Source organism: Pseudomonas sp. 43(2021) (assembly GCF_017490805.1).
Classification (GTDB): Bacteria; Pseudomonadota; Gammaproteobacteria; order Pseudomonadales; family Pseudomonadaceae; genus Aquipseudomonas.
Window position 1 is genome coordinate 56,902 of the sequence record NZ_JAFGYJ010000006.1, and the last position, 115,343, is coordinate 172,244.

Below are 115,343 nucleotides of genomic sequence, written 5' to 3' on the forward strand. Positions count from 1 at the left end.
TTGGTGAGCAGTTCGTCATCGGCCTCGGCTGCGGCCTCGACCATGTGCGCGCGCCATTCGTCGGCCAGTGCCTGCAGTTCGGCGGGGATGTCTTCCTCGCGATAGCTGGTGCCCTGATCCGCATCGTTCCAGTAGATGGCCTTCATCTTCACCAGGTCGATCTGGCCGACAAAGTTTTCTTCGCTGCCGATGGCCAGCTGGATGGGTACCGGGTGGTGGCCCAGGCGTTGGTCGATCTGCCTGACCACGCGCAGGAAGTCAGCGCCCTGGCGGTCCATCTTGTTGATGTAGGCCAGGCGTGGCACGTGGTACTTGTTGGCCTGGCGCCAAACGGTCTCGGACTGTGGTTCGACCCCGTCCGCGCCGCTGAATACCACCACCGCGCCATCGAGCACGCGCAGCGAGCGCTCCACCTCGATGGTGAAGTCGACGTGGCCGGGGGTGTCGATGATGTTGAAGCGATACTTGTGGGCGAACTGCTTGGTCGAGCCCTGCCAGAAGGCGGTGGTCGCCGCCGAGGTAATGGTGATGCCGCGCTCCTGCTCCTGGGCCATCCAGTCCATGGTCGCGGCACCATCGTGCACTTCGCCCATCTTGTGGTTGACCCCGGTGTAGAACAGGATCCGCTCGGTGGTCGTGGTCTTGCCGGCATCCACGTGGGCGACGATGCCGATATTGCGGTACAGCTCGATGGGCGTTGTGCGGGCCATGGCGGACTACCTGTGGATGAGCGGATTCTCCCACGGTAGCAGACCGGGAGAATCCTGCCCTGCCGCCTGACCGTCAGTCGGCCTGGGCTTGCAGCATCCACTGGCCGTCCACTTCGCGGGCCAGGCCGCTGGCGGGCAGCAGGGCCAGCAGGCGCGTGTGCAGGGCGGCTTCGGTGAAGGTCTTGAGGGTGGCCAGGTCCAGTGCACCCACCAGGTTGAGATCGGCCTTGGTGTACGACAGCCAGGCTTTTTTCAGGGCCTGGGCGACGTCGCTGCCGGAGGTGCTGGCGAAGCGGCGGTGCCATTGGCGGCCGTCGAAGGTGAAGGTGTGGGCGTGGCTGTAGGTGCTTTGGTCGCCACCTTCGGTGCAGCGGTGGCAACGGCACGGGCCTTCGCCGAAGGCGTTGCGCAGGTAGCTGTTGAAGTCCACCACGGGCTTGAGGGACAGGCGTTTGTCGACTTCGAACAGGTCGGCGATCAGGGGTTCTTCGGCGCTCACTCGGGATCCTCGTGTGGTGTGGCTTGCATCGGCGGGCACCCTAACAGATCGGGCCTTTCAGATCACCTTTTGCAGGCCCGGCCTCTTTGCGGGTAAACCCGCTCCCACAGGTACTGCGCATGCGGTCCCTGTGGGAGCGGGTTTACCCGCGAAGAGGCCAGTAGAGACAATAGAGACCACCTGCCGTACTCTACGCGCCCATACGCCTACACACCCACTGAGGTAACCCCGCTTGAGCACCAAGTACCCGTACATCGCCACCATCACCATCAGCGCCGAAGACCGTGGCGGCGACACCGAGGCCTCGGAAAACCCCAACATGCGCGTTGGCCTGGAAGCGGTGACCGAAACCCTGAAAAAGGTGCATTTCGTCGGTACGCTCGCGGCCCCTGAAAAGAACGCCACGCACATCTGCGTGACCCTGGAAAACGGCCTGACCTACTACGGCCCGATCGTCAACGGCCACGCCGAACTCGAAGGCGGCTGGATTGCCTTCGAGTCCGACATGCTCACTCCCGCAGAACTGGGCTTGTAAGTATCAGTTCAGCTCGGCCAGGCACTGCTCGAGGATATCCAGACCTTCTTCGAGCACCGCGGCCTCGATGGTCAGCGGTGCCAGCAGGCGGATGATGTGCCGTGCCTTGCCGCTAGGCATCAGCAACAGGCCCTTGGCTCGCGCCGCTTCCATCACCTTGGCCAGCTGCGCCGGTGCCGGGCTGCCGTCGGCATTGACGAACTCGATCCCGCGCATGGCGCCGACGCCGGTCAGGCGGCCGATGAACGGGCTCAATCCAGAAGCCTTCCAGCGCTCGTAGCGGCGCACGATTGCCTGCTCCTGGCGCTCACCCCAGGTAGCGACGTTCTCGTCGGTCATCTGCGCCAGGCTGGCCAGGGCCGCCGCGCAGGCGATCGGGTTGCCCGAATAGGTGCCACCCAGGCCGCCTTTGGGCAGCGCTGCCATCAGTTCCTTGCGCCCGACCACCGCACCCAGTGGCATGCCGCCGGCAATACTCTTGGCCAACAGCAGCAGGTCGGGCTCAAGCCCTAAGCGCGGGAAGGCGAAGCGCTGGCCGGTACGACCGAAACCCGACTGGATCTCGTCGATGATGATCAGGATCCCGCGCTCGTCGCAGAAGCGGCGCAGGGCCTGGGCGAAGCCTGGGTCAAGGGCGAGGAAGCCGCCTTCGCCCTGCACCGGCTCGAAGATGAACGCCGCCACGTCCTCCACGGCCAGCTCGACGCTGAACAGGCGGTCCATGGCCTTTAGGGCCTGTTCGCAGGTTACCCCGGTGTCGGCGCTGGGGTAGGGCAGGTGGTACACCGGCCCTGGCAGTTCACCGACCCGCTGCTTGTACGGGGCGACCTTGCCGTTGAGGTTCAGCGTGGCCAGAGTGCGACCGTGGAAGCCGCCGTCGAAGGCGATGATGGCGCGTTTGCCGGTGGCACCGCGGGCTACTTTCAGGGCGTTTTCCGCAGCTTCCGCGCCGCTGTTGGTGAGCATGCCGGCCAAGGGGTAGCTGACCGGCACGAATTGGCTCAGTTGCTCCATCAGTGCCAGGTATGGCCCGTGGGGGGCTGCGTTGAAGGCGTAGTGGGTCAGGCGAGTGGCCTGGGCCTGGATCGCCTCGACCACGGCCGGGTTGCAGTGGCCCAGGTTGAGCACACCGATACCGCCGACGAAGTCGATGTAACGTTTGCCGTCAGTGTCCCAGACTTCGGCATTACGGCCATGGGAAAGTGTGATCGGGTGAACGATGGCAATGGATTGGCTGATACTTTCCTGGTTCATGGGCACGCGGACCTTTGTTCGAGTTTCTTATTATCCAAGCGTGTTGGCGGGTTATTCCGCAAACGAATTATTCGATTGCGGTCATTCCATGGATTCGCGATCTTGTAGTTGATTTATATCGCCTGTGCCGGCCTCTTCGCGGGTGAACCCGCTCCCACAGTACGGCGCCACACTTGAAAGCTGTGCGATCCCTGTGGGAGCGGGTTTACCCGCGAAGAGGCCGGTACAGGTCAAATCAATCCCCCTCGGCCACCCGCTCCCGAATCCACTGCACGAAGGCCCTGACCTTGGGCACTTCGGCCGCATGCTCGGCATGGGCGATGAAGTGCCGGCCATTGCTCGCCACCGGGTGGTCCCAGGCCACCACCAGCTTGCCCTCGCTCAGTTCTTCGGCCACCAGGTAGCGCGGAATCAGGGCGATGCCGCAGCCGGCAATGGCCGCGCGGATGCACAGGTAGAACGTGTCGAAGCGTGGCCCGTGGTAGCTGTTCTGGCTATGCAACCCCAGCCCCAGGAACCATTCGTGCCAGGCCTCCGGGCGCGACACGCACTGCAGCAGGCGGTGTTCGGTCAGCGCCTGGGCGCTGACGAAACGGTGGTTGGCCAGCAGCTGCGGGCTGCACACCGGCACCACTTCTTCGCTGAACAGCTCGATGCAGGTTGCCCCGGGCCAGGTGCCCTGGCCGAAGAAAAACGCAATGTCGGCCTTGGCCTGCACCAGGTCGAACGGCTCCAGTTCGTTGCGGATATCCAGGTGAATGCGCGGGTAGCGGTCGCCAAAACCCTTCAGCCGGGGCACCAGCCAGCGCGCGCCGAAGGTGGGCTGGGTGGCGATGCGCAGCACTTCGGTCTCGTCGCCGTAGCTGAGGATGTAGCGGCTGGAAATGTCGATCTGGGTGAGGATCTTGTTCACTTCGGTGAGGTACAGCGCGCCGGCGGGGGTCAGGTGCAGGCGCCGGCGAATGCGCTGGAACAGCGAGTGCGACAGCATGTCCTCGAGCTGCGCCACCTGCTTGCTGACGGCGCTCTGGGTCAGGTGCAGTTCCTGGGCCGCGCGGGTGAAGCTGAGGTGGCGGGCGGCCGCTTCGAAGCACTGAAGGGCGGTGGTCGAAGGCATCAGGCGTTTGGACATGACGGGCAAATACCGAGCAAAAAAGGAAGGAGTTCATTCCGTAACGGAATCATGTGTTTCGAAAAGGTCGTTTGTTGACCCCGCCCTATAGATTAATACTGACCTGGATCAACGATTACAACCGGTCGTGCGAAGAGGAGGTCAGTACCCGCTTCCGGCATCTGCAAAACAACAACAACGAACATCAGAAATTTATAAGAATTCTGCTCCAGTCTTCAGCCGCTCCGCCGCGGCCGACCCATTCGAGGGTTCTTCATGGCTTCGCTACACAACAACAAACAGCGCTCCCTGCAGCACGGCCTGACGTCCCGTCAGGTCTCCATGATCTCCATTGCCGGCATCATCGGGGCCGGCCTGTTCATCGGTTCCTCCAACGCCATCGCCACCGCCGGCCCGGCCATCCTCATCTCCTACGCCATGACCGGCCTGCTGGTCTTGCTGGTGATGCGCATGCTGGGCGAAATGGCCATCGCCAACCCCAACAGCGGCTCGTTTTCCACCTATGCCTCCGAAGCCATCGGCCCTTGGGCGGGCTTTACCATCGGCTGGCTGTACTGGTGGTTCTGGGTACTGATCATTCCGGTCGAGGCCATTGCCGGCGCCGATATCCTGCATGCCTACTTCCCCGGTGTGCCGTCGTGGCTGTTCGCCTTCCTGATCATGCTGGTGCTGTCGGGCACCAACCTGATCAGCGTGAAGAACTTCGGGGCCTTCGAGTACTGGTTCGCGCTGGTCAAGGTGGTGGCGATCATTGCCTTCATCGTGGTCTGCAGCCTGGCGGTGTTCGGCGTCTGGCCGCTGGCCGAGGTGTCCGGGGTGAGCCGGCTGTGGGACAACGGTGGCTTCATGCCCAACGGTTTCGGCACCGTGCTCGGTGGCGTGCTGATCACCATCTTCTCGTTCTTCGGCGCCGAAATCGTCACCATTGCCGCTGACGAAACCGCCAACCCGAAAGACAAGATCCGCCGCGCCACCAACCTGGTGGTGTACCGCATCGCCATCTTCTACCTGGCGTCGATCTTCCTGGTGGTGTCGCTGGTGGCCTGGAACGACCCGGGGCTTAAAGCCGTGGGCTCGTTCCAGCGCGTGCTGGAAGTGCTGAACGTGCCGGGTGCCAAGCTGCTGGTGGATATCGTGGTGCTGGTGGCCGTGACCAGCTGCATGAACTCGGGCCTGTACACCGCGTCGCGCATGCTCTATTCGCTGGGCGCCCGTGGCCAGGCGCTGAGCGTTACCAAGCGTATCTCCGGTTCTGGCGTACCGACCGTGGCGGTCATTTTCTCGACCCTGGCCGGCTTTGCCGGGTGCTTCGTCAACTATGTGTTCCCGGGCAAGGTGTTCGGCTTCCTGCTGTCCACCACGGGTGCCATCGCCTTGCTGGTGTACCTGGTGATTGCCGTGTCGCAGCTGCGCATGCGTGCCCGTGCCGAGCGTGAAGGGCGGCCGCTGGAGCTGAAGATGTGGCTGTTCCCGTGGCTGACCTGGCTGGTGATCGGCACCATCGTCATGGTGCTGGGCTACATGCTGTTCAGCGATGCCTACCGCTACGAGACGCTGATGACTGCCGGAGTGACTGCATTCATCTTGCTGGTTTCGCTGACCCAGCGGGGCACCAAGGTGGTTGCCCAGACGGCCTGATGATTCTGCTTTAATGGGGGCGTTGCGCGCCCCCATTCGAACAAGCACAGGAAGCGTATGAACGACCACTCACTTTCTCTACAGGCACTCGCTGCACCCGACGGCACTTGCTACGGCTGCGGTTGCTCCCACCCCAGCGGCCTGCACCTGCAAAGCCACTGGGACGCCGACGGCATCCACCTGTTGTGCCGGCACGTGCCCGACAGCACCTTCACCGGCTGGCCCGGCCTGGTTTACGGCGGCCTGCTGGCGATGCTGGTCGACTGCCACTCCAACTGGACGGCGATGGCCTACCACTACCGTAACGAAGGCCGCGAGCCGGGTAGCCTGCCGCGTATCGACTGCGTTACCGGCACGCTCAACCTGACCTACCTGAAACCCACGCCGATGGGCGTCGAGCTGTTGCTCAAGGCGCGTGTGGAAGGCGAAGTAGGGCGTAAGAGCCGGGTGATCTGCGAAGTCTGGGCCGACGATGTGCTGACCGTGACCGCCGACTCGGTGTTCGTCCGTGTCGATACCGAAAAGCTCAAGCTCAAGGCTCACGGCCAAGCCTGACTGCCCGTGCTGACAAGTGGTCGGTGATGGTCAGCGGCCGGGGATGTCTCTAGAGTGAGAGGTTCACTCCCCCAGGCAAGGTTGATCATGACCGATCTCAGTGCTTTCCCTATTACCCGCAAGTGGCCCGCCAGGCACCCCGAGCGCCTGCAGCTGTATTCACTGCCGACGCCCAATGGCGTCAAGGTGTCGATCATGCTCGAAGAGATCGGCCTGGCCTATGAGCCGCACAAGGTCAGCTTCGACAACGATGATCAGCTGAGCCCCGAATTCATCTCGCTCAGCGCCAACAACAAGATCCCCGCCATCCTCGACCCCAATGGTCCGGGCGGCCAGCCGCTGCCGCTGTTCGAGTCCGGGGCCATCCTGCAGTACCTGGCGGAGAAGAGCGGCCAGTTGCTGAGCCAGGATCCGGCCCAGCGTTACCAGACCCTGCAGTGGCTGATGTTCCAGATGGGCGGCATCGGGCCGATGTTCGGCCAGGTGGGCTTCTTCCATTTCTTTGCTGGCAAGGAATACGAGGACAAACGCCCGCGGGACCGTTATGTCAACGAGTCCAAGCGCCTGCTCGGTGTGCTGGACCGGCATCTGAAAGGCCGGGAATGGATGGTCGACGAGTACAGCATTGCCGATATCGCGATCTTCCCGTGGGTGCGTAACCTGGTGGAGCGTTACAACGCCCGTGACCTGGTCGTCTTCGATCAGTTCAAGGAAGTGCAGCGGGTGCTGGCGGCGTTCCTTGAGCGGCCGGCGGTGCAGCGTGGTCTGAAAATCCCGGCTTGAACAGTTGGCACTGATCCTGTGGGAGCGGGCGTGTCGAACCGCCGCGAAGCAGGCACCGCGGTGCATGGCACCGGCTTTGCCGGTGTTCGCGGGCATGCCCGCTCCCACAGGGATGGAGTACAGATTCAGAAAATGTGGTGCAGTAGCCAGTACAGGCTGCCGGCCAACAGCATCGCTGCCGGCAAGGTCAGCACCCAGGCCATCAGCAGGTTGACCAGCGTGCGCTTCTGAATCCCCGACCCGTTGGCCACCATGGTCCCGGCCACCCCGGAACTCAGCACGTGGGTGGTCGACACCGGCAACCCGAACATGTCCGCCGCACCAATGGTGCACATTGCCACCACCTCGGCCGACGCACCCTGGGCATAGCTGAGATGGGTCTTGCCGATCTTCTCGCCTACCGTCACCACGATGCGCCGCCAGCCGACCATGGTCCCCAGCCCCAGTGCGATGGCCACGGCCACTTTCACCCACAGCGGGATGTAGCGGGTGGCGTCGTCCAGCTGGGTCTTGAGCAGCAGCACATGGCTGCGTGTGTCGGCATCGAACACCACCAGCTGGTTCTTCTCGATCAGGCGGATGGCTTCGCTGGTCAGGTACATGTCGTTGCGCACGTTGGCCATGGCCTCGGCCGGTACGCGCTTGAGCGAGCCATAACCTTTGACCTCTTCGCCGATCATGCCGGTCAGCGCCGCCAGCGCCGGTACCAGTTGCGGGCTGGCCTTGGGTTCGGCAATGAACGTGGTCAGCACCTGGCGCGGGTCGGCCGGCGCCGCTTGCGGGTCGTTGCGCACCAGTGCCTGGCGGGTTACCTCGGCGACGGCGGAAAACTGCAGGGCCTGCTCATTGGGCATGGTCTTGTTCAGTGCGTAAGCCATCGGCAGGGTGCCGACCAGAATCAGCATGATCAGGCCCATGCCTTTCTGGCCGTCGTTGGAACCGTGGGCAAAGGACACACCGGTGCAGGTCAGGATCAGCACGCCGCGGATCCACCACGGTGGTGGTGTCTGGCCTTCCGGCGCCTGGTACAGCGCCTTGCGCTTGACCAGCGCGCGCAGGGCCAGCAGCAACAGGGCAGCGCAGGCAAAGCCGATCAGTGGCGAGAACAGCAGGGCATAACCGACCTTGCTGGCCTGGGCCCAGTCCACGCCACTGGTACCGTCGCGTCCGTGCATCAGCGCGTTGGCCACGCCCACACCGATGATCGAACCGATCAGGGTGTGCGAGGAGGATGCCGGCAGGCCCAGCCACCAGGTGCCGAGGTTCCAGATGATCGCCGCCAGCAGCAGGGCGAAGACCATGGCGAAGCCGGCCGAGGAGCCGACCTGCAGAATCAGCTCCACCGGCAGCAAAGCGATGATGCCGAACGCTACCGCGCCGCTGGAAAGCAGCACGCCGAGGAAGTTGCACAGCCCGGACCACACCACGGCGACCGGTGCCGGCAAGGAGTGGGTGTAGATCACGGTGGCCACTGCATTGGCAGTGTCATGGAAGCCATTGACGAACTCGAAGCCCAGGGCAATCAGCAACGCCAGGCCCAGCAGCAGGAATGGCGTGACCGTGGTGATTGCCGTGCCGCTGGCCGTCACATCCTGCTTCAGGCTCCAGGCGGAGTAGGCAATGCCGGCCAGCAGCAGGCCGAAGAACAACACCAGGGTGGCACGCCCCGGCTTGTGGGCAAGCTGCGGGCGGGAGTCGCGTTGGGCCAGTTGCGGCTGGCTGGCCAGTGACGGGGTTGCCATGGGGGCTCCGGTTGGCGTGGGGCGAAGGTGCCGAAGGCCTTGAGCATAGAAACAATTCGTAACCCGGCCGTGACCTCGATCAATGATTTATCTAGGCTCAAGACGGACGGTAATGGCAGGAGAAACCGATGATTCGCTGCAAGCGTGTCTACGATGCGGTTGAGCAGGACGACGGCCAGCGCGTGCTGGTCGATCGGCTGTGGCCGCGTAACAAGCGCAAGGAAGACCTGCGCGGACAGTGGTTGCGCGAAGTTGCACCCTCGGATGAATTGCGCAAGGCGTTTCACCAGGGTGAAGTGGATTTCGCCGGTTTCACCCAGCGCTACCAGCAAGAGCTGGCGGCCCACCCAGAGCACTGGTACCCGCTGTTGGACTTGGCGGGGAAGGGCACTTTGACATTGCTTTATGCGGGCAAGGACACTGAACACAACAATGCCCGGGTGCTGGCGCAATGGCTGGAGGACGAACTGGACCGGCGTGGGCCTGGCAGTTCGCCCGTGTGCTACGCCCAATGATTGATATTCGTTTTACCGGCCCTGTCGCCGGCAAACCCAAGAGTTCGATATGTGATGCCCCTGAACCTAACCCCCGCCGACGACACCCACTGCACCTTCGCCCGCGACCTCACGCGCCGCGCCATGCTGCCGTACTACCGTGAATATGACCTGTTGTGGATCGAGCAAGCCTTCGACGAAGCCTGGGGCTGGCGCGAGCAGTGGCTGGTGACTGAAGGTGACACCGTGCTCGGCTTCTGCAGCCTCAGCCAGGACCGTCAGGCGCTGTTCATCCGCGAGTTGCACCTGCTACCCGAGCACCGTGGGCGTGGTGTCGGCAGCTGGGTGCTGGAGCAGTTGGCGCTGTGGGCCCGCCAGCGGCATCTGCCGCTGCTACGGCTGATGGTGTTTCGCAGCAACCCGGCGCGTGTGCTGTACCAGCGCCATGGCTTCGTCGAAATGGGTGAGGACGAATGCTTTGTGCGCATGCAGCGTACGATCGACTAATAGCGCAATGATGGCTTGTCGCGACTGGTGAGCATGGGCATAGTGAACTCAGGCGTTTACGGCTGCCTGCAGGCGGGTAGGCCGTACATGAGTGTGAACAGGGACAAGGAGCCTCCCATGAATGGAATCGGTCCGCGGCTGCGGGAAGAGCGTGAGCGTCTGGGGATGACCCAGCGCGTGTTTGGAGATATCGGCGGGGTCGAACCCAATGCCCAGGGCAAATACGAGAGTGGTGAACGCTCGCCGCGGGTCGATTACCTGGCGGCATTGGCGGCCAGGGGGGTGGATGCGCAATATGTGCTCAGCGGTATCCACACCCCGCTACCGCTTGAGGGGCTTAACGCCGATGAGTCCGGTTTGCTGAGGGCTTTCCGGCAGTTGTCGTGCGACGATCAGGCGGCACTCTGGCACCTGCTGCGGCGTTTGACCAACAACGACAAATCCCGGCAGACAGTGAGGCCGCTCTCGGTTGAACGTCAGGCGTTTCTTACGGAAGGAATGCGTTAGGCCCGCCGTGAAAAATTTTGTTAAGGTGGCGGGATCCAATCGCCCTGCTGACGAGGTGTGTGCTTGATTAGGGTCTTAGTGGTCGATGATCACGATCTGGTACGAACCGGTATTACCCGCATGCTGGCCGACATCGATGGCCTGCAGGTGGTGGGTGAGGGGGATTCGGGCGAATCGGCACTCAAGCTGGCCCGTGAGCTGAAGCCGGATGTGGTGCTGATGGATGTGAAAATGCCCGGCATCGGTGGCCTGGAGGCCACCCGCAAGCTGCTGCGCAGCCACCCGGACATCAAGGTGGTTGCCGTGACTGTGTGCGAGGAAGACCCATTCCCCACGCGCCTGCTGCAAGCCGGTGCCGCTGGCTACCTGACCAAGGGCGCCGGCCTTGACGAAATGGTCCAGGCCATACGCCTGGCCTTTGCCGGCCAGCGCTACATCAGCCCGCAGATCGCCCAGCAGCTGGCGCTGAAACCGTTCCAGCCACAGGGCTCGCCGTTCGATGCCTTGTCGGAGCGGGAAATCCAGATTGCCCTGATGATCGTCGGCTGCCAGAAAGTGCAGATCATCTCCGACAAGTTGTGCCTCTCGCCCAAGACCGTCAATACTTACCGTTATCGGATCTTTGAAAAACTCTCGGTCACCAGCGATGTCGAACTGACCTTGCTGGCCGTTCGCCACGGTATGGTCGACGCAAGCCTGTAAAACCTCATGTCCCAAGTTTTCGATGCCAGCGCATTCCTGGCGACCTGCAGTGGTCGCCCGGGCGTCTACCGGATGTTCGACGCCGAAGCCCGGTTGCTTTACGTGGGCAAGGCCAAGAACCTCAAGAAGCGCCTGGCCAGCTATTTCCGCAAGACCGGCCTGGCGCCCAAGACCGCCGCGCTGGTGGCGCGCATCGCCCAGGTCGAAACCACCATCACCGCCAACGAAACCGAGGCGCTGCTGCTGGAGCAGAACCTGATCAAGGAATGGCGGCCGCCGTACAACATCCTGCTGCGCGACGACAAATCCTACCCCTACGTGTTTCTTTCCGACGGCGAGTTCCCGCGGCTGGGTATTCACCGTGGGGCGAAGAAGGCCAAGGGCCGCTACTTTGGCCCGTACCCCAGTGCCGGGGCCATTCGTGAAAGCCTCAGCCTGCTGCAAAAGGCCTTTTCGGTGCGCCAGTGCGAAGACAGCTACTACGCCAACCGCACCCGGCCGTGCCTGCAGTACCAGATCAAGCGCTGCAAAGGGCCCTGCACGGGCCTGGTGACCGCCGAGGAATATGCCGAGGACGTGCGCCACTCGGTGATGTTCCTCGAAGGGCGTAGCCAGCAACTGGGCAACGAGCTCAATGCCGAAATGGAGAAGGCCGCCATGGCCCTCAATTTCGAAAGAGCCGCCGAGTTGCGCGACCAGATCGCCTTGCTGCGGCGGGTCCAGGACCAGCAGTACATCGAAGGCGGCAGCGGCGATGTCGATGTCATCGCCGCCTTCGTCAACCCCGGTGGCGCCTGCGTGCACCTGATCAGCGTGCGCGGCGGGCGGGTGCTGGGCAGCAAGAACTTCTTCCCCCAGGTGGGCATCGAGGAGGAGGTGGCCGAAGTGATGGCCGCGTTCCTCTCCCAGTACTACCTGGGCAATGCCGAGCGCGAACTGCCGGGCGAGCTGATCGTCAACGTGGTGCACGAAGACTTCGAAGCCATCACTGAAGCGCTGCACACGCTGCGCGGCCGCGAGCTGACCATCAGCCACCGGGTACGCGGTACCCGCGCCCGCTGGCAGCAACTGGCGGTAACCAACGCCGAGCAGGCGCTCAATGCCCGCCTGGCCAACCGCCAGCACATGGCCGCACGTTTCGAGGCCCTGGCCGAGGTGCTGAAGCTGGACGAGGTGCCGCAGCGCCTGGAGTGTTACGACATCAGCCATTCCAGCGGCGAGGCCACGGTGGCCAGCTGCGTGGTGTTCGGCCCCGAAGGCCCGCTCAAGTCTGACTACCGCCGCTTCAACATCGAAGGCGTCACCGCTGGTGACGACTATGCCGCCATGCACCAGGCCCTGACCCGCCGTTACGGGCGCATCAAGGACGGCGAGGGCAAGTTGCCAGACGTGCTGCTGGTGGACGGCGGCAAAGGCCAGTTGAACATGGCTCGTGACGTGATGCAGGAGCTGGGCTTCAGCGACCTGACCCTGCTTGGCGTGGCCAAGGGCGTGACGCGCAAGGCCGGTTTCGAAACCCTGTACCTGAACGACGTGCACCACGAGTTCACCCTCAAGGGTGACTCACCGGCCCTGCACCTGATCCAGCAGATCCGCGACGAAGCCCACCGTTTCGCCATCACCGGCCACCGCGCCCGCCGTGGCAAGGCCCGCCGGGTGTCCAGCCTGGAGGATGTGGCCGGGGTAGGGCCCAAGCGCCGGCGCGACCTGCTGAAACATTTCGGCGGCCTGCAGGAGCTCAATCGCGCCAGTATCGATGAAATCGCCAAAGCACCCGGCATCAGTAAAAAGCTTGCCGAGTCGATTTATGCCAGCCTGCATAGCGAGTAGAATGCGGGCTCAACTTGCGGCCAGTCGTACCGATGAATATTCCAAACCTGCTCACCGTTCTACGCGTCCTGCTCATCCCGATCTTCATCCTGCTGTTCTATATGCCCTACCACTGGAGCTACATGGCCGCCAGCAGTGTGTTCGCCGTTGCCGCCGCCACCGACTGGCTGGACGGCTACCTGGCGCGTCGCCTGCAGCAGAGCACGCCGTTCGGTGCCTTCCTCGACCCTGTGGCTGACAAGCTGATGGTGGCGGTGGCCCTGGTGCTGCTGGTGCAGACCCACGCCAACTTCTGGCTGACCTTGCCGGCCGCGGTAATCATCGGCCGCGAGATCGTGGTGTCGGCGCTGCGCGAGTGGATGGCCGAACTGGGCGCCCGGGCGCATGTGGCGGTGTCCAACCTTGGCAAGTGGAAAACCGCGGCGCAGATGCTGGCGCTGGTGATTCTGCTGGGCAACCCGCCGGCGGTGACCTTCTGGGTAATCCTCGGCTACGCGCTGCTGCTGGTGGCGGCGGGGCTGACCCTGTGGTCGATGGTGCACTACCTGCTGGCCGCCTGGCCGCACCTGCGCGAAGGCTCGGAGCAGAAATAAAAGTTTTTTGAATCAAGGGGTTGACGCTGTTTTAGAAATCGCTAGAATGGCACCCATCACGACGCGGGAATAGCTCAGTTGGTAGAGCACGACCTTGCCAAGGTCGGGGTCGCGAGTTCGAGTCTCGTTTCCCGCTCCAGATTAAAGATTTGCAGACTTTCTTTTTTGTCTGCAAGTTGTGAAAAAAGGGCATGCGCACGCTGCGTAAAGTCTGGCAATCTGCCAGAGCCCGTCAAGAGAATGCCCCGTATCGAAAGATACGGGGCATTTTTCGTTATGGGCTGCATCCAGGGAGAGTCCCGCAGCCAGGCCACAGTCGCCCCTGAGTGGCTAAGCTTGATCTATCGCCAGAGCCTTCTACCCACAGCGTGAAAGGAGGTGTTTGATGCAACTCATCGCTCAGAAAATCGACAAGCCAGAATCGACGAACTTCATTTTTGGCCAGACGCACTTCATCAAGTCCGTCGAGGACATCCATGAAGCGCTGGTAAATGCGGTGCCAGGTATTCAGTTTGGCCTGGCCTTCTGTGAAGCGTCCGGCGAACACCTGGTGCGCTGGTCTGGCACCGATACCGCGATGATCGAGCTTGCCCAGAAAAATGCACAAAACATTGCGGCTGGCCATAGTTTCATCATTTTTCTTGGTGATGGATTCTATCCACTGAATGTGCTGAACACCGTCAAGCTGGTTCCAGAGGTGTGCTGCATTTTTTGTGCGACAGCCAATCCGGTAGAAGTGATTCTCGCCGAGACGGAACAGGGGCGAGCAGTCCTGGGGGTAGTGGACGGGGTTCGCGCCACTGACATTGAAGATGATGAAGGCATTGTGTGGCGCAAGGGCTTGTTACGACAGATCGGCTACAAATTGTGAGTTGCCGCGCGGGTACGCGTGAGCGGTGCCCGCAGGGGTAACAGCATCAGGACGATGCTGTCGGCAGGTTTGCACCGAGAGCATCGTCTTTCAGATGTTGCCCCTTTGATTGGACGTGTCGTCAAACACCAGGCCGCATCAACGGCTCAGTACCTGACCTCCACCCCCACGTACGCGCCAATCCCATCCCCCGGCCAGAACGACGCAGTATCCTGCCCGCGCGCGTTGTACACCGGCGTCACCGCCGTCACGTACGCCTTGTTCGCCAGGTTCTTCAGGTCCAGCGACACCTTCCAGTTGCCCTTCGGCGCCTCATACCCCAGGTTCGCTCCCCAGATGGTGTACGACGGCGCATACAGGGTATTGGCATAGTCCACTGCCGTACGCGAGGCTGACTGTACGTTGACGCCGGTGTACCAGCCGCTGTGGTCCTGGTACTGCAGTTCACCCTGGTAGATGTGCTTGGGCACGCCCGGCAACTGGTTGTCGCCGAAGGTGTCGTCATGCCGGTAGTAGAAGTCGTTGTAGGTGTACACCTGGCGCCAGCGGACCAGGTCGCCCTGAGGGTTTACCCAAAGGCGGGTGTTGAGGCCGGCTTCGACACCCTGATGGATGGTTGGCGAGGCGTTGAAGGCGCCGGTGACCGCTGCCGACGATGACGTGGCGGGGATGATCTGCACGTTCAGCAGCTCGTCGTGGATCCACGAGCGGTACAGGGCCAGGCTGCCATCGAAGATGCCGTGCGAGCCCTTGATACCGACCTCGAAGGTGTTGGCCTTCTGCTCCACCAACGGGCGGATGTAAGGCAGGGTCGGGCCGGAGCCCGAGTACTCCCAGGAAGCAGGCGGGTCGATGCTGCGGCTGAAGTTGGTGAATACCTGCAGGTTCGGGCTGAACTCGTAGCGCAGGCCGATGCGCGGAGCGATGCTCCAGTTGTCGTAGTCCACGTGCTGCGGGAAGTTGGTGGTGTTGGGGTTCACCGCGTGGTCGATGTTGATCTTGCGCCGCACGTTGATGAACGACACGCCGCTGGTGAGCCAGAGGTTGTCGACCAGGTTGAGGTCGTTGCCCAGGGCGATCACCCGGTCGAACGAGTCCTTGTAGTTGACCTGCTTGAGCGACACTTTGTCGTCGTTGGCCGAGTTCACCCCGCCACGCAGGTGCTGGGTGGCGGTGACGGCGATGTTGCTGCGGCTTTCGTGGCCGAACAGGTAGTCGACCCGGTCATAGCCCAGCAACAGGCCGAGGTCGTGCCAGTCCCAGTAACTGGGATTGCTCGGGCTGCGTGGGCTGTTGGTATGGCGATAGTCGTGATACGACAGGCCGAAGGTCAGCCGTGCATCGTCGTCAAAGGTATAAGTGGTCTTGCTGCCCACCCAGATGCTGCCCGGGCGGCGCGCACCGGCACCGCTGCTCTCGGCGGTGGCGCTGGCGCGGCGCGGGTGGTGCAGTGCGGCGTTGAGGGTGGTGGCGCTGGGGTCGTTGTGGGTTTCATCGCGGTAGCGCAGCAGCAGGCGGGTTTCCAGCTTGGGGCTGAAGCGGTAGCCGGCATTGGCAACGATGCCCGAGCTCTTCGACAGGCTGTAGTCGCGATAACCCTCGTTGCGGTAGTTGTCGGCTTGCAGGTAGTAGTCCAGGTCGCCCTCGACCCCACCGTAGCTGATGCTCTGTTTCTGGTAGTGGTAGCTGCCGGCTTCGGCGCGCACGCGCAGGCCAGGGGCGCTGTAGCCGCTGTGGTTGACGAAGTTGACCGCGCCACCGAGGGTCAGCGCGCCATACTGGAAGGCATTGGCGCCGCGCAGGATCTCGGTGTAGTTCACGCCGCTGGCGTTAAGGAATTCGTAGGGTGTGCCGCCAGGGCCGGTCAGCGGCAGGCCGTCGAACAGGAACTTGATGCCTTCACGGAAGTAGCCGGGCGAGGTGTTGGCACCGGAGCCGCGGATCGAGATCTTCGCCGCGTCGTTGCCGCCGGTGGACTGCACGAATACGCCGGGCTGGTAGCCAAGGGTGTCCTGCAGGGTGGCAGTGCGGCCCTTGGCGACCTCTTCACTGTCGACCACGCTGGTGCCGCCGGGCACCTCGGCCAGGGCGCTGGCGGCCTGTTGCACTTCGGATTGCTTGGCGGCCTGCACGGTTACCGTGCCGAGGGTCTGGTCAGCGGCCAGTACCGTGACCGGGGCCAGCAGGGCCGTGGCCGCGGTGGCCAGGGCGGCGTGGCGGATGGCCAGGCGCAGTGGGTGGGGTTGAATCGCACGCATCGTTGAATTCCTTGAAAGTCATCGTAGATCCTCGGCGTTCTATGGGAATAGTCAGGCCTGTCGGAATGGGTGAGAGCAGTTTCTGTGCCAGCTGGCGAAAGGCCGGAAGTTTGGGGGTATGGCCAAAGTTTTAGTGTGAAGTGCTGAATAAAAAAGCAAATTTTGTTGCGCCCCTGTTGTTTGCGGAACAGTGCAGGTTATATACAAATATCCGAATGCTATGGCGCAACCTGGGGGAGCGGCTTTAGCCGCGAACACCGGCGCAGCCGGTGCCATGCAACGCGTTGGATTCTTCGCGGCTAAAGCCGCTCCCACAGGGGACGCGGATTGATTGCAATTTCAGTTATTTACGCGACAGCGCAGCCCACAGGGTTGGATGTTGTCAGCGCAACAGGGATGAAACAGTTTGTATGGTTAATGCGTCAGGCCGTTTGAACTAACCTCAATGAATGCGCAGTGTTAGCGCTGGCACGACAACTGCAATAGCCCTTTATGTAGCCGTCTATATAAAGGGCCCCTTGTGCAGCTGAATTGCCGATTATTCAATACATGCCTGGTGGCCAGTGCGCTGTTAGTTGCCGCCTGCCCACCCGCCACGTCCGCGCAGAGCCAGGCGCTGCTCAAGGGCGAAGCGCTCAGCGAAGTGAACGGCGTGATGCGCTACCCGGTCAGCGATTTCGTCGAGCAGCAGCCCGGCAAGCGCGGTGGCACCCTGCGCGTGTCGGCAGCGACCGACGCCGGCAGCTTCGATATCCACGCGCTGTCCAATGGCAACATGCAGTGGATGGGCCGCATCCTGTTCGATTGCCTGGTGTACCAGGCCGAGGACGGCACCCTCACGCCGTGGCTGGCGAAAAGCTGGGACATCAGCGCCGACGGCCTGACCTACACCTTCCACCTGCGTGACGACGTCACGTTCAGCGATGGCGAGCACTTCAACGCCGAGGCCGTGCGGGTCAACCTCGAACACATGCGTGACCCGACGACCAAGTCGCCACTGGCCGCCGCCTATATCGCGCCGTACCTGCAGGGACGGGTGGTGGACGAATACACCTTCGAGGCGACCCTGCGTGCGCCCTATGCGCCGTTTCTGGATGTGCTGTCGCAAGCCTGGCTGGGGATGATCTCGCCGCGGCAGATCCTCGAAGCGCCGAAGACCATCGCCAGTCAGCCCATCGGCACCGGGCCTTTCGTGCTGACCGGCTGGGTGCGCGACCAGCGTGCCAGCTTTGTCCGTCGCCCGGGATACGACTGGGCGCCGCCAGCGATCAACCACCAGGGCGAGGCGTATCTGGACGGCATCGAGTTGAGCTACGTGCCTGAAGCGATGATCCGCTACACCTCGCTGGAAGCCGCCGACAACGACATGGCCCTGGACGCACCGGCGCAGAATGCCGCAGCGATCCGCGCCAACCCGCAGCTGACCCTGCGCAACCGCATTCGCAAGGGCAACCCGTCGCGTAGCATCACCTTCAATGTCGAGCGTGTGCCGTTCGATGACGTGCGGGTGCGTCAGGCCATGGCCAAGGCCATCGACCGTGATGGCCTGGCGTGGATCTCCGGCTTCGGCGAGTACCTGGCCAAGGGGGATTTCCTGGCCGTGAATACGCCCGGCTATGACCCGGTGGCCCGCGATGCCTTGGCCTTCGACCCGGCCGAAGCCGGGCGCCTGCTCGACGCTGCCGGCTGGACCGGCCGTGACACCGAAGGCTATCGCACCCGTGGTGACCAGCGCCTCGGGGCGACCTTGCTGACCTATGACAACCCGGCGTTCCCGGCCAATGTCTCGGTGGCAGCCCAGGCGGACCTGCGCAAGGTCGGCTTCGACCTGCGCATCGAGTTGCTGCCGCTCAGCAAGGTCATGGAGCTGCGTTACCGCGGTGACTTCGACGCCATCGGCGGCGGCTATTGGCACACCAACACGGCCGATGGCCTGTTCATCCTCTACCACAGTCAATCCATCCCCAGCGCACGAATGATCGGCCAGAACGTCGGCCACTTCCGTGACGCCACCCTCGACCGGTTGCTTGGCGACGCCCGGCGCAGCACCGACCCGAAACAACGCCGCGAACTGTATCGCCAGGCCCAGCAACGCCTGGGCGAGACCGTGCCGGCCGTGCCTTCGGTGGAAAGCCAGATGCTGCTGGCCTACCGCAACGCAATCGGCGGCGTGCTGTTCGATGGTTCGCACAATGTTCCCCTGTTCACCAGCGTATGGCTGGCAAAGGAGCAACCATGAAGCTGCTGTCGATCTTGCTGCGCCGCCTGCGTGACGGTGTGATAGTGCTCTGGGCGGCGGCCAGCCTGACTTTCCTCGGAATGCAGCACAGTGGTGGCGACACCGCCCTGGCGATCCTCGGCGGCCCGGATGCCATGCCGAGCGAAGCGCTGCTGGCCCAGGTGCGTGCCGAGTACGGCCTCGATCAACCGCTGTGGGTGCAGTACGGCCACTACCTGGCGCGCCTGGCCAAGGGCGACCTGGGCGAGTCGTACCGGTTGCGCATACCGGTCAGCCAGGCGATTGGCGAGCAGGCTGCCGCGACCCTGGCTTTGGCCAGCAGCGCGGCGGTGCTGGCAGTGCTGCTGGCGGTAGCCTCGGCGCTGCTCACCGCCAACCGTGGGCGGCGTTTGCGGGCGGTGGTGTCGGGCATCGAGCTGTTGCTGTCATCGGCGCCCAACTTCGTGATCGGCACGCTGCTGCTGTTGGCCTTCGCGTTCTACTTCCATTGGTTGCCGCCGTCCGGGTCCAGCGGTTGGCGCTCGCTGGTACTCCCGAGCCTGGCCCTGGCGCTGCCGATCGCAGCGGTGCTTGCCCAGGTGTTGCGCCAGGCGCTGGAGCAGGTGCTGGAACAACCCTTCATCACCCAGGCCCGTGCCCGTGGCATGGGCGATATCGCTGTGCGTCTGCGCCATGCCCTGCGTCATGCCCTGGTGCCGCTGGTGACCCTGGCCGGCTACGTGTTTGCCAGCCTGCTCGGCGGTGCCGTGGTGCTGGAACTGCTGTTCGGCCGTCAAGGCATTGGCCGTTTGATGCTCGACGCTACCGCCACCAAGGACGTGCCACTGGTGCTCGGCGTCACCCTGCTGGCGGCAGCGATCTACGTGCTGGTCAACCTGCTGGTGGACCTGGCGACCCAGGCCATCGACCCGCGCACCGCACGCTCCTGAATTCACCTGAAAGGAACCATCATGAGTCAAACCACGATTACCGATGCCGAGCTGGACGCGCGTTTTGCGCCGATCTACGCGCGTATCGCCGAAGGCGCGGTGGCCCGCGAGCAGCAGCGCACCCTGGCCCATGAGCCGGTGGCCTGGCTACGCGAAGCCCGTTTCGGCGCCCTGCGCGTGCCGCGCAGCCACGGTGGCTCAGGCGCAACCTTGCCGCAGTTGCTGCGCCAACTGGTGCGTCTGGGGCAGGCCGACTCCAACCTGCCGCAGATTTTCCGCGCCCACTTCGGCTTCGTCGAAGGGCGGCTGTCGTCCGGCGACGCCGCCTCTCAGGACTACTGGTTCGCCCGCGTGGTCGCCGGTGAACTGTGGGGCGCGGCCATGGCCGAACGCACCGACAGTACCGGCAATTCCGTGCAGTTGAGCGAAGACGAGGGCGGATACCGCCTGGACGGCGAAAAGTACTACTGCACGGGCACGTTGTACGCCGATTGGGTGGCAGCAGTGGCCAACCATGGCGACGACTTTGTCAGCCTCGTGGTGCCGACCGGTGCGCCGGGCGTGGAGCGGGTCGATGACTGGGACGGCTTCGGCCAGCGCCTGACCGGCAGTGGCACCACCCGTTTCACCCGGGTCAGCGTGCAGCCGCAGCACCTGCTGCGCCGTTTTGCCAAGGGCGAGTTGCGCGCCGAATCCTACCTCACCGCGTTCTACCAGGCGGTGCACCTGGCCACCCTGGCGGGCATCGGCCGTGCAGTGCTGGCCGATGCCGTAGCGTTCGTCCAGGGCCGCACCCGTGCCTTTGGTGTGCCGGGGCAGTCGCAGCCGGCCGCAGACCCGCGGGTGCAAGCGGTTATCGGTCGCCTGTCGAGCCTGGCCTTCGCCGCTGATGCGCAAGTCACCGCCGTGGGCCAGAGCCTGCAGGCGGTGTACGAAGCCGGGCAGCAGGGTGAGGTGGCCGAGCAGCTTTACACCGACGCCGAGATCCACGCCTTTCAGGCGCAGCAGATCGTCCTGCCGCAAGTGCTGGAAGCGAGCACCTTGCTGTTCGAAGTCGGCGGCGCATCGGCCACCAGCAATGCCCGGCGCCTCGACCGCCATTGGCGCAATGCCCGGACCCTGGCTTCGCACAACCCGGCGATCTACCGCGAGCAGGCGTTGGGCAACTACTACCTCAATGGCATCAGCCCGGCCCAGGCCTGGCGCGCCCTTCACGCCAGCGCCAGCGAAGGGCAGGGCAGCGGCGACGAAGCCAGTGCAGTCTGATCAGGAGAACCGCCATGACCACGAAACAGATGAGCCTGGGCATGAACATCCTCGGCTTCGGCTCGCATTCCGGCGCCTGGCGCCAGGGTGAGGCGGCAATCGACGCCTATATCGACGTCAACTATTACCGCGATATCGCGCGTATTTCCGAGCGCGGCTGCCTGGATGCGATCTTCCTTGCCGATGGCCCGGCGTTGCCGCCGGATGTGTCCGCCCAGCCGGGCGGGCGCCTGGAGCCGACCGTGCTGCTCACCGCAGTGGCGGCCGCCACCGAGCGCATCGGCGTGATCGCGACCTGCTCCAGCACCTACAACGAACCCTTCAACCTGGCCCGGCGAATCGCCTCGCTGGACCATATCAGCGGCGGCCGAGCGGCCTGGAATGTGGTGACCAATGCCGGTGATGCGGCAGCACAGAACTTCGGCCTGGCGGGTGCGCCGCTGCATGTGGACCGTTACGGACGGGCCGAGGAATTCGTCGACGTGACCCTGAAACTTTGGGACAGCTGGGAGGAGGACGCGATCATCGGTGACCGCAGCACCGGCCGTTTTGCCGACCCGGCCAAGGTCCACACCCTGGATTTCAAGGGCAAGCACTTTCAGGTCAAGGGGCCGCTGAACCTGCCGCGTTCGCCGCAGGGCAGGCCGGTACTGGTGCAGGCCGGCTCTTCCGAAGGTGGCAAGGCACTCGGTTCACGCTATGCCGATGCGATCTTCACCACTCAGACCACCCTGGCCGACGGGCAGGCGTTCTATCGGGAAATGAAGGCGCGGGCCAAAGCCTGGGGCCGTGACCCGCAGCACCTGAAGATCATGCCCGGCCTGTCGACCGTGATCGGCAGCACCGAGGCCGAGGCCCATGCACGCTTCGACGAACTCAATGCCTGGCATGGCGAGCACGGCCTGTTGCAGCAGGTGGCGGGGCGTATCGGCATCGATGTCAGCGAGCTGGACCCGGATGCGCCATTGCCATGGGAACGGATTGGCGCGGTGGCGGATTTCGAGCGCGGGTCGCATGGTTTTCTGGAGGCTCAGTTGAACCTGGCGCGCAGTGAGAACCTGACCATTCGCCAGCTGTCGCGGCGGATTCTGGTCGGGCACCGGTTGGCCGTCGGTACCCCGGAACAGGTTGCCGATACCTTGGCCGAGTGGTTTCTGGCAGGGGCGGGGGATGGTTTCAACATCATGCCCGACATGTTCCCGTCAGGTGCTCGGGTGTTCGTCGAAGAGGTGGTACCGCTGCTGCAGAAGCGCGGGTTGTTCCGCACCGAATACACCGGCACCACCTTGCGCGATCACCTGGGATTGCCGAAAGCAGCGAACCAGTTTGCACAAGCCCGGCGCGAGACCGCACGGGCTGTCTGAGGGCTGCCGCCCAGACATCAACGCATCATCCAAGGACTCGATACCATGCGCTACCGCCCACTCGGCCACACCAACCTGCAAGTCAGCCTGCTCAGCCTCGGCACCATGACCTGGGGGCACCAGAACAGCGAACAGGATGCTCACCAGCAACTGGACGCTGCCCTTGCTGCAGGCATCAACTTCATCGACACCGCCGAGATGTACCCCACGCCCACCCGTGCTGAAACCTGGACCACCACCGAGCGCTACATCGGCACCTGGCTCGCCGCCCGCGGCAACCGCGACAAAGTCCTGCTGGCCAGCAAGATCGCCGGCCCGGCCCGCGACCCCGGTGGCCAGGCGCACATCCGCGATGGCCTGTCGCACCACGACCGCAAGAACATCGTCGCGGCCCTGGAGGGCAGCCTGCGTCGCTTGCAGACCGACTACCTGGACCTCTACCAACTGCATTGGCCCGATCGCACCAGCAACTTCTTCGGCATCCGTGAATACCCCTACGTCGACGACCATCCGCAAACGGCAGCCATCGAAGAAACCCTTGCAGTGCTGGACGAGCAGGTCAAGGCCGGCAAGGTGCGCCATATCGGTGTCTCCAACGAAACACCGTGGGGTGTGGCGCAATTCCTGCGGCACAGCGAGGACAAGGGCCTGGCGCGGATTGCCAGCATCCAGAACCCGTACAGCCTGCTCAATCGCTTGTACGAGAACGGTCTGTCGGAGTTCAGCCATCGTGAGGGGATCAGCCTGCTGGCCTATTCGCCGCTGGCGTTCGGGGCGTTGACCGGCAAGTACCTGAACGGGGCGCGGCCGGAAGGTTCGCGATTGTCGTCGGTATATCGCACGTTCAATCGCTACGGCAGCGAAGAGGCCAACAGCGCGATTGCCGGTTATGTGCAGATTGCACGGGAGCATGGACTGACACCGGCACAACTGGCTCTGGCGTTCGTCATACGCCAGCCGTTCGTGGCCAGTGCGATCACCGGGCAGACCACCTTGTTGCAGTTGCAGGAGAACCTGAGCGCACTGGATGTGCAATTGAGCGATGAAGTGCTGGCCGAGATCCAGGCCGTGCACCGCCGTATTCCCAACCCGGCCCCGTAGCCCACATGGCAAGGGCTTCGCCCTTGTTCGCGGCTGAAGCCGCTCCCACAGGGACCGCACGGATTCAGCCTTTGCGGTGATCCTGTGGGAGCGGCTTCAGCCGCGAAGAGGCCGGTACAGGCGACACAAGAAGGACAGACATGAACGCAATCGTATCCATACCAGACACAGTGACCAGCAGGTGGCAGATTCGCCCAGGCCTGACGCTGGCCTGGATCATATTGGGCCTGATACTGCTGGCAGTAACCTTCCCCGACTGGCTCTCGCCAACCGACCCGTTGGCCGCCGACGCCCGCCTGGCTTACCACCCGCCAGGCCCCGCCTTCTGGCTGGGCAGCGACGAGAACGGCCGCGACGTCCTCAGCCGGCTGGTCCATGGCGCCCGCCCATCGCTCTACATCGGCCTGGCCGCCACCCTGGTCGGGCTCGGCCTGGGCACGCTGCTCGGCTTGCTCGCCGGCCTCGCTCCGGCCTGGCTGGACAACCTGCTGATGCGCGCCGTCGATGTGCTGCTGGCCTTCCCGGACCTGTTACTGGCGCTGGTGATCATCACCCTGTTCGGCCAAGGCACCAGCAACCTGATCCTCGCCGTTGGCATCGCCTCGGTGCCGCGCTATGCCCGCCTGGTGCGTGCCCAGGCCCTGACCATCCGGCGTGCCAGCTTCGTCGAGGCAGCCGTCACGCTGGGCCGCAGGCCTTTGGCAGTGGTGTTCTGGCATGTGCTGCCCAACGCCGTGCAACCCGTGCTGATCCTGGCCTGCATCGGCCTGGGTGGCGCCATCACCGCCGCCGCCGCACTGAGCTTCCTCGGCTTCGGCGCACCACCTCCCGCGCCGGAGTGGGGCGCGATGATGGCAGTGGCGCGCAATTTCATGGCCAACGCGCCCTGGCTGATGGCCTGGCCTGCGCTGGCGATCACCCTGACTGTCATTTCCATCACCGTCATCGGCCGCGACTGGCTGCGCCGTAGCGAGGGCAGAAACCCATGAGCATCTTCGAAAAGCACCCGGCACCCTTGGTGGATATCCGCGACTTGCGCGTGAGCTTCAACGGTGTGCCGGTGGTGCACGGCGTCGACTTGCAACTGCATGCCGGGCAGTGCCTGGCGCTGGTAGGCGAATCGGGCTCGGGCAAGAGCGTGACGGCGCGTACCCTGGTTGGCCTCACCGGGGTGGGTGCCCGCGTGCAGGCCCAGCGCCTGGCCTTTGCCGGGCAGGACTTGCGCCAGGTCGACGAAACGGGTTGGCAGCGCTTGCGCGGTGGGCGTATCGGCTTTGTCATGCAGGATGCACTGGGTTCGCTCGATCCGCTGCGGCGCGTCGGCGCCGAGATCGAAGAGCCGCTGCTGTTGCACACTGACCTGTCTGCTGAACCGCGGCGCTTGCGGGTGCTCGAACTGCTGCGCCAGGTAGGCGTACCTGAACCCGAAGTCCGCGCCCGACAATACCCGTGGCAACTGTCCGGTGGCCTGCGGCAGCGCGCCCTGATCGCCTCGGCCATCGCCTGTCAGCCGCGCCTGTTGATCGCGGACGAGCCCACCACGGCGTTGGACGCCACAGTGCAGGCGCAGATTCTCGACCTGCTGGAGCAACTGCGCGAGCGCGACAACAGCCTGTTGATGGTCAGCCATGACCTGGCCGTGGTCGCGCGCCTGGCCGACCGGGTGGCGGTGATGCGCCATGGGGTGGTGGTGGAGCAGGGCAGTGTCGAACAGATCCTGCAGGACCCGCAGGACCCCTACACCCAGCGCCTGCTGAGCGCGGCTCGGGCGGTGCATTTCAAACGTCCGGCGGCGCCGGCCCTGGCACTGGTGGAGGATGGCGTGGACGAACAACCCGTGGTGCTGGAGGCACGCGGCCTGAGCAAGGCCTTTGTCGGGCCGGACGGGCGGATGCGCCAGGTGCTGAACGACGTGTCCCTGCAGTTGCGCGCCGGGCAAACCCTGGGCGTGGTGGGCGAGTCCGGCTCCGGCAAGAGCACGCTGGGGCGCATCCTGCTGGGGCTGGAGCGGCCGGAGCAAGGCAGCCTGCAACTGGCCGGGCAGGACTGGCTTGCGTTGTCTGCCGCGCAGCGGCGCCAGGCACGGCAGGGGATCCAGGTGGTGTTTCAGGACCCGCTGGCTTCGTTCGACCCACGCTACACCGTGTTGCGGGTATTGGCCGAGGCGCTGGCGCATGCAGGTATACCGCGTGCGCTGCAGCGCACCGAGGCGGCGGGGTTGCTGGAGCGGGTGCAGTTGCCGGTGGGGTTGCTCGATCGTCGCCCGCTGGAGTTGTCGGGCGGGCAGCGGCAGCGTATCGCGATTGCCCGGGCGCTGGCCATGAAGCCCAGGGTGCTGGTGCTGGATGAACCGGTATCGGCGCTGGATGTGTCGGTGCAGGCGCGCATCCTCGCATTGCTGGCCGAGCTCAAGGCGGAGTTGAACCTGGCTTGCCTGTTCATCTCCCACGACCTTGGGGTGGTGGAGCAGGTCAGTGACCACCTGCTGGTGATGCAAGGGGAAAGGGTGGTGGAGCAGGGCCCGGCAGCCCAGGTGCTCGGCCAGCCGCATCAGGCCTATACCCGTGCCTTGCTCGATGCCGTACCTCATCTTCCGGCGGCGCGGCCAAGCTGGTTTACGCGGATTGCGGTGTAAACCCGTGCCAGCCCTGACGCGGGCAAGGCCGCTCTTGTAGAACTGCACATGACTCATTAAATGTGCAGGGACACTGTGGGAGCGGCTTTAGCCGCGAACACCGGCGCAGCCGGTGCCATGCACCGTGTTGGATTCTTCGCGGCTAAAGCCGCTCCCACAGGATCACTACAGGCTTCAAGGCTGTGGGAGCGGGCTTGCCCGCGAAGTGGCAGGAACAGCCAATCGGGAAATCTCAGGAGAGGCATCGACGATCACAAACAAAACACAGTTCACTGTCGCCCCACCAACACCCCCCGGACACTTTGCCCCCGCAACAGCACCTCACCCTCGGCAAACCCCAGCAAAATCAATCCCTTGAACCCGGCACAACTCCTGCAACAGGCCTATCGAAGCCCAGTCCCCGCAGGAGCGCCCTTGAACACACCCATCCTCCCCCTGATCCCGCTCTGCACCGCACTGGCCTTGCTCGGCTGCGAAAAAACCGAACAGCACGCCGCCGCGCAAAGCACCACGCCACAGCAGGGCGGCACCCTGGTCTACGCCACCGACCGCGAGCCCACCTGCCTCGACCCGCATGTGGCTGGCGACATGCCGCAGGTGTTCGTTGCCCAGCAGTACCTCGATTCGCTGGTGTCGATGGACAGCAACGGCCAGATCGGTCCCTGGCTGGCGACAAGCTGGGAGGTTTCGCCAGATGGCCTGCGCTACACCTTCCACCTGCGCCGCGACGTGCAATTCACCGACGGCACACCGTTCAATGCCGAAGCGGTCAAGGCCAACCTCGACCACATGGCCAACCCCAAGACCCAGTCCAGTACCGCTGGTGGCTATATCCGCCAATACCGCGGCACCAAGGTGCTCGACACCTACACTGCCGAAGTCACCCTGGCGACGCCCTATGCGGCCTTCCTCGAAGTGTTGGCCCAGGGCTTTCTCGGCATCCAGTCGCCCACCGCACTGCAACGCAGCCGTGACCAGAACTGCGAAAGCCCGGTCGGCAGCGGGCCGTTCAAGGTGGTGCGCTGGGACCGGCAGAACCAGGTGGAACTGGTGCGCAACCCAGCCTACAACTGGGCGCCACCGACCGCTCGGCACCAGGGCCCTGCGTACCTTGATCGCATCGTCTGGAAGTTCATCCAGGAGCCGTCGGTGCGCTTCGCCTCGCTGCAGGCCGGTGAGGTCGATGTGATCGAAGCGTTGCCACCAGAATCGCACGAAGCAGCACGGCGCAACCCGGACGTGGAACTGATCATTGCCCAGCGCCCGGGGAACCCCACCAACGGCACCTTCAACCTGCGCCGCGCACCGTTCGACGACATCCGTGTGCGCGAGGCCTTCGTTCGCAGCGCCGATGTCGAGGGGGCGCTGAAAAGTGTGTACTTCGGCGAGTTCCCCCGCGCCGGTGGCCCGTTGAGCTTGGCCACGCCGTTCTACAGCGGTGACTTCGAGCGCGGCCAGGACTATGACCCGGCCCGCGCTGCCAGGCTGCTCGACGAGGCTGGCTGGACCGGCCGCGACAGCGAAGGCTACCGCACCAGGAACGGCCAGCGGCTGCGCGCCATCGTGCTGATCGGTGCGCGCACACCGCCGTCGGAGCTGACCCTGTGGGAACAGGTGCAGGCAACTACCCGCCAGGCAGGCCTTGAGCTGGTGCTGGACCAGATGAGCGATGCCCAGGTCACCGCGCGCCAGGCCGCCTGGGACTATGACATCCGCATCGGCTACTGGAACACCAACACCCCCGATGTGCTACGCATCATCTTCACCACCGCCTTCGTGCAGCCGGCCGGGGTTGGCGGTTACCACCAGAACTCCTCCGGCTATGCCGACCCCGGTTTTGACGCGCTGCTCGACAGTGCGCTGGCCACCCAGGATGCGGACCTGCGCCGCCAGCGCTACTTCCAGGCGCAGCAACAGGCTGCCGCGCAGTACCTGCAACTCACCACCTACCCGCAAAGCACGCGCCTGGGCATCTACAAGACCGCCCATGGCGTGCGCCTGGAGCCTTCGCTGGCGGTGACCTACCTCTATGACGCATGGGTGAACAAATGACTACGACGACACTCGCGGTGATCGACCCACGCCGCGAACGCCTGGCCGCCCTGGGCCGGCGCGCCACCCTCCGCCTGGCCGGCGGCGTGCTGGTGCTGTGGGCGGTGGCGACCCTGACGTTCTTCGCACTCCGGCTGATGCCGGGTGACCCGGTGCTGGCGATCCTCGGTGGCCCCAGCGGCAACCCCACGCCCGAAGCGATTGAAGCCGCGCGCGTGGAGTATGGCCTCGACAAGCCGTTGGCCGTGCAGTACGTGTTCTACCTGGGACGCCTGCTGCAAGGTGATCTGGGGGTGTCCTACTCGCAGCACCTGCCGGTTACCCGGGTGCTGGCCGAGCAGGGCGGGGCGACCTTGGAACTGACCATCGCCGCCCTGCTGCTGGCCTGGGTGCTGGTGCTGCTGCTGACAGTGGTCACCGCCGGGCGCGGCAGGCTGGTCGGCGGCATCGCCTCGCTGGCAGAAACCCTCAGCGCGGCACTGCCGCACTTCTGGCTCGGCGTGGTGCTGCTGGCGGTATTCGCCTTCGGCCTGCGCTGGTTCCCGCCGGCCGGTAGTGACAGTTTCGCCAGCCTGATACTCCCGGCGTTATCCCTGGCAATTCCGCTGGCCGGCTTCATCGCCCAGGTCACCCGCGAGTCGCTGGAACTCACCCTCGATCAACCCTTCATCCTGACCGCCCGTACACGCGGCCTCAGTGACCTGGCCGTGCGCTTTCGGCACGCCTTGCGCCATGCCTTGCTGCCAGGTGTGTCGCTGTCGGGCTGGGCCATCGGCGCACTGATCAGTGGTGCGGTGGTGTGCGAGGTGATCTTTTCCCGCAAGGGGGTGGGGCGCCAGCTGTACCAGGCAGTGCAGGCCCAGGACCTGCCCTTGGTGATCGGTATAAGCCTGGTCGTTGCGGCTGGCTATGTGCTGGCGAACATTCTGGTCGACCTGCTGTACCAGTGGATCGACCCTCGGCAGCAGGAGGCTGCAGCATGACAGACCTGACCCATGATCAAGCCCTTGCGCCGTTGCGCCGGCAGCGTCATCTGAAACTGCCGCCGCTGGGCGCAAGCCTGGCGATCCTGTTCCTGTTCGCATTGCTTCTGGCCGCGTTGGCGCCGGGGCTGTTCACTCGCATCGACCCATTGGCCATCGTACCGCGGCAAGCGTTTCAGCCGCCCGGTTGGGCGCACTGGCTGGGCACCGACCAGTCAGGGCGCGACATCTTTGCGCGGATCATCCACGGCGCACGGCAGAGCCTGCTGATCGGCCTCGCGGCGACGGCCATTTCCATGGTCATCGCCATCGCCCTCGGCCTGCTTGGTGGCCTTGGCGGCGCACGCGTGGACCGTGCGGTCGGCTGGTTGCTGGAAGTGCTGTTCGCCTTCCCCAGCCTGGTGCTGGCGCTGCTGTTCGTGGCGGTGTTCGGCAGCGGCGTCGGCCCGCTGATAGTCGCCACCGGGCTGGGCGGTGCGCCGGGGTACGCGCGCATGGTCCGTGGCCAGGTGCTGGCGGTACGCAACGCCGGCTACATCGAAGCGGCGCGGGCGCTGGGGCACCCGACTGCGCGCATCGTGCTGCGCCAATTGTTGCCCAATGCCATGCGGCCATTGGTGGTGACGCTGACCATGGGCGTTGGCCAGGCCATCGTCTGGGCCTCGGCGCTGAGCTTCCTCGGCCTGGGCGCGCGGCCACCGGCGCCGGAGTGGGGGACGATGTTGTCCATGGGGCGTGACTTCATCGCCAATGCCTGGTGGCTCACCTTCTTCCCTGGCCTGTTCATCGTCCTCACCACCCTGGCGACCACCGTGACCGGCCGTTACATCCAACAACGTCTGGAGGGGCGCCTGCCATGAGCGACAAGACCTTGACCGTCGAAGGACTGAACGTGGCCTTTGATGACGGCAGCGTGGTCCGTGATTTGTCTTTCACCTTGCCGCCGGGCCGATGCGTGGCCTTGGTTGGTGAGTCCGGCTCGGGCAAGAGCGTCAGTGCCCGCTGCCTGGTCGGCCTGGCCGGCGCGCGAGCGAAAGTGAGCGCCCGTCGCCTGAGTTTCGCCGGCCATGACCTGCTCGACCTCAGCGAGCGGCAGTGGCGGGCGGTGCGTGGCAAGGACATCGGCTTCGTGCTGCAGGATGCGCTGGTGTCGCTGGACCCGTTGCGGCCTGTGGGCAAGGAAATTCTCGAAGTGCTGCAGACCCACGGATACGGTGACCGCCACACCCGTACTGCACGTGTGCATGAGTTGCTCGAGCGAGTAGGCGTGCCGGATGTCGAGCTGCGTGCTCGCCAGCGTCCGGGGCAGTTGTCTGGCGGCCTGCGCCAGCGTGCACTGATCGCCAGTGCCCTGGCCCTGGACCCCGCGCTGGTGATCGCCGATGAGCCGACCACGGCACTGGATGCCACCGTGCAGGCGCAGATTCTCGAGGTGTTCCAGCAGATCAAGGCCCGTGGCGCCTCGCTGCTGATCATCAGCCACGACCTGGCAGTGGTCGCACAATTGGCCGACGAGGTGGTGGTGCTGCGCCATGGCGAAGTGGTGGAGCAGGGGCCGATGCAGCAGGTGCTGCGCCAGCCGCGCCACCCCTACACCCGGGCCTTGCTGGCGGCAGTGCCGGCCGAGCACCCGCGCGGTAGCCGGCTGTCACCCGAGCGGGTTGGCGTGCGCATCGAACCGCGGGCACGCTCGCACGGTGACGTGCTGTTCGAAGGCCGTGGTCTGGGCAAGCGCTACCTCGGCCCCGACGGGCTGGTGCGGCAGGTGGTACAGGGTGTCGATTTCACCCTGCGTGCCGGGCGCACCCTGGGCATTGTCGGTGAGTCCGGCTCGGGCAAGACCACCGTGGCACGCATCGCCCTCGGCCTGCTGCAGCCCGACGAGGGTGAGGTGCTTTATCGCGGGCAACCCTGGAACCGCCCGGCCAACGCTGTGAGCGAGGCCGTGCGCCGGCCGTTGCGTGGCGAGATCAGCGTGATCTACCAGGACCCGCTGGGCTCGTTCGACCCGCGCTGGAGCGTGGCGCAGATTCTTGATGACGCGTTGCAGGTAGCCGGTATCGAGGCACCCGCCAGACCCGCACGCATCGCTGTGCTGCTCGACCAGGTGCGCCTGCCGGCAGCGCTTGCCCAGCGCCGACCGTTGCAACTGTCGGGTGGCCAGCGCCAGCGGGTGGCAATCGCCCGGGCCATCGCCAGCGAGCCCAAGGTGATCATCTGCGACGAGCCGGTCTCGGCCCTGGACGTGTCGGTGCAAGCCCAGGTGCTCGACCTGCTGGCCGACCTGCAGGACGAACTGGGCCTGGCCTACCTGTTCATCTCCCATGACCTGGGGGTGATCCGCCATGTCAGCGACGACGTGCTGGTGATGCGCCATGGTCAGGTGGTGGAACAGGCACCGGTCGAACAGTTGTTCGATAACCCGGCCCACGCATACACCCGGCGATTGCTCGGCGCGGTGCCGCGCCTGCCCGGTAGCGGCGCCGAACTGGTGGTGCCGCCGCTGGACCTGGTGCACGAGGCGTTCGACCTGTTCGACGAAACCCGCCTGTGGAAGATCGCGATTTGAAGGTGAACTGAGACGTCAAGCCCTGCGCGGCTCCCCAGGGATCGCGCCAGCCTCAAGACATTGGCAAGACAGCTGCTCCCACCAGGCTCGGGTCGCTTAAACGAAAGATGCACTTAAAGGACTGAACCATGACCACATTTCAACGTTTCCCAACCCTGGCTCCGGCCACCAGCGTCGCGGAGCTGAAGGCCCGCATCGTGGCCTTGTTGCCCGCAATCGGCGAAGGTGCCGCGCAGCGCGAGCGCGAACGCCAGCTGCCCCATGAGGCCATTGCCCAGCTTGCGGCAGCCGGGCTTTACACCGTGCGTATCCCTGAGCAGTACGGCGGCCCCGGCGGCACTGTCAGCGATGTGATCGAACTGCTGCTGCAAGTCGCCTCGGTCGATTCCAACGTGGCCCAGGCCCTGCGCCCAGGTTTTGCCTTCGTCGAAGGCCTGCTGGCCGCGCAGGCCGAAGGCGCCGAGCAGGAGCGCGAGCGCTGGTTCGCACGCTATCTCCAGGGTGCGGTGATTGGCAATGCCGGCTGGGAACTGGGCGGTGCCAACGGCGCCATCGCCGCGCGCCTGGTGCGCGAGGGCGAGCACTTTCGCGCCAATGGCAGCAAGTTCTACAGCACGGGGGCGCTGTTCGCCGATTACGTCAGCGCCGTTGCCCTGGACGAGGACGAGCAGCCGGTGTCGTTCATCCTGCCGCGCGACCGCGAGGGCCTGGAGCTGGTCGACGACTTTGATGCCATGGGCCAGCGCCTGACCGCCAGCGGCACCACCCATTTGCGCAATGTGCGCGTCGAGTCCAGCGATATCCGCACGCGCACCGTGGAGGAGGGCAAGCGCACCATCGTCACGCCGTTCCTGCAGCTGTTCCTTGCCACCGTGCTGGGCGGTATTGCCCGCAATGCGCTGGACGACGCCACCCGCTTCACCCGCGAGCATGCCCGCCCGATCAAGCACAGCACGGCCAGCCGCTCGGTGGATGACCCCTATGTTGAGCTGTCGGTAGGCGATATCGCTGCCCGTGCCTATGGCGCCGAGGCCATGGTCCTGAAGGCCGCTGCAACCATCGACAAGGCCTGGGCCGCGCAACTGGATGAAGCCGCCGTGGAGCAGGCCGCGATCGAGGTGGCGCAGACCCAGTACCTGGTCGCCGAGCTGGCGCTCAAGGCTGCGCAAACGCTGTTCGACGTTGGCGGTGCCTCCACCACCGGCCGCCAGCACAACCTCGACCGCCACTGGCGCAACGCCCGCACCGTGGCCAATCATAACCCCCGCCAGTGGAAGGCGGCGGTGGTCGGTGCCTGGCAGCTCAAGGGCACTCGCCCACCTGTCTCGGGGCTGTTTTGACTGCCCAGCCGGCCTTGCTGGCCGGCCATGTGCAAAGCCCCAAGGTGCCGGTGATCATCGGTGCCGCATTGTTCATGGAGCTGCTCGACAGCACTGCGGTGATGACCGCCCTGCCGCGGATGGCCGCCGATTTCGGCGAGCCAGGGCTGCGCATGAATCTGGTGGTGTCGCTGTACATGCTTGCCCTGGCCCTGTGCGTGCCGGTCAGCGGTTGGGCCGCCGAGCGCTTTCGCCCACGCCAGGTCATGTTGTCGGCGATGGGCTTGTTCACTTGCGCCTCGCTGGCCTGCGCCCTGGCCGATACGCTCTGGCAGCTGTGCCTGGGGCGCATGCTGCAGGGGGCAGCCGGGGCTCTGATGACACCGGTGGGGCAGGTGATCATCCTGCGCTGGTCGAGCCGTGAGCAGCTGCTGCAGGCCATGTCGTGGTTGGCCCTGCCGGCACTGGTGGGGCCGCTGGTCGGTCCGTTGCTCGGCGGTTTGCTGGTGACGGTGCTGTCCTGGCACTGGATCTTCCTGATCAACCTGCCTATCTGCCTGCTCGGTTGCTGGCTGATCTTGCGCCATGTACCGGACTATCCGGCACGGCCGGTGCCACCGTTGGACGTGCGTGGCTTGCTGCTCAGCGGCGGGGCCCTGGCCATGTTGGTGTTCGGCCTGGAATCGCTGGGGCTGGGGCAGTTGCCGCAGGCCTGGGCGATGGTGCTGGTGGCCGGTGGGGGAGCCTGTGCGTTGGGGTATCTGCTGCACGCGCGGCGACATCCCAATCCATTGGTGGACCTGTCGCTGTTGCGCCTGCGCAGCTTTGGCGTGGCCCAGGCGGGTGGCGGGCTGTTCCGCCTGGGGTCGGCAGCCCAGCCGTTCCTGATCGTGCTACTGCTGCAGAACTGCCTGGGCTTGAGCCCGTTGGCGGCGGGATGGCTGGTGGTCAGCGGCGGCGTCGGCGCGCTGCTGATGAAGGTACTGGCAGTGCCATTGGTGCGGCGCTACGGCTATCGACGGGTGCTCAGTTGCAATGCCGTGCTCAGTGGTGTGGGGATTGCCCTGTGCGCCAGTTTCGATCGTGATACTGCTGTGTGGCTGATGGCTATGGTGCTGTTCGCCGCAGGCCTGGTGCGTTCACTGCAGTTCTCGACGTTGGGGGCTGCCAGTTATCAGGACGTGCCCGGTGAGCGTTCGGCGGCGGCCAGTTCGTTGTCGGCGATGTCCGTGCAGCTGACCATGGCCATGTCGGTGAGCCTGGCAGGGGGGCTGTTAGGGATGCTGGCCGGGTTGGGCGGGCGTAGCGAAACTTCGGTGGCAGATATCTCCACGGTGATGGTGCTGTGCGCTGCCATGTGTGGAATTTCCGGTTTGGTGTTCCGGCGTTTGTCGGACTAGTCAGCACGCGAACACCACGTTCGTGCGCGATGCCGCGTTGCGGATATGCTCTTGCATCGCACGCTGCGCCCCGGCCTGGTTGCCACGGGCAAGCTGGCGCAGGATCTTGCGGTGTTCCTGCCAGGTCTCCATGGCGCGTTCCGGGCGAATGAACGGCAGCTTCTGGCTCTCCAGGAAAATGTCCTGGTTGGTGGTGATCACCTGCAGCATGGCGTGGTTGCCACTGGCTTCCAGCAGGCGACGGTGAAAGGCGAAGTCCAGGCGCGCGGCGGCCTCGAAATGGCCAGCACGCAGCTCCTGGCGCATCGACTCGACATTGGCTTCGAGCGCATCGATGTCCGCTGCCGTCAGGTACAGCGCCGCCAAGCCGGCGGCAAACCCTTCGAGTGCATAGCGCAACTGGAACGTATCGACGGCGGATACCTGTTCGGCATAGGGCCAGGAGAAACCGGTAGTGGGTGGCGGCGCCAGGACGAATACTCCCTTGCCCGGCTGTACGCTCACCAGCCCCAAGGCGCTCAAGGAGGACAGCGCCTCGCGCAGGGAGGCGCGGCTTACACCCAACTGCTCTGCCAGGTCACGTTGGGAGGGCAGGGCATCACCAGGCTGGTAGTCGCCGTCCTGGATCAGCCTGCGGATAGCCTGCAAAGCGATTTCCGGAACTGCACGGGGGAGTGTGTCGAGCATCTGTTCAGACCAGCTGGCAAGGGGTCTGCGCTTTTTAAAGGCTTTAGCGGTTGCCTGGCAAGTCTCGCCCCACGCTGACGCAACGGGGCAGGTGGCTGCACGAAAGGGGGGCGATGGCAGAGCGATTGGTGCTATCTGTTCAGACCAGTAAGACCGCGTGATGCCAAGGGGCGAAAGCGTATTCCGGGGCTGCCGGGCAACACTGGCACGGCCTGTGCTTTTCGGGCTAGGCAACTTCTTCGCATGCACCCGAGGCATTTTCCATGAAAAACATCCGTACCCTGTTTCTGGCCACCCTGCTTTGCGGCGGCGTCATGAGCGTTTCCCAGGCCCAGGCCGATGCGCTGGCCGACATCACTGCCCGGGGCGTGCTCAAGGTCGCCGTACCCCAGGACTTCCCTCCCTTCGGCTCGGTAGGGCCGGACCTCAAACCCCGCGGCCTGGACATCGACACCGCGCAACTGCTGGCTGACAGGCTCGGCGTCAAGCTGGCGCTGACCCCGGTCAACAGCACCAATCGCATTCCGTTCCTCACGACCGGCAAGGTCGACCTGGTGATTTCCAGCCTGGGCAAGAACGCCGAGCGAGAAGCGGTGATCGATTTTTCCCGCCCCTACGCACCGTTCTACCTGGCAGTGTTCGGGCCGGCCGATACGTCGGTCGACGATATCGGTGCCGTTGCCGGCAAGACCATCAGTGTCACGCGTGGCTCGATCGAGGACATGGCGTTATCCGCGGTCGCCCCACAGGGTACGATCATCAAGCGCTTCGAGGACAACAACTCGACCATCGCCGCCTACCTGTCGGGCCAGGTCGAGCTGATCGCCAGCGGCAGCGTGGTGATGGCTGTCATTGCCGAGAAGAACCCGGGCAAGGTGCCGGTGATGAAGGTCAAGCTCAAGGACTCGCCCGTGTACGTGGGCCTGGCCAAGCAGGAGCCGGCCTTGCTCGAGAAGGTCAACGCCACCCTGGATGCGGCCAAGGCCGACGGCAGCCTCAACCGCAATGCCGAAAAATGGCTGAAGCAGCCATTGCCGGCCGACCTTTGAACGGCCCTGGAGTCGCTGACCCATGGCCTATCAATTTGATTTTTCCCCGGTGCTGGCCCAGGGCGGCCTGCTGCTCGAAGGGGCTGTGTTCACGCTTGAGCTGACGTTGATCGGCACCCTGTTCGGGGTGGCCATCGGTGTGCTTGGTGCGCTGGTGCGCGCCTGGCGACTACGGCCGTTCGATGCCCTGTTCGGCCTTTACGTGGAGCTGATCCGCAACACGCCCTTCATCGTCCAGTTGTTCTTCATCTTCTTCGGCCTGCCCGCGCTTGGCGTTCGGTTGACGGAATGGCAGGCGGCGGTACTGGCCATGGTGATCAACCTTGGCGCCTATTCCACCGAGATCATTCGGGCGGGTATCCAGGCCATCCCCAGAGGGCAACTGGAGGCTGCGGCGGCATTGGCCATGAGCCGTTTCGAGGCTTTTCGCCATGTGGTGCTGCAACCTGCACTGGCCAAGGTCTGGCCGGCCCTGTCGAGCCAGATCGTGATCGTCATGCTCGGCTCGGCGGTGTGCTCGCAGATCGCCACAGAGGAACTGTCGTTCGCTGCCAACTTCATCCAGTCGCGCAACTTCCGGGCTTTCGAGACATACCTGCTGACCACGGCCTTGTATCTGGTCATGGCCATCCTGGTGCGCCAACTGCTGGCATGGTTCGGTCGACGCGCGTTGATGGGGAGACGCTGAATGGATTTCACCTTGTGGGACATCGTGCGCAACCTGCTCGCAGGCTTGCAATGGACCTTGCTGCTGTCGCTGGTGGCATTCGTCTGTGGTGGTATTGCCGGGCTGTTGCTGCTGTTGGCGCGCATCTCCGATAGCCGGTTGCTGCGTGGCGCGGCGAGGAGCTACATCGAGCTGTTCCAGGGGACGCCGCTGCTGATGCAGCTGTTCATGGTGTTTTTCGGCATCGCCCTGTTCGGCATCGATGTGTCGGCCTGGATGGCGGCGGCCATCGCCTTGACGCTGTTCACCAGTGCCTTTCTCGCCGAGATCTGGCGGGGCTGCGTCGAGTCCATACCACATGGCCAGTGGGAGGCCTCCGGCAGCCTGGCCATGAGCCGTCTGGAGCAGTTGCGCCATGTGATCCTGCCCCAGGCCCTGCGCATTGCCGTCGCACCGACAGTCGGGTTCTCGGTGCAGGTGGTCAAGGGCACGGCGGTGACCTCGATCATCGGTTTCACCGAGCTGACCAAGACTGGCGGCATGTTGGCCAACGCCACTTTTGAACCGTTCCTGATCTACGGTCTGGTGGCCGTGGGTTACTTCGTCCTTTGCTACCCGCTCTCGCTGAGCGCCCGTTACCTGGAGAGGAGGCTGCATGCCCCTGCTTAGAGTGTCCGCATTGCACAAGTACTATGGCGACAACCATGTGCTCAAGGGGGTCGACCTGGCGATCGAGGAGGGCGAGGTGGTCGCCATCATCGGCCGTAGCGGTTCCGGCAAGAGTACCTTCCTGCGAACCCTCAACGGCCTGGAGTCGATCAGCGACGGGGTGATCGAGGTGGATGGCGAATACCTGGATGCCAGCCGCGCCGACTTGCGTTCGCTGCGGCAGAAGGTTGGCATGGTGTTCCAGCAGTTCAACCTCTTCCCTCACCTGACCGTGGGCCAGAACGTCATGCTTGCGCCCCAGGTGGTGAAGAAGGCCGGCAAGGCCGAGGCCCGCCAGTTGGCCGAACAGATGCTCGCCAGGGTTGGACTGGGCGACAAGTTCGACGCCTACCCGGACCGCCTTTCCGGCGGCCAGCAGCAGCGGGTGGCGATTGCCCGGGCGCTTGCCATGTCGCCCAAGGTGTTGCTGTGCGACGAGATCACCTCGGCGCTCGACCCCGAGCTGGTCAATGAGGTGCTCGGTGTGGTGCGCCAGCTGGCCAGTGAAGGCATGACCCTGATCATGGTCACCCACGAAATGCGTTTTGCCCGGGAAGTCGGTGACAAGCTGGTCTTCATGCATCAGGGCAAGGTCCACGAGACGGGCCATCCGCGCGAGGTTTTCGCGGCCCCCCGGACAGCAGAGCTGGCGAACTTCATCGGTAGCGTGGCAGGGGGTTAGGGTCCATCGTGTTGCCCTGCGAAGGCGCCAATGCCGATTCGGCGCGGCCCCTTACCCCGCATGCCTCAGGATGTAGCGAATGAAGGCATCCAGTTTGGGTAGCGCGCTGCGCTGGCGCAGATAGACCAGGTTGACCGGGCGGGTAGCGGGCAGGAAGTCGTCAAGCAGTGTGACCAGGCGCCCTGCGCGAAGGTCCTCGGCCACCAGGAACTCGGGTTGCAGCAGGATCCCGTTGCCTGCCAGGGCGGCCAGCCGCAGTGCCTGGCCATCGTTGCTTTTCAGCACCCAGTGTTCCGGCCAGGGGTATTCCTTGCCAGCGTCCAGCAAGGGCCAGGTGAAACGGTTGGTCCATGTGGAGTGCGCCAGTAACCTGTGCCCGGCCAGGTCTGCCGGAACGGCTGGGCGCCCGTGCCTGTCCAGGTAGCCGGGGGCGGCGCAGATCACCATCCGATAGGGGCGCAGTGCTTTGGCCACCAGATCTGCATCACCCAGGTTGCCAATGCGCAAAGCAGCATCGAACCCCTCGGCCATCAGGTCGACGACACTGTTGCTGAGCACCAGATCAACGCGCACGTCCGGGTGTTCGGTGAGAAAGCCGGCAACCAGCGGCGCGAGCAGCGACGAGCCCAGGGTCATGGGGGCGCTGATACGCAATAGTCCGCTGGGTGCCTGTTGCAAGCTTTCAACGCGCTCATAGGCCTTGCGAACCTGGTCCAGTGCCTGCCTGGACTCTTCGTAGAACACGCGGCCTGCTTCGGTGACGTGCATGCGCCGGGTACTGCGCTGGATCAGTTCGACCTGCATTGCATCTTCAAGTTGGCGGATATACCTGCTCACCATTACCACTGACAGGTCCAGGTGCTCGGCGGCCTGGCTGAAGCTGCCCTGTTCGGCGACGCTGACAAATACCTCCATGGCGCGCAGGCGGTCCATATTTTAACTCCTGGTTAAATATGATTGAACAATACCTGTATTTATTAACAAATTGTTTTTGCTTACCGTGAAGACTGTCAAGTCATCAATGAGGTATGCCCCGTGGCGCCCTTGCATTCGCTGCTCGAACATTTTCCACAAGTCAGCCTCGTCGACCGGCCAACACCCATTCAGCGCCTTGAAGGCCTTGAGCATTCGCTCGGGCTGCTTAAGCGCGGCATCAAGCTGTTCGCCAAGCGTGACGATTACATGGCCCTGGGCGGCGGTGGCAACAAGCTGCGAAAGCTTGAGTTTCACCTTGGCGAGGCCCTTCGAGACAAGGTGGATGTGGTCGTGACAATGGGTGGGCTGCAATCCAATCATGCACGTTTGACTGCGGCAGCCTGTGCGAAGCTGGGCATGCGTTGCGAACTTGTGCTGGGCCGTGCCGTACCCCGGGACGATGAAGAGTACGAGCACAACGGCAATATGCTTCTGGATGAGCTGTTCGGGGCCGTCGTGCATATCGTGCCTGAAGGTTTTACCACGGCGAGTTGGGCCGACACCCGTGCACAGGAACTGCAAATGCAGGGCTGCAAGGTCAAGGTTATTCCCACCGGCGGCTCGACAGCCGTGGGGGGCCTGGGCTATGCCAAGGCCGCGCTGGAAATCGCCCGGCAGGAAGCCAGCATGGGCCTGAAGTTCACGCACATGGTCATGGCCAATGGCAGTTCCGGCACCCATGCGGGCATGGCCGCCGGGTTTGCTGCGATGGGGCGGGCGCCGGGCTTCATCAAGTCCTTTGCAGTACTTGCCGAGGCGCCTGAATCGCACCGTCGCACGCTTGAACTTACCCGGCAGACCTTGGAACTGCTTGGCAGCGAGCAGGTTATCGAGCCGCCAATGATTGCCGTCGATGGTGCACATCGCGGCGCGGGCTATGGTGTTCCGACGAAAGCCATGTTGTCGGCGTTGCAACTCATGGCCCGTTCCGAGGGGCTGTTGCTTGATCCGGTCTACTCCGGAAAAGCGTTCGCCGGCCTGGTCGCCGACCTGGAAAGCGGCTTGTACGCACAGGGTGACAACATCTTGCTGCTGATGACCGGTGGGGCGCCGGGGATCTTCGCTTATCGGTCGGCCCTGCAGGGCGCATAGGTACGAGTGCGCCGGGTGCTTATGCCTGCGCATGATGAATGTGGGGTCTACCTTGAGTAGGCGCACCCGCGGCCGTCGTTTCAATTACCTGAGGTCGTGTGAAATGAGTAACCCGATTCAAGTGCCCAGGATCGCCGATCAAGGTACTGAAGATGTTGATACCGTCGAGACGAACGAGTGGCTGGATGCCCTGGAGGGCGTAGCACGCACCGAGGGCAGTGGGAGGGTGGAATTCCTGCTGCAACGCCTGGCCGAGCATGCCGGCCACCTGGGGGCTCGAATCGCTGCCAACCCATACTCGCTTTACCAGAACACCATCGCCGTGGAACAGCAACCGGAGTACCCCGGTGATCTGGCGATGGAAGAGCGCATTACCTCGATCATTCGCTGGAACGCGCTGGCCATGGTGGCCAAGGCGAACAAGGCCTATGGCGAGCTGGGCGGCCATATCGCCAGTTACGCCTCTGCCGCGGAAATCTTCGAAGTGGGCTTCAACCATTTCTTCCGTGCCGATACTGCACAAGGCAAAGGCGACCTGGTGTATTTCCAGCCGCATTCCGCGCCAGGTGTCTATGCCCGCGCTTTCCTGGAGGGCCGGCTGGAGCAACAGCAACTCGAGCGTTATCGGCAGGAGGTGGATGGCGGCGGGCTGTGCTCCTATCCCCACCCTTGGCTCATGCCGGACTTCTGGCAGTTTCCGACCGGCTCCATGGGCATCGGCCCGATCAGCGCAATCTATCAGGCCCGCTTCCTGCGCTACCTGCAACACCGTGGCATTGCCTCGACCGAAGGGCGTCATGTCTGGGGGGTATTCGGCGATGGCGAGATGGACGAGCCGGAATCGGTCGCAGCACTGTCGCTTGCCGCACGGGAGAAGCTGGACAATGTCACCTTCGTGATCAACTGCAACCTGCAGCGGCTTGACGGGCCTGTGCGCGGTAACGGGCAAATCATCCAGGAGCTGGAATCGCTGTTCAAGGGTGCTGGCTGGAACGTTATCAAAGTGGTCTGGGGCTCGGGCTGGGATGCCCTGTTCGCCCGGGATCACCACCACGTTCTGCTGCGCCGCCTGGCCAGCACCGTCGATGGCCAGTACCAGGCCCTGGGTGCCAACGATGCAGCCTACAACCTTGCGCATTTCTTCGACCTCGACCCGGAGCTGCACGCGCTGGTCGCTCACATGAGCCCGGCCGAAATCGATGGCCTGCGTCGCGGCGGCCACGATTTTCGCAAGTTGCACGCTGCATTCGACGCAGCGAAGCGCCACAAGGGGCACCCGACGGTCATCCTGGCGAAGACCAAGAAAGGCTTTGGCATGGGCCAGGCCGGCGAATCGCGCAACACCGCGCACCAACAGAAGAAACTGGACGTCGAGGCGCTCAAGGCGTTTCGGGACCGTTTTGCGCTGCCGCTGGATGACCAGGCAGTGGAGGAGATGCGCTTTTATCGACCGCACGATGACAGCCCAGAACTGCGCTACTTGCATGCCCGTCGGCAGTCGCTGGGTGGTTACCTGCCTCGACGCACCAGCCTGGCCCCCAGCATCGCGGTACCGCCGCTTGCCGACTATGCGCGGTTCGCCCTGGCCCCTGACGATCGTGAGATTTCCACCACGATGGCTGTGGTCCGGCTCTTCACCAACCTGCTCAAGGACAAGCAGCTCGGCCCACGCATCGTGCCCATCGTGGCCGACGAGGCGCGTACCTTTGGCATGGCCAATCTGTTCCGCCAGGTTGGCATCTATTCACCGGTTGGCCAGCTCTACGAACCGGAAGACGCCGGTGCATTGCTGTACTACAAGGAATCCACCGACGGCCAGTTGCTGGAGGAGGGCATTACCGAAGCCGGTGCTGTCTCTTCGTGGGTCGCCGCAGCGACCTCCTACAGCGTCAACAGCGAGCCGATGCTGCCGTTCTATATCTACTATTCGATGTTCGGTTTCCAGCGCATCGGCGACCTGATCTGGGCGGCTGCCGACCAGCGCGCCCGTGGTTTCCTGATCGGTGCCACCGCTGGCCGCACCACCCTGGCGGGCGAGGGCCTGCAACACCAGGACGGTACCAGCCAGCTCATCGCCTCGACGGTGCCTAACTGCCGCGCCTACGACCCGGCGTTCGCCAGCGAGGCGGCCGTGATCATCGACCATGGCAGCCGACGCATGCTCGAGCAGCAGTGCGATGAGTTCTACTACCTGACGGTGACCAACGAGAACTACACCCAGGCCCCGCTGCAGGACAGCGAACACGACGATGTGATCCGTGGCATGCGCCTGTACGGCACGCGCGGAACGGCGGAGCCTGCGGTACGCCTGCTGGGTTCCGGCGCCATCATGCGGGAGGTGATCGCCGCCGCCGAGCTGCTGCTGCAGGACTGGGGTATCAGCAGCCAGATCTGGAGTGTCACCAGTTTCTCGGAGCTGGCACGCGATGCTCGCGAGGTAGAGCGCCAGCGCCTTTTCGGCAGCCAGTGCGAAGGGCAGAGCCACTTGCAGCGCTGCCTGCCCGGGCCTGTGCCGGTGGTGGCGGCCAGCGACTACGTGCGTGCTTATGCCCAGTTGATCGCTGCCCATGTCAGCGCGCCGTTCACCGCCCTGGGTACCGATGGCTTTGGCCGGAGTGACACGCGCTCGGCACTGCGTCGCTTCTTCGAGGTTGATCGTCAGCACATTGCCCTGGCGGCATTGGCAGGCATCGATCCTGGCAAGCACGCCGCAGCGCGGCTGCGTTATGGCATCGACGCACGTGCCGAGGCACCCTGGAACCGCTGAGTATCTGCAAGCCGGCCAGCGTGCTTGGCCGGCAACCCGCGGGGCCAGCGGGTTGCCTCAGCATTTGGCGCGCTAAAGATTCCATGGAGTCTCCCACAGGATTTGCACAGCCCTTGAACCTTGCGCGTAACTTGTGGGAGCCCGATTCACCCGCGAACACCGGCAAAGCCGGTGCCATCCGCCGCCTCAGGTTCTATCCGTCGTTACGGTTAAAGCCACGCCTTGATCTGCCTCGACACAGCGTCAGTGGAGATCCCGTATCGGTCATGCAAAGTCGGCAGTGCACCCGCATCGAGAAACGCATCCGGTAGCGCGATCTGGCGGAAGGTGGGTGTGACCCCATTGCGCAGCAGTACGCCCGCCACTGCTTCCCCCAGGCCCCCTATGATCGAATGGTTTTCCGCCGTGACCACCAGGCGGCCAGGCTTGCGTGCCTCGGCGAGGATGGTCTGTTCATCGAGCGGTTTGATGGTAGGCACGTGCAGCACCGACACATCCACGCCGTCCTTTTGCAACTGCTCCGCAGCCTCCAGGGCGCGCATGGTCATGAGGCCACTGGCAATCAACAGCACGTCTCGGCCACCGCGCAGCACCTGTGCCTTGCCCAGCTGGAACTGGTAGTCGTAGCGATCGAGCACCAAGGGTACGTTGCCGCGCAGCAGCCGCATGTAGACCGGACCCTGATGGGCAGCGATCGCTGGCACAGCCTGTTCGATCTCCAGCGCATCGCAGGGGTCGACGATCATCAGGTTGGGCATCGCCCGGAAGATGGCCAGGTCATCCGTGGCCTGGTGGCTAGGGCCATAACCGGTGGTCAGGCCAGGCAGCCCACAGACGATCTTGACGTTGAGGTTCTCTTCTGCGATTGCCATGCAGATGAAGTCATAAGCCCGACGGGAAGCGAACACCGCATAAGTGGTGGCAAAGGGGGTCATGCCTTCCCGTGCCATGCCGGCGGCGGCGCTCATCAGCAATTGTTCGGCCATGCCCATTTGATAGAAGCGCTCGGGGTGGGCTTTGGCGAAGATGTGCAAGTCGGTGTACTTGGACAGGTCGGCACTCAGTCCAACTATATCCTGACGTTGCTCGGCCAGGCTTGCCAAGGCATGGCCGAACGGGGCAGGGCGGGTCGGCTGACCGTCGGCGGCAATCGAGGCGATCATGGCCGAGGTGGTCAGGCGCTTCTTGGGTGAGTTCACAGTGCTCATGCTTGGCTCCCGGCGTCCAGCGCTTTGAGGGCGAGGTCCCATTCGTTTTCATCGACGCGAATGAAGTGCGTCTTGTCGCGGTTTTCCAGGAAAGGCACGCCTTTGCCCATGCGGGTATCGCAGATGATGACGCGCGGTTGTGCCCCGGTGTGGGCGCGGGCCTGGTCGAAGGCGCCGACCAGCGCATCCAAGTCATTGCCGTCCACTCGCTGGACGAACCAGCCAAAGCTTTGCCAGCGGTCGACGATTGGCTCGAAGGCCAGTACCTCACTGGAATGACCATCCGCCTGCTGGTTGTTCACATCGATGATGGCGATCAGGTTGTCCAGCCGCCAATGGCTGGCCGACATGGCAGCCTCCCAGGTCGAGCCCTCGTTGAGCTCGCCATCGGACAGCAGGTTGTACACCCAGCTGTCCGACCCCTTGCGTTTGAGCCCGAGACAAGCGCCGACGGCGATGCCCAAGCCGTGGCCGAGCGAGCCACCGGTGATCTCCATGCCTGGGGTGTAGGCAGCCATACCGGACATGGGCAAGCGGCTGTCGTCGCTACCGTAGGTTTCAAGCTCCTCCTCGGGGATTACGCCGGCCTCGATCAGTGCGGCATAGAGGGCGATCGCGTAGTGCCCGATGGACAGGTAGAAGCGGTCGCGTTGCTCCCATTCGGGGTTGCCGGGGTCGATGCGCAGCGCATGGAAATACGCTACTGCCAGCAAGTCGGCGGCGCCCAGAGCCTGGCCGACATAGCCCTGGCCCTGGACTTGCCCCATGCGCAATGCGTGGTGGCGGATATTTCGGGCGCGCACAGCCAGCGGCAGCGCCTCAGTGTAGGTAGGCACAGCAGTCATTGAGGTGACTCCTTTATCGAATCAGCGATTGACCAGATGGGCCGGTACTCGCGACACCAGGAAGGCGCCAAACATGAGTACGGCCGTGATGAGATACATGCCGATGGCATTGCTGCCCAAGGTGGTAGTGACCCAGCCGATCAGGTACGGCGAGCAGAAACCGGCGAGGTTGGCAAAACTGTTCACCGCCGCGATGCCTGCTGCCGCCGAGACACCTCCCAGCAACGTGGTGGGCAGCATCCAGAACAGCGAGGAGGCGGACAGCACCCCTGCCGCAGCCAGGCACAGACTGAGGATCGACAGCGTCAGGCTGCTGCCCAGTGCTGCGGCGAGGCTCAGGCCAAGTGCGCCGATCAGCATGGGGATCGCCAGGTGCCAGCGGCGTTCACGGTGACGGTCGCCACTGCGCCCGGCCAACAGCATCGCGACAATGGCACACAGGTACGGCAGGCTGGTCAGCAGGCCGATGTGCAAAGGTTCGTTGACGCCGGCATTGCGTACCAGCGTAGGTAGCCAGAACGTGATTGCGTACTGGCCCATCACCACGCAGAAGTAGATACCCGCCAGCAACCAGAGCCGACGGTCGCGGATGAATTCGGCCACCGAGCCGTGGTTCACCTTGTGTTGCTCGTCTTCAGCCAGTTCCTTGCGCACCAGGGCTTTTTCTTCGTCGCTCAACCAATGGGCCTGATCGACGCCATCCTTCAGGTAGCTCAGCACCAGGATGCCCACCAGCACGGTGGGGATGGCTTCGAGCAGGAACATCCACTGCCAGCCCGCCCAGCCGTGCACGCCGGCAAAGCGCTCCATGATCCAGCCCGACAAGGGGCCACCGATCATGCCCGAGAGCGGAATCGCGATGAACCACAGCGCGGTCATCTTCGCCCGGCGGTAAGACGGGAACCAATAGGTCAGGTACAGCAGAAGCCCCGGTGCCAGGCCTGCTTCGGCGATCCCCAGCAAAAAGCGCAGGGTATAGAATTGCCAGGCTGTCTCTACCAGGGCGAACATCGCCGAGATGATGCCCCAGGTGATCATGATGCGAGCGATCCAGCGTCGAGCGCCCACTTTGTGCAGAATGATGTTGCTGGGCACCTCGCAGAGAAAGTAGCCAATGAAGAACATGCCAGCGCCCAGTCCGTAGACCGCTTCGGAAAGGGCAAGGTCGTCCATCATCTGCAGCTTCGCAAAGCCGACATTGACCCTGTCCAGATAGGCGCACAGGTAGCAGAGCATGAGAAAAGGCATCAGTCGCCAGGCCGTTTTACGGTAGGCGCTGCTGCGTGCGGCGGATGCCGCATCGAGCGCTATTGTGGTCATTCGTTCTGATCTCTTGTTGTTATCGAACGCGTGACCTGCGCCGGGTCAGGTGCAGGTCACGATGCACCGGATGCTCAGTGGATCAACATCCCGCCGTTGACATCCAGGGTAATGCCCGTCAGGTAGCTGGACAGGTCACTGGCCAGGAACAATGCCGCATTGGCGACATCGCGCGCCTCACCCAGGCGGCCCAGCGGGATGCCTTCGATGATGGCGTGACGGCGCTCATCCTGCATGAGGCCACCGGTGATGTCAGTGTGAATCAGGCCTGGGGTGATCGAGTTGACGCGAATATTGTCCGGTCCCAGTTCACGGGCCATCGCCTTGCCCAGACCGAGCACGCCAGCCTTCGCTGCGCTGTAGTGGGGGCCACCGAAGATGCCGCCACCACGTTGGGCAGACACCGACGACATGCAGATGATGCTGCCGGCGCGTTGCGCACGCATGGCTGGGATCACCGCCTGGGACATCAACAATGTGCCACGCAGGTTCACGTTGAGAATCCGGTCATAGTCAGCCCCGGTGATTTCCAGGGTTTTCACCGGTTGAGTGATACCGGCGTTGTTTACCAGCACGTCGATCCGACCGAATTGCGCGAGTACCTGGGCGATGGCATCACGTACCTGTGCTTCATCGGCAACGTTGGCAGCCAGGCCAAGGTGGCCTTCGCCAAGTGAAGCGGCAGCTTCGGCTGCGGCAGTAGCGTCCAGGTCGAGGATGGCGACTCTGGCGCCTTGGTCGGCAAACGCCTGGGCTGTTGCCCGGCCGATACCTCGGGCAGAGGCCGCGCCGGTGATCACGGCAAATTTTCCTGTTAACAGCATCGAGGTTGCTCCAGATGATTATTGTTGTGAGCGACGGTTCCGGCAGAACCGATAGGCACAGCTTCGTCCCGGACAGCACCCCGAGCAACGCTGCCTCTTTCACCCGGTGCTGAAAAAAATTCAGCCCTCGACTTGTGCCTGGGGCTTACAGGAAGGTAAAAGCCTTGGTACCGCTGTGAATCCTTCAGGAATGGTCATGAGCCTGGACAACCTTCGAAAACTTCCTCAGATCCCTTCCCTGAAAGCAATTCAGGCCTTCGAGCAAGTTGCTCGTTTCGCCAACGTCGCACGTGCCGCAGAGCAGTTGAACCTCACGCCCTCTGCGGTGAGCCACCAGATTGCCAATCTGGAAGCCTTGATCGGTCGCCCATTGTTCATTCGCGAGGCACGCGGTGTTGCGCTGACCCCGGCAGGCGAGCAGTACCTGCGCGAGGTGTCAGGCATATTGCAGAGCCTGGCTACTGCCACCGAGCGCGCTGGCAACTCGGTGGGCTTCGATTGCCTGCGGCTTCATTCCGCACCTAGCTTCGGCCTGCTCTGGTTGCTACCGCGCCTGGACCATTTTCGTAACAGTCACCCGCAAATCCAGATCAACCTGTCGTGCTCCTACGAGTCGCTGCACTTCGGCCGTCATCAGATCGACCTGGATATTCGTCATGGCTACCCCAACTGGCCCAGCCTGGAAGTGCGCACCATCCGACATGAACGTGCAACTGTGCTGGCCTCGCCACGGCTTCTCGAGCGTACGTCTATCGAGCAGCCCAGCGATCTGCTGGGGCAGAACCTGATCCTGTCGGAAGCCGCGTTGGTGCAATGGCCCCAATGGTTCGCCCAGCAAGGTGTGGCGTTGCCTCAGTCCCCCTACGCACTGAGCTTCGATCGCTCCTACATGAGCCTGGAGGCCGCCAGCCATGGGTATGGGCTGGCCTTGGAGAGTTCCCTGCTGGCGCAGGACTATATCGCCCGCGGCGAGTTGGTACCGGTATTTGCAGAAGACCTGGCGACGCCCGTCAGTGCCCACCACCTGGTCTTTCCTCGAGGCCATGCTGAAACCCGCAGGGTTCGACAATTCCTTGAATGGGTGCAGGGCCAGCTAGGTCATGATTTCAATTACTGAGAGCAGTCCGCACGACAGACTGTTGGGGGCAACAAGGGGCTGATCGCTATCGCATCGATGCCATGGTGGGATACAGGCATAGTGAAGCACGATTGAGTGGTGTTGCATAAAAGGTCTAAAGTCGTTCGAAATATGACTTGGACGGTCTTGGTGGGTGGCGCATAGGATTGCAGCCACTGGAGTTCACAACCGACTCCCTCATCAGGAAAATGCACATGAACCTCAAATCACTTATCGCCAACCCGCTGGGCTTCGGTACCGCCCCACTGGGCAACATGTTCCGCAACGTGCCTGAAGACGAAGTACAGGCTACCGTCGATGCCGCCTGGAACAACGGCGTGCGCTACTTCGACAGCGCGCCGTTTTACGGTGCCGGCCTCTCCGAAAGCCGCCTGGGCAATGCCCTGGCCGGTCGCCCACGTGACGAGTACGTGCTCAGCACCAAGGTCGGCCGCATCATCCTCGACGAACTGGAAGACCCGGCTGCCCGTGAACTGGGCGAAAAAAGCGGCCTGTTCGAGCACGGCAACCGCAACCGCATCGTCAACGACTACAGCGCCGACGCCACCCTGCGCTCGATCGAAGACAGCCTGCGCCGCCTGAAGACCGACCGCCTGGACATCGTCTGGATCCACGACATCGCCCAGGACTTCTACGGTGACGAATGGCTGAGCCAGTTCGAAGTCGCCCGTACCGGTGCCTTCCGCGTACTGACCCGTCTGCGTGAAGAAGGTGTGATCAAGGCCTGGGGCCTGGGTGTGAACCGCGTCGAGCCGATCGAGCTGACCCTCGACCTGGAAGAAGCCCGTCCGGACGGCTTCCTGCTGGCCGGCCGCTACTCGCTGCTGGACCACGACCGCGCACTGCAACGCGTCATGCCGCAAGCGGTGGAGCAGGGTGTCGGCATTGTCGTGGGTGGCCCGTACAGCTCGGGTGTCACCGCCGGCGGCGAGCACTTCGAGTACCAGAAAGCCACCCAGCCGGTGCTGGCCAAGCTCGAGCGCATCCGTGCCGTGGCCCGTGCCCATGGCGTGGATGTGAAGGCGGCGGCCCTGCAGTTCGCCCTGGCCCACCCGGCCGTGGTCTCGGTGATCCCGGGCTCCACCCGCCCTGCACACGCCAACGAAGACCTCGCCGCCCTGAGCAAGGTGATTCCGATGGCCTTCTGGAACGACCTGCGCCAGCAAGGGCTGATCAACGCCAAGGCTCCGGTACCTGCTGTTTAAACCGATCTTGCAGGGCCGCTTGGCGGCCCTGTCTACCCCGAATCAATGGGGCCACGCCCCGAGGAGAATCACCATGGCAACTGCACAAGCTTCCATCACCCTGGCAACCGATGCCAATCGCGTCTGGCAACTGATTGGCGGTTTCGACGCGCTGCCCGACTGGCTGCCGTTCATTCCCGAAAGCACCCTGAGCGAAGGCGGCCGCGTCCGCACCCTGAAAAGCGTGGCTGGCGACACCATCGTCGAGCGCCTGCTGGACTTCAACGAAGCCGGCCGCAGCTACAGCTACACCATCCTCACGGGCCCGGCGCCAGTACGTGACTACCAGTCGACCCTGCGTGTTGTGGCTGAAGGTAGCGGCTCTCGCGTGGAATGGTCCGGCTCGTTCGTGCCGGTGGGTATCAGCGATGCTGAAGCAACCGCGCTGTTTGCCGGCATCTACGAAGATGGCCTGGCGGCGCTGAAGAAAGGGCTGGAAGGCTAGGCGGTTTTCTGGAAGGGCTTGCCCGGCGACAGTGTCAGGATTCGAACCCTGGAACGTCGCTGGGGGCCGGCTAACACGTCGGCAGAGTTTCCAGGTAGCACCCGAACTCATCGGCAATCAGTGACAAGGGAGAGGTCCTACGGCTCTATCGGAAGTTTCACTGCCCAGTCCGGTTTGTACACCTTTAGGGTGTCGCTACCATCAGGGTTCGGCGCTTCCAGGGAGATTTCAGTGACCTTTTCCGGCAATACAAGAAAACCGGGGTTAGTAGCGTGAACCGGCCCTTGTGTTCACCCAGGAGCTTTCTGTGCTCGGCCTTGTTGATTCTGTTGTGTCTATTGGGTGTATTCCCGCTGGATGTAATCCTGCCATCATTCCCTGCGCTCGCAGACGAGTTTCACGTCGAGTCACAGCAGATAGCCTACTCGGTGAGCTTCTTTGCGTTTGGTGTCGCCTTGGCGCAAATCGTGATCGGGCCATTGTCGGATGGCATGGGGCGCAAGCGGTTGTTGCTCGCTGGGTTGGGAGTGTCCATTGCAGGGGCAGTGGGTTGTGTACTTTCAACCCGCTATGAGACGTTCATGGCGTTCCGTTTGCTGCAGGCCCTGGGTTGCGGGAGTTTCGTGCTGGGCCAGGCGCTCGTGCAGGATCTGTACAGTGGTAGACAGCGCAATGCCATGCGTATCCTGCTGACCAGCGCAAGTGGGTTGTTCATCTCGTTGTCACCGGTCGCAGGCGCTTTTCTCCAACAATCCTTTGGCTGGAAAGGCAGCTTTACGGTATTCGCTTTCATAGCCGTGATCGTTTCATGCCTGTCATATGCATTGCTGCAGGACACGCCTGCATCGCGAGGCCGTAGTTCGGGCATGCGCAGCTATTGGGTCATGCTGCGTGATTCGACCTATCTTGCGCACTCCCTGCTGTCCAGCCTCGCGTTTGCCTGCCATTTTTCCTTCATCGTGGTCGCGCCATTGGCGTTGATGGACCGCCTGGGGCTGACGCCATATCAATTCTCGGTGGTATCTATCGCCTATGGGCTTGCGTATATCGCTGGCGGAGCAGCTGCGACCTACTTGAACAATCGTGTAAGCCCGCAGGTTCAGATCAAGACAGGATTCCTGCTTATAGCTGCCGGGGGCATCACACTGTTGATCTGGGAGCAGCTAGCGGGATTGACGGTGGCGGGGCTGCTGCTGTCGATGATCATCTGCACGACCGGGACAACGCTGGTGCGTCCTGCTGCAACGACCCAAGCCTTGGCGCGCTACCCGCATCAGGCCGGTGCGGCAGCGTCGCTCAATACGACGTTGTTGTTCGCAGGTGGTGGTTTGGCTGGCAGTCTTGTTGCTGGCGTCGAAAGCGAACTGCCGATGAGCCTGGGGCTTTTGTTCCTGGGTGTCAGTTTGTGCGGATGGCTACTGCTTGCATGCCTGACGGAAACGCTATCGAGCACTCGAACTTGATAGCAAGCGAGCCATCCTCGGTGAAAGCGATTACGGCGTAGCTGAGGTGTTGATCAGGCCCAGATACCAAACAGCACCAACGCCGCCACGCCAAGTCCGACCGCAACCGAACAGCCGCCCAACGACAGTGCCGCCCGACCTTGCCGGTACCAGCCGTCCTGGCCCAGTTGCCGTGCCGGTGCCAACAGGCTGCGCCAGTGCAGTTCCGTGTCATGGAACGCCTGCAGATTCGCCATGTCCGCATCCAGCCAACGGCGAAAATCAATCCGCTCGCAGGCCGTTACCTGTGGGCTCTGCAAGCGCACGTACCATTGCCCGGCAACACTCGCCAGCACATCCCGGCGCGAGCGGCCGGCCTGCAGTGCCTGGTCCATGTGCCGCTCGATGCTCGCCAATGGCAGGTCGAGGCGGGCGGCGATGCTGGCGAAATCCAGTTGGTCGAGGCGGTTGAGCAGGAACACCTGTTGCACACGCCGTGGCAGGCGCTTCAGGGCGTACAGCAGGGCGTCGTCGACATGATGTTCGGCAGCAGGGCCTGGGTGCTCAAGGGGCAGCAGCAGACGGGTCATGGACAGCTCCTTGCTCTGGTAAGGGGGAGAGGGGTGGGGGCATCTTCCGTGATGCATGATCAGCGTAGGTGAAACGAGATTGATTCTCAAGTGCTGATTCCGCAAAGTTTTGTAATGAGCGTTCACGCCCTGAAACACCTTTGCTATCATGCGCGCCATCACGATCTTCATTAGCCTGAAGAGCCAAAAAAAAGACCCAGCAAAAAGCCGGGTCAAAAACCGTGATTAGCCTGATGAGGAGATAATCTGAGAGCGACCTAAGCTCCAGGTTATCCAGCAGATCTTGCGATCAGCTGAGTGCAATAATAATCGTTATCATTTGCCAGTCAAATGAATTTTCGCTAATCCGGTAAAAAAGTTTTACCGGTGCGCTTCCTTGTCCCGGCAATCGGGGCTTTGCCGTTACCCGGCCATCACGTTCTCTCCCTTCTTTTCGTCTCTACAAACCCGGTTCCCCGGTGCGTTTGTGCTCCAGCAGTGCGCGGGCCATGTCCATCATGTGCATCAGGGCGAAGGTCAGCTCGCGCTGGCTGCCCTGCTGGTGGGTTGCGGTCTCCTGTGCGGTGGCGGCGGCGCAGCGCAGCAGGGCGATGGCGTGCTCCTGCGCCTGGTCGGTGGTTACGCCCTGGTGCAGGGTCCAGATCTTGTTGTCCAGAGTGGGACGCGGTGGGTTGGGGTTGAGGTAGTAGTCGAGAGCGCGGCGGGCGGCTTCGCTGTCGAGATCTGTTTCGTCGTTTTTCGGATGTTTCATCGCGATACCTTCTGATTTCCCTTCAAACACGCGGGAATCACAGGATAGGTCAGTCTGTACTATCTATCGAAAAATAAATAATTCAGATTGTGTATTGCTGCGAGTAATACAGTCCGTATTGTTGCCGCTCATGGAAAACTGGAACGCATTTCTCAAGCGCTACAAGCGCGAACACAATCTCAGCCAACTGAAGCTGGCCGAACGCCTGGGCATGACTCAGGGGGGCGTGGGGCATTGGCTGCGTGGCACGCGGCGGCCGACGCTGGAAACCATCAACGAAAAGCTCGAAAAACTTGGGCTGGTGTTTCTGGAAGCCCAAGTCATGGTGGTGGAGCGCGATATCGTGCGCGAATCGCCTGGTCACTATGCGGCTGAACAGCCGGTTTCGGCCGAAGCGCTGCTGTATGCGAGCTTTCGCTTCCCGGTGCTGAGTTGGGCTGACTTGCAGGGGCCTTTGCCAGAGACAAGCAAGGCCCACGAACAGACGGACTATATGCCCGCAGGCAATGCATTCTGGTTGGTGGTAGAAAACGACTCGATGAATGCCGCCAGCGGCAAGAGCGTGCCTGAGGGCATGCGTGTGCTGGTGGATACCGGCCTGCCGGCAGAACCAGGGAGGTTGGTAATCGCGCGGCAGCCCGGGCGGCCGGCAGTATTGCGGCAGTTGGTCGAGGAGGGCGGAGACAAGATGCTCAAGCCGCTGAATACGCGCTATCCGACAGTCCTGTGTGAAGAAGGCTGCGAGTTTCTGGGCGTGGTCGTGCGGGGGCACGAAGTTTTCTAGCTTGCCGGGGGCTGCTGTGCAGCCCTGTCGCTGACACAAGGCCGCTCCTACAGCGGTCGCGTCGGGTTTGATCGTGACGCACGCCTTTGCAGGAGGCTCATGGCAGCGATGAATATGGATAAATGGATCGCCCTGGTCCGTAACCGGATGGAAGAGCTAGGGCTCACTCAGGAACAGCTGGCCGAGCGCGTTGGCGTGTCTCAAGGCAGCGTGGGGCATTGGGTGAACAAGCGGCGTCAGCCGAAGATCGAGTCGATGAATCGCACGCTCGTCGAGATTGGCATGCCCCATTACAGCGTCAGCTTGCAGCTGCGCATTCAGGGGCAGGACGGGGAGCGGAGCGTTTACGAGATGGATGGGGCCGATGACGACGTGGACCTCATGCAATACATCGTGTGCTTCCGCTACCCGGTGCTGGGCTGGGATGAGCTAGGTATCGCAGAGGGGGTGGAGCCAGGTGTGTTCGAGCAGACTGACTACCTGGCCCAAGGCAAGGCGTTCTGGCTGACCGTCGAGAATGATGCGATGAGTGCCGCCAGTGGCCGCAGTGTGCCGCAGGGTATGCGGATGTTGGTGGACCCTGGGGTAGATGCCGAGCCAGGGCGTCTGGTTATCGCTCGTCAGCCGGGCAAACCGGCGATCTTCCGTGAGTTGGCGGAGGAAGGTGGGCAACGGTACCTGAAGGCACTTAACAGCAACTACCCGGCGCTGCTGTGTGAGGATGGCTGCGAGTTTCTGGGGGTGGTCGTGCGGGTGCATGGCTCCTTCTAGATTGCCGGGGCTGCTGCGCAGCCCTTTCGCGACACAAGGCCGCTCCCACAGGTACGGTGCATGCCTTGAGGTTGGCGCGGTACTTGTGGGAGCGGCCTTGTGTCGCGAAAGGGCCGCAAAGCGGCCCCCAGGACGCTTACTCTGCCAAATCGACCAGCACCGTCCCTTCGCTGACCATATCCCCTTCCTGGCAGAACAACGCCTTCACCGTGCCGCCATGCGGCGCGCGAATGCTGTGCTCCATCTTCATGGCTTCCAGCACCACCAGCGCCGTACCCGCTTCCACCACCTGGCCCGGCTCCACCAGTACCCGCACGATGCTGCCGTTCATGGGCGCGCCCAGGCCGCCTTGATGGCTATGGCTGGCCTCGGCCTCGGCAATCGGGTCGAAGGCTTCGATGGCATGCATCTCACCCTCCCAGTGAAGGTACAGCGTGCCACCGCGGCGGATCGCCAGATGCTGGCGACGCACGCCCGCCTGGTCATGTACCAACTGCTCGCCTACCAGCTGCCAGGTAGACGCAGCGCTGCGCTCCAGGGCTACTGCCTGGTCCTGCCCGCCACTCACCAGATGCAGGCTGCTGCGCGCCGGCAAGCCAAGGCGCAGGCCATTGCGCTCGGCCCATGGCGAACTGCGGTCGTCCTCCCGCTGATGTGCGGCCTGACCCTGCAGCCAGGCCTCGGCCGCCGCTTCCCAGAAGCCTGCCGGCAGCGCTTGCGGTGCGGGCAGCAAAACCGCCTGATGACGCGGAATGAAGCCGGTATCCAGCTCCGCTGCCGCAAACGCCGGGTGGGCGAGAATGCGCCGCAGGAAGGCGATGTTGGTCTTCAACCCGCCAATGGCAAACTCGTCGAGCATGGCCAGCAAGCGCAGGCGTGCCTGTTCGCGGTCTTCGCCCCAGGCGATCAGCTTGCCCAGCATCGGGTCGTAGAACGGCGACACCACATCGCCTTCGCTGACCCCGCTGTCCACCCGCCGCCCTTCGCCGGCTGCCGACTCGCGGTACAGCGCCAGCTTGCCGGTGGCGGGCAGGAATTCGTTGGCCGGGTCTTCGGCGTACAGGCGCACTTCGATGGCATGGCCGATCAGCGGCACCTGGTCCTGGGTAATCGGCAGGGCCTCGCCGCAGGCCACGCGAATCTGCCAGGCCACCAGGTCCAAGCCGGTAATGGCTTCGGTGACCGGGTGCTCCACCTGCAGGCGGGTGTTCATCTCCATGAAGAAGAACTCGCCGCGGGCATCGAGCAGAAACTCCACGGTACCGGCGCCCACGTAGCCGATGGCCTGGGCTGCGCGTACCGCCGCCTCACCCATGGCCCGGCGCAATTCGGGTGACAGGCCTGGTGCTGGGGCTTCTTCCACCACTTTCTGGTGACGACGCTGGATCGAACAATCACGCTCGTTGAGGTACAGGCAGTTGCCGTGCTGGTCGGCGAATACCTGGATTTCCACGTGACGAGGCTTGAGCACGTATTTTTCCACCAGCATGCGCGCATCGCCGAACGATGACTGCGCCTCACGCTGTGCCGAGGCCAGGGCGTCGGCCAGCTGGCTTTCCTCCTCGACCACTTTCATGCCCTTGCCACCGCCGCCGGCGCTGGCCTTGAGCAGCACCGGGTAGCCGATGCGTTCGGCGGCGGCGCGGAAGGTGTCCAGGTCCTGGGCTTCGCCGTGGTAGCCCGGCACCAGCGGCACGCCAGCGGCTTCCATGAGCGCCTTGGCCGCCGACTTGCTGCCCATGGCGTCGATGGCGCTGGCCGGTGGGCCGAGGAAGATCAGCCCGGCCTCTTCGATGGCGCGGGCAAAGCCCGCGTTCTCGGACAGGAAGCCATAGCCCGGGTGGATGGCCTGGGCGCCGCTGGCCTTGGCGGCGGCCAGCAGCTTGTCGACCAGCAGGTAGCTTTCGGCAGCCTTGGTGCCGCCGAGGTCGACGCGGATATCGGCTTCGCGGCTGTGCCGGGCATCACGGTCGGTGGCGCTGTGCACGGCGACAGTGGTCAGGCCCATGGCCTTGGCGGTGCGCATCACCCGGCAGGCGATTTCGCCGCGGTTGGCGACCAGCAGGGTGGTCAAAGCGGGGCGGCTCATGGGCGCGGCTCCTTCTTGTCATCGGTTTGCCAGGCGGGGCGGCGTTTTTCCAGGAAGGCGCGCAGGCCCTCCTGGCCTTCGGCGCTGACGCGGATGCGGGCGATGGTGTTTTCGCAATAGCGGCGCAGCGCCGGGCTGAGTTCGCCGGCGTCCACTTCGCGCAGCAGGTCCTTGGTGGCGCGCAGCGCTTGCGGGCTGTTCTGCAGCAGGTTGGCGACCCAGGCTTCGACCTGGGCGTCCAGTTCGCTGGCCGGGTACACCTCGGCCAGCAGGCCCAGCTCGCGGGCCCGCACGCCACTGAACCGTTCGGCGGTGAGGGCGTAGCGGCGTGCGGCGCGCTCGCCGATGGCCTTGACCACGAACGGGCTGATCACTGCCGGGGCCAGGCCGATGCGCACTTCCGACAGGCACAGCTGGGCGTCTTCGGCGCCGATGGCCATGTCGCAGCAGCTGATCAGGCCCAGCGCGCCGCCAAAGGCCGCGCCTTGGACCACGGCCAGGGTCGGCGCCTTGAGGCGGTGCAGGGCGTACATCAGCTCGCCCAGCTCGCGGGCATCATCCAGGTTGGTGTTGAAGTCCAGCTGCGCCGACTGCTGCATCCAGGCCAGGTCGGCGCCGGCGCTGAAGTGTCGGCCACGGCCGCGCAACAGCACGAAACGCAGGCTGGCGTCCTCGGCCAGCTGGTCGAGGGCGACGATCAGTTCGCGGATCATCTGCGCGTTGAAGGCGTTGTTCTTGTCCTCGCGGCTCAGCCACAGGGTGGCGAAGCCGCGCGGGTCGCGGATCACTTCGAGGGTGCTGAAATCGCTCATGGTCACATCCGGAAAATGCCGAAGCGGCTCTGTTCGATCGGTGCGTTCAGCGCGGCGGACAACGCCAGGCCGAGCACGTCGCGGGTCTGTGCCGGGTCGATGACACCGTCGTCCCACAGGCGGGCGCTGGAATAGTAGGGGTGGCCCTGATGCTCGTACTGGTCAAGGATCGGCTGCTTGAGCCGGGCTTCGTCCTCGGCGCTGAACGGGTGGCCACTGCGCTCGCTCTGTTCGCGTTTGACCTGGGCCAGCACGCCGGCGGCCTGTTCGGCCCCCATCACGCCAATCCGCGCGTTGGGCCACATCCACAGGAAGCGCGGGTCGTACGCCCGGCCGCACATGCCGTAGTTGCCGGCACCGAAGCTGCCACCGATGATCACAGTGAACTTCGGCACCTGGGCGCAGGCCACGGCGGTGACCAGCTTGGCGCCGTGCTTGGCGATGCCACCTTCCTCGTACTTTTTACCGACCATGAAACCGGTGATGTTCTGCAGGAACAGCAGCGGGATGCCGCGTTGGCAGGCCAGCTCGATGAAGTGCGCGCCTTTTTGCGCGGCCTCGGCGAACAGGATGCCGTTGTTGGCCAGGATCGCCACCGGGTAGCCGTGCAGGTGGGCGAAGCCGCACACCAGGGTGGTACCGAACAGCGCCTTGAATTCATCGAACACCGAGCCGTCGACCAGGCGCGCGATCACCTCGCGCACGTCGAACGGTTGCTTGGCATCGGCCGGCACCACGCCGTACAGCTCGTCGGCGGCGTACAGGGGGGCCACCGGGGCCTGGCGCTGCAGCTTGCCCAGCTTGTGCCAGTTGAGGTTGGCCACGCTGCGTCGGGCCAGTGCCAGGGCGTGTTCGTCGTTGTCGGCGTAGTGGTCGGCCACGCCGCTGGTGCGGCAGTGCACATCGGCGCCGCCAAGGTCTTCGGCACTCACCACTTCACCGGTGGCGGCCTTTACCAAGGGTGGGCCGGCGAGGAAGATGGTCGCTTGCTGGCGCACCATGATCGCTTCGTCGGCCATCGCTGGCACGTAGGCACCGCCGGCGGTGCACGAGCCCATCACCACGGCAATCTGCGGAATGCCCAATGCGCTCATGTTGGCCTGGTTGAAGAAGATCCGCCCGAAGTGCTCGCGGTCGGGGAACACTTCATCCTGGCGTGGCAGGTTGGCGCCGCCGGAGTCCACCAGGTAGATGCACGGCAGGCGGTTCTGCAGGGCGATGGTCTGCGCACGCAGGTGCTTCTTCACCGTCAGCGGGTAGTAGGAGCCGCCTTTGACCGTGGCGTCGTTGGCCACGATCATGCATTCCACGCCTTCGACGCGGCCGATGCCGGCGATTACGCCCGCAGCAGGCACGTCTTCGCCATATACCTCATGGGCGGCCAGTTGGCCGATTTCGAGGAACGGCGAGCCCGGGTCCAGCAGGCGGTCGATGCGCTCGCGCGGCAGCAGCTTGCCGCGCGAAGTGTGCCGCTCCTGGGCCTTGGGCCCACCGCCCTGGGCCACCTGGGCGAGCAGGCCGCGCAGGGCCTGGACCTGTTCGAGCATGGCCGCGCTGTTGCCGGCGAACTCCGCCGAACGCGGGTTGATCTGGGTGTGCAAGGTAGCCATGTGCGCGCGTCCCCTGTGCTCAGCGGGTTTCGTTGAACAGTTCGCGGCCGATCAGCATCCGGCGGATTTCGCTGGTGCCGGCACCGATCTCGTACAGCTTGGCGTCGCGCAGCAGGCGGCCTGCCGGGAATTCGTTGATATAGCCGTTGCCACCCAGAATCTGGATCGCCTCCAGGGCCATTTGCGTGGCGCGTTCGGCGGTGTACAGGATCACCCCGGCGGCATCCTTGCGGGTGGTCTCGCCACGGTCGCAGGCCTGGGCCACGGCATACAGGTAGGCGCGGCTGGCGTTGAGCTGGGTGTACATGTCGGCGATCTTGCCCTGGATCAGCTGGAACTCGCCGATGCTCTGGCCGAACTGCTTGCGGTCGTGGATGTAGGGCACCACCAGGTCCATGCAGCTTTGCATGATGCCGGTCGGGCCGCCGGACAGCACCACGCGCTCGTAGTCCAGGCCGCTCATCAGCACGCGCACGCCGCCGTTGAGCTGGCCGAGGATGTTTTCTTCCGGCACTTCGACGCCGTCGAAGAACAGCTCGCAGGTGTTGGAGCCGCGCATGCCCAGCTTGTCGAACTTGTTGCTGCGGCTGAAGCCTTTCCAGTCACGCTCGACGATGAACGCGGTGATGCCATGCGCGCCCTTGTCCAGGTCGGTCTTGGCGTAGATCACGTAGGTGTTGGCGTCGGGGCCGTTGGTGATCCAGGTCTTGCTGCCGTTGAGCACGTAGTGGTCGCCGCGCTTTTCCGCGCGCAGCTTCATCGACACCACGTCGGAGCCGGCGTTGGGCTCGCTCATGGCCAGGGCGCCGATGTGCTCGCCGCTGATCAGCTTGGGCAGGTACTTGAGCTTCTGCTCGTGGCTGCCGTTGCGGTTGATCTGGTTGACGCAGAGGTTGGAGTGGGCGCCGTAGGACAGGGCCACCGAGGCCGAGCCACGGCTGATTTCTTCCATCGACACCACGTGGGCCAGGTAGCCCAGGCCGGCACCGCCATATTCTTCCGGCACGGTGATGCCCAGCAGGCCCATGTCGCCGAACTTGCGCCACATGTCGGCCGGGAACAGGTTGTCGTGGTCGATTTGCGCGGCGCGCGGGGCCAGTTCGGCGGCGACGAAGGTGCGCACCTGGTCGCGGAGCATGTCGATGGTTTCGCCCAGGGCGAAGTTCAGGGTGGGGTAATGCATGCTGGGGCACCTTCTTGTTCTTGAAATTGGGTAACACCGTAGCTCAAGGGCTATCCACCGGCCCTGTGGGAGCGGGTTTACCCGCGAATGCGTCAGCAGGGCCACCGTCATTGCCTGGATGATCGCATTCGCGGGTAAACCCGCTCCCACAGGGTCGGTGATACGCCGACAAACCCGATGTCGTTTTCACCTTTACGTTAACGTAAACCTGCATGCGCTCACTGTCAATCGACTCATCACCTTTACGTAAACGTAAATCTGCGCCAGAGTATTCCCGCTTGCTTCAGTCGTGCCCAGAACAACCACAAGAAGGGACACCCATGAGTCAACCAAGCTATACCCGCGGTCGCCAGGACCAAGCCTTGCTGACCCAGACCATCGGCCAGGCCTTCGATGCCACCGTGGCCCGTTTTGCCGATGGCGAGGCACTGGTGTCGCGTCACCAGGGCCTGCGCTACAGCTGGCGGCAGCTGGCCGAGCAGGTCGAGGTACATGCCCGTGCCTTGATGGCCTTGGGCGTGAACACCGGCGATCGGGTCGGCATCTGGTCGCCCAACTGCGCCCAGTGGTGCATCCTGCAGCTGGCCAGCGCCAAGGTCGGTGCCATCCTGGTCAACATCAACCCGGCCTACCGCGTGGGCGAGCTGGAATACGTGCTGCGCCAGTCCGGCTGCCGCTGGCTGGTGTGTGCCGATGCCTTCAAGACGTCCGACTACCACGCCATGGTCCAGGAACTGGCACCCGAACTGGCCAGCGCCACCCCGGGTGAAATGGTCAGTGAACGCCTGCCCGACCTGCGCGGTGTGGTCAGCCTGGCCGCCAACCCGCCGGCAGGCTTCCTGCCTTGGCAAGCGCTGGCCGAGCGGGCAGGGCAGACCTCCGTCGAGGCCTGCGCGGCGCGCCAGCAAAGCCTGCAGTTCGACCAGCCGGTGAACATCCAGTACACCTCCGGCACCACTGGCGCGCCGAAGGGCGCCACGCTCAGCCACTACAACATCCTCAACAACGGCTTCATGGTCGGCGAAAGCCTGGGCCTGACCGCACGTGACCGCATGGTGATCCCGGTGCCGCTGTACCACTGCTTCGGCATGGTCATGGCCAACCTCGGCTGCATCACCCATGGCAGCACCATGATCTACCCCAACGACGCCTTCGACGCCGAGCTCACCCTGCGCGCCGTGGCCGAAGAGCGCGCCAGCATCCTTTATGGTGTGCCGACCATGTTCATCGCCATGCTCGACCACCCCGCGCGTGCGCAAATGGACCTGTCGACCCTGCGCAGCGGCATCATGGCCGGCGCCACCTGCCCGATCGAGGTGATGCGCCGGGTCATCGACCAGATGCACATGGCCGAAGTGCAGATCGCCTACGGCATGACCGAAACCAGCCCGGTGTCGCTGCAGACCGGCCCGGACGACGGCCTGGAACTGCGCGTGACCACCGTGGGTCGCACCCAGCCGCAGCTGGAGAACAAGCTGGTGGACGCCGACGGCTGCATCGTCCCGCGCGGCGAGATCGGCGAGCTGTGCACCCGCGGCTACAGCGTGATGCTCGGCTACTGGGACAACCCCCAGGCCACGGCGGATGCCATCGACCCGGCCGGCTGGATGCACTCGGGCGACCTGGCGGTGATGGACGAGCACGGCTACGTACGTATTGTCGGGCGCAACAAGGACATGATCATTCGCGGCGGCGAGAACATCTACCCGCGTGAGCTGGAAGAGTTCTTCTACACCCACCCGGCGGTGGCCGATGCGCAGGTGATCGGCATTCCGTGCAGCCGTTATGGCGAGGAGATCGTCGCCTGGATCAAGCTGCACCCGGGGCACAGTGCCACGGTCGAGGAACTGCAGGGCTGGTGCAAGGCGCGCATTGCGCATTTCAAGGTGCCGCGGCATATCCGCTTCGTCGACGAGTACCCGATGACGGTGACCGGCAAGGTGCAGAAGTTCCGCATGCGGGAGATCAGTGTGGCGGAGATCTCGGCTGTATCTGCCGGTTGATCGGCCAGGTCCGCCGGCCCTTTCGCGGGTAAACCCGCTCCCACAGGTATTGCACAGCCTTCGAGGTTGGTGCTGTACCTGTGGGAGCGGGTTTACCCGCGAAGAGGCCGGCCCTGCCAGCACAGAATCCTGGTCTACCCTTAAGCCTCTACCGGTGGCTCCTGGTTGGGCGGGTCGCCCACCGTCGGCGGCACGGTCGGCTTGATCGGCAGCTCGTCCGGGGCTTCCTCCGGCACGGTCGGCGGCAGGCTGGGGTCGTCGATGTTGGGGTCGGGTGTCTCCGGTGGAATGGGAATGTTCATGGCCTGACCTCGCATGGGTAATTGAAGAGGTGCTGCAGGCTTCGACTCCTGGCAGCTGCCGTTCGCTCAATTTTATTGAACCCCACGCCTGTGCCCGGCTCTGAACCCTTACCGCTACCAGCCTGAGGGAGCAAGGTCCGATGTCACGAAACGAGCCCTTCGAAAGCGTGCCCATGGCCAACGATCACCCGGACCAGGCCATCAGCCTGTCCCAGGCGCTGCTGGCGCCACGCATCGTGATCGAAGACACCCAACCCGTGCTCGAAGCCGGTACCTTCGCCACCAAGGCCATCAGTGGCCAACCAGTGGCGGTCAGCAGCAAGGTCTACAGCGACGGCCACGACCGCCTGGCGGTGATGCTCAACTGGCGCCAGGCCCACAGCCGGCGCTGGCATTGCGTGCCCATGCATTCGCCGGGCAACGACCTGTGGCTGGCCGAGTTCACCCCCACCGAACTGGGCCCGCACCTGTTCAGCATCGAGGCCTGGATCGACCCGTTCGCCACCTATTGTCACGACCTGGAGAAGAAGTACCACGCCGGTGTCGAGGTCAGGTTGGAGCTGGAGGAAGGCCGGTTGATGCTGGGCAAGGGCATCGAGTTGTGCGACGGTGCCCTGCGCGAGGAACTTCAGGCCATCCAGCAGCGCCTTTCCACCCTGGATGCCGACGACCAGGTGGCGCTGTTTCTCGACCCGGCCACCGCGCGCCTGATGAGCGATGCCGAGCACCGCAGCTACCTGGCCCGCAGCCGTGAATTCCCCGTCGATGTCGACCGCCCGGCAGCGCAGTTCGCCAGCTGGTACGAGCTGTTCCCGCGCTCGATCACCGACAGCCCCGAGCGCCACGGCACCTTCAATGATGTGCACGAGCGCCTGCCGATGATCCGCGACATGGGCTTCGACGTGCTGTACTTCCCGCCCATTCATCCCATTGGCATGCAACACCGCAAGGGCCGTAACAATGCCCTGAAAGCCGAGCCCGGCGACCCGGGCAGTCCGTATGCCATCGGCAGCCCGGAAGGCGGCCACGAGGCAATCCACCCGCAACTGGGCAGCCGCGACGACTTCCGCCGCCTGGTGGCCGCGGCGGCCGAACATGGCCTGGAAATCGCCCTCGACTTCGCCATCCAGTGCTCCCAGGATCACCCCTGGCTGAAGGAACACCCTGGCTGGTTCAGCTGGCGCCCGGACGGCACCATCCGCTATGCCGAGAACCCGCCGAAGAAGTACCAGGACATCGTCAACGTCGATTTCTACGCACCCGACGCCGTGCCCTCGCTGTGGCTGGCCCTGCGTGACGTGGTGGTCGGCTGGGTCGAAGAAGGGGTGAAAACCTTCCGCGTCGACAACCCGCACACCAAGCCACTGCCGTTCTGGCAATGGCTGATCGCCAATGTGCGCAGCCAGCACCCCGAGGTGATTTTCCTTGCCGAGGCGTTCACCCGGCCGGCGATGATGGCGCGCCTGGGCAAGGTTGGTTATGCGCAAAGCTACACCTACTTCACCTGGCGCAATCACAAACAGGAGCTGCGCGAGTACTTCGAGCAGCTTAACCAGCCGCCGTGGAGCCAGTGCTACCGGCCCAACTTCTTCGTCAATACGCCGGATATAAACCCGTACTTTCTGCACACCTCCGGCCGTGCCGGCTTCCTCATCCGCGCGGCGCTGGCCACCATGGGGTCGGGGCTGTGGGGCATGTACTCGGGCTTCGAGCTGTGCGAAGGCACGCCACTGCCGGGCAAGGAGGAGTACCTGGATTCGGAGAAGTATGAAATTCGCCCGCGCGATTTCAGCCAGCCCGGCAACATCATTGCCGAAATCGCCCAGCTCAACCGCATCCGCCGACAGAACCGCGCCTTGCAGACTCACCTGGGCGTGGCGTTCTTCAACTGCTGGAACGACAACATCCTGTACTTCGCCAAGCGCACGCCGGAGCGCGACAACTACATCCTGATCGCGGTGAGCCTCGATCCGCACAACGCCCAGGAGGCGCATTTCGAATTGCCGCTTTGGGAGCTGGGGCTGGACGACAACGCCGAAACCCAGGGTGAAGACCTGATGAACGGCCACCGTTGGTCGTGGTACGGCAAGACCCAATGGATGCGCATCGAGCCTTGGCATTTGCCGTTCGGCATCTGGCGCATCGAAAAGGCCCGTTAACAAGGTACACGCCATCCGCTGTGGGAGCGGGTTTACCCGCGAAGCAGGCGCCGCGGAGCATGGCACCGGCTTCGCCGGTGTTCGCGGGTAAACCCGCTCCCACAGGGTTCGTGTCACGTCAGTTGCTTGTGCATTGGGGCCAGAGCAACCTGGAATTGAAAGGAGTCGCATATGGCCAAGCGTTCCCGCCCGGCAGCCTTCATCGACGACCCGCTGTGGTACAAGGACGCCGTCATCTACCAGCTGCACATCAAGTCGTTCTTCGATTCGAACAACGATGGCATCGGCGATTTCGCCGGCCTGATCAGCAAGCTCGACTACATCGCTGAGCTGGGCGTCAACACCCTGTGGCTGCTGCCGTTCTATCCCTCGCCACGCCGCGACGACGGCTACGACATCGCCGAATACAAGGCCGTGCACCCCGACTACGGCAACCTCGCCGATGCCCGCCGCTTCATCGCCGAGGCGCACAAACGCGGCCTGCGGGTCATCACCGAGCTGGTCATCAACCACACCAGCGACCAGCACCCCTGGTTCCAGCGCGCCCGCCATGCCAAGCGCGGCAGCAAGGCGCGGGACTTCTACGTGTGGTCGGATGACGACCAGAAGTACGACGGCACGCGTATCATCTTCCTCGACACCGAGAAGTCCAACTGGACCTGGGACCCGGTCGCCGGCCAGTACTTCTGGCACCGCTTCTACTCGCACCAGCCCGACCTCAACTTCGACAACCCGCAAGTGCTCAAGGCCGTGATCGGGGTGATGCGCTTCTGGCTCGACCTGGGGGTCGATGGCCTGCGCCTGGACGCCATCCCCTACCTGATCGAGCGCGATGGCACCAACAACGAGAACCTCGCCGAAACCCACGACGTGCTCAAGGCGATCCGCGCCGAAATCGACGCCAATTACCCCGACCGCATGCTGCTGGCCGAGGCCAACCAATGGCCCGAGGACACCCGCCCGTACTTCGGCGAAGGCGAGGGTGACGAATGCCACATGGCTTTCCACTTCCCGTTGATGCCGCGCATGTACATGGCCCTGGCCATGGAGGACCGCTTCCCGATCACCGATATCCTGCGCCAGACCCCGGAAATCCCCGCCAACTGCCAATGGGCGATCTTCCTGCGCAACCACGATGAGCTGACCCTGGAAATGGTCACCGACCGCGAGCGCGATTACCTGTGGAACTACTACGCCGAAGACCGCCGCGCGCGCATCAACCTGGGCATCCGTCGGCGCCTGGCGCCGTTGCTGCAGCGTGACCGCCGACGCATCGAACTGCTCACCAGCCTGCTGCTGTCGATGCCCGGCACCCCCACGCTGTACTACGGCGACGAACTGGGCATGGGCGACAACATCTACCTGGGCGACCGCGACGGCGTGCGCACGCCCATGCAGTGGTCACCGGACCGCAACGGCGGTTTCTCCCGCGCCGACCCGCAGCGGCTGGTGCTGCCGCCGATCATGGACCCGCTGTACGGTTACCAGACCGTCAACGTCGAGGCCCAGGCCAACGACCCGCACTCGCTGCTCAACTGGACCCGGCGCATGCTGGCGGTGCGCAAGCAGCAGAAGGCCTTCGGCCGCGGCAGCCTGCGCACCCTCACGCCGAACAACCGGCGCATCCTCGCCTACCTGCGCGAGTACACCGACGCCGAGGGCAACACCGAGGTCATCCTGTGCGTGGCCAACGTCTCCCGCGCCGCCCAGGCGGCTGAACTGGAATTGTCACAATACGCCGACAAAGTACCGGTGGAGATGCTCGGCGGCAGCGCCTTCCCGCCGATCGGCCAACTGCCGTTCCTGCTGACCTTGCCACCCTATGCCTTCTACTGGTTCCTGCTGGCCTCCCACGACCGCATGCCCAGCTGGCACATCCAGGCCACCGAGGGGTTACCCGAATTGACCACGCTGGTGCTGCGCAAACGCATGGAAGAACTGCTGGAAGCCCCAGCCAGCGATACCCTGCAAAACGCCATCCTGCCGCAGTACCTGCCCAAGCGGCGCTGGTTCGCCGGCAAGGAAGGGCCGATCGACGCGGTGCGTCTGTGCTACGGCGTGCGCTTCGGCACGGCCACCACGCCAGTACTGCTCGGTGAAATCGAAGTGCTCAGCGACGGCGTGGCCAACCGCTACCAACTGCCGTTCGGCCTGCTGCCCGAAGAACAGATCAACACCGCGCTGCCGCAGCAGCTCGCCCTGTCGCGGGTGCGCCGCGCCCATCAGGTTGGCCTGATCACAGACGCCTTTGTGCTCGAACCGTTCATCCGCGCAGTGCTGCGTGCCTGTGAGGAGGGCATGCAACTGCCTTGTGGCAACGGCGAGGGCGAGCTGCGCTTCGAAAGCACGCAGCAGTTGGCGAGCCTGGCGTTGAACGACGAAAGTACAGTGCGCTACCTCAGCGCCGAGCAGTCCAACAGCTCGGTGGTGATCGGCGACCATGTGGTGCTCAAGCTGATCCGCCGGGTCAACCCGGGTGTGCACCCGGAGCTGGAAATGAGTGCCTATCTGACCGCCGCAGGCTTTGCCAATATTTCGCCATTGCTGGGCTGGGTCAGCCGGCTGGACGAGCAGGGGGTGCCACACTTGCTGATGATCGCCCAGGGCTACCTGAGCAACCAGGGTGATGCCTGGGCCTGGACCCAGAACACCCTGGAGCGGGCCATCCGCGACCAGATGGAGCCTTCCAGCCTGGACGCCGAGGCGCACACTGACGCACTGGCCGAACTCACCGGCTTTGCCGCCTTGCTCGGCCAGCGCCTGGGCGAGATGCACCTGCTGCTGGCCGCACCGACCAATGACGAGGCTTTCCAGCCGCGCCCAAGCGATGCCGACGACAGCGAACGCTGGAGTGCGCAGATCAGTGCCGAACTTGCCCATGCCCTCGACCTGCTGGCGCAGCACCGCGACTGCCTCGACAGCGACAGCCAGGCGCTGGTCGACGATTTGCAGCAACAGCGCGACGGCTTGGCCCAGCACATTGCCAACCTGGCCCGCCAGGCCCAGGGCGGCCTGCTGATGCGCGTGCACGGCGACCTGCACCTGGGCCAGGTGCTGGTGGTGCAGGGCGATGCCTACCTCATCGATTTCGAAGGTGAGCCGGCCCGGCCGCTGCAAGAGCGCCGGGCAAAACACAGCCCGTACAAGGATGTCAGCGGCGTGCTGCGATCCTTCGACTATGCTGCTGCCATGATCTTGCGCAATGCGTCTGCGGTCGACCTTTCCGGTCCGGCCCGCCAGGCCCGGCAACGTGTTGCCCGGCAGTACCTGCACCAGTCGCGGCATGCCTTTGTCGAAGCCTATGGCCTGGCCACTGCAGCCATGCCCCACGCCTGGCAGCAGGCCGAGGGCGAGCGTGCCGCACTGGAGCTGTTCTGCGTGGAGAAAGCCGCCTACGAAATCACATACGAAGCCGAGAACCGTCCGAGTTGGTTGGCCGTGCCCTTGCATGGCCTGCATGGACTGATCAGTACCTGGGGAGAGTCATAGATGAATGCAACCACGCGTGAAAACGGCGGCCTTCGGCAACGGGACCTGGACGCCCTGGCCCGCGCCGAGCACGCCGATCCATTTGCGGTACTAGGCCCCCACGGCGACGGTACGGGCGGGCAGGTGGTCCGCGTCTTCCTGCCCAATGCCCTGAATGTGCGCATGCTGGCCCGGCATGACGGGCGCATCCTCACCGAAATGGAGCAGGGCAGCCTGCCCGGTTTGTTCACCGCGCACCTCGATGAAGCACACCCGTACCTGCTGCAGATCGGCTGGGCCGGCGGCGAGCAGGTCACCGAAGACCCCTACAGCTTCGGCCCGCAACTGGGCGACATGGACCTGTACCTGTTCGCCGAAGGCAACCACCGCGACCTGTCGGGGCGCTTTGGTGCCCAGCCGATCCAGGTCGATGGTATCGACGGCGTGTGCTTTTCGGTGTGGGCGCCGAACGCGCGTCGGGTGTCGGTGGTGGGCGATTTCAACAACTGGGACGGCCGCCGCCACCCCATGCGCCTGCGCCATAGCGCCGGGGTGTGGGAGTTGTTCGTGCCGCGCCTGGGCGTGGGCGAAACCTACAAGTTCGAAGTGCTGGGCAAGGACGGCATACTGCCCCTGAAAGCCGACCCGCTGGCGCGCGCCACCGAACTGCCGCCGAGCACCGCCTCCAAGGTTGCCGGGGCGCTCAGCCACGGTTGGCAAGACCACGACTGGATGGCGCAACGCGCGCAGCGCCATGCCTACAACGCGCCGCTGTCGATCTACGAGCTGCACCCCGGTTCCTGGCGCTGCGAGCTGGATGAGGCGGGCGAAGTCGGGCGCTATTACAACTGGCGCGAGCTGGCCGAGCGCCTGGTGCCGTACGTTCAGGAGCTGGGCTTCACCCACATCGAACTGCTGCCGATCATGGAGCACCCGTTCGGCGGCTCCTGGGGTTACCAGCCGCTGTCGCTGTTCGCGCCCACCTCGCGCTACGGCAGCGCCGAGGACTTCGCCGCCTTCGTCGACGCCTGCCACCAGGGCGGCATTGGCGTGCTGCTCGACTGGGTGCCGGCGCATTTCCCCACTGACGAACACGGCCTGGCGCGTTTCGACGGCACCGCCCTGTACGAATACGACAACCCCCTGGAGGGCTACCACCAGGACTGGAACACGCTGATCTACAACCTTGGCCGCAACGAAGTGCGCGGCTTCATGATGGCCTCGGCGCTGCACTGGCTGAAGCACTTCCACATCGACGGCCTGCGCGTCGATGCGGTGGCCTCGATGCTGTACCGCGACTATTCACGCAAAGCCGGCGAATGGGTGCCCAACCGCCACGGCGGGCGCGAGAACCTGGAGGCCATCGACTTCATCCGCCACCTCAACGGCGTGGCGGCCCACGAGGCCCCGGGCGCGCTGATCATCGCCGAGGAGTCCACCGCCTGGCCCGGCGTCAGCCAGCCGACCCAGCAGGGCGGCCTGGGCTTTGCCTACAAGTGGAACATGGGCTGGATGCATGACACCTTGCATTACATCCAGAACGACCCGGTGCACCGTACCTACCACCACAACGAGATGAGCTTCGGGCTGATCTATGCCTATTCCGAGCACTTCATCCTGCCCATCTCCCACGACGAAGTGGTGCACGGCAAGCACTCGCTGATCGACAAGATGCCCGGCGACCGCTGGCAGAAGTTCGCCAACCTGCGTGCCTACCTCACCTTCATGTGGGCGCATCCGGGCAAGAAGCTGCTGTTCATGGGCTGCGAGTTCGGCCAGTGGCGTGAGTGGGACCACGATGGCGAGCTGGACTGGTACCTGCTGCAGTACCCTGAGCACCAGGGGGTACAGCGCCTGGTGGGCGACCTCAACCGCCTGTACCGCGAAGTGCCGGCGCTGCACGAGCAGGATTGCCAGCCGCAGGGTTTCCAGTGGTTGATTGGTGACGATGCGCAGAACAGCGTGTATGCCTGGCTGCGCTGGAGCAGCAATGGCGAGCCGGTGCTGGTGGTGGCCAACTTTACGCCGGTGCCGCGCGAGGGCTATCGCATTGGCGTGCCGTTCGGCGAGCGCTGGCAGGAGCTGTTGAACAGTGATGCAGAGCTGTATGCCGGGTCCAATGTCGGCAACCTGGGGGTGGTGGAGAGTGACGAGATAGCCAGCCATGGGCAGCCGCAGTCGCTGGCCCTGAACCTGCCGCCACTTGGGGTTCTGATAATGAAACCAGCCTGATGTGTTGCCAGTACTGGCCTCTTCGCGGGTAAACCCGCTCCCACAGGAATTGCACAAGCTTCAGACCCTGTGCGGTCCTTGTGGGAGCGGGTTCACCCGCGAAAGGGCCGAACCTGCCTACCACCGCATCCGCACCCCAAGGCTGCCAATCAACCCGTTCAGGTCATTGTCGTCCACGTCACTGCTGTAATCGGCACTGACAAACAGCGCCACCGTGGGCGTCACCCGCGCCACCAGCCCCAACCCCAGTTCCACCGTGGTCGAGTAGCGCGAGCTGGAGATCTTGTCGACCTGGTCCAGCTTCACCTCCTCGGCATTGCTGAAGTCATACCACACGTTGGTCCGCACATAGGGCTCGATCGGCATGCCGCGTACCTCATAGCGTCCGGACAGCCTGGCACCCACCCGGCCGCTCCAGCTCGGCTGGCTGTCGAAGGCCTGCAAGGTCTCTTCCTGCGCCCGGCTGCCGGGGAAGAACTGCTGGTTGATCAACTGCGCCTGCGGCTCGATCACCCAGCCGCCCCCCAGGCCGATGGGGATGCCCCCCTCCAGCGAGAAGGACACCGCGTGGCCGCTGTCGTCCAGCCGCTGGCCGTTCTCGCCACGGCCATTGACGTCGATGCGCGAGCCCATGGCCACGGCATCCAGGTGCCAGCCCTGCTCATGGGTCATGCTCCAGTACACCCCCAGGCTTTCCCCGCTCAGGTTCACCGCGTTGCGCTGCTTGTCGCCCAGCAGCCGGCGCGTGCCGTTGAAGTTGGTCTGCAGGTTGTTGTGCCCGACGAAAATCCCCGCGCGGTGCACATTGCCCGCTGCAGTTTCACGCACAAACAGGTCCGGGCCGATCATCAGTTGCTGGCTGGGTGCCTCCAGCTGGTCTGGTGGTTGCGCACCCTTGCCTGGCGCGATCGGAAAGAACTGCGCCCACTGGCTGGCGACAAGGTCCGGTGCAGCCTGCCCATGGCGCTCGCTCATCTTCTGCGAAAACGCAGTCAAGGTACCGAGACTCAAGCCACTGGCGCTGATCGGGTCGAGCGACAACTGTGGTACTGCCGGTTGTTGCAGGAAGCCGGGCGAGGCCGGGTCGTCCTGCAATTCATACGCGATAGTTTCCACCGGGGTTGCCAGAAGCAGCGACGTGGAAACCGCGTAGAAAATGCTGTCGAAGCGCAAGGGATTCGAGGTGCTTTTCATGGCGGATCTCCTTTGTTTTTGTGTTACAGCCCTAGGACCTGGCCTGTTGTCACGAGCTGTACGGCAAAAACAGTGGGCGACCCAAACCAGCACGCCCGGCTTTCGCCAGCGCGCACGAAGGCGCGAGCTAGAGGCCCGGCGCGAGATCATTACTGCTTGATATGTTCAGCTAAGGAGAGGGCGCCGCTTGCGTCAAGAAAGCGTGAAGGAAGTGTTCATGTTCCGTGGCGTGGCTCAACCAATTGATTTTCCGGGTAAAACAGAGGGCTATAGCGGGGTTCGCTATTTGCCGTGTGGTGACTATGAAAAATGATTGCTAGAGCCTGACCTCGACCGCCAACGGAAGGTGGTCCGACAGGTGCGACCAAGGTTTGTGCCCCAGAATCCGCGGCCCATGGCTTTCGGCGTTGCGCAGGTAGACGCGGTCCAGGCGCAGCAGCGGCAGGCGCGCAGGGTAGGTGCGGGCCAGGTGGCCATGGTGGCGCTCGAAGGCCTCGTGCAGGTCATGCTGCAGGCCCAGGGTGCGGTTGCCGTGGGATTTCCAGTCGTTGAAATCGCCGGCGATGATCACCGGGGCATCGGCGGGCAAGGACTCGAGCAGCTTGCGCAGCAGTTGCAGCTGCTTCTGGCGGTGGCTTTCCAGTAACGACAGGTGCACGCAGATGGCATGTACCTGGCGCTGGCCGGGGACGTCGAGGATGCAGTGCAGCAGGCCACGACGTTCGGGGCCGGTGATCGACACGTCGAGGTTGCGGTGTTCGATGATCGGGTATCTGGACAGCAGCGCGTTGCCGTGGTGGCCGTCGGGGTAGACCGCGTTGCGGCCGTAGGCGAAGTCGCTCCACATGCTGTCGGCGAGGAACTCGTACTGCGAGGTCTGCGGCCAGCCGGGGTAGCGCGCGGCGTGGCGGTCGTGGCTGCCGAGCACCTCCTGGAGGAAGACGATGTCGGCCTGGGTACTGCGCACCGCCTCGCGCAGTTCCGGCAGGATGAAGCGCCGGTTGAAGGCGGTGAAGCCCTTGTGGGTATTCACCGTCAGCACCCGCAGCCGCTTCACGGCCGGGGCCTGGTTGTCGCTGGCGAAACCTTTACTGCCGGCTTCGGGGTTCACGGTTACTCCTCGGTCAACGGGTTTGCGCCGCTCCTGCAAAAGGGACACATACCAGCGGTTCAGGTTCACTCCTCATCACGCTGCAACACCATCAGCAGCAACGACCGCCCCTTGACCTCGAAGGTGCTGTCGAACTGCAGATGCTGCCCCTTGCGCAGCTCCGGCCGGTCGGTGTCGACCAGGCAGCTCCAGTAATCCCCATCGGGTACCGTCGGCAACTCGAACGGTACGATGTCATGGTGGGCATTGACGATCAGCAGCACGGTGGCCTCGGCGCCTGGCCGGGCAATGCCACTGACCTGCGCGCGGCCATCGATCAACATGCCCAGGCATCGCCCGTGCGGGTCTTCCCATTGCTCCACGCTCATCTCGTTGCCATCCGGTGCCAGCCAGGTCACGTCCTTGACCCCGATTGCCTCATTGTAGTCGCCCACCAGAAAGCGCGAGCGGCGCAGTATCGGGTAGGCCAGGCGCAGGCGGGTCAGGCGTTTGACGAAGGCCAGCAGCTCTTCACCCTCCTGGTCCAGGTCCCAGTTCACCCAGCCGATCTCGCTGTCCTGGCAATAGGCATTGTTGTTGCCGTGCTGGGTGCGGCTGAACTCGTCACCGGCGACGATCATCGGCGTGCCCTGGGCCAGCAGCAGGGTAGCGAAGAAGTTGCGCATCTGGCGCATGCGCAGGGCATTCACGCCCGGGTCGTCGGTTGGCCCCTCGACACCGCAGTTCCACGACAGGTTGTTGTCTGTGCCGTCCTGGTTGTTCTCGTCGTTGTCTTCGTTGTGCTTGTGGTTGTAGGACACCAGGTCGCGCAAGGTGAAACCGTCGTGGGCGGTGACGAAATTGACCGAGGCATAGGGGCGCCGGCCACGGTTGTTGAACATGTCCCCCGAGGCGGTCATGCGCGAGGCAAAGTCGGCCAGTTGGCCTTCGTCACCTTTCCAGAAGGCGCGCACGGTGTCGCGGAAGCGGTCGTTCCACTCTGCCCAGCCCGGGGCGAAGTTGCCCACCTGGTAGCCGCCCGGGCCGCAGTCCCAGGGCTCGGCGATCAGTTTCACCTGGCTCAGCATAGGGTCCTGGCGGCAGGCGACGAGGAAACCGTGGCGTTCGCTGTAGCCGTCGTGGTAGCGGCCAAGAATGGTCGCCAGGTCGAAGCGGAAGCCGTCCACGTGCATTTCGCCGGCCCAATAACGCAGCGAGTCGGTGACCAGCTGCAGCACGCAGGGGTGGCTCAGGTCCAGGGTGTTGCCGGTGCCGGAATCGTTGATGTAATAGCGCTTGTCGTCCGGCATCAGGCGGTAGTACGAGGCGTTGTCGATGCCGCGCATCGACAGCGTTGGCCCGCGCTCGTTGCCTTCGGCGGTGTGGTTGTAGACCACGTCGAGGATTACCTCCAGCCCGGCGTCGTGCAGGTGCGCGACCATTTCCTTGAACTCGGCGATCTTGCCGCTGGCCAGGTAGCGCGGGTGGGGGGCGAAGAAGGCGATGCTGTTGTAGCCCCAGTAGTTGTTCAGGCCCTTGTCCAGCAAGTGCTGGTCGTTGACGAAGGCGTGAACCGGCAGCAGCTCGATGCTGGAAACGCCCAGCTCCTTGATGTGCCTGAGCAGCTCGTCATTGGCCAGGCCGGCGAAGGTGCCGCGCAGGTTTTCCGGTACTGCCGGGTGGCACATGCTGATGCCACGGGTGTGCGCCTCGTAGATGATCGTGCGTTCCCAGGGGATCAGCACGCGCTGGTCGCGGCCCCAGGTGAAGGCAGGGTCGATCACCTTGCACTTAGGCACGAAGGGCGCGCTGTCGCGTTCGTCGAACGACAGGTCGCCGTCGGGGTGGCCGATGGTGTAGCCGAACAGTGCTTCGGACCATTGCAGGCTGCCGACCAGTTGCTTGGCATACGGGTCGATCAGCAGTTTGTTGGGGTTGAAGCGGTGGCCGTTCTCTGGCTCGTAGGGGCCGTGCACGCGGTAGCCATAGATCAGCCCGGGGTGCGCGTCGGGCAGGTAGCCGTGGTAGATCTCGTCGGTGTATTCGGGCAGCTCGATGCGCTCGATTTCGTGTTCGCCAGTGGAGTCGAACAGGCACAGCTCGACCTTGGTGGCGTTGGCCGAGAACAGGGCAAAGTTGACCCCCAGGCCATCCCAGGTGGCACCGAGGGGGAAGGGCAGGCCTTCACGGATGCGCGATGGGGCGACCGAGCGGGTTTTCTTCGGGGTGCGGGGGCTCATGGCGGTCCTCTATGGCCGTGGTGGAGGGGGAGCTGTGCAGTCCTGCACCGGCCTCTTCGCGGGCTTGCCCGCTCCCACAGGTACGGCGCCACACTCAGGCCTGGCGCCTACCTGTGGGAGCGGGCAAGCCCGCGAAGAGGCCGGTACAGGCTTAACCGGCAGCCGGCTTTTTCACCGCCCGGGGCTTCTTCACCGCTACGGCTTTCTCAACCGGCTCAGCCGCTACCTTGGGCTTGGCCGGCGCCCGCTTGCGCGGCGCCGCCTTGGGGGCCAGTGCCTCGGCTTCGGCCAGCTTGCGGGCCATGTCCCAATGGCGGTCTTCCTGGCCGGCAGGCTTACCCTCGGATTCCCAGATCTGGTAGGCAAATTCGCGGATACGTTTTTCATCAACACTCATCATGACGCTCCTGATGCTCAAGATTGTTGTATCAGCAGGTTGACCGGAAACTCCGCCAGCACGGCGCTCAACAGCAGCTCCCTGGAAGAGCTGACCGCAGCACTGGGGAAAAGTCCCGTCGAGTTGGCAGGCGACAAGGCAAACGGCAGGCTTACTCGGGTATCGTCCCAGTTCTGTGCCGGGATCAGGGGTATCGGTGCACCCGCCAGCAGGGTACTGGCCAGGCGTGGCGCGATGATGACGGCTCGCTCGCCTTCGCCCAGGCGGGCAAAGGCCACCACCTTGTCGGCATGCCGGCCGTGCACGCTCAGCGGCAGGTAGGCACCCCGGCGGAACAACTCGGCGTGGGCCTGGCGGCAGTCCAGCACCCGGGCGATCAGCGCCTGTTTGAGGCGGCCGTCGCGCCAGTGCGCCAACAGTTCGGCTACAGGTGTTGCATCGTCCAGGGTGCGACGCCTGCAAGCGTAGTCCACGGCGCGGCGGTTGTCCGGGTCGACCAGGCTGAAGTCCCAGTATTCGGTGCCCTGGTACAGGTCAGGTACGCCCGGCGTGGTCATGCGCAGCAGGGCCTGGACCAGGCCGTTGAGGGCACCGGGGCAGGCCAGCAGGTATGCGGCATCGGCCAGGGATTTGCGCAGCTGCTGGTTCTCGCTGTCCAGCAGCAGGCCGTCGATGTAGCGGGCGCAGGCGCCTTCGTAGGCCTCGTTCGGCGCGCTCCAGCTGCTGCGCAGCTTGGCCTCGCGCAGGGCCTTCTGCTGCCACTGGCGAATGCGTTCGGCGTACTGGCGCAGGGCGTTGTCGTCGTGCAGGTCGAGGTCCAGTGGCCAGCTGCCCAGCAAGGTCTGCAGCAGCATCAGCTCATCGCCGGGGCTGGGCGCCAGGCCGTCGTCCAGTTGCGTGCGCAACGGTGTCGCCAGTTCGCGCCAGTGTTCCATTCGGCTGGCCAGCCACGGGCCGCGCTCACTGAGCACGGCCAGGCGCGCGCGGGTGTCTTCGCCGCGCTTGTGGTCATGGGTGGCGCTGGCCAACAGGTTGTCGGGGAAGTCGCGCAGGCGTCGCTGGGCCTCGTTGTGGAAGTGTTCGAGCGGGGCGCTGAAGCGCTCGGCGTCGAAGCCCACGTCGTTGCGCGACAGCAGCCGTGCGCTGCGGTAGAAGGCGGTGTCTTCCACGGCCTTGGCGGCGCTGGGCGCGGTCAGTTGCTGGAAGCGCACGCAGGCGTGGCGCAGTTGCTTGCGTGCCCGGCCCGCTGGCAGGTTGCGCCAGGCTTGCCCGCCCAGCCATTGTTCAAGGTGCTCAAGCAGCGGCCAGTCGGCTTCGCCGAGGTCCTGGCGGGCATTGGCCAGGGCCTGCTGGAAAAACCCTTCGTCTTCTGCCGGGCGCCCGCAGGCATTGAAGTAGGTGCGGTACACCGGGTAATGCGCCACCAGCGCCTGCAAGGCGCGACGGATAGCGCCCAGGGTCAGGTCGCGGGTCATCAGGTCGTTGCGCGCTACCTGCAACAGCGCCTGGGCCACCGACTCGCAGTCGCCGGCCAGGCTGGCATTGAGCACCAGGTGGCGAGCCTGGCGCACCTCCTCGGGGAAGTCCGGGCGTTCGCTTGCATTGGCCCACAGCTCGGTCAGCGCTGCTTCACCCGCCGGGTCGTGCTGCAACAGCGAGACCTGGTTCATGAACTCATAGCCGGTAGTGCCATCGGTAAGCCAGTCGCGGTGCAGGTGCTCGTTGGCGCCGAGGATCTTCTCCACGTAAATGGGGAAATGCTCCAGGGCTGCATGCAACGGCCGCCGCGCCAGCAGGCCATCGACCCGCCGGCGCAGCTTGCGGCAGTAACCGCGCGGGTCGGCCAGGCCGTCGATATGGTCGATGCGCAGGCCGTCCACAAGGCCACGTTCGATCAGCTCGAACAGCTTGGCGTGGGTGGCTTCGAACACCACCGCGCGTTCAACCCGCAGGCCGCCCAGTTCGTTGATGTCGAAGAAGCGCCGCCAATTGATGTCGTCGGCGGCGGTGCGCCAGCTGGCCAGACGGTAGGTCTGGCGTTCCAGCAGCAGGTGCAGGCGCTTGAAGCCATTCTCGCTACGGCTGTCGAACGCCACCAGGGCCGACGCAAGGTCGACGCCTGCGCCTGCCAGGCGCGCCAGTTCGGCTTGCAGCGGCAGGGCGTCGGCCAGCGGCGTGGCCGATGCGTTCAACGCAGTGAAGCGTTCGGCCAGGGCCTTGAGCGCCGGTTCCGGGCTGAGGGCGAGAATCCAGCCATAGTCGACCGGGCAGATCGGGAAGCGGTGTTGGTAATGGGCGATTTGCAGCCGCCCATGGTGCTTGTCGAACTCAAGCGGTATCTCGCCATTTTTCAGCGCCACGCCATAGTCGCTGGCGAGGAACGGCAACAGCAGCTGGCCGGCCAGCAGCGGGTCGCTGGAGTGCCACTGGATGTCGAAGAATTCCGCATACGGGCTGCGTCGGCCCCAGGCCAGCAGGCTCTGCCACCAGGGGTTGTCGGCACCGCCCACGGCCATGTGGTTGGACACCGTATCGAGGATCAGCCCCATGCCGTGCTGGCGCAGGGCCGCGACCAGCCGTTGCAGCGCCGCCTCGCCGCCCAGTTCGGGGTTGACGCAGGTCGGGTCGACCACATCGTAGCCGTGGCGTGAGCCGGCGCGGGCCTTGAGGATAGGCGACGCATACAGGTGGCTGATGCCCAACTGGGCGAAGTACGGCACCAGCGGCACCGCGTGATCGAGGGTGAAGTCACTGTGAAATTGCAGGCGCAGGGTCGCGGTCAGCGCTTTCATCGGTCACGCTCCCAGGCCTGTTCGCGGGCCTGGGCCAGCAGTTCCAGGCGCCTTGCTGCGTCTTCGTCGTCGAGCAGCTCACGTACCGGCCGGGCAAAGCGTCGGCGCCAGTTGGGGTGGCCGGCGGTGGTGCCCGGCAGATTGGGTTGCTCGTCGCAGCCTAGCAGGTCTTCCAGCGGCACCAGTACCAACGGTGCGCGGGTGTGGCCGACGTAGCGGATGGCCGCATCGATCAGCGCGTCGTTGTCCGGCAGCGAGCCGTAGTTGGCCTCCAGGGTACGGCGCAGGCCGTCGTGCTCCTTCTGCCGTTCGTGGCGCCAGTGCAGTTCGGTGGCGGCGTCGATCAGTTGCAGGCGGTGGTTCCAGTCGATGTCGCGGTTTTCCAGCCAGCCGGCCAGCGGCGCAAGATCGTGGGTGCCGGTGGTGGCCAGGGCGTTGTCCGGCCAGTCGAGAATCGGCTTGAAATGGCCGGGCTGGGTCTGCTCGAAGGGCAGCACGCGCATGCCCAGTACGGCCTTGGCCGCCAGTTGCTCGCGCAGGCCGTCAGGCACGGTGCCCAGGTCTTCGCCGAGGATGATCGCCTGGTGGCGCACCGACTCCAGCGCCAGCAGGCGCAGCAGGTCGTCCAGCGGATAGTTGAGGTAGGCACCTTCGCTGGGCTTGCTCCCCTGCGGTATCAGCCACAACCGGCGCAGGCCCATGACATGGTCGATGCGCAGGCCGCCGGCGTGGGCGAGATTGGCTCGCAGCATTTCGATGAAGGCGCGGTAACCGTTACGTTTGAGGCCTTCGGGCGAGAAGGCGCAGATGCCCCAGTCCTGGCCGGCACGGTTGAGGATGTCAGGCGGTGCGCCCACTTTCAGGCCTGCCAGCAGCTCGTCCTGGCGGCTCCAGGCCTGGCTGCCGGCACCGTCGGCGCCCACCGCCAGGTCAGCGATCAGGCCGACCGCCATGCCGTTGCCGCGTGCCGCTTCCTGGGCGCGTTGCAGGCCTCGTTCGGTCAGCCATTGGCAGAAGGCATGGAACTCGACCTTGGCCGGGTAGGCTTTGGCGAAGGCCTCCACTTCCGGGTGGTAAGGGTCGTGCCAGGCCTTGGGCCAGTTGCGCCAGTCGGCGCCCAGGCCATGCTCTACGGCCTGCGCCTGCAGCACCTCGAAGCGGCAGTGGTGCTCCAGGGCCTGGCCACCGGCTTCGCGGAAGCTGTCGAAGTCCGTGCGCAGCGGGTGCTCGCCCTGGCTGAAGCCCAGGTACAGGGCTTCGAGCAGGCGCAGGCGGGCACTGGCGGCACGCGGCCAGTCGACCAGCGGGGCTTGTTCCAGGTCCTCCAGCTGTTGCTCCAGGCCGCAAGCTTCGATGGCCACGCGCACAGCCCGCTCGCCCAGCAGCGCGGCCGGGCTGGCGTACAGGGTATTGAGCAGCAGGCGGCTGGAGGGCGAGTAGGGGCTGTAGTGCGTCTGGTCGATGGCCGACAGGGCGTGGATCGGGCTGATCGCCAGGGCATCGGCACCGCGCTCGGCGGCCGCTCGGGCCAGTTGTTCCAGGGCCAGGCAGTCGCCGTAGCCGCCATCGCCGGGGCGGCGCAAGCTGTACAGCTGCACCGCCAGGCCCCAGCAGCGCGGTGGCGGCTGCGGCACACGGTCCTCAAGGCTGTGGCAGCGTGGCGGGGCCACGGCCACGGTGAAGCGGCGGCTGTCGATTTCCACCTGGTGGTAGCCGATGGGCAGTTCACCAGGCAGGCGAGCCTGGTCGTCGAGGCATAGGGTGAGTGAGGCGTGGTCTTCGAGGGTGCAGTGCGCGACGCTGGCGGCGCTGAAGTAGCGCGCCAGTGGCAGTGGCTGGCCGAGGTCGGCGGTCAGCAGCGGCGGCAGGTGCTCACTGTCTTCGGCAGCGTCGACGGCGCGCAGGCTGGCGGCAATGGCGGCGTCATCGGCGGCCGGGTGGCCAAGGCCTGCAAGGATGTTGCGCAGCACCTCGTCGCTGACACGCTGGGGCCGGGCGTTGGCGTCGATCCAGTCGCGGCTCAGCCCGACGCGGGTCGCCAGACGGTGCAGGGCGGTTTCGCTCATGGGCGCTCCTGGGCAGGTGGAAGCAGGCTGACCACGCAGCTGTACGCGGCCAGATGAGTATCGGGGTGCCGGGCGTCGCTGCTGTCGAACAGCCGGGTGGCTGGTGCGGGCAGCTCGACCGCCTGTGGGCTGGCGTCCAGGTTCAGGTCAATGCGCAGGGTGTTGCCATCGCCCAGGCGCCAGCGTGCGGTCAGTGCCTTGTCGCCGAGCACCTCGGCACCTAGCGCGCGGCTGCCAGGCAGGTGGGGGATCACATGGCGGCGGCGCAAGTCGAGCAACTGCTGGTACAGCCCGTGCCAGCCGGCGATCACTTCCCAGGCCTGCGGGCGGGATGCCTCGAAGGTCTGTTCGGCGTTGGGGTCGGGGATGCGTTGGCGCTGCTCGGGGTCGGCGAAAGCGGCGAAATGGGCGAACTCGCCGCGCCGGCCTTCACGCACGGCATCAGCCAGCTGGTCATGGAAGTCAGTGAAGAACAGGAACGGCCGGCAGCTGCCGTCTTCGTCGCCCATGAACAGCAGCGGGATCATCGGCGCCAGCAGCAACAGGCCGGTGGCCGCCCGCAGCGCCGGCGGCGGGCACAGGCGGGTCAGGCGCTCGCCGAGGGCGCGGTTGCCGACCTGGTCGTGGTTCTGCAGGAACAGCACGAAGGCGCTGGGCGGCAGGTGCCCGCTGGGCTCGCCGCGGGGCGTGCCATGGCGGTTGGCCTGGCCCTGGAACACGAAGCCTTCGCCAAGGCAGCGGGCCAACTGGTCGATGGGGCGCTGCTGGTAGTCGGCGTAGTAGCCTTCGGTTTCGCCGGTCAGCAGCACGTGCAGGGCATTGTGGCCGTCGTCGTTCCACTGGGCGTCGAAGCCTTGTTCCAGCAGGAAGGCCTGGTTGTGCTCGTTCTCCAGTACCAGCCACACCTGGCGGCCCGGCTCCACTGCCGCGCGTACCCTTTGTGCCAGCTCGATCAGGAAGTCGGGCTGGTCGATGGCGTGCACGGCGTCCAGGCGCAGGCCATCGAAGCGGTAGTCGCACAGCCACATCAGGGCATTCTGGATGAAGTACTCGCGCACCTGCGGGCGACGGAAGTCGATGGCTGCGCCCCAAGGCGTCTGCCGGTCGTCGCGGAAGAACGGGCTGGCGTACCGGTGCAGGTAATTGCCGTCGGGGCCGAAATGGTTGTACACCACATCGACCAGCACCATCAGCCCCAGGCCATGGGCCTGGTCGACCAGCTCACACAATTGCTCTGGGCTGCCATAGGTGTTTTGCGGCGCATAGGGCAGCACGCCGTCGTAGCCCCAGTTGCGCTCGCCGGGGAACTGCCCCAGCGGCATCAGTTCGATGGCGCTGATGCCCAGCTCGGCCAGGCGAGGCAGTTGCCGGGCGACCCCGACGTAGCCGTCGAGCAAGCCGACATGCAGCTCCTGGATGACCGCCTCGTGCCAGGGCCGGCCTTGCCAGGGGTGTTGCCAGGCATAGCCGGCCACATCCACCACCTGGCTTGGCCCCTGTACGCCATCGGGCTGGTAGCGCGAGGCCGGGTCGGCCACCTGCAGTGCACCGTCGATACGGTAGTGGTAACGGTCCCCGGCCCGGCACGGGGCCACGCCGGTGTACCAGCCATCATCATCGGGCAACAGCTCGATGGCCGGCTGTTGCTCCAGTTCCACGCTCACGCTGCGCGCATCCGGGGCCCAGAGGGCGAAGCGCGCCGACGTGGCGTCCAGCAGGTGTGCGCCATGCCTGTGCATCTTCTGCTCCCCGCTCAGTAGTGGCTGTGCTGCGCCTGCTTGACCAGGTCTTCGTACAGGCGTGCGTAGGGTTCCACGGCCTGGCACCAGTTGAACGGTTGGGTCATCGACAGGCAGCGCATGGCATTCAGCAGGTCCTTCTTGCCGTAGACATAGAAGGCCCGGCTGAGGGCCTGGCGATAGCTCTCGACAGTGGACTCATTGAACAGGAAACCGGTGACACCGGACTCGATGGTGTCGGCCAGGCCGCCGGTGTTGCGCGCCACCGGCAACGAACCGAAGCGCTGCGCGTACATCTGGCTGAGGCCGCACGGCTCGTAGCGTGACGGCATCAGCAGGAAGTCGCTGCCGGCGAACATGCGCCGGGCGTCGGTTTCGTTGAAGCCGATGCGCACGCCGATGCGGCCCGGGTGGCGTAGCGCCAGCTCGCGCATGGCCTGTTCTTCTTCGGGCTCGCCACGGCCGATGATCGCGATCTGCCCACCTTGCTCGACGATGTAGTCGGCGACACCGAGGGTAAGGTCCAGGCCTTTCTGGTAGACCAGGCGCGAAACCACGGCGAACAGCGGGCCTTCGGAGGGCTGCAGTTTGAACAGCTCGCGCACTGCCTGGGCATTGCGCGCCTTGCCTTCCCAGTCATTGATGCTGAAGTTGTGCTGCAGGTGCTTGTCGGTAGCCGAGTCCCAGCTTTCGTCGATGCCGTTGGGAATGCCGCCGAGCAGGCCTTGCTGCGCCTTGCTGGCGAGGAAGCCGTCCAGGCCGCAGCCGAATTCCGGGGTGGTGATTTCCCGGGCATAGGTGGCGCTGACCGTGGTGATGTGGCTGGAATAGGCCAGGCCGGCCTTGAGGAACGACAGCTTGCCGTAGAACTCCATGCCTTCCTGCTGCATGGCATGTTCGGGGATTGCCAGCTCCGGGCTGCAGCCGCGGCTGTACACGCCCTGGTAGGCCAGGTTGTGGATGGTGAACAGGGTGGGCGTGCTCAGCCCGCGCCAGTGCATGTAGGCCGGCGCCAGGCCGGCGGGCCAGTCGTGGGCGTGCACCACTTCGGGCTTCCAGTGGATCCTGCCTTCGCCGGCGGCGATTTCGGCGGCGGCCAGGCCCAGGCGGGCGAAGCGGATGTGGTTGTCGGGCCAGTCGCGGCCGTTGTTGGCGCCATAGGGGGTGCCGTCGCGCTGATACAGTTCGGGGCAGATCAGCACATAGATGACCAGGCCGTCGGCCATGTCCATGCGCCCGATCTTGCACGGCGGCAGGGCGGCGTGGCCGCCCAGTTCACCGACGATATGGATGGGGTTGTCGCTTTCCATCACCTGGCGGTAGCCGGGGATCAGCACCCGCACATCGTGCAGGTGCGCCAGGGCGCGGGGCAGGGCGGCGGACACGTCGCCCAGGCCGCCGGTCTTCACCAGGTCGGCGATTTCCGAGGTCACGAACAATATCTTGCGCTTGTTGCGGTTGTGCTGGCGCTGGGCGCCGGGTGCCTTGCCTGTCGCGGCGAAGTCCGGGGTGAGCGGTTCGCGGTTGTCCGGGTTGAATGAATCTACGTGAGGCTCGACAGCGGCACTGATCATACTTCTCTCCGTCCCTATGCTTGGCCGGGTGCTGGCACCCGTGGCGATGTTTCGTGTTGGTTCTCTCTGTTTCTGGTTTCTGCGTAGTGCGTTCCATGCCCCAGGTTCGTGCGCGCAGGCACAGCGCGATCGGCATTCCCGCCGAAGGCGATTGGGCTGGTGGGGTGTGTGGGCCGAGGCTGGGAAGTCCCTTTGCGTTTGGCCTACTTAGTTCCTGACCTGCCCGCGTTCCGTAAAGTTCGACTTTTTTTCGTCACTCTTCCGTTGAGCAAATGGCGGGCCGAAACCCGAGTGTAGGAGAGAAAGAGATAAAAATGTGACCCGCTGGTCACCATTGTCGTGCCGCGGAGTAGACGCAAACGTTGGCGGTTGTGACTGGATGTGAATGCAGGGGATGGAGCGGTTGATGAAGGGGCAGGCGGGCTGCCCCATTACGGATAGCTGCGCACCTTTTTGGTGCGCTGGAGGGGTGTCAGAGTCATTGCCTTCCAAGAGAATGGTGCATTTCGGAATCCGAGTGATTTCAGGAAAAATGAAAGTGGCTGTTTCGCGAACTTTTCAGTAACTGTTTTTATTATTTTCCTGGCTTGAATTTTTGGTGATTCAGCGATCGGACTCGCGCGCGCAAAATTTTGTAAGTTGATGCGTTAAGAAATTTCCTACGAAATCGTCAATGCATGAAACCCATCGTTCCTGTCATGGCGGGGCGGTACGGTTTAAGTTGCTCTTCAGTCACTGCCTCATCCTCACTGTCGTCATCGATCAAGTCCGCCAATGCCACGGATCTAGCCGGCTTGAGCGTTGACGACGGGCAATTTCATTCGACGTACTCATCTTGAAGAAAGCCAGGATGTGGTTGTTTTTCGCCGGTAAACATGATGGCGGGTAGAGCAACTCATGAAACAGTCGGACTTTCGCTTCGGATTTCAGGCGCTCGCCGGGCGCACGGAGTTCGAAGTGGTTTCATTCAAGCTGGAAGAAACCATCAGCCAGCCATTTTTACTGAACCTTGAACTTGTCAGTTACGACAGTGATGTCGACTTCGGCCAGGTGCTCGACAAGCCTGCGCTATTCACCCTTTATTGCGCAGACCGGCCACTGCGTCATGTGCATGGCTTGGTCAGTGCCTTCAGCCAGGGTGAAACCGGCTTCTGTCGCACGCGCTACCACGCCCTGGTCGAGCCGCAACTGGCCCGCGCCCGCTTGCGTTCGAACTGGCGCATCTTCCAGCAGAAAACCGTGCCGCAGATTCTTGAACTGATGTTCAAGCGTCAGGGCATTGCCCGGTTTGAGTTCAATAGCAGCGCCGAGCACCAGGTGCGTGAGTTTTGTGTCCAGGCGGGGGAAACCGACCTCGACTTCATCCATCGCCTTGCCGCTGAAGAGGGCTTCGTCTACCGCTTTGCGCACTGCGCCAGGCACCACACGCTGATCGTTACCGATCGCCTGCTATCGCTTGGGTTGCTCAGCCGGGGCACGCTAAAGCCCGTAGATGATGAGGCGCTTTGGCTGGATGAAGATGATCTCGGCCCCGACAAGGTGCTGTACCACGCCAGTAGCGGTGGCGACCAAGCCCGTGCCTGCCTGCGGCGTTTGCGCTACTGCGAGCAGGTGCGTACCGCGCAGCAGGTGCAGCGCGACTACACCTTCACCAACCCGGCCTATCGCCAGGAGCACAAGGCTCAGGCCAGCGGAATCACGCACCAGTCGCTGGACTACGAGTTTTTTGATTACCCGGGCCGCTACAAGCGCGATGCGGTCGGCAAGCGCTTCACTGAAACGCGGCTGACGGCCCTGCGCCATGACGCCCGCCTGGCCGAAGTGCAGGGCGATGACGTGCGCCTGCAGCCAGGCCTGAGCTTCACCCTCGTCGGCCACCCGCGCGAAGACCTCAATGTGCACTGGCGCGTGATCAGCCTGTGCCACGAAGGTACGCAGTTCACCAGCCTGCAGGAAGAAGCCGCCGGTGCCGAACAAGGTACCCGCTATGTGAACGATGCGCTGCTGGTGCAAGGCATGGCCGAATGGCGCCCGGCACCCTTGGCCAAGCCGCGCATCGATGGCCCGCACATGGCCACCGTGGTCGGCCCGCCGGGCGAAGAGATATTTTGCGACCAGTGGGGGCGGGTCAAGGTCAGCTTCCCCTGGGACCGTGAAAGCAGCAACAACGAATTCAGTTCCTGCTGGGTGCGGGTGTCGCAAGGCTGGGCCGGTGGCAGTTGGGGTTCGATGGCCATTCCGCGTGTTGGCCAGGATGTGATTGTCCAGTACGTCAATGGCGACCCTGACCAGCCGATGATCACCGGGCGCACCTACTGCGGTGACCAGCTGCCGCCTTACGACCTGCCCGAACACAAGACCTGCATGACCATCAAGAGCCAGACCCACAAAGGCGATGGCTTCAACGAGTTGCGCTTCGAGGACGAACTGGGGCGGCAGGAAGTATTCATTCATGCCGAGCGCGACCAGAACAACGTCGTGAAGCACAACGAAACCACGTTCATCGGCAATGATCGTAGCGAGCGCGTCGAGCATGACGAAGTGGTGCACATAGGTGGCAACCGCAGTGTCAAGGTCGGCGCCAGCAAGAGCGAAACGGTCGCCCTTGGCAAAGTCGAAAGCATTGGCCTGGGCAAGTCGTTGGCCGTTGGCGGGGCGTTGAGCGTGATGGTTGGCCTCGAGGCCAGCGAGCAGGTCGCGCAGGACAAGCGTGTGCAGGTCGGCGGGCAACTGCGGGTCGATGCCAATGACGATGTGTCGATCACCAGCCATCACGGCCATGTGCACATCGACAGCCGAACGTCGCTGACCCTGAGTTGCGGCGGGGCGTTCATCAAGCTGGGTGATGGCCGCATCGAAATCGGTTGCCCCGAGCCACTGCTGTTGCATGCCATCGCCCAGGTAAAGGCGCCTGCACGTTACGGTGAGCCGCCTGCACCGTTGCAGGATGAAATCGAGTTTCGCCTGGTGCATGCCGACGGTACGCCGATTGCGGGCACGGCCTACGTGGCGACGTTGTCCGATGGCACCCAGCGCCAGGGTATGGTCGATCAGAACGGCTATGCCCGCCTGGCTGGCGTTACCCCCGGTTGCAGCGCCCAGGTGCGCTACGAGGTTGGCCAAGGCTCGCTGCAACTGACGACCGCAACCGAGCCGGATGCTGCCTTGCAGGCATTGCTTGCCGGCTGCACCTCGGCAGGTGGCCAGCCATGAACTCCGCTGCTGACTGGCTGGATGAAGCGGTGGAAAAGGTGGCAGGCGGCTTTGGCTGGCTGCGTGACCTGGTGCTGGGCGAGTTTGCCGAGGAACGGCCACTGAGCGTGGTCATCGCCGACATGCTGCTGTCGTTGGTGCCCGGGGTAGTGATTGTGCTCAGTGCCCGTGACCTGGCCGCAGTGTGCCTGCGCCTGGGCAAGCGCTACACGGCGGATGGCAGCCAGGCAACGGCGCAGCCGCCACAGTGGCAGGAGTGGGTGCTGCTGGTTGCCTGCCTGCTTACTTTGATCGCGCCGATCATCGGTGCCGCGGTGGGGGCGGTGGGTACGCCCGTGGGCTCGGTGGCAGGTGCATTGGTCGGCCAGGAAGCGGCAGCGTTTCTGCGAGGTTTGTGCCTGCTACTTATCCGCGAAAGCCAGATCATCTTGCGGACCGTGGTTGCGTTTCTTGGCAAGTTCACCCGCGGCAGCGTGGAGTTCTGGCTGCGCCAGGTCAGGTTCACGAGCTATGAAAAGGATTTGCTGGCCTATCTGAACCAGTTCTTGACCAAGGTCATCGCTGCAACGGCAAAGCTTCGCAGCTACCTGGGCAACTGGCCCTTCAACCAGGCGGCGTCGCACCTGTTGGTGCGGCTGCAGGCCATGGAAGCGCAGTTCTACGCGGTGCAGGTGCATGCAGTGCGGGAAATCCCACAGGCGCTGATGCAACTCGACGCCAGGTTGGCCAAGGTGCTGGAACAGGCCAGCGATCTGCCCGCGCAGATTGCGCAGGCCGGGGTGCATGCGCCTAAGCCGGTGCCCATGGCGATGAGTGGTGGGCGGGTGACTTCTGGCATTGGCATGCGTCCGCGTTACCTCGAGCGCCCCGAGGGTGCGCTCGGCCCGCCAGTACCCACCTCTGCGGCTGCCGCCACGCATGGCGCCAATGTGCACGTGTTCGATCATTCGACGGCGACCCGGGCGCAGAAGGGCATTTATGGGGAGGTGGTCAGTGATCAGTACATGCTCGGCAAAGGCCATGAGAACCTGCTGTCGGTCGCTCGTGGGCCTCGCAGCCTGGAAATGAAACCCACCGGGCGCGGGCTGGATGGCGTCTATCGTAATGCCCATCCACCGCCGCCGTTCATCATTACCGAGACCAAGTATCGAACGGGGGGCGCGTTTTCGCCGGGTAATTTGCCGGTTACGAGGGGGAGTGAGGGATATCCGAGTGCCAGGCAGATGAGTGATGCGTGGATTGTCCCCAGATTACAAAGCGTGTTGGGACGTAAGGAGGGAGATGCGATTCGAGAAGCGGGGTACGAGCGGTGGCTAATAGTAGTAAACGAAAACGGGGTCGTATCGAGTGTGACTAAGCTCGATGGGAATGCAAGTGCCATTGTTGATACTGTTCGATAGGGGGATGTCATGGCGCATTTTGATCTGGTTAAAAGAGAGCCGCTTCTTCAAGAGAAGTTTTATCTTGACGATGTGTCGTATTTGAAAGAGAAGTACTTTGAGCGGAGTGCTGAGGAATTTTTGGCTAGGTCTTGGCCAGACTACGTTAATGTGGAGGGGTTAAGTTGGGGGTGGTGCTTTCAGTCACTTGAGCTATTGATTGAATTGTATTCAGGGGGTGAGCCAATAGAGTCCCTCCGGCCCTATGCTGAACATGTGTTTTCTCAGTTTCAGCGGCATAAGCAGGCTTTTCCAGATTTTTCATTGAAAATTTGGGAGCCGGACGCGTATCAGTACTCGCTCTGGCTTCTATCGTTTGCAGTGCTGTTCAACAAGCCCGGGCGCATCAGACAAATCGCAGGTTTTTTGAGTGAAGCCCCAGATGACGGTGAGGACATCCTGTTGCGGCAACTGTTTTCCCGTGTGGGGGTGACGATCCCCGGGAGTACGTTGATTCATGAGCGCCCCTACCATGAATTGCTCAATGCCGTAACTACTGAGAAGGATGAGCAGCAACAGGCAGTGCGTAGTTACCTGAAGCAGTGGTATCGCGGCATGCGCAACTGTTATTGGCATGACCGGCACAAGGCACGAAGCGATGCGGGTTTCTTTGGCTATTGGGCCTTTGAGGCAGGATTGGTCACTGTGTTGTGGGGCGTCGACGATACGCCCTATAGAGATCTTCCTTTCTACCCGAAGGATTTGGTAGACGATGCTCGCAAGCGTCAAGTTATCAAAAGCTTCCCTGAACAACTGCAAAGCGCGCCGTATTCGGATGCGCTTGCCAGGTCGGGCGAAATTTGCCCGCGCACGGGCGTGTGGGTATGTGATGAATGGGCGGTGGGGCCCCAGACATTCATGCAAGGCGTAGAGATGCCGAGCGAAAATGGGCGCTCTCTGGTTTGGCGCTTGGTGAAAGGCTTATAGCGTGCGGGAGGGCCAATGGGCCAGTTCGACAGCATCAAGCGCGACCCGTGGATGGTCGAGCAGCATTACCTGGCTTCGACGCGTGAAAAAGAGCAGGAATTCGCCGACCCTGACGCCCAGGCATTGCTGATCGGGCCAGCCGAGCACAGGCATCACTACCGTGGCCTTAGCCGCGACTGGGCACACATGGCACTGGAGCTGGCAGTGCAGCGGTATTCCGGTGGCGAGCCGATGGAACTGGTGGAGGCCTATGCAGACTATGCGTTCGCCCAGTTCGCCCGGCATTTTTCGGCGTACCCGGCATCCAGCGAGCAGTTGCGCCCTTGGGTGTCGGATGAATACCGGCTTGCCTTGTGGCTGCTGTCGCTGGCGGTGCTGTGCGGTTACCCCGAGCGTGTCGGCCAGATACTGGGCTGGCTGAACCAGAACGACGAGCGCAGCCCCGACCTGCTGCTGCATCGCCTGTTCCAGCGGCTGGGCAAGGCCTACCCTGGCACCTTATTGCTTCACCCCGAACCTTATGGCGCCTTGCTGGAGAGCCTCGACCTGAAAGGGCCCGCGCAGCATGACGCGCTCATGCACTATCTCGGGCAGTGGTACGCCAATGCGCACGATTGCTACTGGTATGAGCGCCACACCTGGGCACGGAGCGACCACTTGGGTTATTGGGCCTTCGAGGCGGCACTGGTGGCGTTTTTATGGTCAGTGCAGGGTGATGGCCTGGAAAGCGCTCCCCACTTTTACCCGCAGGCGCTCGTCGAAAGGGCGCATTACCGACGCCTGGGCAAGCAGTTCCGCGATCCGGAAACCGCCAGGCGCGAGGATGCCCCAGGCTGGCCTTCCGGCACACCTTGCCCATGGCCCGGTTACTACGTCTGCGTCGAGCGCATGGTAGGTGAGCAAGTGTTCATGCACCAGGTACCTTTCCCTGAGATCGATGGCCAGGTCGTGCACTGGCGGCTGTCGAAAACGTTCTGATGGCGCTGCCGGCATGCGGGCCTGGCGCCTCACATGATTCGGGAGTGGCAACAATGCCTGCCATCGTTCTGCTGGGTCACCCTCATCACTGCCCGTCGTGCGGACCGACCAGCATCAGCAGCGGCTCCAGCCTGTTCTTCGTCAACGGCAGGGCAGCCGCCAGGGTTGGCGACAGGCTCGGGTGTGGGGCGGTGATTACCAGCGGCTCGGCACTGATGATGGATGATGGGCAGCCGCTTGCCAGGATCGGCGATGCCACCAGTCATGGCGGTACCCTGGAAAATGGCGATAATAGCTGGCTGCTCGATTGAGCGATGCGGGAGCAGTTCAGCTCCCACAGGGACGGGGCAGGTTCAGAGGCTGACGGCCTTGCCGTCTGTGCGCGCTTGCGCCAGCAGCAGGTTCAGTTGGGCGACCTGTTGGCGCAGTTGGTCACGTTCGTCCTTCAGTTTACGCAGCTCATCACGGCGCACAGAGACATAGAGGGTCTGGGTTGGGGTTGCAGGCATCAAGGTACCCATGAGCACACCTCGCGGTTTTGGCTAGTGACAAGTCAAAGCGTAGACGCTTCACGCGGGCGCATTCTGAATTCTTTCGCAGGCCTTGGGAACTTTTTTGTTTATCGTGGTCTCGCCGTTCGTCGCTGAACCCTCGATCGGTTCGCTGGACTAATCTGAAAAGCTGGATTGTGTTGTCATTTATTTCGAAAGGGGAGCATCGGCTCATGCAACTGGGAATCATCGGGCTGGGCCGCATGGGCGGCAATATCGCAAGGCGCCTGATGCGCGCCGGCCACCGTACTGTGGTGCATGACCGCAACCGTGAGGCCATCGACGGCCTGGAGAGCGAAGGCGCCCAGGGCGCGCACGACCTCGGTGCGCTGGTACAGAAGCTGAAAGCACCGCGTGCGGTGTGGGTAATGCTGCCGGCCGGCGAGCCCACCGAGCAGACCATCGCCCAACTGGCCGAACTGCTGGAACCGGGCGATGCGATCATCGACGGCGGTAACACCTTCTACAAGGACGACGTGCGCCGCGCCGCCGAGCTGGCCAAGCGCGGGCTGCATTACCTGGACGTCGGCACCTCCGGTGGCGTGTGGGGCCTGGACCGTGGCTACTGCATGATGATCGGTGGCGAAAAGGATGTGTTCGAGCGCCTGGAGCCGCTGTTCAAGGCGCTCGCGCCGGGGGTGGGTGACATCCCGCGTACCCATGGCCGCAGCGGCGAGCATCAGCGTGCCGAACACGGCTACATCCACGCCGGCCCACCCGGTGCCGGGCACTACGTGAAAATGGTGCACAACGGCATCGAATACGGCCTGATGCAGGCCTATGCCGAAGGTTTCGACCTGCTGCGCAGCAAGGGCGGCAACGAACTGCCGGAAGACCAGCGTTTCGACCTGAACGTGGCCGAAATCGCCGAAGTGTGGCGGCGTGGCAGCGTGGTCACCTCGTGGCTGCTCGACCTCACTGCCGATGCGCTGGTGGCCGACCCGCAGCTGTCGCAGTTCAGTGGCTCGGTGTCTGACAGTGGCGAAGGCCGCTGGACCATCGACGCCGCCGTCGAGCAGGCGGTGCCGGTGCCGGTACTGTCCAGCGCACTGTTCGCCCGCTTCCGTTCGCGTCAGCAGCAGGGCACCTATGGCGACAAGATTCTCTCGGCCATGCGCCTGGGCTTTGGTGGCCATGTCGAGAAGAAAGGCGAATGACCAAACAGAGTATTCCGGCCGCACCACCCTGCACCCTGTTCCTGTTCGGCGCCAATGGCGACCTGGTCAAGCGCCTGCTGATGCCGGCGCTGTACAACCTCAGCCGTGACGGCTTGCTGGACCGCAACCTGCGCATCGTCGGGGTCGACCACAACCCGGCCACTGCCGAGGAGTTCGCCGGGCGCCTGCATGCCTTCATGGTCGAGCGTGACAAAGGTGGCGAGGACACGACCAAGTGCCTGGACGAGAAGCGCTGGGCACGCCTGGCCAAGCGCCTGGATTACCAGACCGGCGATTTCCTCGACCCGGCCACCTACCAGGCCCTTGCCAGGCGCATCGACACAACCCGCCATGGCAACGCCATCTTCTACCTGGCGACCTCGCCGCGCTTCTTCCCCGAGGTGGCGCAGCGCCTGGGGCAGGCCGGGCTGCTCGACGAATCGGCCGGCGGCTTTCGTCGCGTCGTGGTCGAAAAGCCCTTCGGCACCGACCTGGCCAGCGCCGAAGCGCTCAACGCCTGCCTGCTGAAGGTGATGGGCGAGCGGCAGATCTACCGCATCGACCATTACCTGGGCAAGGAGACGGTGCAGAACATCCTGGTCAGCCGCTTCTCCAACGGTTTGTTCGAATCGTTCTGGAACAACCACTACATCGACCATGTGCAGATCACCGCCGCGGAAACCGTCGGTGTCGAGACCCGAGGCGCGTTCTATGACAGCACCGGGGCGCTGCGCGACATGGTGCCCAACCACTTGTTCCAGTTGTTGGCGATGGTGGCCATGGAGCCCCCGGCCGCGTTCGCCGCTGATGCCGTGCGCAGCGAAAAGGCCAAGGTGATCGGTGCCATCCGCCCATGGTCGGCGAAGATGGCCCTGAAAAACTCCGTGCGTGGCCAGTACAGCGCCGGCAAGCAGGGGCGCAAGCAGTTGCCCGGCTACCGTCAGGAGGCCAACGTTGCGGCCGATAGCCAGACCGAGACCTATGTGGCGCTGAAGGTGATGATCGACAACTGGCGCTGGGCCGGGGTGCCGTTCTACCTGCGTACCGGCAAGCGCATGAGCGTGCGTGACACCGAAATCGCCATTTGCTTCAAGCCTGCGCCTTATGCGCAGTTCCGTGAATCGGAGCTGGAACGGCCCAAGCCCAACTACCTGAAAATCCAGATTCAGCCCAACGAAGGCATGTGGTTCGACCTGCAGGCCAAGCGCCCCGGGCCGGAGCTGGTGATGGAGAATGTCGAGCTGGGCTTTGCCTACAAGGACTTCTTCAAGATGACCCCGGCGACCGGCTACGAGACGCTGATCTACGACTGCCTGACCGGTGACCAGACCTTGTTCCAGCGGGCTGACAACATCGAAAACGGCTGGCGCGCGGTGCAGCCGTTCCTCGATGCCTGGGCCCAGGGCGGCGAGGTGCATGAGTACCCGGCCGGTGAAGACGGGCCCGAGGCCGGCAATGAATTGCTGGCGCGGGACAAGCGGGAGTGGCACAGCTTGGGCTGAGTTTGTTTGTAAAGCCTGTGCCGGCCTATTCGCGGGTAAACCCGCTCCCACAGGGATATCGATGGTTTCAAGGCCTGTGATGTACCTGTGGGAGCGGGTTTACCCGCGAAGAGGCCAGCACAGGCAACCACACAAAGACGTCTCAATGTCCGCCCACATCGAAGACTATGCCCTGATTACCCGGTTGTTTCAGGCTGCCTGATATAAAAGTGTGAAACGACCGGAGTAGACTAGGGCAAACCCTTTCGGCACGGAGCACACATGGGCATTCGCGGTACTGACCGGCAGATCGACAACATCGAGTTCAATGTCAGCGACATCGCACGGAGCAAGGCCTTCTACGGCAGTGTGTTCGGCTGGGCGTTCACCGACTACGGGCCGTCCTACACCGAGTTCAGTGATGGCCGGCTGACCGGTGGCTTCACCACGGGGGAGCCGGTGCGCCCGGGCGGGCCGCTGGTCATCTTGTACGCCGACGATCTGGAGGCTACGCAGCAGCGGATCGAAGCAGTCGGGGCGAAAATCAGCCGGGCCACCTTTGCTTTCCCTGGCGGGCGGCGCTTCCACTTCATCGACCCGGATGGTTATGAGCTGGCGGTGTGGACGGCCCAAGCCTGATGGCCAATCACAAGATCGAAATCCGCCGGCGCAATATCGAGAAGATCCTGCAGGCGGCGGAAAAGGTGTTTGCCGAGAAAGGCTACGGCGCCACCTCGATGGGGGATATCGCCGAGCAGGCCGAGTTGCCGCGTTCCAACCTGCATTACTACTTCAGCACCAAGGACGACCTGTTCCGCGCGGTGCTGCAGGATCTGCTGGATGTGTGGAAGCAGGACGCGCTGTGCTTCGAGAACTTCGACGACCCGCGCGTGGTGCTGACCAGTTACATCCGGGCGAAGATGGGCCATTCGCGCTCGCGGCCGCTGGGTTCGAAGATTTGGGCCGAAGAGATGCTGCACGGGGCGCCGGTACTGGGGGTGAGCCTGGATGAAAGCCTGGTGCCCTGGGCCAAGCTGAAGGAAGCCAAGATCCGCCGCTGGGTGGAGGAGGGGCGCATCCTGCCGGTGGAGCCGTCGGCGCTGTTGTACATGATCTGGGCTTCGACCCAGCACTATGCCGACTTTGGTTACCAGGTGGCATTGCTCAATGGCGGGGAGGCGTTGTCGGACATGGCCTTTGAAAATGCCGTGCAGACGGTGACCAGTGTGATCTTGCGGGGGATCGGGCTGGAGCCTTGAGGTCGGGGCCGCCGCGCGGCCCTTCGCGGGTAAACCCGCTCCCACAGGTGTCTTGCTGCCCTCACAAGCGGCGCGGTCCCTGTGGGAGCGGGTTTACCCGCGAAGGGCTGCGCAGCGGCCCCAATGGGTTTCAGCTGGCCTCGCGGTAGGGATTACGCGGGTCCTGCGTCCAGTTCAGGTACGGCTTGCCGGTGTCCTGTGCCACCATCTCGATGCAACTCTCCACCGGGCAGGTGATCTGGCACAGGTTGCAGCCTACGCATTCCTCCTCGATCACGTTGTAGGCATGCGTGCCATCCGCCTTCAGCGTGCTGGCAATCGCCTGGTGCGAGGTATCCTCACAGGCAATGTGGCAGCGCCCGCAGCCAATGCATGCCTGCTGGTCGATGTGCGCCACCGACTTGTAGTTCATGTCCAGGTACTTCCAGTCGGTGGTATGCCCCACCGCCTGGCCGCGGAACGCCTCGATATTGCGGTGCCCGTGCTGGTCCATCCAGCGCGCCAGGCCGTCCTTCATGTCCTCGACAATGCGGAAGCCATGCAGCATGGCCGCCGTGCACACCTGCACGGCACCACTGCCCAGGGCCATGAACTCGGCGGCATCACGCCAGCTGCCGATGCCGCCAATGCCGCAGATCGGCAAGCCGTGCGTTTGTGGGTCGCGGGCGATTTCCGCCACCATGTTCAGGGCAATCGGCTTTACTGCCGAACCGCAGTAGCCGCCATGGGTGCTCTGGTCACCGACGATGGGGTGGGCGACCATGCGGTCGAGGTCGACGCTGGTGATCGAGTTGATGGTATTGATCAACGACACCGCATCGGCCCCGCCACGATGCGCGGCGCGGGCCGACTGGCGGATGTCGGTGATGTTCGGCGTGAGCTTGACGATCACCGGCAGCGAGCAATACGTCTTGCACCAGCGGGTGACCATTTCCACGTACTCCGGCACCTGGCCGACTGCCGCGCCCATGCCGCGCTCCGGCATGCCGTGCGGGCAGCCGAAGTTCAGTTCGATGCCATCGGCCCCGGTGGCTTCCACCAGCGGCAGGATGAACTTCCAGGACTGCTCCTCGCACGGCACCATCAGCGACACGATCAGCGCGCGGTCGGGCCAGTCCTTCTTCACCTGGGTGATTTCGCGCAGGTTGATGTCCAGGGAGCGGTCGGTGATGAGCTCGATGTTGTTGATGCCCTGCACCTGGCGGTTGGGGCCATAGTGCGCCGAATAGCGTGACGACACGTTGACCGCCGCCGGGTCTTCGCCCAGGGTCTTCCACACCACGCCGCCCCAGCCGGCCTCGAAGGCGCGGACCACGTTATAGGCCTTGTCGGTTGGCGGTGCGGAGGCCAGCCAGAAGGGGTTGGGTGCCTTGATGCCGGCAAATTCGATGGACAGGTCGGCCATTTACGCAGCCTCCACGTTGAGCATGAGTTGGGCATGGATGGCTTCGGCGGCCAGCTTGCCGTGTTGCACGGCCTGGACGGTCAGGTCCTGGCCCAGGGCGGTGCAGTCGCCGCCGGCATATACGCCTGGCAGGCTGGTCTGCATCGTTTCGTCGACGCGGATGCGCTCGCCGTCGCGTGCCAGTTGTGCGGCCACCGGGTCGCCGAGGCTGGCGTCGTCGAAGCGTTGGCCGATGGCCTTGAAGATGGCATCGGCGGCCAGCTCGAAGGTTTCGCCGGTGTCGCGCAGGTGGCCGCCTGCCAGCTCGGTGCGGACAAAGCGCATGCCGCGCACCTTGCCGGTGTCGTCCAGCAGCACGGCATCGGGGCGGGCCCAGGTGTGCAGGCGCACCTGGTTGGCCTTGGCGATGTCCTGCTCGTGGCCAGTGGCACCCATGTCGGCATGGCCACGGCGGTACACAAGGTTGACGTCGCGGGCACCCAGGCGGCTCATCTGCACGGCCATGTCGATGGCGGTGTTGCCGGCGCCGATTACCAGGCAGCGGTCGGCCAGGGGCAGCTGCGTCAGGTCATCGGCCTGACGCAGCTCGCGGATGTATTTGGTGGCGGCGAGCAGGCCGGGGGCTTCTTCATCCGGCAGGCCCAGCTGGCGCACGGCATTCAGGCCGAGGCCGAGGAACACTGCGTCGTACTGGTCGCGCAGTTCACCCAGGCCGAGGTTGCTGCCCAGGCGCTGGCCATGGCGGATCTCGATGCCACCGATGCCGAGCAGGAACTCCACTTCACGCTGGGCGTAGTCGTCCACCAGCTTGTAGCGGGCGATACCATACTCGTTGAGGCCACCGGCCTTGTCGCAGGCCTCGAACACCACCACATCATGCCCGTGCATGGCCAGGCGATGGGCGCAGGACAGCCCGGCAGGGCCGGCACCGACCACGGCGACGCGCTTGCCGGTGGCCGGCGAGCGCTGGAACGGGTGCTCGGTGAAATGGGCGTTGTCCAGGGCATAGCGCTGCAGCTGGCCGATCAGCACCGGTGCGCATTCCTGCGCGTTGTTGCGCACGCAGGCTTGCTGGCAAAGGATTTCGGTGGGGCAGACGCGGGCGCAACTGCCGCCGAGGATGTTGGCCGAGAGGATGCGTTCGGCGGCGCCTTGCAGGTTTTCGTCGCTGATGCGGTGGATGAACGACGGGATGTCGATGTCGCTGGGGCAGGCGTTGACGCAGGGGGCGTCGTAGCAATACAGGCAGCGTGCGCTTTCGACGGCGGCCTGGCGGGCGGTGAGGGGTGGGGCCAGGTCGCTGAAGCGCTCGGCCAGCTGGTCGGCGCCGGCCCGGGGGCGCGGCAAGTGGTTCAGGGCGTCGATCACGGTTGTAGCCTCTCTATTTTTTATGGATGCAGGCGACAAGCATTGCGGTGGTTTCCGGGGCCGCTGCGCGATGGGCTGCGCAGCAGCCCCAATGGCTTCAGCGCTGCACGGGCGTCGGCCGCTGCACTTCGGCCCGGCGCCCCAGCACCTCATACACCGACGGGTACGCCGGCCGCTCCACATACCGCCCCGCGCCCTTTTCCGCGCGCAGGTCGCCATCGGCCCAGAGCACCTTGCCCTGGCTGATGGTGTGGCTGGGGATGCCGCGCACGGTACGGCCTTCGAAGATGTTGAAGTCCACCTGCTGATGGTGGGTCTTGGCCGAGATGGTACGGGTGCCTTGCGGGTCCCACAGCACCAGGTCGGCGTCGGCGCCAACACGAATGGCGCCCTTGCGCGGGAACAGGTTGAAGATTTTCGCGGTGTTGGTGGAGGTCAGCGCGACGAACTCATGCACCGACAGGCGCCCGCTGTTCACCCCGGCATCCCACAGCACCGCCATGCGGTCCTCGATGCCGGCAGTGCCGTTGGGGATACGGCTGAAGTCGTCACGGCCCATGGCTTTCTGTTCGGCGCAGAAGCAGCAATGGTCGGTGGCGGTGGTGTGCAGGTTGCCCGACTGCAGCCCGCGCCACAGCGCCTCCTGGTGTTCGCGCGGGCGGAACGGTGGGCTCATCACGTAGCCTGCGGCGGTGGCCCAGTCCGGGTCACGGTAGACGCTGTCATCCAGCAGCAGATGGCCGGGCAGGACCTCGCCGTACACCGGCTGACCCTTGCCCCTGGCATAGGCGATTTCATCCAGCGCTTCACGGCTGGAAACATGCACCAGGTACAGCGGCGTACCCAGCGTTTCGGCAATGCGGATGGCGCGGCTGGCCGCCTCGCCCTCGACCTGGGAGGGGCGTGACAGCGGGTGGGCTTCCGGCCCGGTCAGGCCCTGGGCCAGCAGTTTTTTCTGCAGGTGGTACACCAGTTCGCCGTTCTCGGCATGCACGGTGGGCACCGCACCCAGTTGCAGGCAGCGCTCGAAACTGGCCACCAGGGTGTCGTCGGCGGCCATGATCGCATTCTTGTAGGCCATGAAGTGCTTGAAGCTGTTCACCCCGTGTTTGGCCACCAGTTCGCCCATCTCTTCGGCCACCTGCTCGCTCCACCAGGTGATGGCGACATGGAAGCCATAGTCGCTGGCGCTTTTCTGCGCCCAGCCGCGCCAGGTGTGGAACGCCTCCAGCAACGACTGCTGCGGGTTGGGGATGACGAAGTCGATGATCGAGGTGGTGCCACCGGCCAGGCCCGCAGCGGTGCCGCTGAAGAAGTCCTCGCTGGCCACCGTGCCCATGAACGGCAGTTGCATATGGGTGTGCGGGTCGATGCCGCCGGGCATCAGGTACTGGCCGCTGCCGTCGAGGATCTCGCAGTCGGTGGGTGGTTCAAGGTTTTGCCCGATGGCGCGGATCAGGCCATCGGCACACAGGACATCGGCGGGGTAACTCTCTTCGTGGGTGACCACGGTGGCGCCACGGATCAACAGGGACATGCCGTTTTCCTCGCAGGCTGACCGGTCTGGGCCGGTTCTTGGAATTTTCTTGGTACAGGGCGGGCAGGGTGGTTAATCCTGTCAGGCCTGACAAGATTGGAGGCTAGATGCTGATCCTCGATTCATCAAGAAAATTTTCCCATTAATTTTGTGGTTTTTAAGTGATTGAAATTAGAGGATTAAATTGTTTTATGGCGCTGACTATGGGGCTTTTGAAAACTTTGACTGACTTGACAAGATGAAAATCTGGTCAAGATTTTCAAGCACATAAAGCGTGTGTACTCCGGCCATCGCAATAGCCCGCTGGGCAAACAACTACAAGAAAATCTGGAGAAAGCCCCATGCAGCAGAGCAGATCGGAAGTGGTCGAGCAGGATGGCCTGTTCGAGCTGTCCGAGGGCAGCGATGTCCTCGACAGCCCGCGCTACAACCACGACATCGCCCCGACCAAGGTGCACCAGCGCACCTGGAACAAATGGCACATCACCGCCCTGTGGGTGGGCATGTCCATCTGCGTGCCCACCTACACCCTCGGCGGCGTGCTCACCGCCTACTTCGGCCTCAGCGTGGGCGAGGCCTTGCTGGCGATTCTGCTGGCCAACCTGATCGTGCTGATCCCGCTCACCCTCAACGCCTTCCCCGGTACCAAGTACGGCATCCCGTTCCCGGTGCTGCTGCGATCGTCGTTCGGCATTATCGGCTCCAACGTGCCATGCCTGATCCGCGCGGTGGTCGCCTGTGGCTGGTTCGGCATCCAGACCATGTTCGGCGGTCTGGCCATCCACCTGTTCCTCGGCTCGGTGTTCGACGGCTGGAAGGCCCTGGGCGGCACCGGCGAGGTGATCGGCTTCATGATCTTCTGGTGCCTGAACCTGTGGGTGGTGCTGCGTGGCGCCGAGTCGATCAAGTGGCTCGAAACGCTGTCGGCGCCGCTGCTGGTGGCAGTGGGCATCGGCCTGCTGTTCTGGGCCTTGCCGCACATGTCGATGACCGAACTGCTGGCCCAGCCGCCCAAGCGCCCGGAAGGGGCGAGCATGCTCGGCTACTTCTGCGCCGGGCTTACCGCCATGGTCGGTTTCTGGGCCACGCTATCGCTGAACATTCCCGACTTCAGCCGCTACGCCCGCAGCCAGAAGGACCAGATTCTCGGGCAGATCTTCGGCTTGCCGCTGACCATGTTCCTGTTCGCCGCGCTGGGCGTGGTGCTGACCGCTGCCTCGGCGTCGCTGGTTGGCGAGACCGTGTCCGACCCGGTCAGCCTGATCGGCAAGATCCACAGCCCGTTCTGGGTGGCCCTGGCCATGGCGCTGATCGTGATCGCCACGCTGTCGACCAACACTGCGGCGAACATCGTGTCGCCGACCAACGACTTCCAGAACATCGCCCCGCGCCTGATCGGGCGCAGCCGCGCGGTGTGGCTTACCGGCTTCATCGGCCTGGCGCTGATGGGCCATGAGTTGCTGAAGAAGCTGGGCTGGATCGTCTCCGACCTGAGCCTGGAGAGCGTGTACTCCAACTGGCTGTTGGGCTATTCCAGCCTGCTGGGGCCGATCGCCGGGATCATGGTGGTGGACTACTTCCTGATCCGCCAGCAGAGGCTGGACCTGGCCGGGTTGTACCGCGACGACGTGTACCCGGCATGGAATCGGGCCGGGTTTGCCGCCTTTGCGCTGCCGGTGGCGCTGACCGTGATGGCCATTGGCAACAGCAGTTTCAGCTGGTTCTACGACTACGGCTGGTTCACCGGTTCGCTGCTGGGCGGGGCGCTGTATTACCTCTTTGCCGGCGTGCTGGCGCGCAGCCCGGCGCGGGTGGCCAAGCCTTTGCCGTGAGACCGCGCTGGCTCCTTCGCGGGTAAACCCGCTCCCACAGGTAAAGCGCTGACCTCGGGACCTGCGCTGTACCTGTGGGAGCGGGTTTACCCGCGAAGAGGCCGGCACAGACAACAAAAATGCCTGAGGAAAACCCCATGACCCCAGCTCAACAAGTACTGCAATCCAGCCAGCACCACATCGACAGCACCCGCCTGTGGCAATCCCTGATGGACCTGGCCCGCCTCGGTGCCACCGCCAAGGGCGGCGTGTGCCGCCTGGCCCTGACCGACCTCGATCGCCAGGCCCGCGACCTGTTCGTGCAATGGTGCGAGGCCGCCGGTTGCTCGGTCAGCATCGACGCCGTCGGCAACATCTTCGCCCGTCGCCCGGGGCGTAACCCCAAGCTGCCCCCGGTGATGACCGGCAGCCATATCGACACCCAACCCACCGGTGGCAAGTTCGACGGCTGCTTCGGGGTGATGGCCGGGCTGGAGGTGATCCGCACCCTCAATGACCTGGGCGTGGAAACCGAAGCGCCGCTGGAAGTGGTGGTGTGGACCAACGAGGAAGGTTCGCGCTTTGCGCCGTGCATGATGGGTTCGGGGGTGTTCGCCGGCAAGTTCACCCTGGAGGAAACCCTGGCCAAGCGTGACGCCCAGGGTGTCAGCGTTGGCGAGGCGTTGAACGCCATCGGCTACGCCGGCCCGCGCGCTGTATCAGGCCACCCGGTGGGGGCCTATTTTGAAGCGCACATCGAGCAGGGCCCGATCCTCGAAGACCAGGCCAGGACCATCGGCGTGGTGCTGGGCGCATTGGGCCAGAAGTGGTTCGACCTGACCCTGCGCGGTGTCGAGGCCCATGCCGGCCCGACGCCGATGCACCTGCGCAAGGACGCCTTGGTCGGTGCGGCGGCGGTGGTGGAGGCAGTCAACCACACTGCCCTCGGTCACCAGCCCCATGCCTGTGGCACGGTGGGTTGCCTGCAGGCCTACCCGGGCTCGCGCAACGTGATCCCGGGCGAAGTGCGCATGACCCTGGACTTCCGTCATCTGGAGGGTGAGCAACTGGATGCGATGATTGCCGATGTGCGCGCGGTGATCGAGGCGACCTGTGCCAGGCATGGCCTGAGCTACGAACTGGTACCCACGGCCGATTTCCCGGCGCTGTACTTCGACCAAGGGTGTGTCGATGCCGTGCGCGAGTCGGCGCAGGCGCTGGGCCTGCCGCACATGGACATCGTCAGCGGGGCGGGGCACGACGCGATCTTCTTGGCCGAGCTGGGGCCGGCGGGGATGATTTTCGTGCCGTGCGAGAACGGTATCAGCCATAACGAGATCGAGAACGCCACGCCCGAGGACCTGGCGGCGGGCTGCGCGGTGTTGCTGCGCGCGATGCTGGCGGCGTCGGAGGCGATTGCCAGCGGGCGGTTGGCGGCATAGTGGAGCGGCGGGTTGTGGAGGGCTTCGCATGTATTCGCCACAACATCTTCATCGCCTGTGAAATCGAGCGCCGCCCGCGCGGCGCTTCGCGGGACAAGCCCGCTCCCACATTTGTTGCAACGTGCCGAACCTGACAGGCCGTGGTTGTCAGCCTTGTTGCCTTGAGGCGGTTTTCCGGCTGGCGCTACCGCCGCCTCACCGGCCTCAAACAATGCACCAAGGCGCGCAACGCCTCTCTTGCAGGCATGGCCACGTTGCAACAAATGTGGGAGCGGCCTTGTGCCGCGAAGCGCCGCGCGGGCGGCGCTCGATTTCACAGGCGATGAAGATCTTTTGGCGAGCACCTGCGAGCTCCACAATTCATCCCGCGGGCTCAAGACGGCCATCGCGCCCAATGTGATAACGCTGCAGGTCCTGCGCCAGAACCAGCCGCCCGCTATAGTGGGCCAACGCCTCGGCACGCACATCGTCGATGCTCGGGCTGCGCCGTGAGTCGTGCTGGTAGCGGGCGCTGAAGTGCGTCAGTACCAGGTTGCGCACGCCCGCAGCTTCGGCAAAGCGTGCCACCGCAGCCGCGGTGCTATGGCCGAAGGTGACCCCCGTGCGCTCGACCACCGCCTGGGTGAACGTGGCTTCGTGTACCAGCACGTCCGCCCCCCTGGCGGCATCGGCCAATAGCGCGGGGTTGTCATTGTCGCCGCACACGATCACCCGCCGTGGCGGGCGCGAAGGGCGCAAGTAATCACTGCCGTGCAGCAGCTGCCCGCCATGCTGCACCGTCAGGCCCTTGGCCAGGTCGCCCCACAGCGGGCCACGGGGTATGCCTTTTGCTTCCAGGCGCGGGATGTCCAGGCGCGGTTCGGGGTTGAGTTCGGTGAACACGAAGCCGACGCTCGGCACCCGGTGCGACAACTGCACGCTGGTCACCTGCACGGCTTCACTGCGCCACTCCACCAGGTCTTCAACGGCCAGCAGGCGCAGTTCGAACGGCAGGAAGGTATCGCTGGCCACCAGCCCCTGGCGCACCCAGTCGTGCAGGGCGGTGGGCAATACAAGGTCCAGCGGCTGGGTGCGCCCGCTCATGCCGGCACTAGCCAGCAGGCCCGGCAGGCCGAAGCAATGGTCGCCGTGCACGTGGGTGATGAAGATGGCGCGCAGGTCGCGGATCGACAGCGGCGTGTGCAGCAGTTGGTGCTGGGTGCCTTCGCCACAGTCGACCAGGTACCAGTGGCTGCCACTGGCTTCGATCACAGCGGTGGCGCTGACGTTGCGTGCCTTGGTCGGCACGCCGGCGGAGGTGCCCAGGAACAGCAAATCCATGGTCTGGCTCCTTGTTTCAGCCCGGCAGCGACGCCTGTACCAGCGGACCGATATGCATCAGGCGGATACAAGGTGCTGGTGGCGGCGTGGTACTCAACGGGCTCGTTCCTTCGAGGTGATACGGGGCGCACACCTTAGCCGGATTGCCGCATGTCGTCGATGGCCCGCCAGGTTTGCCTACTCGGCCTGTCGCCAGATGAGCTTGCTGGTGTCATAGCCTTGCTCACGGGCGATCATCAGCAGTTGCTCGCGCAGTTGGTCGGTGACCGCGGGCGTGCGCGAAAGCAGCCACAGGTATTCGCGGTTCGGGTGGCCGACCAAGGCCACGCGGTAGTCCTGATCGTGGTACAGCACCCAGTACTCGCCCTTGGCCAGGCCGGGCGCAAGGCGGCTGAACCAGTTGTCGAAGCGCACCCAGAGCTTGTCGGTGCTACCCGGTTGCTGGGCTTCGGCGATGCCCTTGGCCTGGTTCCACTGGCCGTCCTTTTCCTGGCAGCGGTTGGTCACGTCGAGGCGGCCGTCCTCTCGCAGACCGTAGTGCGCCTCGGACTGCACGCAGTTGCGCTGGAAGAACATCGGCAGCCGCGCGAGTTCGTACCAGGTGCCCTGGTAACGTTGCAGGTCGACCTGCTGGGTACGCGGCGGTGCCGGGTGGTCGTTGCCGGCGCAGCCGAGCAGGGCCAGGGTCATGCAGGAAAGCAGCAACGTGGTGCGTAGCGCCATGGTGAACCTCCTTGATACGGACGGGGCTTACCTGTGTTTCGATGCGGGCGAGAGGCAAAAGTTGTACGGGATTGTAGCTTTCAGAACGAACCGGTCTGCACTTCGCCTGCGCGCACGTAGCGGGCGATGACCACGCCCTTGGGCGAAACCTGCGAGTGCTGCAGGGTGAAGGCCGCCGCTGCCGCATCGTCGCCGAACAGGCGTTTGCCGTGGCCGAGCAGCAGCGGGTGGATCAGCAGTTGCAGTTCATCGACCAGGCCTGCCGCCAGCAGTTGCTGTACCAGTTCGCTGCTGCCCTGGGTCAGCAGGTTGGCGCCGTCCTGCTGTTTCAGCGTGCGAACCGCTGCGGTGATGTCCGCGCCCAGGGCATGGCTGTTGTGCCAGTCGAGGGTTGTGGGGTTGTGGGTGGCCACGTGCTTGGGCACGCTGTTGAACAGGTTGGCGATGGAGAAGTCTTCCGAGCTGTCTTTGATGTCAGGCCAGTAGCCGGCGAAGATGTTGTAGGTGCGCCGGCCCAGTAGCAGCTCGAAGGGCTCGCTGAACAGGGCCTGCATGGCCTGGCCGAAGACTTCCTCTGCATACGGCACGATCCAGCCGCCGTAGGTGAAGCCGCCGCTGGTGTCTTCCTGCGGGCCGCCGGGGGCCTGCATGACACCGTCGAGGCTGATGAAGGCGGCTACGATGAGTTTGCGCATGGGGACTCTCCTGTTGGCAGCCGGGGTGGCTGTGGGCATGGGATAGTCGAATGGCAGGCAGCAGAATCGACAGGGCTGTTTGAGTGGTCTGCACTGGCCCTTTCGCGGGTAAACCCGCTCCCACATGATCTCCACAGTTTCGCAGGCTGTGCAGTACCTGTGGGAGCGGGTTCACCCGCGAAGAGGCCGGTACAGGCTACATCACAGCCAGTAGGTCACCGCCCACCACCCCAGGCCACCCATCACTACGGTATAGGGCAAGGCCATCCACACCATCCGCCCATACGACAGCCGGATCAGCGGTGCAATCGCCGAAGTCAGCAGGAACAGGAACGCCGCCTGCCCATTCGGTGTCGCCACACTGGGCAGGTTGGTACCGGTGTTGATTGCCACCGCCAGCGTCTCGAAATGCTCACGGCTCATGCCGCCATTGAGGAACGCCTGCTTCACCTCGGTGATGTAGATAGTGGCGACGAATACGTTGTCGCTGATCGCCGACAGCAGGCCGTTGGCCAGGTACAGCATGCCCGGCTGCTGCTCGGCCGGCAGCGCCAGCACCCAGGCAATCAACGGGCTGAACAGCTGCTGTTGATGAATCACCGCTACCACGGCAAAGAACACCACCAGCAATGCGGTGAACGGCATGGCGTCCTGGAAGGCACGGCCCAGGCGGTGTTCGTCAGTGATGCCGGTAAAGGCCGTGATCAGCACGATCACCATCAGGCCGATCAGGCCGACCTCGGCAACGTGCAGCCCCAGGCAGACGATCAGGATCAGTGCGGCGAACCCTTGCACCCACAGCGCAATGCGTTGGGCCGTGGTGCGCGCAGCATCGTCCTCGGCGGCGTAGGCGGCCAGCACCTGGCGCACCGGTTCGGGCATCAGCGTGCCATAGCCGAACAGGCGCAGCTTCTCCAGCAGCACGCAGGTCAGCAGGCCGGCGCCCAGCACCGGCAGCGACACCGGTGCCACCTTCAGGAAGAAATCGGCAAAGTGCCAGCCCATTTCGTGGCCAATCAGCAGGTTCTGCGGCTCGCCCACCAGCGTACACACGCCGCCCAGGGCGGTACCCACCGCGCCATGCATCAGCAGGCTGCGCAGGAAGGCGCGGAACTGGTCGAGGTCTTCACGGTGCAACTGTGCGATCTGCTGGTCGCTGTCCAGTGCACCGTCTTCGCGCGGGTTGGCCCCGGAGGCGACGCGGTGGTAGACCGCATAGAAGCCGACCGCGGCGCTGATGATCACGGCGGTCACGGTCAGCGCATCGAGAAACGCTGAGAGGAATGCCGACAGCACGCAGAACAGCAACGCCAGGGTCGCCTTCGAACGCACCCCCAGCAAAATGCGCGAGAACAGGAACAACAGCAGTTCCTTCATGAAGTGGATGCCCGCAACCATGAACATCAGCAGCAGGATCACCGGGAAGTTGTGCTGCAACTCTTCGTACAGGGTTTGCGGGGTGGTCATCTGCAACAACAGGGCTTCGACCAGCAGCAGGCCGCCGGGCATCAGCGGGTAGCACTTCAGGGCCATGCCCAGGGTGAAGATGAATTCGAGCACCAGTGCCCAGCCGGCCGCGACCGGGCCGACGGTCAGCAGCAGTAGCGGATTGAGCACCAGGAACAGGCAGATGACTGCCTTGTACCAAAGCGGCGACTGGCCCAGAAAGCTGTGGGCGAGGGCGCCGGTCAGGGAGCGCGACATGAATTTGTATCCTTATGATTCGGCGATGGCGCACGGTGCCGGATCAGCGCGTCTTAGGCAAGGCGTAAAGTCCCGTTTTTGGCACAAGTGCGGTCATCGGGCTGGGTTACCATCCGTGCCATGAACCCTTCACCCGCAGGAGTGCCGCCCGTGACCGAGTACAGCGCATTCAAGGTCGAACTGACCGACAGCATTGCCCATGTTCAGATCAACCGCCCGGAAAAGGTCAATGCGATGAATGCGGCCTTCTGGGAGGAGATCACCGACATCTTCCAGTGGGTCGATGACACCGACGCGGTGCGGGTGGTGGTGATCAGCGGTGCCGGCAAGCATTTTTCCGCCGGTATCGACCTGATGATGCTGGCCTCGCTGGCCGGGCAGATGGGCAAGGACGTGGGCCGCAATGCGCGCTTCCTGCGCAGCACCATCTTGCGCCTGCAGGCGTCGTTCAATGCCGTGGACAAATGCCGCAAGCCGGTACTGGCAGCGGTGCAGGGTTACTGCATTGGCGGTGCCATCGACCTTATCTCGGCCTGCGACATGCGCTACTGCAGCAGCGACGCGCAGTTCTCGATCAAGGAAATCGACATGGGCATGGCCGCCGATGTCGGCACACTGCAACGTTTGCCTCGTATCATCGGTGACGGCATGATGCGTGAGTTGGCCTTCACCGGGCGCAATGTCGAGGCCGAAGAGGCGCTGCGCATTGGCCTGGTCAACCGGGTCTATGATGATCAGGCCGCGCTGATGGACGGGGTCTTTGCCATCGCCCGCGAGATTGCCGCAAAATCGCCGATCGCCGTGGCCGGCACCAAGGAAATGCTCAGCTACATGCGTGACCATCGCATCGACGATGGCCTGGAGTACATCGCCACCTGGAACGCCGCGATGCTGCAGTCCGAAGACCTGCGCGTGGCAGTGGCGGCGCACATGAGCAAACAGAAACCGACGTTCGCCGACTGATCAGGCCGGGGGACGCGCAGTAAAGGAACCCCCCGACATGTCAGCACGCTGGACTACCGCAGTACTCGACCCGCAGATCACCGGGGGGCTGGCCGTGGCCCGCAGCCCGGAAGGGTTCCTGGTGGACGACAACGGCGCGCTGTTCCCCCGCGACTGGCTCAAGCGCCAGGACCTCGATGTGTTGTGCGAGCACGGCATTGGCCACTTCGACGGCCAGCCGGTGTTCCTGCTGGAGCTGCGCAGCGCCACCGACGTGCCCGGTTGCGCCTGGCGAGGATTGCGCGCGTTCATGCTCGAAGGTGACTTCGATACCTACACAGTGCTGGGCTATGCCGCACAGATCGGCACCTGGGCCCGTGAGCACCGCTTCTGCGGCAGCTGCGGCCAGGCGATGACGCAGATTCGCTGGGAGCGGGCAATGTACTGCCAGCCCTGCGACCTGCGCAGCTACCCGCGCATTTCACCGAGCATGATCGTGCTGGTGACCCGTGGCGACGAAATCCTGCTGGCGCGCTCGCCGCGTTTCGTCACCGGGGTATACAGCACGTTGGCAGGCTTCGCCGAACCGGGCGAGTCGGCCGAGGACTGCCTGGTGCGCGAAGTGCGTGAAGAAGTGGCGGTGGAGGTGCAGAACATCCAGTACGTCGGCAGCCAGTGCTGGCCGTTCCCGCATTCGATGATGCTGGGCTTCCATGCCGAGTATGCCGGCGGCGATATCGTCATGCAGCCGGACGAGATCGAGGACGCCAGGTGGTTCAGCGTCCACGACCTGCCGCCGCTGCCGGCCGGGCGTTCGATTGCCCGGTACCTGATCGACCTTTATGTTGCACGGCGGCTGGGCTGTGATATCCCTGCTTTCCCGTCCTAGCTGCAGTGAGAAATGTTCTCCGACTAGGCGCAGGGCGCAGGCAATGGTCATTCCATTGCCAAGTCCTGCAACGACGGCGGAGGACATTTCTCGCGCAGATAGGGCGGGTAAGCAGGGGTATCACAGCCCATCAGGCTTGCCCGAACCAGTGCTGCCACGCCAGGCGCACGGTCAATGCCAGCACCACGGTGATGAACACCGGGCGGATGAACTTGCTGCCGCCACTGATCGCCGTGCGTGCGCCGAAGAAGGCGCCGACCATCACCGACAGGCCCATGCACAGGCCGACGATGTAGTCCACCTGCCCGGAAATGATGAACACCGTCAGCGCCGCGATGTTGCTGACGAAGTTCATGCTGCGCGCCACGCCGCTGGCACGGACCAGGTCGATGGGGTACAGCAGCAAGGTGCTGACCGTCCAGAACGCCCCGGTACCCGGGCCGGCCACGCCGTCATAGAAGCCCAGGGTGAAGCCTTGTGGTACTTGCCACTTTTTCCTGATCGGTGCATCGGCATCCAGCGGTGCCTTGGGCGTGCCGCCGAACAGCAGGTAGACACCACAGGCGAAGACGATCACCGGTAGCATCTTGTTCAGCCATTCGGCCGGCATGTAGTGGGCGATGACCGCGCCGAGCAAGGCCCCGGTCAAGGTGGCGAACAAGGCGGGGCGCCATTGTGCCGGGTGGAACAGCTTGCGCCTGTAGTAGGTGAAGCCGGCGGTGGCCGAGCCGAAGGTGGAGCTGAGCTTGTTGGTACCCAGTACCAGGTGCGGTGGCATGCCGGCGGTGAGTAGCGCCGGGGTGGTGAGCAGGCCGCCACCGCCGGCGATGGCATCGATGAAACCGGCGACGAAGGCGACCAGGGCCAGGATCAGCAGGGTGAGGGGTTCTACGGTGAGTTCGAAGGGCATGGGGTTTTGGCAGGCAGGGAGGCAAGGGGCGGCAAAGGGCCGCACTAGAAGCGTGACATGGTAATCCTGGGGGAGGTGTGTTGCCAGTGCCGGCCTCTTCGCGGGCACGCCCGCTCCCACAGGTTACCTACACATTTCAAGACCTGTGCAGTACCTGTGGGAGCGGGTTTACCCGCGAAGAGGCCGGTGCAGGCGATCACATCAGCTACGGATAAACGCCAGCAAATCCGCATTGATCACATCGGCATGGGTGGTCGGCATGCCATGCGGGTAGCCCTGGTAGGTCTTTAGTGTGCCATTGGGCAGCAGCTTGGCCGACAGCAGCCCGGAGTTCTCATACGGCACGATCTGGTCGTCGTCGCCATGCATCACCAGCACCGGCTGGGTAATGCCCTTCAGGTCTTCGGTGAAGTCGGTCTGGGAAAACGCCACGATGCCATCGTAATGGGCCTTGGCGCTACCGATCATGCCCTGGCGCCACCAGTTGCCGATGATGCCTTCGCTGGCGTCGACACCGGGGCGGTTGTAGCCGTAGAACGGCCCTGCCGGCACATCCCGGTAGAACTGCGCGCGGTTGCTGGCGACCTGGGCCTGGAAGCCGTCGAAAACGGATTTGGGCAGGCCACCGGGATTATCGGGAGTCTGCACCATCAACGGCGGTACGGCGGCGATCAGCACGGCCTTGGCCACCTTGTCTGCAGGGTGTCGGGCCATGTAGCGCACCACCTCACCGCCACCGGTCGAGTGGCCGACATGCACGGCGCCCTGAATGCCCAGGTGGGCCACCACTGCGGCTACGTCGTCGGCGTAGTGGTCCATGTCGTGGCCGTCCCATACCTGGCTGGAGCGGCCATGGCCGCGGCGGTCGTGGGCGACCACGCGGTAACCGTGGGCGAGGAAGAACAGCATCTGCGCGTCCCAGTCGTCGGCACTGAGCGGCCAGCCGTGGTGGAAGTGGATGACCGGCGCATCGCGCGGGCCCCAGTCCTTGTAGAAGATCTGTACGCCGTCCTTCGTGGTTACATAGCTCATGGTCGGGTCTCCTGTGTGCAGGAAGCGAAGTGAGCTATTGAGAATAGGAGGAATTTTGCTTGGCGCCGGAATTTGTGGTGACTGCACTGTAGTGGGCTTGCACCATGCTTCCGGCCTGCCCGGCGCCGTGTAGGAGCGGTGCCAGGCGATCAGGCGCGGTCGCGCATCCGGTACCAGGCCTTGGCGGCGGCTTCCAGCGGTGCGGCCAGCAGGTCGCCACCGGGGAAGCGGCCGTTGTCGATGCCTTGATATAGCGCCAGCAGGTCGTCGTCACCGAGGATGGCATCGCTCACGGCCCGGGCTGCGGCCAGGGTCGGCAGCACGCCATGGCCTGAGAAGCCCTGCAGCCAGTAGCGCTGGCCCTCGCGGCCGACGTCCGGGGTACGCTGGATGCTGCAATCGATATGGCCGCCCCAGGCGTAGTCGATGGCTACCCCGGCCAGCTGCGGAAACACCCGCTCCAGGTAGGGGCGGGTGGCGCTGGCGACGTCCCTGGGAATACCGCCCAGGTAGGTGCAGCCGCCGCCAAATAGCAGACGATGGTCCGGGGTAAGGCGGAAATAGTCGGGCACGAACTGGTTGTCGATTACGCAGCTGTTGCGGGGCAGTAGCGACTGGGCGAAGTCGGCGTCCAACGGCGCGGTGGCTACCTGATAGGACCCGACGGGCAGCAGGCGGCGTGACAGGCTGCGGTCGAGGCGGTCGATGTAGGCGTTGCAGGCCAGGACCAGCACGTCGCTGCGCACTTCGCCACGCTCGGTGCGGGCGATGTAGCCGCTGCCGGTCTGTTGGTAGTCGAGCACCTGGCTTTGTTCGAAGATACGCCCACCGCTAGCTTCGATGGTACTGGCCAGGCCCTGGGCCAGCTTTAGCGGATTGAGGTGGGCGCCTTTGGCGTCATAGAGCGCAGCCTGGTAGCGCGGGCTGTCGATCCATTGGGGCAGCTCGTCGCGGCCGATCAGGCGCAGGGCGTCGTAGCCCCATTTGTGTTCGGCCTCGTGCAGGGCTTCTTCCAACAGTTTCACCCGGCGCGGCAGCACGGCAGTCCACAAGCTGCCCAGCCGGTAGTCAATGTCGAAGCCATGGCGCACGGGGAGTTCGCGCATTTCGTCGGCGGCCCAGCACATGCTGGCCCACAGGCGTCGGGTGCGTTCGATACCCAGGGCCTTTTCCAGCGGCGGCATGTCGCACGACCAGCCGAGCAGTGCCTGGCCACCATTGCGGCCGGACGCGGCCCAGGCCACGCGGCTGGCTTCCAGCAGCGTTACGCGTTTGCCGGCCTGGGTCAGGCGCAGGGCGGTGTGCAGGCCGCTGAAGCCGGCGCCAATGATCAGTACATCGGTGTCGTGGTTGCCTTGCAGGGTGGGGAGCAGGGGAATGCTGGTGGGGTAGGTCTGGGCGTAGTAGCTGGCGACGTGCTGGGCGGATTGTTTGAACATGCAGGGGTCTCATGAAATTTATTTTGATTATTTTCATGAAAATTTAGCAGGTAAATTTCATAGCGCCAATGCATTGGCCGCCTTTGTGGTTTACCTGGGGTTGTTGTGTTGCCTGTCCTGGCCCTTTCGCGGGTAAACCCGCTCCCACAGAGTCATCACAGGTCTTGAGGTCGGCGCTGTTCCTGTGGGAGCGGGTTTACCCGCGAAGGGGCCTGACCTGGGAGGGCAAAATCTTCAGGTTGTCGCCTTTTTTCGAGGCTGCCTTGGTTTGCCTGCGGCCGCTTTTCCTTTCCCGCCGCCCCTGCGCTTCTTCTTCCACGGCGGCGCCGCCCCGGCCGCCGGCCCGCTGATGGTCATGCGCATACCGCTGCACCGCTCCACCAGTTTGCCCATCCATGCCGACTGCCGGGCGACGAACTCTTCCAGCGTCATCTCGCCACTCTGCACCATGTCCAGCGCCTGCTCCCAGATAGCCGTGGTACCCGGGTCGGCAATGGCGCGCGGTACGGCGTCGATCAGGCTGAACGCCGCAGGCGTGGCGGACAGGGCCTTGCCGTTCTTGACCAGGTAACCACGGTCAAGCAGGCCCTGGATGATGCTGGCGCGGGTGGCTTCGGTGCCGATGCCGGTGGTTTCCTTGAGCTTCTGCTTCAGTCGAGGGTCATCCACCAGCTTGGCGACGTTCTTCATCGCCTTGATCAGGTCGCCTTCGGTAAACGGCTTGGGTGGCTGGGTCCACAGGTCTTTCAGTTGCAGGCTCTGCACGCTGCAGTCCTGGCCTTCGCGCAGCGCTGGTAACACCTGGGCCGGTGGTGTCTCGCGGCCCTTGGCCGGGGTCAGCGCTTCGGGCAGTGCACGGCGCCAGCCGGGTTCGACGATCTGCTTGCCTACTGCACGCAGGGCATGGCCGGCGCAATCGAAGTCGGCCTGGGTGCGGTCGTACTCGTGGTTGGGCAGGAACTGCGCCAGGTAGCGGGCGCGGATCAGGGTGTACACCGCCTTGTGCTTGGCCGGCAGGCGCGACGGGTCGCTGGCGGCGGCAGTGGGGATGATGCCGTGGTGGGCACTGACCTTGGCGTCGTTCCACGCCCGTGAACGGCGCTGCGGCTCCAGGTAGGGCTGCAGCGGCGCCAGGCTGGCATCGGCCCGTTGCAGGGCGGCGAGGATGGCGGGCGCTTCGGCGTGCTGGCTTTGTGGCAGGTAGCCGCAGTCGCTGCGCGGGTAGGTGATCAGCTTGTGGGTTTCGTACAGCGCCTGGGCGATGTCGAGGGTTTCCTGGGCGCCGAGGCCGAATTTTTTCGAGCACAGTTCCTGCAGCGTGCCCAGGTCGAAGGGCAGGGGAGCCGCCTCACGCACGCGCTCGGTGGTCACCTTGATGGCCCGGGCAATACCCGCATTGCCGATGTCGGCGGCAGCCTGCTGCGCCAGGGCCTGGTTCAGGCAGCGGCCCTGGTCGTCGCAGGCGTCCTCGGGGGCGCGCCACTGGGCGTTGAAGCCAAAGCCTGCGTGTTCGAGTTGCACGTCGATGGCCCAGAACGGCACCGGCACGAAGTCGGCGATGCTGCGGTCGCGGTCGACCACCAGGCGCAAGGTGGGCGTTTGCACCCGGCCCACCGGCAGCACGCCCTGGTAGCCGGACTGCCGGCCCAGCAGGGTGAACAGCCGGCTCATGTTCATGCCGATCAGCCAGTCGGCGCGGGAGCGGCCCAGCGCCGAGTGGTACAGGTTGAAGGTTTCGTGGCCCGGCAGCAGGCGTGCCAGTGCCTTGCGGATGGAGGCGTCGTCCAGTGCCGACAGCCACAGGCGCTGCACCGGGCCGCGGTAGCGACAATGCTCGACCAGTTCGCGGGCGATCATTTCGCCTTCGCGGTCGGCGTCGGTGGCGATCACCAGTTCGCGCGCTTCGCCGAGCAGGCGCTTGACCGCCTTGAACTGGCTGGCGGTCTTGGGCTTGACCAGCATCTTCCACTTGTCCGGGATGATCGGCAGGTCGGCCAGGTTCCAGCGCTTGTAGCGTTCGTCGTAGCTGTCGGGCGGGGCGGTTTCCAGCAGGTGGCCGATGCACCAGGTCACGCAGACGTCGGTGCCTTGCCAGCAGCCATCGCCCTTGCGGTTGGCGCCGAGCACTTTGGCGATGTCTTTTGCCTGGGAGGGTTTTTCGCAGAGGAACAGGCGCATGGCCGGGGACGCTTCATCGGGGGTGATGGGCGATAGGATGCGCAAGCGAGGGCGCGGAGGCAAGTTTTATCTGGATGGATGTACAGGTTTTTTGTCAGAGGGGATGTCTTGGCTGTACCGGCCTCTTCGCGGGTGAACCCGCTCCCACAGGGGCCCCACAATTTTCAGAATTTGTGGGGGCCTGTGGGAAGGTCGTGGATCAGGCGCGCGAGTCGCGCACCATGTCCACGTGCGGGATGCCGGCTTCGAGGAACTCCTCGCTGACCACGCGAAAACCCAGCCGCTCGTAGAACGGCGTGGCGTGCACCTGGGCGCTGAGCATCTGCTGCTTCAGGTCGCGGTTCTGGGCTTCGACAATCACCGCGTTCATCAGCGCGTCACCCACCTTAAGCCCGCGCCAGTCCTTCAGCACCGAGACCCGGCCGATGGTGCCGTCAGGCAGCAGGCGGGCGGTGCCGATCGGGTAGTCGCCTTCCAGGGCCAGGAAGTGCGCGGCGGTCGGGTCGTCCGAGTCCCACTCCAGCTCCGGCGGCACGTGCTGTTCGGCAATGAACACCGCTTCGCGGATGCGGCGGATGTCGGCGTTGTCCTTGTGCCAGTCGGCAAGGCGCACACGAATCTTATTCATTGGCGAATCCCAGGCTTCCTTGTTTGACCAGCTGCTGTACCAGCATAAGGCCATCTTCATCCTGCAGCCATTCGCCCAGGTTATCGATGTGCAGGGCGTCGGCCGCGCAAACCAGCTTCAGCAGCTCGCGCAGTTTGCCCGGCAGCGGGCAGCTGCGGCCGCTGGCGAACAGCAGCAGGTCTTCTTCGAATTCCGACCAGGCCAGGCGTGCGCTCGGGTTGCGGATCAGGATGGCGCCCTGTTCCAGGGCGTCGATCAGCTCTTCCTCGGACAGCTCTTCACCGACGATCTGCTCGGGGTAGCGTGGCTCGGTCATGAACTGGCCGAACCAGGTCAGCAGCAGGTCCTTGTCGCCCATGTGCTTGTCGAGCAGCGCCTTCAGGCGGTCGAGGGCGTCGTGCTGGATCTGGTGCGGGTCGCTGACCGGCTGGGCGTCGGCGTCGCTGTAGCGTTCTTCGTCGGGCAGGAACTGGCCGAGGAAATCGGTGAAGTGGGTCAGCACTTCGGCGGCGCTTGGGGCGCGGAAGCCGACCGAGTAGGTCAGGCAGTCGTCCACGGCCACGCCGTAGTGGGCCAGGCGCGGTGGCAGGTAGAGCATGTCGCCCGGCTCCAGGGTCCACTCATCGCTCTGCTCGAATTCGGCGAGGATGCGCAGGTCGGCGTGCTCCAGTAGCGAGCTGTCGCTGCTGCACATCTGGCCGATTTTCCAGTTGCGCTGGCCGTGGCCCTGCAGCAGGAACACGTCGTAGTTGTCGAAGTGCGGGCCGACGCTGCCACCGGGGGCGGCGAAGCTGATCATCACGTCATCGATGCGCCAGCTGGGCAGGAAACGGAAGTTTTCCAGCAGTTCGGCCACTTCCGGGACGAACTGGTCGACGGCCTGCACCAGCAGGGTCCAGTCCTTTTCCG

At 64.1% G+C, this 115,343-nt stretch carries 95 protein-coding genes and 1 tRNA gene (2 of these 96 only partly in view); 55 read left to right on the forward strand and 41 right to left on the reverse strand.

Annotated elements, in window-relative coordinates:
* Positions 1-710: the beginning of an elongation factor G gene (fusA, locus tag J5M71_RS06910; RefSeq protein ID WP_207831036.1), read on the reverse strand. The gene continues 1,402 nt to the left of window position 1, outside the view; 710 of the gene's 2,112 nt are visible here — the first part of the coding sequence; its start codon is at positions 708-710; its stop codon lies off the left edge, out of view.
* 73 nt (positions 711-783) lie between these two features.
* The gene (locus tag J5M71_RS06915; RefSeq protein WP_087499969.1) at positions 784-1,209 is read right to left on the reverse strand and encodes a hypothetical protein; all 426 of its coding nucleotides are present in this window, start codon (positions 1,207-1,209) and stop codon (positions 784-786) included.
* Positions 1,210-1,441: 232 nt separating this feature from the next.
* On the opposite strand from J5M71_RS06915, the gene J5M71_RS06920 reads away from it, so the two are divergent.
* Positions 1,442-1,744, forward strand: a complete 303-nt coding sequence (locus J5M71_RS06920; protein ID WP_085720495.1) for a hypothetical protein — start codon at positions 1,442-1,444, stop codon at positions 1,742-1,744.
* A 3-nt stretch (positions 1,745-1,747) separates the two neighbouring features.
* Here J5M71_RS06920 and J5M71_RS06925 read toward each other — a convergent pair whose 3' ends face one another.
* Together J5M71_RS06925 and gcvA are read right to left on the reverse strand one after the other, a co-directional pair.
* Positions 1,748-2,998 carry an aspartate aminotransferase family protein gene (locus J5M71_RS06925; RefSeq protein WP_207831038.1) on the reverse strand — a complete coding sequence of 417 codons (1,251 nt, stop codon included), beginning with the start codon at positions 2,996-2,998 and terminating at the stop codon, positions 1,748-1,750.
* Positions 2,999-3,233: 235 nt separating this feature from the next.
* Entirely contained in the window at positions 3,234-4,130 is an 897-nt protein-coding gene (gene gcvA, locus J5M71_RS06930; protein WP_207831039.1) for a transcriptional regulator GcvA, read from the reverse strand.
* A gap of 255 nt (positions 4,131-4,385) precedes the next feature.
* On the opposite strand from gcvA, the gene J5M71_RS06935 reads away from it, so the two are divergent.
* The 3 genes from J5M71_RS06935 (at position 4,386) to J5M71_RS06945 (ending at position 7,106) form a co-directional block, all read left to right on the forward strand.
* A complete protein-coding gene (locus J5M71_RS06935) occupies positions 4,386-5,768 on the forward strand; it encodes an amino acid permease (protein ID WP_207831041.1) in 1,383 nt (460 codons plus the stop codon).
* Between the two features lie 57 nt (positions 5,769-5,825).
* Positions 5,826-6,323, forward strand: a complete 498-nt coding sequence (locus J5M71_RS06940; RefSeq protein WP_063912661.1) for a PaaI family thioesterase — start codon at positions 5,826-5,828, stop codon at positions 6,321-6,323.
* Between the two features lie 87 nt (positions 6,324-6,410).
* Positions 6,411-7,106: a glutathione S-transferase N-terminal domain-containing protein gene (locus tag J5M71_RS06945; protein ID WP_207831042.1), complete on the forward strand. Its 696-nt coding sequence runs from the start codon at positions 6,411-6,413 to the stop codon at positions 7,104-7,106.
* A 125-nt stretch (positions 7,107-7,231) separates the two neighbouring features.
* Here J5M71_RS06945 and J5M71_RS06950 read toward each other — a convergent pair whose 3' ends face one another.
* Complete coding sequence (locus J5M71_RS06950; protein ID WP_207831045.1) at positions 7,232-8,848, reverse strand: inorganic phosphate transporter; 1,617 nt, start codon at positions 8,846-8,848, stop codon at positions 7,232-7,234.
* A gap of 128 nt (positions 8,849-8,976) precedes the next feature.
* On the opposite strand from J5M71_RS06950, the gene J5M71_RS06955 reads away from it, so the two are divergent.
* The 8 genes from J5M71_RS06955 to J5M71_RS06990 all read left to right on the forward strand — a co-directional run bounded on the left by J5M71_RS06955 (position 8,977) and on the right by J5M71_RS06990 (position 14,352).
* Positions 8,977-9,363, forward strand: a complete 387-nt coding sequence (locus J5M71_RS06955; RefSeq protein WP_063912658.1) for a DUF488 family protein — start codon at positions 8,977-8,979, stop codon at positions 9,361-9,363.
* A 54-nt stretch (positions 9,364-9,417) separates the two neighbouring features.
* Positions 9,418-9,849 carry a GNAT family N-acetyltransferase gene (locus tag J5M71_RS06960; protein WP_207831047.1) on the forward strand — a complete coding sequence of 144 codons (432 nt, stop codon included), beginning with the start codon at positions 9,418-9,420 and terminating at the stop codon, positions 9,847-9,849.
* 117 nt (positions 9,850-9,966) lie between these two features.
* The gene (locus J5M71_RS06965; protein ID WP_207831049.1) at positions 9,967-10,356 is read left to right on the forward strand and encodes a helix-turn-helix domain-containing protein; all 390 of its coding nucleotides are present in this window, start codon (positions 9,967-9,969) and stop codon (positions 10,354-10,356) included.
* A 63-nt stretch (positions 10,357-10,419) separates the two neighbouring features.
* Positions 10,420-11,058, forward strand: a complete 639-nt coding sequence (uvrY, locus tag J5M71_RS06970; RefSeq protein WP_003251380.1) for a UvrY/SirA/GacA family response regulator transcription factor — start codon at positions 10,420-10,422, stop codon at positions 11,056-11,058.
* A gap of 6 nt (positions 11,059-11,064) precedes the next feature.
* A complete protein-coding gene (gene uvrC / locus J5M71_RS06975; RefSeq protein WP_207831051.1) occupies positions 11,065-12,888 on the forward strand; it encodes an excinuclease ABC subunit UvrC in 1,824 nt (607 codons plus the stop codon).
* 32 nt (positions 12,889-12,920) lie between these two features.
* The gene (gene pgsA / locus J5M71_RS06980; RefSeq protein ID WP_039613116.1) at positions 12,921-13,481 is read left to right on the forward strand and encodes a CDP-diacylglycerol--glycerol-3-phosphate 3-phosphatidyltransferase; all 561 of its coding nucleotides are present in this window, start codon (positions 12,921-12,923) and stop codon (positions 13,479-13,481) included.
* 63 nt (positions 13,482-13,544) lie between these two features.
* A tRNA-Gly gene (locus J5M71_RS06985) sits at positions 13,545-13,620 on the forward strand.
* A gap of 246 nt (positions 13,621-13,866) precedes the next feature.
* On the forward strand, positions 13,867-14,352 hold the full coding sequence (locus J5M71_RS06990; RefSeq protein ID WP_207831053.1) for an adenosine-specific kinase: 486 nt from the start codon (positions 13,867-13,869) through the stop codon (positions 14,350-14,352).
* A gap of 146 nt (positions 14,353-14,498) precedes the next feature.
* Here J5M71_RS06990 and J5M71_RS06995 read toward each other — a convergent pair whose 3' ends face one another.
* Complete coding sequence (locus tag J5M71_RS06995; protein WP_207831055.1) at positions 14,499-16,610, reverse strand: TonB-dependent receptor; 2,112 nt, start codon at positions 16,608-16,610, stop codon at positions 14,499-14,501.
* Between the two features lie 655 nt (positions 16,611-17,265).
* Here J5M71_RS06995 and J5M71_RS07000 point away from each other — a divergent pair.
* The 13 genes from J5M71_RS07000 to J5M71_RS07060 all read left to right on the forward strand — a co-directional run bounded on the left by J5M71_RS07000 (position 17,266) and on the right by J5M71_RS07060 (position 34,467).
* Positions 17,266-18,849, forward strand: a complete 1,584-nt coding sequence (locus J5M71_RS07000) for an ABC transporter substrate-binding protein (RefSeq protein ID WP_207831282.1) — start codon at positions 17,266-17,268, stop codon at positions 18,847-18,849.
* On the forward strand, positions 18,846-19,778 hold the full coding sequence (locus J5M71_RS07005; RefSeq protein WP_063912652.1) for an ABC transporter permease: 933 nt from the start codon (positions 18,846-18,848) through the stop codon (positions 19,776-19,778). The genes J5M71_RS07000 and J5M71_RS07005 overlap by 4 nt, the downstream gene beginning before the upstream one ends.
* A gap of 21 nt (positions 19,779-19,799) precedes the next feature.
* Positions 19,800-21,044, forward strand: coding sequence for an acyl-CoA dehydrogenase family protein (locus tag J5M71_RS07010; protein ID WP_207831057.1), 1,245 nt, complete (start codon positions 19,800-19,802; stop codon positions 21,042-21,044).
* A gap of 14 nt (positions 21,045-21,058) precedes the next feature.
* Positions 21,059-22,408 carry an LLM class flavin-dependent oxidoreductase gene (locus J5M71_RS07015; RefSeq protein WP_207831059.1) on the forward strand — a complete coding sequence of 450 codons (1,350 nt, stop codon included), beginning with the start codon at positions 21,059-21,061 and terminating at the stop codon, positions 22,406-22,408.
* 45 nt (positions 22,409-22,453) lie between these two features.
* Positions 22,454-23,509, forward strand: coding sequence for an NADP(H)-dependent aldo-keto reductase (locus J5M71_RS07020; protein WP_207831061.1), 1,056 nt, complete (start codon positions 22,454-22,456; stop codon positions 23,507-23,509).
* A gap of 140 nt (positions 23,510-23,649) precedes the next feature.
* Complete coding sequence (locus J5M71_RS07025) at positions 23,650-24,498, forward strand: ABC transporter permease (protein ID WP_207831063.1); 849 nt, start codon at positions 23,650-23,652, stop codon at positions 24,496-24,498.
* Positions 24,495-26,144, forward strand: a complete 1,650-nt coding sequence (locus tag J5M71_RS07030; protein WP_207831065.1) for an ABC transporter ATP-binding protein — start codon at positions 24,495-24,497, stop codon at positions 26,142-26,144. Before J5M71_RS07025 ends, J5M71_RS07030 begins: the two co-directional genes overlap by 4 nt.
* A gap of 462 nt (positions 26,145-26,606) precedes the next feature.
* Entirely contained in the window at positions 26,607-28,196 is a 1,590-nt protein-coding gene (locus J5M71_RS07035) for an ABC transporter substrate-binding protein (protein ID WP_233686990.1), read from the forward strand.
* Positions 28,193-29,179, forward strand: coding sequence for an ABC transporter permease (locus tag J5M71_RS07040; protein ID WP_207831071.1), 987 nt, complete (start codon positions 28,193-28,195; stop codon positions 29,177-29,179). Before J5M71_RS07035 ends, J5M71_RS07040 begins: the two co-directional genes overlap by 4 nt.
* Entirely contained in the window at positions 29,176-30,039 is an 864-nt protein-coding gene (locus J5M71_RS07045) for an ABC transporter permease (RefSeq protein WP_207831072.1), read from the forward strand. Before J5M71_RS07040 ends, J5M71_RS07045 begins: the two co-directional genes overlap by 4 nt.
* Positions 30,036-31,748 (forward strand): ABC transporter ATP-binding protein, encoded by a 1,713-nt coding sequence (locus J5M71_RS07050; RefSeq protein ID WP_207831074.1) that lies wholly within the window; start codon positions 30,036-30,038, stop codon positions 31,746-31,748. Before J5M71_RS07045 ends, J5M71_RS07050 begins: the two co-directional genes overlap by 4 nt.
* A gap of 128 nt (positions 31,749-31,876) precedes the next feature.
* Positions 31,877-33,088: an acyl-CoA dehydrogenase family protein gene (locus J5M71_RS07055; RefSeq protein ID WP_207831076.1), complete on the forward strand. Its 1,212-nt coding sequence runs from the start codon at positions 31,877-31,879 to the stop codon at positions 33,086-33,088.
* Positions 33,085-34,467, forward strand: coding sequence for an MFS transporter (locus tag J5M71_RS07060; RefSeq protein WP_207831078.1), 1,383 nt, complete (start codon positions 33,085-33,087; stop codon positions 34,465-34,467). The genes J5M71_RS07055 and J5M71_RS07060 overlap by 4 nt, the downstream gene beginning before the upstream one ends.
* On the opposite strand, the gene J5M71_RS07065 is transcribed toward J5M71_RS07060, so the two are convergent.
* Positions 34,468-35,154, reverse strand: coding sequence for a FadR/GntR family transcriptional regulator (locus J5M71_RS07065; protein ID WP_207831080.1), 687 nt, complete (start codon positions 35,152-35,154; stop codon positions 34,468-34,470).
* A 263-nt stretch (positions 35,155-35,417) separates the two neighbouring features.
* On the opposite strand from J5M71_RS07065, the gene J5M71_RS07070 reads away from it, so the two are divergent.
* The 4 genes from J5M71_RS07070 to J5M71_RS07085 are packed head-to-tail and all read left to right on the forward strand — an operon-like array spanning position 35,418 to position 38,260.
* On the forward strand, positions 35,418-36,203 hold the full coding sequence (locus J5M71_RS07070; RefSeq protein ID WP_207831083.1) for a transporter substrate-binding domain-containing protein: 786 nt from the start codon (positions 35,418-35,420) through the stop codon (positions 36,201-36,203).
* 22 nt (positions 36,204-36,225) lie between these two features.
* Positions 36,226-36,891, forward strand: coding sequence for an amino acid ABC transporter permease (locus J5M71_RS07075; protein ID WP_207831086.1), 666 nt, complete (start codon positions 36,226-36,228; stop codon positions 36,889-36,891).
* The gene (locus J5M71_RS07080; protein WP_063912638.1) at positions 36,892-37,539 is read left to right on the forward strand and encodes an amino acid ABC transporter permease; all 648 of its coding nucleotides are present in this window, start codon (positions 36,892-36,894) and stop codon (positions 37,537-37,539) included. It abuts the gene before it with no gap.
* Positions 37,526-38,260 (forward strand): amino acid ABC transporter ATP-binding protein, encoded by a 735-nt coding sequence (locus J5M71_RS07085; RefSeq protein ID WP_046615618.1) that lies wholly within the window; start codon positions 37,526-37,528, stop codon positions 38,258-38,260. The genes J5M71_RS07080 and J5M71_RS07085 overlap by 14 nt, the downstream gene beginning before the upstream one ends.
* 51 nt (positions 38,261-38,311) lie before the next feature.
* Here the strand turns inward: J5M71_RS07085 and J5M71_RS07090 are convergent, their stop codons facing one another.
* Positions 38,312-39,193, reverse strand: coding sequence for a LysR substrate-binding domain-containing protein (locus J5M71_RS07090; RefSeq protein WP_063912637.1), 882 nt, complete (start codon positions 39,191-39,193; stop codon positions 38,312-38,314).
* Positions 39,194-39,304: 111 nt separating this feature from the next.
* Here J5M71_RS07090 and J5M71_RS07095 point away from each other — a divergent pair, with 111 nt between their 5' ends.
* On the forward strand, positions 39,305-40,327 hold the full coding sequence (locus tag J5M71_RS07095; RefSeq protein WP_243434121.1) for a D-cysteine desulfhydrase family protein: 1,023 nt from the start codon (positions 39,305-39,307) through the stop codon (positions 40,325-40,327).
* 103 nt (positions 40,328-40,430) lie between these two features.
* Complete coding sequence (gene mdeB, locus J5M71_RS07100) at positions 40,431-43,094, forward strand: alpha-ketoglutarate dehydrogenase (RefSeq protein ID WP_207831092.1); 2,664 nt, start codon at positions 40,431-40,433, stop codon at positions 43,092-43,094.
* Positions 43,095-43,303: 209 nt separating this feature from the next.
* On the opposite strand, the gene J5M71_RS07105 is transcribed toward mdeB, so the two are convergent.
* The 4 genes from J5M71_RS07105 to J5M71_RS07120 form a co-directional block, all read right to left on the reverse strand.
* Positions 43,304-44,302: a transketolase family protein gene (locus J5M71_RS07105; protein ID WP_015271019.1), complete on the reverse strand. Its 999-nt coding sequence runs from the start codon at positions 44,300-44,302 to the stop codon at positions 43,304-43,306.
* Complete coding sequence (locus J5M71_RS07110) at positions 44,299-45,147, reverse strand: transketolase (protein ID WP_063912634.1); 849 nt, start codon at positions 45,145-45,147, stop codon at positions 44,299-44,301. The genes J5M71_RS07105 and J5M71_RS07110 overlap by 4 nt, the downstream gene beginning before the upstream one ends.
* A gap of 21 nt (positions 45,148-45,168) precedes the next feature.
* Positions 45,169-46,467, reverse strand: a complete 1,299-nt coding sequence (locus J5M71_RS07115) for an MFS transporter (RefSeq protein WP_108480834.1) — start codon at positions 46,465-46,467, stop codon at positions 45,169-45,171.
* A 74-nt stretch (positions 46,468-46,541) separates the two neighbouring features.
* Positions 46,542-47,291 carry an SDR family NAD(P)-dependent oxidoreductase gene (locus J5M71_RS07120; protein ID WP_063912632.1) on the reverse strand — a complete coding sequence of 250 codons (750 nt, stop codon included), beginning with the start codon at positions 47,289-47,291 and terminating at the stop codon, positions 46,542-46,544.
* A 196-nt stretch (positions 47,292-47,487) separates the two neighbouring features.
* Here J5M71_RS07120 and J5M71_RS07125 point away from each other — a divergent pair, with 196 nt between their 5' ends.
* The 4 genes from J5M71_RS07125 to J5M71_RS07140 all read left to right on the forward strand — a co-directional run bounded on the left by J5M71_RS07125 (position 47,488) and on the right by J5M71_RS07140 (position 51,581).
* Positions 47,488-48,408 carry a LysR substrate-binding domain-containing protein gene (locus J5M71_RS07125; protein ID WP_063912631.1) on the forward strand — a complete coding sequence of 307 codons (921 nt, stop codon included), beginning with the start codon at positions 47,488-47,490 and terminating at the stop codon, positions 48,406-48,408.
* Between the two features lie 215 nt (positions 48,409-48,623).
* Complete coding sequence (locus tag J5M71_RS07130; RefSeq protein WP_207831094.1) at positions 48,624-49,634, forward strand: aldo/keto reductase; 1,011 nt, start codon at positions 48,624-48,626, stop codon at positions 49,632-49,634.
* Positions 49,635-49,707: 73 nt separating this feature from the next.
* Positions 49,708-50,118 (forward strand): SRPBCC family protein, encoded by a 411-nt coding sequence (locus J5M71_RS07135; protein ID WP_207831096.1) that lies wholly within the window; start codon positions 49,708-49,710, stop codon positions 50,116-50,118.
* Between the two features lie 272 nt (positions 50,119-50,390).
* On the forward strand, positions 50,391-51,581 hold the full coding sequence (locus tag J5M71_RS07140) for an MFS transporter (RefSeq protein WP_207831098.1): 1,191 nt from the start codon (positions 50,391-50,393) through the stop codon (positions 51,579-51,581).
* Between the two features lie 53 nt (positions 51,582-51,634).
* Here the strand turns inward: J5M71_RS07140 and J5M71_RS07145 are convergent, their stop codons facing one another.
* Together J5M71_RS07145 and J5M71_RS07150 are read right to left on the reverse strand one after the other, a co-directional pair.
* Complete coding sequence (locus J5M71_RS07145; RefSeq protein ID WP_063912627.1) at positions 51,635-52,150, reverse strand: DUF4880 domain-containing protein; 516 nt, start codon at positions 52,148-52,150, stop codon at positions 51,635-51,637.
* A 439-nt stretch (positions 52,151-52,589) separates the two neighbouring features.
* Positions 52,590-52,901 (reverse strand): hypothetical protein, encoded by a 312-nt coding sequence (locus tag J5M71_RS07150; RefSeq protein ID WP_063912626.1) that lies wholly within the window; start codon positions 52,899-52,901, stop codon positions 52,590-52,592.
* Positions 52,902-53,031: 130 nt separating this feature from the next.
* Between J5M71_RS07150 and J5M71_RS07155 the strand changes: the two genes are divergently transcribed.
* Both J5M71_RS07155 and J5M71_RS07160 read left to right on the forward strand, forming a co-directional pair.
* Entirely contained in the window at positions 53,032-53,685 is a 654-nt protein-coding gene (locus J5M71_RS07155) for a S24 family peptidase (protein ID WP_063912625.1), read from the forward strand.
* Between the two features lie 108 nt (positions 53,686-53,793).
* Positions 53,794-54,456: a S24 family peptidase gene (locus J5M71_RS07160; RefSeq protein WP_207831100.1), complete on the forward strand. Its 663-nt coding sequence runs from the start codon at positions 53,794-53,796 to the stop codon at positions 54,454-54,456.
* Positions 54,457-54,592: 136 nt separating this feature from the next.
* Here J5M71_RS07160 and J5M71_RS07165 read toward each other — a convergent pair whose 3' ends face one another.
* Genes J5M71_RS07165 through J5M71_RS07180 form a run of 4 tightly spaced genes read right to left on the reverse strand, consistent with a single transcriptional unit; the run spans position 54,593 to position 60,150 of the window.
* On the reverse strand, positions 54,593-56,545 hold the full coding sequence (locus J5M71_RS07165) for an acetyl/propionyl/methylcrotonyl-CoA carboxylase subunit alpha (protein ID WP_207831102.1): 1,953 nt from the start codon (positions 56,543-56,545) through the stop codon (positions 54,593-54,595).
* Positions 56,542-57,357 (reverse strand): gamma-carboxygeranoyl-CoA hydratase, encoded by an 816-nt coding sequence (locus J5M71_RS07170; protein ID WP_207831104.1) that lies wholly within the window; start codon positions 57,355-57,357, stop codon positions 56,542-56,544. Before J5M71_RS07170 ends, J5M71_RS07165 begins: the two co-directional genes overlap by 4 nt.
* A 2-nt stretch (positions 57,358-57,359) precedes the next feature.
* Positions 57,360-58,967, reverse strand: a complete 1,608-nt coding sequence (locus J5M71_RS07175) for a carboxyl transferase domain-containing protein (protein WP_207831107.1) — start codon at positions 58,965-58,967, stop codon at positions 57,360-57,362.
* 19 nt (positions 58,968-58,986) lie between these two features.
* Positions 58,987-60,150 carry an isovaleryl-CoA dehydrogenase gene (locus J5M71_RS07180; protein ID WP_025339821.1) on the reverse strand — a complete coding sequence of 388 codons (1,164 nt, stop codon included), beginning with the start codon at positions 60,148-60,150 and terminating at the stop codon, positions 58,987-58,989.
* A 320-nt stretch (positions 60,151-60,470) separates the two neighbouring features.
* Between J5M71_RS07180 and J5M71_RS07185 the strand changes: the two genes are divergently transcribed.
* Positions 60,471-62,153: an AMP-binding protein gene (locus tag J5M71_RS07185; protein ID WP_207831109.1), complete on the forward strand. Its 1,683-nt coding sequence runs from the start codon at positions 60,471-60,473 to the stop codon at positions 62,151-62,153.
* A 140-nt stretch (positions 62,154-62,293) separates the two neighbouring features.
* Here J5M71_RS07185 and J5M71_RS07190 read toward each other — a convergent pair whose 3' ends face one another.
* Complete coding sequence (locus tag J5M71_RS07190) at positions 62,294-62,455, reverse strand: hypothetical protein (RefSeq protein ID WP_207831111.1); 162 nt, start codon at positions 62,453-62,455, stop codon at positions 62,294-62,296.
* A 140-nt stretch (positions 62,456-62,595) separates the two neighbouring features.
* On the opposite strand from J5M71_RS07190, the gene J5M71_RS07195 reads away from it, so the two are divergent.
* From J5M71_RS07195 to glgB, 3 genes are all read left to right on the forward strand, one after another.
* Complete coding sequence (locus tag J5M71_RS07195) at positions 62,596-64,614, forward strand: alpha-1,4-glucan--maltose-1-phosphate maltosyltransferase (RefSeq protein WP_207831114.1); 2,019 nt, start codon at positions 62,596-62,598, stop codon at positions 64,612-64,614.
* 171 nt (positions 64,615-64,785) lie between these two features.
* A complete protein-coding gene (gene treS, locus J5M71_RS07200; RefSeq protein WP_207831116.1) occupies positions 64,786-68,103 on the forward strand; it encodes a maltose alpha-D-glucosyltransferase in 3,318 nt (1,105 codons plus the stop codon).
* Positions 68,104-70,314 carry a 1,4-alpha-glucan branching protein GlgB gene (glgB, locus tag J5M71_RS07205; protein WP_207831118.1) on the forward strand — a complete coding sequence of 737 codons (2,211 nt, stop codon included), beginning with the start codon at positions 68,104-68,106 and terminating at the stop codon, positions 70,312-70,314.
* A 117-nt stretch (positions 70,315-70,431) separates the two neighbouring features.
* Here the strand turns inward: glgB and J5M71_RS07210 are convergent, their stop codons facing one another.
* Positions 70,432-71,508 (reverse strand): autotransporter outer membrane beta-barrel domain-containing protein, encoded by a 1,077-nt coding sequence (locus J5M71_RS07210; protein WP_207831120.1) that lies wholly within the window; start codon positions 71,506-71,508, stop codon positions 70,432-70,434.
* Positions 71,509-71,695: 187 nt separating this feature from the next.
* Here J5M71_RS07210 and J5M71_RS29555 point away from each other — a divergent pair, with 187 nt between their 5' ends.
* Positions 71,696-71,821 (forward strand): hypothetical protein, encoded by a 126-nt coding sequence (locus tag J5M71_RS29555; RefSeq protein ID WP_267955677.1) that lies wholly within the window; start codon positions 71,696-71,698, stop codon positions 71,819-71,821.
* 3 nt (positions 71,822-71,824) lie between these two features.
* Here J5M71_RS29555 and J5M71_RS07215 read toward each other — a convergent pair whose 3' ends face one another.
* The 7 genes from J5M71_RS07215 to glgA all read right to left on the reverse strand — a co-directional run bounded on the left by J5M71_RS07215 (position 71,825) and on the right by glgA (position 83,406).
* Entirely contained in the window at positions 71,825-72,619 is a 795-nt protein-coding gene (locus J5M71_RS07215; RefSeq protein WP_207831122.1) for an endonuclease/exonuclease/phosphatase family protein, read from the reverse strand.
* 65 nt (positions 72,620-72,684) lie between these two features.
* Positions 72,685-74,838 carry a glycogen debranching protein GlgX gene (gene glgX / locus J5M71_RS07220; protein ID WP_207831124.1) on the reverse strand — a complete coding sequence of 718 codons (2,154 nt, stop codon included), beginning with the start codon at positions 74,836-74,838 and terminating at the stop codon, positions 72,685-72,687.
* Positions 74,839-74,989: 151 nt separating this feature from the next.
* A complete protein-coding gene (locus J5M71_RS07225) occupies positions 74,990-75,238 on the reverse strand; it encodes a DUF2934 domain-containing protein (protein WP_061551133.1) in 249 nt (82 codons plus the stop codon).
* Between the two features lie 14 nt (positions 75,239-75,252).
* Entirely contained in the window at positions 75,253-78,027 is a 2,775-nt protein-coding gene (locus J5M71_RS07230) for a malto-oligosyltrehalose synthase (protein WP_207831128.1), read from the reverse strand.
* On the reverse strand, positions 78,024-80,093 hold the full coding sequence (gene malQ, locus J5M71_RS07235; RefSeq protein WP_207831130.1) for a 4-alpha-glucanotransferase: 2,070 nt from the start codon (positions 80,091-80,093) through the stop codon (positions 78,024-78,026). Before malQ ends, J5M71_RS07230 begins: the two co-directional genes overlap by 4 nt.
* Positions 80,090-81,832 carry a malto-oligosyltrehalose trehalohydrolase gene (gene treZ / locus J5M71_RS07240; protein ID WP_207831132.1) on the reverse strand — a complete coding sequence of 581 codons (1,743 nt, stop codon included), beginning with the start codon at positions 81,830-81,832 and terminating at the stop codon, positions 80,090-80,092. Before treZ ends, malQ begins: the two co-directional genes overlap by 4 nt.
* 14 nt (positions 81,833-81,846) lie before the next feature.
* Positions 81,847-83,406 carry a glycogen synthase GlgA gene (gene glgA, locus J5M71_RS07245; RefSeq protein ID WP_207831134.1) on the reverse strand — a complete coding sequence of 520 codons (1,560 nt, stop codon included), beginning with the start codon at positions 83,404-83,406 and terminating at the stop codon, positions 81,847-81,849.
* 897 nt (positions 83,407-84,303) lie between these two features.
* Here glgA and tssI point away from each other — a divergent pair.
* Genes tssI through J5M71_RS07270 form a run of 5 tightly spaced genes read left to right on the forward strand, consistent with a single transcriptional unit; the run spans position 84,304 to position 90,274 of the window.
* Positions 84,304-86,619 carry a type VI secretion system tip protein TssI/VgrG gene (tssI, locus tag J5M71_RS07250; protein WP_207831136.1) on the forward strand — a complete coding sequence of 772 codons (2,316 nt, stop codon included), beginning with the start codon at positions 84,304-84,306 and terminating at the stop codon, positions 86,617-86,619.
* On the forward strand, positions 86,616-88,019 hold the full coding sequence (locus J5M71_RS07255) for a hypothetical protein (protein WP_207831138.1): 1,404 nt from the start codon (positions 86,616-86,618) through the stop codon (positions 88,017-88,019). The genes tssI and J5M71_RS07255 overlap by 4 nt, the downstream gene beginning before the upstream one ends.
* Positions 88,020-88,028: 9 nt before the next feature.
* Complete coding sequence (locus J5M71_RS07260) at positions 88,029-88,985, forward strand: PoNi-like cognate immunity protein (protein WP_207831140.1); 957 nt, start codon at positions 88,029-88,031, stop codon at positions 88,983-88,985.
* A 15-nt stretch (positions 88,986-89,000) separates the two neighbouring features.
* Complete coding sequence (locus tag J5M71_RS07265) at positions 89,001-89,963, forward strand: PoNe immunity protein domain-containing protein (RefSeq protein ID WP_207831142.1); 963 nt, start codon at positions 89,001-89,003, stop codon at positions 89,961-89,963.
* Between the two features lie 53 nt (positions 89,964-90,016).
* Positions 90,017-90,274, forward strand: a complete 258-nt coding sequence (locus J5M71_RS07270) for a PAAR domain-containing protein (RefSeq protein ID WP_207831144.1) — start codon at positions 90,017-90,019, stop codon at positions 90,272-90,274.
* A gap of 42 nt (positions 90,275-90,316) precedes the next feature.
* Here the strand turns inward: J5M71_RS07270 and J5M71_RS07275 are convergent, their stop codons facing one another.
* A complete protein-coding gene (locus J5M71_RS07275) occupies positions 90,317-90,484 on the reverse strand; it encodes a DUF6026 family protein (RefSeq protein ID WP_013973320.1) in 168 nt (55 codons plus the stop codon).
* A gap of 152 nt (positions 90,485-90,636) precedes the next feature.
* Here J5M71_RS07275 and gnd point away from each other — a divergent pair, with 152 nt between their 5' ends.
* The 4 genes from gnd to J5M71_RS07295 all read left to right on the forward strand — a co-directional run bounded on the left by gnd (position 90,637) and on the right by J5M71_RS07295 (position 94,411).
* Entirely contained in the window at positions 90,637-91,671 is a 1,035-nt protein-coding gene (gene gnd / locus J5M71_RS07280; RefSeq protein WP_267933413.1) for a phosphogluconate dehydrogenase (NAD(+)-dependent, decarboxylating), read from the forward strand.
* Positions 91,668-93,173: a glucose-6-phosphate dehydrogenase gene (gene zwf, locus J5M71_RS07285; RefSeq protein ID WP_207831146.1), complete on the forward strand. Its 1,506-nt coding sequence runs from the start codon at positions 91,668-91,670 to the stop codon at positions 93,171-93,173. The genes gnd and zwf overlap by 4 nt, the downstream gene beginning before the upstream one ends.
* Before the next feature lie 261 nt (positions 93,174-93,434).
* Positions 93,435-93,791 carry a VOC family protein gene (locus J5M71_RS07290; RefSeq protein WP_087500006.1) on the forward strand — a complete coding sequence of 119 codons (357 nt, stop codon included), beginning with the start codon at positions 93,435-93,437 and terminating at the stop codon, positions 93,789-93,791.
* Positions 93,791-94,411, forward strand: coding sequence for a TetR/AcrR family transcriptional regulator (locus tag J5M71_RS07295; RefSeq protein ID WP_063913067.1), 621 nt, complete (start codon positions 93,791-93,793; stop codon positions 94,409-94,411). The genes J5M71_RS07290 and J5M71_RS07295 overlap by 1 nt, the downstream gene beginning before the upstream one ends.
* A 130-nt stretch (positions 94,412-94,541) precedes the next feature.
* Here the strand turns inward: J5M71_RS07295 and preA are convergent, their stop codons facing one another.
* The 3 genes from preA to hydA all read right to left on the reverse strand — a co-directional run bounded on the left by preA (position 94,542) and on the right by hydA (position 98,721).
* Positions 94,542-95,816, reverse strand: a complete 1,275-nt coding sequence (preA, locus tag J5M71_RS07300; protein WP_207831148.1) for an NAD-dependent dihydropyrimidine dehydrogenase subunit PreA — start codon at positions 95,814-95,816, stop codon at positions 94,542-94,544.
* A complete protein-coding gene (locus J5M71_RS07305; RefSeq protein ID WP_207831150.1) occupies positions 95,817-97,184 on the reverse strand; it encodes an NAD(P)-dependent oxidoreductase in 1,368 nt (455 codons plus the stop codon).
* Positions 97,185-97,281: 97 nt separating this feature from the next.
* Complete coding sequence (gene hydA / locus J5M71_RS07310) at positions 97,282-98,721, reverse strand: dihydropyrimidinase (protein ID WP_207831152.1); 1,440 nt, start codon at positions 98,719-98,721, stop codon at positions 97,282-97,284.
* 341 nt (positions 98,722-99,062) lie between these two features.
* Between hydA and J5M71_RS07315 the strand changes: the two genes are divergently transcribed.
* Both J5M71_RS07315 and J5M71_RS07320 read left to right on the forward strand, forming a co-directional pair.
* Positions 99,063-100,553 (forward strand): NCS1 family nucleobase:cation symporter-1, encoded by a 1,491-nt coding sequence (locus J5M71_RS07315; RefSeq protein ID WP_207831154.1) that lies wholly within the window; start codon positions 99,063-99,065, stop codon positions 100,551-100,553.
* Positions 100,554-100,690: 137 nt separating this feature from the next.
* Positions 100,691-101,974 (forward strand): Zn-dependent hydrolase, encoded by a 1,284-nt coding sequence (locus J5M71_RS07320; protein ID WP_207831156.1) that lies wholly within the window; start codon positions 100,691-100,693, stop codon positions 101,972-101,974.
* A gap of 360 nt (positions 101,975-102,334) precedes the next feature.
* Here the strand turns inward: J5M71_RS07320 and J5M71_RS07325 are convergent, their stop codons facing one another.
* The 4 genes from J5M71_RS07325 to nhaB form a co-directional block, all read right to left on the reverse strand.
* Positions 102,335-103,294 (reverse strand): ribonuclease Z, encoded by a 960-nt coding sequence (locus tag J5M71_RS07325; RefSeq protein ID WP_207831159.1) that lies wholly within the window; start codon positions 103,292-103,294, stop codon positions 102,335-102,337.
* A gap of 177 nt (positions 103,295-103,471) precedes the next feature.
* Positions 103,472-104,017, reverse strand: coding sequence for a lipocalin family protein (locus J5M71_RS07330; protein ID WP_207831161.1), 546 nt, complete (start codon positions 104,015-104,017; stop codon positions 103,472-103,474).
* 80 nt (positions 104,018-104,097) lie between these two features.
* A complete protein-coding gene (locus J5M71_RS07335) occupies positions 104,098-104,712 on the reverse strand; it encodes a dihydrofolate reductase family protein (protein WP_207831162.1) in 615 nt (204 codons plus the stop codon).
* A 201-nt stretch (positions 104,713-104,913) separates the two neighbouring features.
* Positions 104,914-106,416 (reverse strand): sodium/proton antiporter NhaB, encoded by a 1,503-nt coding sequence (nhaB, locus tag J5M71_RS07340; protein ID WP_207831164.1) that lies wholly within the window; start codon positions 106,414-106,416, stop codon positions 104,914-104,916.
* A 150-nt stretch (positions 106,417-106,566) separates the two neighbouring features.
* Here nhaB and J5M71_RS07345 point away from each other — a divergent pair, with 150 nt between their 5' ends.
* Positions 106,567-107,379, forward strand: coding sequence for a crotonase/enoyl-CoA hydratase family protein (locus tag J5M71_RS07345; RefSeq protein WP_207831166.1), 813 nt, complete (start codon positions 106,567-106,569; stop codon positions 107,377-107,379).
* Between the two features lie 37 nt (positions 107,380-107,416).
* Entirely contained in the window at positions 107,417-108,247 is an 831-nt protein-coding gene (gene nudC, locus J5M71_RS07350) for an NAD(+) diphosphatase (protein ID WP_207831167.1), read from the forward strand.
* Positions 108,248-108,377: 130 nt separating this feature from the next.
* Here nudC and J5M71_RS07355 read toward each other — a convergent pair whose 3' ends face one another.
* The 6 genes from J5M71_RS07355 to J5M71_RS07380 form a co-directional block, all read right to left on the reverse strand.
* Positions 108,378-109,157, reverse strand: coding sequence for a TSUP family transporter (locus J5M71_RS07355; RefSeq protein ID WP_063912595.1), 780 nt, complete (start codon positions 109,155-109,157; stop codon positions 108,378-108,380).
* A 201-nt stretch (positions 109,158-109,358) separates the two neighbouring features.
* A complete protein-coding gene (locus J5M71_RS07360; protein ID WP_207831173.1) occupies positions 109,359-110,189 on the reverse strand; it encodes an alpha/beta hydrolase in 831 nt (276 codons plus the stop codon).
* A 149-nt stretch (positions 110,190-110,338) separates the two neighbouring features.
* On the reverse strand, positions 110,339-111,628 hold the full coding sequence (locus tag J5M71_RS07365; RefSeq protein ID WP_207831175.1) for an FAD-binding oxidoreductase: 1,290 nt from the start codon (positions 111,626-111,628) through the stop codon (positions 110,339-110,341).
* 234 nt (positions 111,629-111,862) lie between these two features.
* Positions 111,863-113,806, reverse strand: coding sequence for a DNA topoisomerase III (locus J5M71_RS07370; RefSeq protein WP_207831177.1), 1,944 nt, complete (start codon positions 113,804-113,806; stop codon positions 111,863-111,865).
* A gap of 199 nt (positions 113,807-114,005) precedes the next feature.
* Entirely contained in the window at positions 114,006-114,434 is a 429-nt protein-coding gene (locus tag J5M71_RS07375) for a GNAT family N-acetyltransferase (RefSeq protein WP_003258855.1), read from the reverse strand.
* Positions 114,427-115,343 carry the 3' portion of a cupin domain-containing protein gene (locus J5M71_RS07380; protein WP_063912591.1) on the reverse strand. It continues 250 nt past the right edge of the window, so only the last 917 of its 1,167 coding nucleotides appear in the window; its start codon lies beyond the right edge, outside the window — the gene reads right to left on this strand; its stop codon occupies positions 114,427-114,429. Before J5M71_RS07380 ends, J5M71_RS07375 begins: the two co-directional genes overlap by 8 nt.

Bases quoted from the DNA above. Each gene is read 5' to 3' on its own strand.
- J5M71_RS06925 (WP_207831038.1), bottom strand. From the start codon at position 2,998: ATGAACCAGGAAAGTATCAGCCAATCCATTGCCATCGTTCACCCGATC.
- gcvA (WP_207831039.1), bottom strand. From the start codon at position 4,130: ATGTCCAAACGCCTGATGCCTTCGACCACCGCCCTTCAGTGCTTCGAA.
- J5M71_RS06935 (WP_207831041.1), top strand. From the start codon at position 4,386: ATGGCTTCGCTACACAACAACAAACAGCGCTCCCTGCAGCACGGCCTG.
- J5M71_RS06940 (WP_063912661.1), top strand. From the start codon at position 5,826: ATGAACGACCACTCACTTTCTCTACAGGCACTCGCTGCACCCGACGGC.
- J5M71_RS06945 (WP_207831042.1), top strand. From the start codon at position 6,411: ATGACCGATCTCAGTGCTTTCCCTATTACCCGCAAGTGGCCCGCCAGG.
- J5M71_RS06950 (WP_207831045.1), bottom strand. From the start codon at position 8,848: ATGGCAACCCCGTCACTGGCCAGCCAGCCGCAACTGGCCCAACGCGAC.
- J5M71_RS06955 (WP_063912658.1), top strand. From the start codon at position 8,977: ATGATTCGCTGCAAGCGTGTCTACGATGCGGTTGAGCAGGACGACGGC.
- J5M71_RS06960 (WP_207831047.1), top strand. From the start codon at position 9,418: ATGCCCCTGAACCTAACCCCCGCCGACGACACCCACTGCACCTTCGCC.
- J5M71_RS06965 (WP_207831049.1), top strand. From the start codon at position 9,967: ATGAATGGAATCGGTCCGCGGCTGCGGGAAGAGCGTGAGCGTCTGGGG.
- uvrC (WP_207831051.1), top strand. From the start codon at position 11,065: ATGTCCCAAGTTTTCGATGCCAGCGCATTCCTGGCGACCTGCAGTGGT.
- pgsA (WP_039613116.1), top strand. From the start codon at position 12,921: ATGAATATTCCAAACCTGCTCACCGTTCTACGCGTCCTGCTCATCCCG.
- J5M71_RS06990 (WP_207831053.1), top strand. From the start codon at position 13,867: ATGCAACTCATCGCTCAGAAAATCGACAAGCCAGAATCGACGAACTTC.
- J5M71_RS06995 (WP_207831055.1), bottom strand. From the start codon at position 16,610: ATGCGTGCGATTCAACCCCACCCACTGCGCCTGGCCATCCGCCACGCC.
- J5M71_RS07000 (WP_207831282.1), top strand. From the start codon at position 17,266: ATGCGCTACCCGGTCAGCGATTTCGTCGAGCAGCAGCCCGGCAAGCGC.
- J5M71_RS07005 (WP_063912652.1), top strand. From the start codon at position 18,846: ATGAAGCTGCTGTCGATCTTGCTGCGCCGCCTGCGTGACGGTGTGATA.
- J5M71_RS07010 (WP_207831057.1), top strand. From the start codon at position 19,800: ATGAGTCAAACCACGATTACCGATGCCGAGCTGGACGCGCGTTTTGCG.
- J5M71_RS07015 (WP_207831059.1), top strand. From the start codon at position 21,059: ATGACCACGAAACAGATGAGCCTGGGCATGAACATCCTCGGCTTCGGC.
- J5M71_RS07020 (WP_207831061.1), top strand. From the start codon at position 22,454: ATGCGCTACCGCCCACTCGGCCACACCAACCTGCAAGTCAGCCTGCTC.
- J5M71_RS07025 (WP_207831063.1), top strand. From the start codon at position 23,650: ATGAACGCAATCGTATCCATACCAGACACAGTGACCAGCAGGTGGCAG.
- J5M71_RS07030 (WP_207831065.1), top strand. From the start codon at position 24,495: ATGAGCATCTTCGAAAAGCACCCGGCACCCTTGGTGGATATCCGCGAC.
- J5M71_RS07040 (WP_207831071.1), top strand. From the start codon at position 28,193: ATGACTACGACGACACTCGCGGTGATCGACCCACGCCGCGAACGCCTG.
- J5M71_RS07045 (WP_207831072.1), top strand. From the start codon at position 29,176: ATGACAGACCTGACCCATGATCAAGCCCTTGCGCCGTTGCGCCGGCAG.
- J5M71_RS07050 (WP_207831074.1), top strand. From the start codon at position 30,036: ATGAGCGACAAGACCTTGACCGTCGAAGGACTGAACGTGGCCTTTGAT.
- J5M71_RS07055 (WP_207831076.1), top strand. From the start codon at position 31,877: ATGACCACATTTCAACGTTTCCCAACCCTGGCTCCGGCCACCAGCGTC.
- J5M71_RS07065 (WP_207831080.1), bottom strand. From the start codon at position 35,154: ATGCTCGACACACTCCCCCGTGCAGTTCCGGAAATCGCTTTGCAGGCT.
- J5M71_RS07070 (WP_207831083.1), top strand. From the start codon at position 35,418: ATGAAAAACATCCGTACCCTGTTTCTGGCCACCCTGCTTTGCGGCGGC.
- J5M71_RS07075 (WP_207831086.1), top strand. From the start codon at position 36,226: ATGGCCTATCAATTTGATTTTTCCCCGGTGCTGGCCCAGGGCGGCCTG.
- J5M71_RS07080 (WP_063912638.1), top strand. From the start codon at position 36,892: ATGGATTTCACCTTGTGGGACATCGTGCGCAACCTGCTCGCAGGCTTG.
- J5M71_RS07085 (WP_046615618.1), top strand. From the start codon at position 37,526: ATGCCCCTGCTTAGAGTGTCCGCATTGCACAAGTACTATGGCGACAAC.
- J5M71_RS07090 (WP_063912637.1), bottom strand. From the start codon at position 39,193: ATGGACCGCCTGCGCGCCATGGAGGTATTTGTCAGCGTCGCCGAACAG.
- mdeB (WP_207831092.1), top strand. From the start codon at position 40,431: ATGAGTAACCCGATTCAAGTGCCCAGGATCGCCGATCAAGGTACTGAA.
- J5M71_RS07105 (WP_015271019.1), bottom strand. From the start codon at position 44,302: ATGAGCACTGTGAACTCACCCAAGAAGCGCCTGACCACCTCGGCCATG.
- J5M71_RS07110 (WP_063912634.1), bottom strand. From the start codon at position 45,147: ATGACTGCTGTGCCTACCTACACTGAGGCGCTGCCGCTGGCTGTGCGC.
- J5M71_RS07115 (WP_108480834.1), bottom strand. From the start codon at position 46,467: ATGACCACAATAGCGCTCGATGCGGCATCCGCCGCACGCAGCAGCGCC.
- J5M71_RS07120 (WP_063912632.1), bottom strand. From the start codon at position 47,291: ATGCTGTTAACAGGAAAATTTGCCGTGATCACCGGCGCGGCCTCTGCC.
- J5M71_RS07125 (WP_063912631.1), top strand. From the start codon at position 47,488: ATGAGCCTGGACAACCTTCGAAAACTTCCTCAGATCCCTTCCCTGAAA.
- J5M71_RS07130 (WP_207831094.1), top strand. From the start codon at position 48,624: ATGAACCTCAAATCACTTATCGCCAACCCGCTGGGCTTCGGTACCGCC.
- J5M71_RS07135 (WP_207831096.1), top strand. From the start codon at position 49,708: ATGGCAACTGCACAAGCTTCCATCACCCTGGCAACCGATGCCAATCGC.
- J5M71_RS07145 (WP_063912627.1), bottom strand. From the start codon at position 52,150: ATGACCCGTCTGCTGCTGCCCCTTGAGCACCCAGGCCCTGCTGCCGAA.
- J5M71_RS07150 (WP_063912626.1), bottom strand. From the start codon at position 52,901: ATGAAACATCCGAAAAACGACGAAACAGATCTCGACAGCGAAGCCGCC.
- J5M71_RS07155 (WP_063912625.1), top strand. From the start codon at position 53,032: ATGGAAAACTGGAACGCATTTCTCAAGCGCTACAAGCGCGAACACAAT.
- J5M71_RS07160 (WP_207831100.1), top strand. From the start codon at position 53,794: ATGAATATGGATAAATGGATCGCCCTGGTCCGTAACCGGATGGAAGAG.
- J5M71_RS07165 (WP_207831102.1), bottom strand. From the start codon at position 56,545: ATGAGCCGCCCCGCTTTGACCACCCTGCTGGTCGCCAACCGCGGCGAA.
- J5M71_RS07170 (WP_207831104.1), bottom strand. From the start codon at position 57,357: ATGAGCGATTTCAGCACCCTCGAAGTGATCCGCGACCCGCGCGGCTTC.
- J5M71_RS07175 (WP_207831107.1), bottom strand. From the start codon at position 58,967: ATGGCTACCTTGCACACCCAGATCAACCCGCGTTCGGCGGAGTTCGCC.
- J5M71_RS07180 (WP_025339821.1), bottom strand. From the start codon at position 60,150: ATGCATTACCCCACCCTGAACTTCGCCCTGGGCGAAACCATCGACATG.
- J5M71_RS07185 (WP_207831109.1), top strand. From the start codon at position 60,471: ATGAGTCAACCAAGCTATACCCGCGGTCGCCAGGACCAAGCCTTGCTG.
- J5M71_RS07190 (WP_207831111.1), bottom strand. From the start codon at position 62,455: ATGAACATTCCCATTCCACCGGAGACACCCGACCCCAACATCGACGAC.
- J5M71_RS07195 (WP_207831114.1), top strand. From the start codon at position 62,596: ATGTCACGAAACGAGCCCTTCGAAAGCGTGCCCATGGCCAACGATCAC.
- treS (WP_207831116.1), top strand. From the start codon at position 64,786: ATGGCCAAGCGTTCCCGCCCGGCAGCCTTCATCGACGACCCGCTGTGG.
- glgB (WP_207831118.1), top strand. From the start codon at position 68,104: ATGAATGCAACCACGCGTGAAAACGGCGGCCTTCGGCAACGGGACCTG.
- J5M71_RS07210 (WP_207831120.1), bottom strand. From the start codon at position 71,508: ATGAAAAGCACCTCGAATCCCTTGCGCTTCGACAGCATTTTCTACGCG.
- glgX (WP_207831124.1), bottom strand. From the start codon at position 74,838: ATGAGCCCCCGCACCCCGAAGAAAACCCGCTCGGTCGCCCCATCGCGC.
- J5M71_RS07225 (WP_061551133.1), bottom strand. From the start codon at position 75,238: ATGATGAGTGTTGATGAAAAACGTATCCGCGAATTTGCCTACCAGATC.
- J5M71_RS07230 (WP_207831128.1), bottom strand. From the start codon at position 78,027: ATGAAAGCGCTGACCGCGACCCTGCGCCTGCAATTTCACAGTGACTTC.
- malQ (WP_207831130.1), bottom strand. From the start codon at position 80,093: ATGAGCGAAACCGCCCTGCACCGTCTGGCGACCCGCGTCGGGCTGAGC.
- treZ (WP_207831132.1), bottom strand. From the start codon at position 81,832: ATGCACAGGCATGGCGCACACCTGCTGGACGCCACGTCGGCGCGCTTC.
- glgA (WP_207831134.1), bottom strand. From the start codon at position 83,406: ATGATCAGTGCCGCTGTCGAGCCTCACGTAGATTCATTCAACCCGGAC.
- tssI (WP_207831136.1), top strand. From the start codon at position 84,304: ATGAAACAGTCGGACTTTCGCTTCGGATTTCAGGCGCTCGCCGGGCGC.
- J5M71_RS07255 (WP_207831138.1), top strand. From the start codon at position 86,616: ATGAACTCCGCTGCTGACTGGCTGGATGAAGCGGTGGAAAAGGTGGCA.
- J5M71_RS07260 (WP_207831140.1), top strand. From the start codon at position 88,029: ATGGCGCATTTTGATCTGGTTAAAAGAGAGCCGCTTCTTCAAGAGAAG.
- J5M71_RS07265 (WP_207831142.1), top strand. From the start codon at position 89,001: ATGGGCCAGTTCGACAGCATCAAGCGCGACCCGTGGATGGTCGAGCAG.
- J5M71_RS07270 (WP_207831144.1), top strand. From the start codon at position 90,017: ATGCCTGCCATCGTTCTGCTGGGTCACCCTCATCACTGCCCGTCGTGC.
- J5M71_RS07275 (WP_013973320.1), bottom strand. From the start codon at position 90,484: ATGGGTACCTTGATGCCTGCAACCCCAACCCAGACCCTCTATGTCTCT.
- zwf (WP_207831146.1), top strand. From the start codon at position 91,668: ATGACCAAACAGAGTATTCCGGCCGCACCACCCTGCACCCTGTTCCTG.
- J5M71_RS07290 (WP_087500006.1), top strand. From the start codon at position 93,435: ATGGGCATTCGCGGTACTGACCGGCAGATCGACAACATCGAGTTCAAT.
- J5M71_RS07295 (WP_063913067.1), top strand. From the start codon at position 93,791: ATGGCCAATCACAAGATCGAAATCCGCCGGCGCAATATCGAGAAGATC.
- preA (WP_207831148.1), bottom strand. From the start codon at position 95,816: ATGGCCGACCTGTCCATCGAATTTGCCGGCATCAAGGCACCCAACCCC.
- hydA (WP_207831152.1), bottom strand. From the start codon at position 98,721: ATGTCCCTGTTGATCCGTGGCGCCACCGTGGTCACCCACGAAGAGAGT.
- J5M71_RS07315 (WP_207831154.1), top strand. From the start codon at position 99,063: ATGCAGCAGAGCAGATCGGAAGTGGTCGAGCAGGATGGCCTGTTCGAG.
- J5M71_RS07320 (WP_207831156.1), top strand. From the start codon at position 100,691: ATGACCCCAGCTCAACAAGTACTGCAATCCAGCCAGCACCACATCGAC.
- J5M71_RS07325 (WP_207831159.1), bottom strand. From the start codon at position 103,294: ATGGATTTGCTGTTCCTGGGCACCTCCGCCGGCGTGCCGACCAAGGCA.
- J5M71_RS07330 (WP_207831161.1), bottom strand. From the start codon at position 104,017: ATGGCGCTACGCACCACGTTGCTGCTTTCCTGCATGACCCTGGCCCTG.
- J5M71_RS07335 (WP_207831162.1), bottom strand. From the start codon at position 104,712: ATGCGCAAACTCATCGTAGCCGCCTTCATCAGCCTCGACGGTGTCATG.
- nhaB (WP_207831164.1), bottom strand. From the start codon at position 106,416: ATGTCGCGCTCCCTGACCGGCGCCCTCGCCCACAGCTTTCTGGGCCAG.
- nudC (WP_207831167.1), top strand. From the start codon at position 107,417: ATGTCAGCACGCTGGACTACCGCAGTACTCGACCCGCAGATCACCGGG.
- J5M71_RS07355 (WP_063912595.1), bottom strand. From the start codon at position 109,157: ATGCCCTTCGAACTCACCGTAGAACCCCTCACCCTGCTGATCCTGGCC.
- J5M71_RS07360 (WP_207831173.1), bottom strand. From the start codon at position 110,189: ATGAGCTATGTAACCACGAAGGACGGCGTACAGATCTTCTACAAGGAC.
- J5M71_RS07365 (WP_207831175.1), bottom strand. From the start codon at position 111,628: ATGTTCAAACAATCCGCCCAGCACGTCGCCAGCTACTACGCCCAGACC.
- J5M71_RS07370 (WP_207831177.1), bottom strand. From the start codon at position 113,806: ATGCGCCTGTTCCTCTGCGAAAAACCCTCCCAGGCAAAAGACATCGCC.
- J5M71_RS07375 (WP_003258855.1), bottom strand. From the start codon at position 114,434: ATGAATAAGATTCGTGTGCGCCTTGCCGACTGGCACAAGGACAACGCC.